General features: G+C 52.9%; 132 protein-coding genes and 2 tRNA genes (2 of these 134 only partly in view). 39 read left to right on the top strand and 95 right to left on the bottom strand.

Annotation, left to right across the window (positions count from 1 at the left end):
* The 30 genes from FMM01_RS13600 to FMM01_RS13465 form a co-directional block, all read right to left on the bottom strand.
* A protein-coding gene (locus FMM01_RS13600; RefSeq protein WP_150392879.1) for a phage major capsid protein crosses the window boundary here: on the bottom strand, window positions 1-537 show its beginning. The gene continues 708 nt to the left of window position 1, outside the view; only the first 537 of its 1,245 coding nucleotides appear in the window; it begins with the start codon at window positions 535-537; its stop codon lies beyond the left edge, outside the window.
* Window positions 537-1,253 carry a head maturation protease, ClpP-related gene (locus FMM01_RS13595; protein ID WP_150392878.1) on the bottom strand — a complete coding sequence of 239 codons (717 nt, stop codon included), beginning with the start codon at window positions 1,251-1,253 and terminating at the stop codon, window positions 537-539. The genes FMM01_RS13600 and FMM01_RS13595 overlap by 1 nt, the downstream gene beginning before the upstream one ends.
* Window positions 1,231-2,418, bottom strand: a complete 1,188-nt coding sequence (locus FMM01_RS13590; protein ID WP_150392877.1) for a phage portal protein — start codon at window positions 2,416-2,418, stop codon at window positions 1,231-1,233. The genes FMM01_RS13595 and FMM01_RS13590 overlap by 23 nt, the downstream gene beginning before the upstream one ends.
* The gene (locus FMM01_RS13585) at window positions 2,418-2,627 is read right to left on the bottom strand and encodes a hypothetical protein (RefSeq protein WP_223850080.1); all 210 of its coding nucleotides are present in this window, start codon (window positions 2,625-2,627) and stop codon (window positions 2,418-2,420) included. The genes FMM01_RS13590 and FMM01_RS13585 overlap by 1 nt, the downstream gene beginning before the upstream one ends.
* Window positions 2,614-4,515 carry a terminase large subunit gene (locus FMM01_RS13580; protein WP_150393307.1) on the bottom strand — a complete coding sequence of 634 codons (1,902 nt, stop codon included), beginning with the start codon at window positions 4,513-4,515 and terminating at the stop codon, window positions 2,614-2,616. The genes FMM01_RS13585 and FMM01_RS13580 overlap by 14 nt, the downstream gene beginning before the upstream one ends.
* A complete protein-coding gene (locus tag FMM01_RS13575) occupies window positions 4,511-4,939 on the bottom strand; it encodes a phage terminase small subunit P27 family (protein ID WP_223849954.1) in 429 nt (142 codons plus the stop codon). The genes FMM01_RS13580 and FMM01_RS13575 overlap by 5 nt, the downstream gene beginning before the upstream one ends.
* A gap of 166 nt (window positions 4,940-5,105) precedes the next feature.
* Window positions 5,106-5,528: an HNH endonuclease gene (locus FMM01_RS13570; protein ID WP_223849953.1), complete on the bottom strand. Its 423-nt coding sequence runs from the start codon at window positions 5,526-5,528 to the stop codon at window positions 5,106-5,108.
* 76 nt (window positions 5,529-5,604) lie between these two features.
* Window positions 5,605-5,847 carry a hypothetical protein gene (locus tag FMM01_RS13565; protein ID WP_150392875.1) on the bottom strand — a complete coding sequence of 81 codons (243 nt, stop codon included), beginning with the start codon at window positions 5,845-5,847 and terminating at the stop codon, window positions 5,605-5,607.
* Window positions 5,840-6,019 (bottom strand): hypothetical protein, encoded by a 180-nt coding sequence (locus FMM01_RS13560; protein ID WP_150392874.1) that lies wholly within the window; start codon window positions 6,017-6,019, stop codon window positions 5,840-5,842. Before FMM01_RS13560 ends, FMM01_RS13565 begins: the two co-directional genes overlap by 8 nt.
* Complete coding sequence (locus FMM01_RS13555) at window positions 6,012-6,512, bottom strand: hypothetical protein (RefSeq protein WP_150392873.1); 501 nt, start codon at window positions 6,510-6,512, stop codon at window positions 6,012-6,014. Before FMM01_RS13555 ends, FMM01_RS13560 begins: the two co-directional genes overlap by 8 nt.
* Window positions 6,505-6,849 carry a thioredoxin domain-containing protein gene (locus FMM01_RS13550; protein WP_150392872.1) on the bottom strand — a complete coding sequence of 115 codons (345 nt, stop codon included), beginning with the start codon at window positions 6,847-6,849 and terminating at the stop codon, window positions 6,505-6,507. Before FMM01_RS13550 ends, FMM01_RS13555 begins: the two co-directional genes overlap by 8 nt.
* Entirely contained in the window at window positions 6,842-7,990 is a 1,149-nt protein-coding gene (locus FMM01_RS13545; RefSeq protein WP_150392871.1) for a GcrA family cell cycle regulator, read from the bottom strand. Before FMM01_RS13545 ends, FMM01_RS13550 begins: the two co-directional genes overlap by 8 nt.
* Window positions 7,991-8,154: 164 nt before the next feature.
* Window positions 8,155-8,236: transfer RNA gene (locus FMM01_RS13540), tRNA-OTHER, on the bottom strand.
* A 108-nt stretch (window positions 8,237-8,344) separates the two neighbouring features.
* Window positions 8,345-8,416 (bottom strand) — tRNA-OTHER (locus FMM01_RS13535).
* Window positions 8,417-8,710: 294 nt separating this feature from the next.
* Window positions 8,711-9,169: an ArpU family phage packaging/lysis transcriptional regulator gene (locus tag FMM01_RS13530; RefSeq protein WP_150392870.1), complete on the bottom strand. Its 459-nt coding sequence runs from the start codon at window positions 9,167-9,169 to the stop codon at window positions 8,711-8,713.
* Between the two features lie 74 nt (window positions 9,170-9,243).
* Window positions 9,244-9,420 carry a hypothetical protein gene (locus tag FMM01_RS16350; RefSeq protein WP_190973380.1) on the bottom strand — a complete coding sequence of 59 codons (177 nt, stop codon included), beginning with the start codon at window positions 9,418-9,420 and terminating at the stop codon, window positions 9,244-9,246.
* Window positions 9,417-9,770 carry a hypothetical protein gene (locus FMM01_RS13525; RefSeq protein WP_150392869.1) on the bottom strand — a complete coding sequence of 118 codons (354 nt, stop codon included), beginning with the start codon at window positions 9,768-9,770 and terminating at the stop codon, window positions 9,417-9,419. The genes FMM01_RS16350 and FMM01_RS13525 overlap by 4 nt, the downstream gene beginning before the upstream one ends.
* A 180-nt stretch (window positions 9,771-9,950) precedes the next feature.
* On the bottom strand, window positions 9,951-10,169 hold the full coding sequence (locus FMM01_RS13520; protein WP_150392868.1) for a hypothetical protein: 219 nt from the start codon (window positions 10,167-10,169) through the stop codon (window positions 9,951-9,953).
* The gene (locus FMM01_RS13515) at window positions 10,153-10,698 is read right to left on the bottom strand and encodes a hypothetical protein (protein WP_150392867.1); all 546 of its coding nucleotides are present in this window, start codon (window positions 10,696-10,698) and stop codon (window positions 10,153-10,155) included. Before FMM01_RS13515 ends, FMM01_RS13520 begins: the two co-directional genes overlap by 17 nt.
* Entirely contained in the window at window positions 10,691-11,140 is a 450-nt protein-coding gene (dut, locus tag FMM01_RS13510; protein ID WP_419555033.1) for a dUTP diphosphatase, read from the bottom strand. The genes FMM01_RS13515 and dut overlap by 8 nt, the downstream gene beginning before the upstream one ends.
* A complete protein-coding gene (locus FMM01_RS13505; RefSeq protein WP_150392866.1) occupies window positions 11,140-11,469 on the bottom strand; it encodes a hypothetical protein in 330 nt (109 codons plus the stop codon). The genes dut and FMM01_RS13505 overlap by 1 nt, the downstream gene beginning before the upstream one ends.
* A 32-nt stretch (window positions 11,470-11,501) precedes the next feature.
* On the bottom strand, window positions 11,502-11,786 hold the full coding sequence (locus tag FMM01_RS13500) for a VRR-NUC domain-containing protein (protein WP_150393303.1): 285 nt from the start codon (window positions 11,784-11,786) through the stop codon (window positions 11,502-11,504).
* A gap of 308 nt (window positions 11,787-12,094) precedes the next feature.
* Window positions 12,095-14,398, bottom strand: a complete 2,304-nt coding sequence (locus FMM01_RS13495; protein ID WP_150392865.1) for a phage/plasmid primase, P4 family — start codon at window positions 14,396-14,398, stop codon at window positions 12,095-12,097.
* 14 nt (window positions 14,399-14,412) lie between these two features.
* Window positions 14,413-14,964 (bottom strand): DUF669 domain-containing protein, encoded by a 552-nt coding sequence (locus FMM01_RS13490; RefSeq protein ID WP_150392864.1) that lies wholly within the window; start codon window positions 14,962-14,964, stop codon window positions 14,413-14,415.
* Window positions 14,965-14,977: 13 nt separating this feature from the next.
* Complete coding sequence (locus FMM01_RS13485; protein WP_150392863.1) at window positions 14,978-16,351, bottom strand: DEAD/DEAH box helicase; 1,374 nt, start codon at window positions 16,349-16,351, stop codon at window positions 14,978-14,980.
* Window positions 16,260-17,039: an AAA family ATPase gene (locus tag FMM01_RS13480; protein WP_190973379.1), complete on the bottom strand. Its 780-nt coding sequence runs from the start codon at window positions 17,037-17,039 to the stop codon at window positions 16,260-16,262. The genes FMM01_RS13485 and FMM01_RS13480 overlap by 92 nt, the downstream gene beginning before the upstream one ends.
* 11 nt (window positions 17,040-17,050) lie before the next feature.
* On the bottom strand, window positions 17,051-17,542 hold the full coding sequence (locus FMM01_RS13475) for a siphovirus Gp157 family protein (RefSeq protein ID WP_150392862.1): 492 nt from the start codon (window positions 17,540-17,542) through the stop codon (window positions 17,051-17,053).
* Between the two features lie 3 nt (window positions 17,543-17,545).
* The gene (locus FMM01_RS13470; RefSeq protein ID WP_150392861.1) at window positions 17,546-17,782 is read right to left on the bottom strand and encodes a hypothetical protein; all 237 of its coding nucleotides are present in this window, start codon (window positions 17,780-17,782) and stop codon (window positions 17,546-17,548) included.
* Window positions 17,782-17,925, bottom strand: coding sequence for a hypothetical protein (locus FMM01_RS16345; protein WP_190973378.1), 144 nt, complete (start codon window positions 17,923-17,925; stop codon window positions 17,782-17,784). The genes FMM01_RS13470 and FMM01_RS16345 overlap by 1 nt, the downstream gene beginning before the upstream one ends.
* Window positions 17,925-18,290, bottom strand: coding sequence for a DUF771 domain-containing protein (locus FMM01_RS13465; RefSeq protein WP_051225125.1), 366 nt, complete (start codon window positions 18,288-18,290; stop codon window positions 17,925-17,927). The genes FMM01_RS16345 and FMM01_RS13465 overlap by 1 nt, the downstream gene beginning before the upstream one ends.
* A gap of 224 nt (window positions 18,291-18,514) precedes the next feature.
* Here FMM01_RS13465 and FMM01_RS13460 point away from each other — a divergent pair, with 224 nt between their 5' ends.
* The gene (locus FMM01_RS13460; protein WP_150392860.1) at window positions 18,515-19,000 is read left to right on the top strand and encodes a DUF2321 domain-containing protein; all 486 of its coding nucleotides are present in this window, start codon (window positions 18,515-18,517) and stop codon (window positions 18,998-19,000) included.
* On the opposite strand, the gene FMM01_RS13455 is transcribed toward FMM01_RS13460, so the two are convergent.
* Genes FMM01_RS13455 through FMM01_RS13445 form a run of 3 tightly spaced genes read right to left on the bottom strand, consistent with a single transcriptional unit; the run spans window position 18,997 to window position 20,345 of the window.
* Window positions 18,997-19,293 carry a hypothetical protein gene (locus FMM01_RS13455; protein WP_150392859.1) on the bottom strand — a complete coding sequence of 99 codons (297 nt, stop codon included), beginning with the start codon at window positions 19,291-19,293 and terminating at the stop codon, window positions 18,997-18,999. The two genes, FMM01_RS13460 and FMM01_RS13455, sit on opposite strands and share 4 nt — an antisense overlap.
* Window positions 19,290-20,084, bottom strand: a complete 795-nt coding sequence (locus tag FMM01_RS13450; protein WP_150392858.1) for a phage antirepressor KilAC domain-containing protein — start codon at window positions 20,082-20,084, stop codon at window positions 19,290-19,292. The genes FMM01_RS13455 and FMM01_RS13450 overlap by 4 nt, the downstream gene beginning before the upstream one ends.
* A gap of 12 nt (window positions 20,085-20,096) precedes the next feature.
* A complete protein-coding gene (locus tag FMM01_RS13445) occupies window positions 20,097-20,345 on the bottom strand; it encodes a DUF739 family protein (protein WP_150393301.1) in 249 nt (82 codons plus the stop codon).
* Between the two features lie 178 nt (window positions 20,346-20,523).
* Between FMM01_RS13445 and FMM01_RS13440 the strand changes: the two genes are divergently transcribed.
* The 3 genes from FMM01_RS13440 to FMM01_RS13430 all read left to right on the top strand — a co-directional run bounded on the left by FMM01_RS13440 (window position 20,524) and on the right by FMM01_RS13430 (window position 23,513).
* A complete protein-coding gene (locus FMM01_RS13440; RefSeq protein WP_223849951.1) occupies window positions 20,524-21,297 on the top strand; it encodes a S24 family peptidase in 774 nt (257 codons plus the stop codon).
* 101 nt (window positions 21,298-21,398) lie between these two features.
* The gene (locus FMM01_RS13435; RefSeq protein ID WP_150392857.1) at window positions 21,399-22,139 is read left to right on the top strand and encodes a hypothetical protein; all 741 of its coding nucleotides are present in this window, start codon (window positions 21,399-21,401) and stop codon (window positions 22,137-22,139) included.
* Window positions 22,140-22,313: 174 nt separating this feature from the next.
* Window positions 22,314-23,513 carry a tyrosine-type recombinase/integrase gene (locus tag FMM01_RS13430; RefSeq protein ID WP_190973377.1) on the top strand — a complete coding sequence of 400 codons (1,200 nt, stop codon included), beginning with the start codon at window positions 22,314-22,316 and terminating at the stop codon, window positions 23,511-23,513.
* A 421-nt stretch (window positions 23,514-23,934) separates the two neighbouring features.
* On the opposite strand, the gene FMM01_RS13425 is transcribed toward FMM01_RS13430, so the two are convergent.
* Window positions 23,935-24,786, bottom strand: coding sequence for a MurR/RpiR family transcriptional regulator (locus FMM01_RS13425; protein ID WP_150393299.1), 852 nt, complete (start codon window positions 24,784-24,786; stop codon window positions 23,935-23,937).
* A gap of 143 nt (window positions 24,787-24,929) precedes the next feature.
* Here FMM01_RS13425 and gnd point away from each other — a divergent pair, with 143 nt between their 5' ends.
* The 4 genes from gnd to FMM01_RS13405 all read left to right on the top strand — a co-directional run bounded on the left by gnd (window position 24,930) and on the right by FMM01_RS13405 (window position 29,632).
* Window positions 24,930-25,826 carry a phosphogluconate dehydrogenase (NAD(+)-dependent, decarboxylating) gene (gene gnd / locus FMM01_RS13420; RefSeq protein WP_063516606.1) on the top strand — a complete coding sequence of 299 codons (897 nt, stop codon included), beginning with the start codon at window positions 24,930-24,932 and terminating at the stop codon, window positions 25,824-25,826.
* Window positions 25,827-25,847: 21 nt separating this feature from the next.
* Window positions 25,848-27,413: a gluconokinase gene (gntK, locus tag FMM01_RS13415; protein WP_146993824.1), complete on the top strand. Its 1,566-nt coding sequence runs from the start codon at window positions 25,848-25,850 to the stop codon at window positions 27,411-27,413.
* A 35-nt stretch (window positions 27,414-27,448) separates the two neighbouring features.
* Window positions 27,449-28,801, top strand: coding sequence for a gluconate:H+ symporter (locus tag FMM01_RS13410; protein ID WP_150392855.1), 1,353 nt, complete (start codon window positions 27,449-27,451; stop codon window positions 28,799-28,801).
* A gap of 198 nt (window positions 28,802-28,999) precedes the next feature.
* The gene (locus FMM01_RS13405) at window positions 29,000-29,632 is read left to right on the top strand and encodes a DUF6198 family protein (RefSeq protein ID WP_150393298.1); all 633 of its coding nucleotides are present in this window, start codon (window positions 29,000-29,002) and stop codon (window positions 29,630-29,632) included.
* A gap of 90 nt (window positions 29,633-29,722) precedes the next feature.
* Here the strand turns inward: FMM01_RS13405 and FMM01_RS13400 are convergent, their stop codons facing one another.
* Window positions 29,723-30,313: an SLAP domain-containing protein gene (locus FMM01_RS13400; RefSeq protein WP_150392854.1), complete on the bottom strand. Its 591-nt coding sequence runs from the start codon at window positions 30,311-30,313 to the stop codon at window positions 29,723-29,725.
* A gap of 221 nt (window positions 30,314-30,534) precedes the next feature.
* Here FMM01_RS13400 and FMM01_RS13395 point away from each other — a divergent pair, with 221 nt between their 5' ends.
* Window positions 30,535-31,437 carry an Rgg/GadR/MutR family transcriptional regulator gene (locus FMM01_RS13395; protein WP_150392853.1) on the top strand — a complete coding sequence of 301 codons (903 nt, stop codon included), beginning with the start codon at window positions 30,535-30,537 and terminating at the stop codon, window positions 31,435-31,437.
* A gap of 268 nt (window positions 31,438-31,705) precedes the next feature.
* Here FMM01_RS13395 and FMM01_RS13390 read toward each other — a convergent pair whose 3' ends face one another.
* Complete coding sequence (locus FMM01_RS13390) at window positions 31,706-32,053, bottom strand: hypothetical protein (RefSeq protein WP_056990062.1); 348 nt, start codon at window positions 32,051-32,053, stop codon at window positions 31,706-31,708.
* A gap of 140 nt (window positions 32,054-32,193) precedes the next feature.
* Between FMM01_RS13390 and FMM01_RS13385 the strand changes: the two genes are divergently transcribed.
* From FMM01_RS13385 to FMM01_RS13375, 3 genes are read left to right on the top strand one after another with little or no spacing between them, the layout of a single operon-like run.
* Window positions 32,194-32,673: an FMN-binding protein gene (locus FMM01_RS13385; RefSeq protein WP_150392852.1), complete on the top strand. Its 480-nt coding sequence runs from the start codon at window positions 32,194-32,196 to the stop codon at window positions 32,671-32,673.
* Window positions 32,670-33,455 (top strand): FAD:protein FMN transferase, encoded by a 786-nt coding sequence (locus FMM01_RS13380; RefSeq protein ID WP_150392851.1) that lies wholly within the window; start codon window positions 32,670-32,672, stop codon window positions 33,453-33,455. Before FMM01_RS13385 ends, FMM01_RS13380 begins: the two co-directional genes overlap by 4 nt.
* Window positions 33,439-34,716 carry a ferric reductase-like transmembrane domain-containing protein gene (locus FMM01_RS13375; protein ID WP_150392850.1) on the top strand — a complete coding sequence of 426 codons (1,278 nt, stop codon included), beginning with the start codon at window positions 33,439-33,441 and terminating at the stop codon, window positions 34,714-34,716. The genes FMM01_RS13380 and FMM01_RS13375 overlap by 17 nt, the downstream gene beginning before the upstream one ends.
* 3 nt (window positions 34,717-34,719) lie before the next feature.
* Here FMM01_RS13375 and FMM01_RS13370 read toward each other — a convergent pair whose 3' ends face one another.
* The 3 genes from FMM01_RS13370 to FMM01_RS13360 form a co-directional block, all read right to left on the bottom strand.
* The gene (locus tag FMM01_RS13370) at window positions 34,720-35,826 is read right to left on the bottom strand and encodes an SLC13 family permease (RefSeq protein WP_150392849.1); all 1,107 of its coding nucleotides are present in this window, start codon (window positions 35,824-35,826) and stop codon (window positions 34,720-34,722) included.
* Window positions 35,827-35,924: 98 nt separating this feature from the next.
* Window positions 35,925-38,672 carry a transglycosylase domain-containing protein gene (locus tag FMM01_RS13365; RefSeq protein WP_223849950.1) on the bottom strand — a complete coding sequence of 916 codons (2,748 nt, stop codon included), beginning with the start codon at window positions 38,670-38,672 and terminating at the stop codon, window positions 35,925-35,927.
* A gap of 29 nt (window positions 38,673-38,701) precedes the next feature.
* A complete protein-coding gene (locus tag FMM01_RS13360; protein WP_150392847.1) occupies window positions 38,702-40,003 on the bottom strand; it encodes a hypothetical protein in 1,302 nt (433 codons plus the stop codon).
* A gap of 155 nt (window positions 40,004-40,158) precedes the next feature.
* Between FMM01_RS13360 and FMM01_RS13355 the strand changes: the two genes are divergently transcribed.
* Both FMM01_RS13355 and FMM01_RS13350 read left to right on the top strand, forming a co-directional pair.
* Complete coding sequence (locus FMM01_RS13355) at window positions 40,159-40,485, top strand: hypothetical protein (RefSeq protein WP_150392846.1); 327 nt, start codon at window positions 40,159-40,161, stop codon at window positions 40,483-40,485.
* A complete protein-coding gene (locus FMM01_RS13350) occupies window positions 40,482-41,090 on the top strand; it encodes a hypothetical protein (protein ID WP_150392845.1) in 609 nt (202 codons plus the stop codon). Before FMM01_RS13355 ends, FMM01_RS13350 begins: the two co-directional genes overlap by 4 nt.
* Window positions 41,091-41,137: 47 nt before the next feature.
* Here FMM01_RS13350 and manA read toward each other — a convergent pair whose 3' ends face one another.
* From manA to FMM01_RS13335, 3 genes are all read right to left on the bottom strand, one after another.
* Entirely contained in the window at window positions 41,138-42,112 is a 975-nt protein-coding gene (gene manA, locus FMM01_RS13345; RefSeq protein WP_035440922.1) for a mannose-6-phosphate isomerase, class I, read from the bottom strand.
* Between the two features lie 72 nt (window positions 42,113-42,184).
* The gene (locus FMM01_RS13340) at window positions 42,185-42,736 is read right to left on the bottom strand and encodes a nucleoside/nucleotide kinase family protein (protein WP_150392844.1); all 552 of its coding nucleotides are present in this window, start codon (window positions 42,734-42,736) and stop codon (window positions 42,185-42,187) included.
* Complete coding sequence (locus tag FMM01_RS13335) at window positions 42,733-43,023, bottom strand: hypothetical protein (RefSeq protein ID WP_146993835.1); 291 nt, start codon at window positions 43,021-43,023, stop codon at window positions 42,733-42,735. The genes FMM01_RS13340 and FMM01_RS13335 overlap by 4 nt, the downstream gene beginning before the upstream one ends.
* A gap of 166 nt (window positions 43,024-43,189) precedes the next feature.
* Here FMM01_RS13335 and FMM01_RS13330 point away from each other — a divergent pair, with 166 nt between their 5' ends.
* Complete coding sequence (locus FMM01_RS13330) at window positions 43,190-43,696, top strand: VanZ family protein (RefSeq protein WP_190973376.1); 507 nt, start codon at window positions 43,190-43,192, stop codon at window positions 43,694-43,696.
* A 52-nt stretch (window positions 43,697-43,748) separates the two neighbouring features.
* On the top strand, window positions 43,749-44,321 hold the full coding sequence (locus FMM01_RS13325; RefSeq protein WP_063516310.1) for a TetR/AcrR family transcriptional regulator: 573 nt from the start codon (window positions 43,749-43,751) through the stop codon (window positions 44,319-44,321).
* Here FMM01_RS13325 and FMM01_RS13320 read toward each other — a convergent pair.
* From FMM01_RS13320 to FMM01_RS13310, 3 genes are read right to left on the bottom strand one after another with little or no spacing between them, the layout of a single operon-like run.
* Complete coding sequence (locus tag FMM01_RS13320; RefSeq protein ID WP_150392842.1) at window positions 44,311-45,129, bottom strand: SGNH/GDSL hydrolase family protein; 819 nt, start codon at window positions 45,127-45,129, stop codon at window positions 44,311-44,313. The genes FMM01_RS13325 and FMM01_RS13320 overlap by 11 nt on opposite strands.
* On the bottom strand, window positions 45,126-45,953 hold the full coding sequence (locus tag FMM01_RS13315) for a sugar phosphate isomerase/epimerase family protein (RefSeq protein WP_150392841.1): 828 nt from the start codon (window positions 45,951-45,953) through the stop codon (window positions 45,126-45,128). Before FMM01_RS13315 ends, FMM01_RS13320 begins: the two co-directional genes overlap by 4 nt.
* Window positions 45,954-45,985: 32 nt before the next feature.
* Window positions 45,986-46,543 (bottom strand): restriction endonuclease, encoded by a 558-nt coding sequence (locus tag FMM01_RS13310; RefSeq protein WP_051225410.1) that lies wholly within the window; start codon window positions 46,541-46,543, stop codon window positions 45,986-45,988.
* A 187-nt stretch (window positions 46,544-46,730) separates the two neighbouring features.
* Here FMM01_RS13310 and FMM01_RS13305 point away from each other — a divergent pair, with 187 nt between their 5' ends.
* Entirely contained in the window at window positions 46,731-47,873 is a 1,143-nt protein-coding gene (locus tag FMM01_RS13305) for an MFS transporter (RefSeq protein WP_223850079.1), read from the top strand.
* 30 nt (window positions 47,874-47,903) lie between these two features.
* Here the strand turns inward: FMM01_RS13305 and FMM01_RS13300 are convergent, their stop codons facing one another.
* The 7 genes from FMM01_RS13300 to mutY form a co-directional block, all read right to left on the bottom strand.
* On the bottom strand, window positions 47,904-48,263 hold the full coding sequence (locus FMM01_RS13300) for a DUF956 family protein (protein WP_190973375.1): 360 nt from the start codon (window positions 48,261-48,263) through the stop codon (window positions 47,904-47,906).
* Between the two features lie 179 nt (window positions 48,264-48,442).
* Complete coding sequence (locus FMM01_RS13295; RefSeq protein ID WP_150392838.1) at window positions 48,443-48,826, bottom strand: DUF956 family protein; 384 nt, start codon at window positions 48,824-48,826, stop codon at window positions 48,443-48,445.
* Window positions 48,827-48,938: 112 nt separating this feature from the next.
* Window positions 48,939-49,859, bottom strand: a complete 921-nt coding sequence (locus FMM01_RS13290) for a PTS system mannose/fructose/sorbose family transporter subunit IID (RefSeq protein WP_027829190.1) — start codon at window positions 49,857-49,859, stop codon at window positions 48,939-48,941.
* A 17-nt stretch (window positions 49,860-49,876) separates the two neighbouring features.
* Window positions 49,877-50,692, bottom strand: coding sequence for a PTS mannose/fructose/sorbose transporter subunit IIC (locus tag FMM01_RS13285; protein WP_150392837.1), 816 nt, complete (start codon window positions 50,690-50,692; stop codon window positions 49,877-49,879).
* 37 nt (window positions 50,693-50,729) lie between these two features.
* Window positions 50,730-51,725 carry a mannose/fructose/sorbose PTS transporter subunit IIA gene (locus FMM01_RS13280; protein ID WP_027829192.1) on the bottom strand — a complete coding sequence of 332 codons (996 nt, stop codon included), beginning with the start codon at window positions 51,723-51,725 and terminating at the stop codon, window positions 50,730-50,732.
* Window positions 51,726-52,010: 285 nt separating this feature from the next.
* Window positions 52,011-52,256 carry a hypothetical protein gene (locus FMM01_RS13275; protein WP_150392836.1) on the bottom strand — a complete coding sequence of 82 codons (246 nt, stop codon included), beginning with the start codon at window positions 52,254-52,256 and terminating at the stop codon, window positions 52,011-52,013.
* A 12-nt stretch (window positions 52,257-52,268) separates the two neighbouring features.
* On the bottom strand, window positions 52,269-53,372 hold the full coding sequence (gene mutY, locus FMM01_RS13270) for an A/G-specific adenine glycosylase (protein WP_150392835.1): 1,104 nt from the start codon (window positions 53,370-53,372) through the stop codon (window positions 52,269-52,271).
* Between the two features lie 142 nt (window positions 53,373-53,514).
* On the opposite strand from mutY, the gene FMM01_RS13265 reads away from it, so the two are divergent.
* Window positions 53,515-55,377 carry a heavy metal translocating P-type ATPase gene (locus FMM01_RS13265; protein ID WP_146993845.1) on the top strand — a complete coding sequence of 621 codons (1,863 nt, stop codon included), beginning with the start codon at window positions 53,515-53,517 and terminating at the stop codon, window positions 55,375-55,377.
* Window positions 55,378-55,556: 179 nt separating this feature from the next.
* On the opposite strand, the gene FMM01_RS13260 is transcribed toward FMM01_RS13265, so the two are convergent.
* The 4 genes from FMM01_RS13260 to FMM01_RS13245 form a co-directional block, all read right to left on the bottom strand.
* Window positions 55,557-55,829: a hypothetical protein gene (locus FMM01_RS13260; protein WP_150392834.1), complete on the bottom strand. Its 273-nt coding sequence runs from the start codon at window positions 55,827-55,829 to the stop codon at window positions 55,557-55,559.
* Between the two features lie 27 nt (window positions 55,830-55,856).
* Window positions 55,857-56,198: a DsrE family protein gene (locus FMM01_RS13255; protein ID WP_150392833.1), complete on the bottom strand. Its 342-nt coding sequence runs from the start codon at window positions 56,196-56,198 to the stop codon at window positions 55,857-55,859.
* Window positions 56,188-57,642: a DUF2252 domain-containing protein gene (locus tag FMM01_RS13250; RefSeq protein WP_150392832.1), complete on the bottom strand. Its 1,455-nt coding sequence runs from the start codon at window positions 57,640-57,642 to the stop codon at window positions 56,188-56,190. Before FMM01_RS13250 ends, FMM01_RS13255 begins: the two co-directional genes overlap by 11 nt.
* Window positions 57,643-57,992: 350 nt before the next feature.
* Window positions 57,993-59,438 carry a DDE-type integrase/transposase/recombinase gene (locus FMM01_RS13245; protein WP_150392454.1) on the bottom strand — a complete coding sequence of 482 codons (1,446 nt, stop codon included), beginning with the start codon at window positions 59,436-59,438 and terminating at the stop codon, window positions 57,993-57,995.
* 199 nt (window positions 59,439-59,637) lie between these two features.
* Between FMM01_RS13245 and FMM01_RS16835 the strand changes: the two genes are divergently transcribed.
* The gene (locus FMM01_RS16835; protein ID WP_223850078.1) at window positions 59,638-59,721 is read left to right on the top strand and encodes a putative holin-like toxin; all 84 of its coding nucleotides are present in this window, start codon (window positions 59,638-59,640) and stop codon (window positions 59,719-59,721) included.
* Window positions 59,722-59,911: 190 nt separating this feature from the next.
* Here FMM01_RS16835 and FMM01_RS13240 read toward each other — a convergent pair whose 3' ends face one another.
* Complete coding sequence (locus FMM01_RS13240) at window positions 59,912-60,583, bottom strand: DNA-3-methyladenine glycosylase (protein WP_150392831.1); 672 nt, start codon at window positions 60,581-60,583, stop codon at window positions 59,912-59,914.
* Between the two features lie 54 nt (window positions 60,584-60,637).
* Here FMM01_RS13240 and FMM01_RS13235 point away from each other — a divergent pair, with 54 nt between their 5' ends.
* Window positions 60,638-61,009 (top strand): DUF488 domain-containing protein, encoded by a 372-nt coding sequence (locus FMM01_RS13235; protein WP_027829415.1) that lies wholly within the window; start codon window positions 60,638-60,640, stop codon window positions 61,007-61,009.
* A 64-nt stretch (window positions 61,010-61,073) separates the two neighbouring features.
* On the opposite strand, the gene FMM01_RS13230 is transcribed toward FMM01_RS13235, so the two are convergent.
* On the bottom strand, window positions 61,074-61,457 hold the full coding sequence (locus tag FMM01_RS13230; RefSeq protein WP_150392830.1) for a hypothetical protein: 384 nt from the start codon (window positions 61,455-61,457) through the stop codon (window positions 61,074-61,076).
* 93 nt (window positions 61,458-61,550) lie between these two features.
* Window positions 61,551-62,651 (bottom strand): PcsB-like coiled-coil domain-containing protein, encoded by a 1,101-nt coding sequence (locus FMM01_RS16830; protein WP_190973374.1) that lies wholly within the window; start codon window positions 62,649-62,651, stop codon window positions 61,551-61,553.
* A 298-nt stretch (window positions 62,652-62,949) separates the two neighbouring features.
* Here FMM01_RS16830 and FMM01_RS13220 point away from each other — a divergent pair, with 298 nt between their 5' ends.
* Window positions 62,950-63,348, top strand: coding sequence for a GntR family transcriptional regulator (locus tag FMM01_RS13220; protein WP_190973373.1), 399 nt, complete (start codon window positions 62,950-62,952; stop codon window positions 63,346-63,348).
* Between the two features lie 122 nt (window positions 63,349-63,470).
* Here FMM01_RS13220 and FMM01_RS13215 read toward each other — a convergent pair whose 3' ends face one another.
* Together FMM01_RS13215 and FMM01_RS13210 are read right to left on the bottom strand one after the other, a co-directional pair.
* On the bottom strand, window positions 63,471-64,580 hold the full coding sequence (locus FMM01_RS13215; RefSeq protein ID WP_150392828.1) for a lactate oxidase: 1,110 nt from the start codon (window positions 64,578-64,580) through the stop codon (window positions 63,471-63,473).
* A gap of 204 nt (window positions 64,581-64,784) precedes the next feature.
* The gene (locus FMM01_RS13210) at window positions 64,785-65,888 is read right to left on the bottom strand and encodes a phosphomevalonate kinase (RefSeq protein ID WP_146993852.1); all 1,104 of its coding nucleotides are present in this window, start codon (window positions 65,886-65,888) and stop codon (window positions 64,785-64,787) included.
* A gap of 241 nt (window positions 65,889-66,129) precedes the next feature.
* On the opposite strand from FMM01_RS13210, the gene FMM01_RS13205 reads away from it, so the two are divergent.
* A complete protein-coding gene (locus FMM01_RS13205; RefSeq protein WP_150392827.1) occupies window positions 66,130-67,164 on the top strand; it encodes a branched-chain amino acid aminotransferase in 1,035 nt (344 codons plus the stop codon).
* A gap of 66 nt (window positions 67,165-67,230) precedes the next feature.
* Entirely contained in the window at window positions 67,231-67,449 is a 219-nt protein-coding gene (locus FMM01_RS13200; RefSeq protein WP_146993854.1) for a hypothetical protein, read from the top strand.
* A 68-nt stretch (window positions 67,450-67,517) separates the two neighbouring features.
* On the opposite strand, the gene FMM01_RS13195 is transcribed toward FMM01_RS13200, so the two are convergent.
* A complete protein-coding gene (locus tag FMM01_RS13195; RefSeq protein WP_150392826.1) occupies window positions 67,518-68,108 on the bottom strand; it encodes a hypothetical protein in 591 nt (196 codons plus the stop codon).
* Between the two features lie 262 nt (window positions 68,109-68,370).
* Between FMM01_RS13195 and FMM01_RS13190 the strand changes: the two genes are divergently transcribed.
* Entirely contained in the window at window positions 68,371-69,531 is a 1,161-nt protein-coding gene (locus FMM01_RS13190; RefSeq protein WP_146993856.1) for a cation:proton antiporter, read from the top strand.
* On the opposite strand, the gene FMM01_RS13185 is transcribed toward FMM01_RS13190, so the two are convergent.
* Both FMM01_RS13185 and thiD read right to left on the bottom strand, forming a co-directional pair.
* A complete protein-coding gene (locus FMM01_RS13185; RefSeq protein WP_190973372.1) occupies window positions 69,485-70,252 on the bottom strand; it encodes a glycosyltransferase family 2 protein in 768 nt (255 codons plus the stop codon). The two genes, FMM01_RS13190 and FMM01_RS13185, sit on opposite strands and share 47 nt — an antisense overlap.
* 131 nt (window positions 70,253-70,383) lie before the next feature.
* A complete protein-coding gene (gene thiD, locus FMM01_RS13180; RefSeq protein WP_027829424.1) occupies window positions 70,384-71,196 on the bottom strand; it encodes a bifunctional hydroxymethylpyrimidine kinase/phosphomethylpyrimidine kinase in 813 nt (270 codons plus the stop codon).
* Between the two features lie 151 nt (window positions 71,197-71,347).
* Between thiD and FMM01_RS13175 the strand changes: the two genes are divergently transcribed.
* Window positions 71,348-71,521 (top strand): AbrB/MazE/SpoVT family DNA-binding domain-containing protein, encoded by a 174-nt coding sequence (locus FMM01_RS13175; protein ID WP_082231185.1) that lies wholly within the window; start codon window positions 71,348-71,350, stop codon window positions 71,519-71,521.
* Window positions 71,522-71,555: 34 nt separating this feature from the next.
* Window positions 71,556-71,786, top strand: a complete 231-nt coding sequence (locus FMM01_RS13170; RefSeq protein ID WP_063516456.1) for a CsbD family protein — start codon at window positions 71,556-71,558, stop codon at window positions 71,784-71,786.
* A 72-nt stretch (window positions 71,787-71,858) separates the two neighbouring features.
* Here FMM01_RS13170 and FMM01_RS13165 read toward each other — a convergent pair whose 3' ends face one another.
* From FMM01_RS13165 to FMM01_RS13145, 5 genes are all read right to left on the bottom strand, one after another.
* Window positions 71,859-72,548, bottom strand: coding sequence for a CPBP family intramembrane glutamic endopeptidase (locus FMM01_RS13165; protein WP_150392824.1), 690 nt, complete (start codon window positions 72,546-72,548; stop codon window positions 71,859-71,861).
* A 22-nt stretch (window positions 72,549-72,570) separates the two neighbouring features.
* Window positions 72,571-73,332 (bottom strand): CPBP family intramembrane glutamic endopeptidase, encoded by a 762-nt coding sequence (locus tag FMM01_RS13160; protein WP_051225331.1) that lies wholly within the window; start codon window positions 73,330-73,332, stop codon window positions 72,571-72,573.
* Window positions 73,333-73,485: 153 nt separating this feature from the next.
* A complete protein-coding gene (locus FMM01_RS13155; RefSeq protein ID WP_150392823.1) occupies window positions 73,486-73,992 on the bottom strand; it encodes a hypothetical protein in 507 nt (168 codons plus the stop codon).
* A complete protein-coding gene (locus tag FMM01_RS13150) occupies window positions 73,989-74,201 on the bottom strand; it encodes a helix-turn-helix transcriptional regulator (RefSeq protein WP_150392822.1) in 213 nt (70 codons plus the stop codon). The genes FMM01_RS13155 and FMM01_RS13150 overlap by 4 nt, the downstream gene beginning before the upstream one ends.
* Before the next feature lie 330 nt (window positions 74,202-74,531).
* Window positions 74,532-75,797, bottom strand: coding sequence for an RNA-guided endonuclease TnpB family protein (locus FMM01_RS13145; RefSeq protein WP_150392821.1), 1,266 nt, complete (start codon window positions 75,795-75,797; stop codon window positions 74,532-74,534).
* A 180-nt stretch (window positions 75,798-75,977) separates the two neighbouring features.
* Between FMM01_RS13145 and FMM01_RS13140 the strand changes: the two genes are divergently transcribed.
* The 4 genes from FMM01_RS13140 to FMM01_RS13125 all read left to right on the top strand — a co-directional run bounded on the left by FMM01_RS13140 (window position 75,978) and on the right by FMM01_RS13125 (window position 78,194).
* Window positions 75,978-76,439 (top strand): helix-turn-helix domain-containing protein, encoded by a 462-nt coding sequence (locus FMM01_RS13140; protein WP_150392820.1) that lies wholly within the window; start codon window positions 75,978-75,980, stop codon window positions 76,437-76,439.
* On the top strand, window positions 76,429-77,169 hold the full coding sequence (locus tag FMM01_RS13135; protein ID WP_150392819.1) for an ABC transporter ATP-binding protein: 741 nt from the start codon (window positions 76,429-76,431) through the stop codon (window positions 77,167-77,169). Before FMM01_RS13140 ends, FMM01_RS13135 begins: the two co-directional genes overlap by 11 nt.
* Window positions 77,147-77,788, top strand: coding sequence for an ABC-2 transporter permease (locus tag FMM01_RS13130; RefSeq protein ID WP_150392818.1), 642 nt, complete (start codon window positions 77,147-77,149; stop codon window positions 77,786-77,788). Before FMM01_RS13135 ends, FMM01_RS13130 begins: the two co-directional genes overlap by 23 nt.
* Before the next feature lie 76 nt (window positions 77,789-77,864).
* On the top strand, window positions 77,865-78,194 hold the full coding sequence (locus tag FMM01_RS13125; RefSeq protein WP_150392817.1) for a MazG nucleotide pyrophosphohydrolase domain-containing protein: 330 nt from the start codon (window positions 77,865-77,867) through the stop codon (window positions 78,192-78,194).
* On the opposite strand, the gene FMM01_RS13120 is transcribed toward FMM01_RS13125, so the two are convergent.
* From FMM01_RS13120 to FMM01_RS13100, 5 genes are all read right to left on the bottom strand, one after another.
* Complete coding sequence (locus FMM01_RS13120; RefSeq protein WP_150392816.1) at window positions 78,191-78,814, bottom strand: SAP domain-containing protein; 624 nt, start codon at window positions 78,812-78,814, stop codon at window positions 78,191-78,193. The genes FMM01_RS13125 and FMM01_RS13120 overlap by 4 nt on opposite strands.
* 50 nt (window positions 78,815-78,864) lie before the next feature.
* The gene (locus FMM01_RS13115) at window positions 78,865-79,656 is read right to left on the bottom strand and encodes a CPBP family intramembrane glutamic endopeptidase (protein ID WP_150392815.1); all 792 of its coding nucleotides are present in this window, start codon (window positions 79,654-79,656) and stop codon (window positions 78,865-78,867) included.
* 134 nt (window positions 79,657-79,790) lie between these two features.
* Window positions 79,791-80,474: an ABC transporter ATP-binding protein gene (locus FMM01_RS13110; protein WP_027828787.1), complete on the bottom strand. Its 684-nt coding sequence runs from the start codon at window positions 80,472-80,474 to the stop codon at window positions 79,791-79,793.
* A 14-nt stretch (window positions 80,475-80,488) separates the two neighbouring features.
* On the bottom strand, window positions 80,489-81,547 hold the full coding sequence (locus FMM01_RS13105; RefSeq protein WP_150392814.1) for an ABC transporter permease: 1,059 nt from the start codon (window positions 81,545-81,547) through the stop codon (window positions 80,489-80,491).
* The gene (locus tag FMM01_RS13100) at window positions 81,547-82,083 is read right to left on the bottom strand and encodes a TetR/AcrR family transcriptional regulator (protein ID WP_063516101.1); all 537 of its coding nucleotides are present in this window, start codon (window positions 82,081-82,083) and stop codon (window positions 81,547-81,549) included. The genes FMM01_RS13105 and FMM01_RS13100 overlap by 1 nt, the downstream gene beginning before the upstream one ends.
* Window positions 82,084-82,303: 220 nt before the next feature.
* On the opposite strand from FMM01_RS13100, the gene FMM01_RS13095 reads away from it, so the two are divergent.
* A complete protein-coding gene (locus FMM01_RS13095) occupies window positions 82,304-85,702 on the top strand; it encodes a lectin-like domain-containing protein (protein WP_150392813.1) in 3,399 nt (1,132 codons plus the stop codon).
* A 96-nt stretch (window positions 85,703-85,798) separates the two neighbouring features.
* A complete protein-coding gene (locus FMM01_RS13090; protein ID WP_150392812.1) occupies window positions 85,799-86,218 on the top strand; it encodes a hypothetical protein in 420 nt (139 codons plus the stop codon).
* Here FMM01_RS13090 and FMM01_RS13085 read toward each other — a convergent pair.
* The 12 genes from FMM01_RS13085 to sdaAB form a co-directional block, all read right to left on the bottom strand.
* The gene (locus tag FMM01_RS13085; RefSeq protein ID WP_150392811.1) at window positions 86,215-87,036 is read right to left on the bottom strand and encodes a DUF1129 domain-containing protein; all 822 of its coding nucleotides are present in this window, start codon (window positions 87,034-87,036) and stop codon (window positions 86,215-86,217) included. The two genes, FMM01_RS13090 and FMM01_RS13085, sit on opposite strands and share 4 nt — an antisense overlap.
* A 15-nt stretch (window positions 87,037-87,051) precedes the next feature.
* The gene (locus tag FMM01_RS13080) at window positions 87,052-87,885 is read right to left on the bottom strand and encodes a DUF1129 domain-containing protein (protein ID WP_146993871.1); all 834 of its coding nucleotides are present in this window, start codon (window positions 87,883-87,885) and stop codon (window positions 87,052-87,054) included.
* Complete coding sequence (locus FMM01_RS13075; protein ID WP_027828792.1) at window positions 87,857-88,225, bottom strand: PadR family transcriptional regulator; 369 nt, start codon at window positions 88,223-88,225, stop codon at window positions 87,857-87,859. The genes FMM01_RS13080 and FMM01_RS13075 overlap by 29 nt, the downstream gene beginning before the upstream one ends.
* A gap of 138 nt (window positions 88,226-88,363) precedes the next feature.
* Window positions 88,364-89,116 carry an ABC transporter permease gene (locus FMM01_RS13070; RefSeq protein ID WP_150392810.1) on the bottom strand — a complete coding sequence of 251 codons (753 nt, stop codon included), beginning with the start codon at window positions 89,114-89,116 and terminating at the stop codon, window positions 88,364-88,366.
* Window positions 89,113-90,042 (bottom strand): ABC transporter ATP-binding protein, encoded by a 930-nt coding sequence (locus FMM01_RS13065; protein WP_190973371.1) that lies wholly within the window; start codon window positions 90,040-90,042, stop codon window positions 89,113-89,115. The genes FMM01_RS13070 and FMM01_RS13065 overlap by 4 nt, the downstream gene beginning before the upstream one ends.
* Before the next feature lie 131 nt (window positions 90,043-90,173).
* Window positions 90,174-91,478: an adenylosuccinate synthase gene (locus tag FMM01_RS13060; RefSeq protein WP_027828794.1), complete on the bottom strand. Its 1,305-nt coding sequence runs from the start codon at window positions 91,476-91,478 to the stop codon at window positions 90,174-90,176.
* Between the two features lie 175 nt (window positions 91,479-91,653).
* Complete coding sequence (gene dnaB / locus FMM01_RS13055) at window positions 91,654-93,063, bottom strand: replicative DNA helicase (protein WP_027828795.1); 1,410 nt, start codon at window positions 93,061-93,063, stop codon at window positions 91,654-91,656.
* Window positions 93,064-93,104: 41 nt separating this feature from the next.
* Window positions 93,105-93,560, bottom strand: a complete 456-nt coding sequence (gene rplI, locus FMM01_RS13050) for a 50S ribosomal protein L9 (protein WP_027828796.1) — start codon at window positions 93,558-93,560, stop codon at window positions 93,105-93,107.
* Window positions 93,561-93,587: 27 nt separating this feature from the next.
* Complete coding sequence (locus FMM01_RS13045) at window positions 93,588-95,600, bottom strand: DHH family phosphoesterase (RefSeq protein ID WP_146995182.1); 2,013 nt, start codon at window positions 95,598-95,600, stop codon at window positions 93,588-93,590.
* Between the two features lie 159 nt (window positions 95,601-95,759).
* Entirely contained in the window at window positions 95,760-96,242 is a 483-nt protein-coding gene (locus FMM01_RS13040; RefSeq protein ID WP_150392808.1) for a kinase, read from the bottom strand.
* Window positions 96,239-97,108 (bottom strand): L-serine ammonia-lyase, iron-sulfur-dependent, subunit alpha, encoded by an 870-nt coding sequence (gene sdaAA / locus FMM01_RS13035; protein ID WP_150392807.1) that lies wholly within the window; start codon window positions 97,106-97,108, stop codon window positions 96,239-96,241. The genes FMM01_RS13040 and sdaAA overlap by 4 nt, the downstream gene beginning before the upstream one ends.
* A gap of 14 nt (window positions 97,109-97,122) precedes the next feature.
* Window positions 97,123-97,788, bottom strand: coding sequence for an L-serine ammonia-lyase, iron-sulfur-dependent subunit beta (gene sdaAB, locus FMM01_RS13030; RefSeq protein WP_150392806.1), 666 nt, complete (start codon window positions 97,786-97,788; stop codon window positions 97,123-97,125).
* 205 nt (window positions 97,789-97,993) lie between these two features.
* Here sdaAB and FMM01_RS13025 point away from each other — a divergent pair, with 205 nt between their 5' ends.
* The 7 genes from FMM01_RS13025 (at window position 97,994) to FMM01_RS13000 (ending at window position 102,649) form a co-directional block, all read left to right on the top strand.
* Window positions 97,994-98,377 carry a hypothetical protein gene (locus tag FMM01_RS13025; RefSeq protein ID WP_150392805.1) on the top strand — a complete coding sequence of 128 codons (384 nt, stop codon included), beginning with the start codon at window positions 97,994-97,996 and terminating at the stop codon, window positions 98,375-98,377.
* Window positions 98,378-98,450: 73 nt separating this feature from the next.
* Window positions 98,451-98,933 carry an NUDIX hydrolase gene (locus tag FMM01_RS13020; protein ID WP_063516113.1) on the top strand — a complete coding sequence of 161 codons (483 nt, stop codon included), beginning with the start codon at window positions 98,451-98,453 and terminating at the stop codon, window positions 98,931-98,933.
* Between the two features lies 1 nt (window position 98,934).
* Window positions 98,935-99,102 (top strand): hypothetical protein, encoded by a 168-nt coding sequence (locus tag FMM01_RS16335; RefSeq protein WP_186810245.1) that lies wholly within the window; start codon window positions 98,935-98,937, stop codon window positions 99,100-99,102.
* A 140-nt stretch (window positions 99,103-99,242) separates the two neighbouring features.
* A complete protein-coding gene (locus tag FMM01_RS13015; protein ID WP_223849949.1) occupies window positions 99,243-100,250 on the top strand; it encodes an agmatine deiminase family protein in 1,008 nt (335 codons plus the stop codon).
* 98 nt (window positions 100,251-100,348) lie between these two features.
* Window positions 100,349-101,026 carry a response regulator transcription factor gene (locus FMM01_RS13010; protein WP_150392804.1) on the top strand — a complete coding sequence of 226 codons (678 nt, stop codon included), beginning with the start codon at window positions 100,349-100,351 and terminating at the stop codon, window positions 101,024-101,026.
* A 2-nt stretch (window positions 101,027-101,028) separates the two neighbouring features.
* The gene (locus FMM01_RS13005) at window positions 101,029-101,955 is read left to right on the top strand and encodes a sensor histidine kinase (RefSeq protein ID WP_150392803.1); all 927 of its coding nucleotides are present in this window, start codon (window positions 101,029-101,031) and stop codon (window positions 101,953-101,955) included.
* Between the two features lie 40 nt (window positions 101,956-101,995).
* Window positions 101,996-102,649: a hypothetical protein gene (locus FMM01_RS13000; RefSeq protein WP_150392802.1), complete on the top strand. Its 654-nt coding sequence runs from the start codon at window positions 101,996-101,998 to the stop codon at window positions 102,647-102,649.
* Window positions 102,650-102,760: 111 nt separating this feature from the next.
* Here FMM01_RS13000 and FMM01_RS12995 read toward each other — a convergent pair whose 3' ends face one another.
* From FMM01_RS12995 to FMM01_RS12955, 9 genes are all read right to left on the bottom strand, one after another.
* Window positions 102,761-103,339, bottom strand: a complete 579-nt coding sequence (locus FMM01_RS12995) for a DJ-1/PfpI family protein (protein ID WP_263405112.1) — start codon at window positions 103,337-103,339, stop codon at window positions 102,761-102,763.
* Window positions 103,340-103,526: 187 nt separating this feature from the next.
* A complete protein-coding gene (locus tag FMM01_RS12990; RefSeq protein WP_150392801.1) occupies window positions 103,527-103,772 on the bottom strand; it encodes a DUF3781 domain-containing protein in 246 nt (81 codons plus the stop codon).
* Between the two features lie 206 nt (window positions 103,773-103,978).
* Window positions 103,979-105,037, bottom strand: coding sequence for an IS30 family transposase (locus FMM01_RS12985; protein WP_150391459.1), 1,059 nt, complete (start codon window positions 105,035-105,037; stop codon window positions 103,979-103,981).
* 299 nt (window positions 105,038-105,336) lie between these two features.
* A complete protein-coding gene (locus FMM01_RS16670; protein WP_419555031.1) occupies window positions 105,337-105,561 on the bottom strand; it encodes a TMEM175 family protein in 225 nt (74 codons plus the stop codon).
* A gap of 114 nt (window positions 105,562-105,675) precedes the next feature.
* The gene (locus tag FMM01_RS12975; RefSeq protein WP_150392800.1) at window positions 105,676-106,176 is read right to left on the bottom strand and encodes an EXLDI protein; all 501 of its coding nucleotides are present in this window, start codon (window positions 106,174-106,176) and stop codon (window positions 105,676-105,678) included.
* A gap of 143 nt (window positions 106,177-106,319) precedes the next feature.
* Window positions 106,320-107,033 carry an ABC transporter permease gene (locus FMM01_RS12970; protein ID WP_150392799.1) on the bottom strand — a complete coding sequence of 238 codons (714 nt, stop codon included), beginning with the start codon at window positions 107,031-107,033 and terminating at the stop codon, window positions 106,320-106,322.
* Window positions 107,034-107,055: 22 nt separating this feature from the next.
* Window positions 107,056-107,769: an ABC transporter permease gene (locus FMM01_RS12965; protein ID WP_150392798.1), complete on the bottom strand. Its 714-nt coding sequence runs from the start codon at window positions 107,767-107,769 to the stop codon at window positions 107,056-107,058.
* Complete coding sequence (locus FMM01_RS12960) at window positions 107,762-108,694, bottom strand: ATP-binding cassette domain-containing protein (RefSeq protein WP_150392797.1); 933 nt, start codon at window positions 108,692-108,694, stop codon at window positions 107,762-107,764. Before FMM01_RS12960 ends, FMM01_RS12965 begins: the two co-directional genes overlap by 8 nt.
* Before the next feature lie 71 nt (window positions 108,695-108,765).
* Window positions 108,766-108,881, bottom strand: partial view of a MerR family transcriptional regulator gene (locus FMM01_RS12955; protein WP_146995170.1) — the 3' portion only. The gene runs 340 nt beyond the window's last position; only the last 116 of its 456 coding nucleotides appear in the window; its start codon lies beyond the right edge, outside the window — the gene reads right to left on this strand; it ends in the stop codon at window positions 108,766-108,768.

Below are 108,881 nucleotides of genomic sequence, written 5' to 3'. Positions count from 1 at the left end.
AAGATTTGCCAGTGGTGTGATTGTTTCAAAAGGCTCGTACACGCGTGAACCAGTAGGGGTAGAAACATTCTCAACCTGCACATATTGTTCAAGAGACGCATATTGCCGTTTGAGTTGGTTGATGTTGGTCTGAATATCAGGCGGAATTGTCAAGCCAGCATTAGACGTATCACCGTCAGTGTTGCCTGAAGTTACCAAATCCGTAATCCGTTTCTTGCCCGTAGCCAAATCCACAAAATTGTGAACAAAGTCTTGGGCAGCGGTTGCTGGCTTAGTAACAGTCACCTGCTTATTGGCGATGGGCTCCGGCTTGGACGCTGCCGCTTCAGCTTTAGCGTCATCCAGTGCTGACTTTGCGAAGTCTCGAGCGTTCTTAGCAGCCTTCAAATCATCCGTTACTTTCTTAACGTCATCTTCCGTATAATAAGACGGATCAGCCGCCAGTGCTACCGCCATTTTTTGTGACTCGTCTTGTAAATCCGTTACCTTTTGCCCCGCTGAAATCCACGCGGTGTTTAAATCGTTTAAACTAGCCATTATTTGGCCTCCTTGTTTTTAATGCCCAACAGTAAAGCCAGCTTCGGGTCAATGGTTTTCTTCCCATCATCCGTAGGCTGGCTCTCAGCTGGCTTGTTCTGTTGACTGTTTGCTTTGATCATTAATGCTTTCACTCGGTGAATCATGTCAGTTGTTAATGGCAAAACACTGTTTGTAACTGCCGGCGCTGTATCAAACATAATGTCATCGGCGAATCCTTTTTCAACAGCCTCTTTGGCATTGATCCATGTCTCGTTAACCATCATGTTGTACACATCACTAGGACTCATACCGGTTTTTGCTACATACACATCAACCAATGATTGGTCAATACTGTCTAACGATTGGCCTGCTGAATTTAATGCATCAACATTGCCATTGGCTGACGTTGACGCCCTGTGAATCATCAGCTGAGCTGTTGGCGCCATCTCGACTTTGTCTCCTGCCAAAGCAACTACCGATGCTGCAGAAGCGGCAAGTCCAACGATGTTAGTAATGATGCTGCCTGAATAATTCTTGATGGCTGTTGCTATCTCACTGCCAGCAAACACATCACCGCCTGGGCTATTAATCTCCAAAACAACGTCCTGACCGTTTGCCTTTGACAATACATCAGACAAATCAGATGGGGTAACTGTCTGGTAACCAAAGAATTGATAAATGTCAGCATCATCCTCGCTTGAGATAACGCCCTTAATTGGTACCGTTACTGCCATTCGTATCACCTCCTTTGAGGTCTGACTCAGCCGGATTGAACTGGGGCGTGCCGCCAGGCAATATACCACGACGCCGAAATAGGTAGTCAGATTGGTTACCACTTATCGCACCGTTTTTTACTGCACCACCAATGGCAGCCAAATATCTGCTTCCGTCTTGGTCAATAGCTGGTTGAATATCAACATCAATGTTTGCAGAAAACTTTTCGTTAATCTCACTAACAATGGCTTGTGCATATCGGTTTAGGCTATTCGCATACATGCCCTCAATCATCAATAAGGATGACTGCTGGTCGCCTTGTCCATTAAGATAGCTGTCAGGAATGTTGTAGACTTTCGCGATCTGTTTGCTTGTCCAGTCCGTAGATGAAAGCAGCTTAGAAACGTCCGAGTTTAGTTCCAGCGGAGCATATGTTGTCAGCTCATCAAGCACGACTGGGCCTTTATTTGAGGTTGCTTGAGTCATGAACCCTGCCGACAATGCCTGCTTTTCTTTGAGGCTTAACGCCGACCCATTCTTTGCGGTCAACGTTCCGTTAGAAGTAATAGCCTTTGACAGTGCCGATATTGTCAACCCATTGGCGCTGGTTTTAATGTTCAGTTCGTTTTGCAGAGCCAATAGCGGTGACCGGCCAACTTCTCCACCATTCCCAATGCCGAGCAGTCGAAGATGAATCATGTCTGACTGTGGCACATTGTTCATAACAGAAATACTTGGCTCGTCAAAAGAAACGTTGTAAGTTAGCCCAGTGCCATCGCTTAAAAGAAATACAGATACCTGAGACGGACGCAAATATTCAAGACGAATGGGCTGACCGGTAAGCTGGTTGCGCCAAATATAGGCATAGGCATTCCCATCAAGCAGCAGCTGTGCCGCCATTGACTGCCAAAACGCTTGCCGGTTAGTGGTTGCTGATGGGTGATCAAGAACCGTCTGAGTTCTCGGTTGGCTAGCTTCAATACGACAAGTTGCCAGATCAGCAGACAATTGATAGATTGTTGCATAAAGGTCTGAGTTAAGTAGAGCTTTCTGCGCGGATACATAAGCGGCCGGATCAACCATTAAGCCAGTCATCATGTCGCCATCGGCTGATTCAAGCACGCTCTCGTATTGGGGAGCAGCACGATTAGTTGCTTTGTTATTTAGAAATCCAAAAAGCACCATCAGTCATCTCCTTTCTTGGCCTTGCTGATCACGAGTGCTGTTGCTACCAGCAATATTCCCAGAATGACTTGCCCAACCAATAGACTGACTGAAAATGCGGCATACACTAGAATGCCAAATCCACATAAAAAAAGAACCGTCTCAATATTTGCAAATAGGAACAGTCCTACCACTTTCAAAGCTTTACTAAATTGTTCAACCAACGGCATCGCCTCCAAACCCGAACTGGCCATTTTCGATCATCTTTTTGAACTTCTCGGGCGTCATGAGCTCAACTTCTTTGGTGCGGTCATTGGCAATCCCGAAATCTTCAAAGTGATACATGCCTTGATAAAGAGCGTCAATTAAAGCATCAACCACATCGATTTTCAACGTTGCTTTGGCCTTATCGACTTGAATTCCGACCTTATCTTCATAAATTTGGGCATTAAGCAATGCTTTCTCCATGATTTTGTCGTCCGGTCTCTTGATTGATCCTTCGATAAAACCCGTTTGTAAAAACTTAGTGGGGTCTTTAAGCTCGCCAGTTCTCTGCCTGATGGGCATAATGTTCCAGCCACTATTAAGCCCCAACTGCTTTACAAAGCGTGTAGCGCCCATGTAGTCGTAGCCAAAGCAAATCACATGCAAATGGTGGTCGCTTACATAATTCCTCAGCCACGAATATACTTGATCATCGTTGATGATGCCTTCCGGGTGACTAGTGATCGTGCAATAATCCTTCTTCGCCAGCTCTCGGTAGCCGATGCCGTCCTGCTTTTCTTTGGCCTCGATGCTGCCAGCCTTTTGCCACGGGATGAAACTATGCTGGGCAATGTACCAATACTTATGTCCGTTGGCCTCGTATGGAAATACGAAACCAATAGCTGTATTGTCTGAAAACATCGAGTAGTCAAATCCGATATAAATATCTCGACCAGTCACATCAAAGTGCGAAACGACGGCCCGTTCAACATCAGCCAACTTGAGGAAACTGTTTTGAGATTCTTGCAGCCACATGTTGAGATTCTTGTTCTGAAAGTCGTCAACAGTTCCTGCCAACATGTCTGAATCCCGTTGGCCTTTCAGACCCGCCATCAAATCATCATGTTTGGCTGGCAAGTCCAGCAGTGGATTGCTGTAAACCCACGTGTCAGGCTTGTATGTTTCGTCCAAATTGTCCTGCGCCCAGACCAAGCACAGCTGCGTATCAGCTTCTCGCTTGTAATCCTGCTCCATAGCTTGTTGTAACGCCTTTTCGTCATCGTGAAATGGGACAGTGGGGTTAGGATAAGCCGTGGAAATTTCCACGAACTGTTTGTTGGGGATTTGCACTTGGCCGGATACGATCTTGTTGATTTTCGTGCGGCTCTGCAATTCTCCAATTTCGTCAAAGATGGCGGTCGTAAAGTGAAATGAGTCATACTGCCCGGACTCATGACTGATTGCCCGCAGCACATTGTTCTGTTTCTTCTGGACAATCTGATCGGATTGGCTAGATAGCCCGTCAGGATTGAGGCCGACCTCTTCGGCCAATGACTTGAACGGTTCAATATCCAGAACCTTACGCAGCATTGTCTTAATGTAGCCAAGGATTTTGCTGGTCTGTTTGAAATTGATAGACGCCACCAGGTAGTCCTGACTAGATAAGCCCAGGGATTCCACTAAAAACGAATAGCAGGCGATGATCGCCATCAAATAGGTCTTGCCGTTTGTCCGGCCAACACTTACGATGGCTCGGCTGAACCGTTTGCCACCATCAATGCCGCGCCATCCAATCAATTGAGCCAAAATAAAAGCCTGCCAAGGCATTAGCTCGGTAGGTTCATCGGTGTGATCCACGTTCGGGCAAATTGCCGCGAACTTGAGGATGTTTGTGACTTTATTCAGGTCGTAGTGGTACGGGAAGTCTGATTCTTTTTCGAGCACCCGCTGTAAGTCTCGGATGTGGCGGAACGTAGCCAACTGGATCATGTAGCCGGCTTGCTGCTTGCCATCTAGAACGTCAAAGGCGTATTGCGTGCCGACGTCTGGATAGGCGTTGCGCACATCATCGTAGTTGCCAAGATGGTAGGCGGCCAGCACATCATGCGATTGGGTCAAATCAATTGGCTTAATGACTATCACCTCCCAAGAACTTCTTCATCTGCTCGGCGATGTCTGTCTTGCCATCATCAGGCAACTTGATTTTGGCCATCTCTGCACGTCCTTTAGGTGACAATCCCAATTGCTCTCCAACGGCATTAAGTTGCTTAACGGCGTCGTTATAGATCTGTGTAGCAGGATTGCGTTTGTAGCCAACGAAGTCTTTGCCAATGACAGTGCCGGTATTGTCCTGCAGTGAGCGAAATATCTTGGTTTGAATGCCATCATCAATGACTGACTGATAGGATTTCCGGTAAATTTCATATTGTGTACAGTACAATTCCACTAGACCGGCATCAACTCGGGTGACTGGTGCCTTGGCTTCTAAAAAGGGGACAACTTTACGCCACATGGCACTCGCAATTTTGCCCAAATGCTCCGGTGGACGTTCCGGCAAATGCCCGTTGTTCTGCTGATAAAATGGTTTTTGATTAGCGATGGTCGTTGCCTCCTTTCTTGGCTTAGCCCCCCCGCATTAAAAATTTTGAAAGCATGCTTTGGTGCAAGACAACAGCTGTGTGTGGCTCCCCGTTTTAGAAAAATAGGGGGCGGGGGGCAAATTTTCAGCCGCGTCGTTGCGCCATTTTCGATTGTTGCATGAGTTCAGCTACCCGTTTTACGTCATGTATCTCTGGCAATCCCGTGCGGCTGTTGGTTTGACCGGTGCCATAGTAGGATTGCTCCCACGCTGTTTTTTGCCGGTGGCAATCCGTACAGATGGTCGCTAGGTTCCCAGCGATGGTGGCCAGTCCCTGGTCTATTTCGATTGGCACAACGTGGTCGACTGTGTTTGCCAGCGTTATCTTGCCGTTTTCCTTGCAGTATTGGCAAAGTCCGTAGTCCCGATCAAGCACCAGTTGGCGAAGATGCTTCCACTGTGGTGTTTTGTAAAACTTGTACTGCTCACGTTTGCTTGACGAACGATTGCGTGTGATGTGGTTGTACTTCCAATAGTCACGTTTCTTTTCGTCTGCTGTAACTTCCAATGACTTGTGCTGTGTGCAGTAGTGTGCCGGCCACTCCACCATATTGTGGCAGCCGTTGGCATGGCAGCGGTGTACTCTAGGCATCAGCACCACCGAGATTGCTCTCGCCGATGTGCTTAACCTTCTGTGTTGCGCCATCGTACCACGTCACGCTGATGTGATTGTATGGCACGGAAACAGTAGTCGTGCACCAATGTACTTCCATATCAGTCAATCCATGTTTCGGAAAGTCATCAACTTGCTCGCCATCAATCCAGACGTGTGGCACATCGTTAATGTTGTCCATCTCAATTCGTAAGTGTGGTGCGTGTTTAGTCATTGGCATGGCCTCCTCGTTTGCCCAGCTTGCGCTGTTTGACAAGTTCAATACGTGTTGGCTTGTCACTGTCATAGACAATCAACATGTACCAGCCCAGTGCTTTGGTCACTTGCTGCATCAGTTGGATAGCATCATCATTGCCAGTCAGTAGCCCTTTGATGTATTCAATCAAGCTTGACACGTCTCTCCTGATTGAGCGCAGTTGCCAAATCTTTCAGGACACGATCCAACTCACTCATATTCACGGTGCCATCGCCTGTATCGGTGATGGCTAAGCCATCTGGTCCAATGGTTGCATAAGTGTGTTCACTCAACTGAAAACGGAATTCACTGTCAATCTTGCCGCCCTTGATAACCGCATCATCAATAGATACAACGTCTGGTTTTTCCTCGAACACTTTGGTGTATTCGTCCTGATCCATCACATGGACGGCCTCGCGATCAAGTGCAGTCGGGTCAATAACAATGACGCTCCCACCCAAGATAGTGTGACCATCAATAGTGGTGGTGCTGGCAGTGTCGCTGACTGGGCTATAGTTGGTCTTTATTTCCAAAAACTTTTCAACATGCTTCGTGGCTTTGGCAAGGTATTCACCAATATGCTTGCAGTCAGTTGGCACCTTGATTACCGTGTATTCCTTTGGTCGCATAATTGCTTTAGTCATTTTGATTGTCCTCCATATATTGCCGTATTTTTTCTGGCCGCAAGTCTGACCAGTAGTCAATTGGCTTGCTGCCCTCAAATATGTATACTGCTGGCATGGATTGGACGCCGCCAGCTTTGAGTGCCTTAATATCGTCCGCGGTTGCCGTCACGGCCTTGGTGTGCATTGCTTTGGATAATTGCCGCACCGTCTGCCGGCACTTCATACAACCGGGTTTCGTGTACACAATTGCTTGCATCTGCTTCCGCCCTTTCAGCCACGCGTCCAAATCACGGTCAATCTGATACTCTTGTGGACTGACGTAGCCGTATTCGGTGCGCTTCATTACATTAGACATAGTAGATCGCCATCGTATCATGATCGCTGTATTCGACCAGCTCGAACGTTTTGTGAGCAACCACGCCAATATCATCAGTCCATTTGTCGGTTGGCTTGCGTGTCGATACTTGACGCTGAACGAATCCGCCTAGGTCTTTGCTCATCTCGGAATGCAGATGACCCGTGAACAGCTCGCGGTTCTGCGCTGTGCCTAACATGGAGCCGAACTCATCAAGATACTTCGCAAGGTAGTTGTTCTTGCCCTTATCTCCGTGAGTGGCACCGATGAAGTTATGGCCGAGCATTGCACCTTTGTAATGCTTCAGCGATATATCCCAAGTGATGTTCGGCTGGTTGCTGTAGGCACGTTTCAATAATCGGGCAAACATATATCCAACTGATGGATCATGATTTCCGGCACAATACATGACTTCACACTCATTGGCGTTCTTAATGATTGCTTCAATCAGTGTCTCGAAGTATTGCTCCATTTCATTAACGGTCTCGCCTAGGTCAGTTGTTTCGAGCTGTGTTCCTTTTGCTGTGGTCGAGTTGATATTGTCGACGTGAGCTAGATCACCGCCCAGAATGAGCAATATTTTGGCGTAGTGGCCGCGTTTGATGATCTCTAGCTGCCGTTTCAATGATTCAGCATAGATATTAAACGTGTGACCGTTGAAATGCGTGTCAAATGCCGGAATGACCAGATAGCGATCTGATTCCACAAATATATGAGCCTCGGCTTGATACGGCTCCTTATGTGTGATGATGTCATTCATCAATGATTCATATTGTTCTGCTTCAACTAACGGCCTGATTTGTATCTTGCTTTGGTACAATGTCGCTTCAGGTGTTTGCTTCCAGAAGTTGCTTGTGGCATGTACAAGCTCCCACTTGGTGTAATCATACCCGTGAGCTTCCAGAACCTCTCTAGGCGTCATTTTGTGGCCCCTGACGACTTTCATAATGGTTTCACTGGACTGTGTGCCGTCTGAATCGTATTCATTCTTTAGTGGCTTTTGGAATTCGATGCCAAGCCGTCTCGCTTTTCCCTGCAACGCATCATAGCTAATCCCGAGTTTGTCGGCCGTTTCTCGTCTGGTAAAGCCTTCGGAGGCGAGCTTCCTAATGCCGCTGATTTGTTCATCTGTCCATTGCATTTACTCGCCTCTGAAATCAGTATTTTTAATATTATCTCCGTATTAAAATAGGCGCCCATGGCAGCGCCTATATTGTTACAATTCCTCGTAACCTAGTAATTTATTTTTTTGCCCACAACCGAGTTCAGGCGGTCTTCGCTTCCTTCCGAAAGTTTGGTGGGCTATGCAACCGGCGGGAATCGAACCCGCTAAACTTGCCCGTGCACTTGGGTAGTTGTCCTATGGAGCCGTTAGGCCTACGGTTGCTCCTTTTCAGTGATGAGCGAGCCACGAAGTCTCATCACGTGCCGTGCGCATCAGCACTTTATAGACAATTCAATGTCTACCTTCAGGGATTTTTACCCCAGCTGGCTATGCAACCGGCAGGAATCGAACCCGCAAAATCTAGTTTATTCGCCAGATGCGTTACCATTACGCTACGATTGCACTGTCACGCTCGCCTTGTGGGTCATCGCATGACTTTTTTGCCCCCGGTATAGCTTGTCGATTGAAAGAAGGAGTGAGCCATACCACATCCTTTTTTATAGAATTTGAGGGCAATGCGGCGGCCGGGAGTCGGACCCGGCTTTCCACCATTCGCCGCGCCAATCAATGAAAGGAGGTTGCATAGAAGAAAGCTTTCGCAGGCTGTCCTTCAAATTGGCACAATACAATAATAAGCCCAAGTCACTCCGGTTTGTGTCCGGTCTTTGTCCGGTGTTTGTCCGGTAAATGTCCGGTCTAGAATTTGCTGACGACGAGGCTTCCTGGATAATTCGGCCACCATTCAGCAAACGCACATAGAGCGTCTTTGACTGCTTCGTAATACTGGCTGGACTGATAGCCCACGCGTTCCATTATCACGTCGTCAGGCAACGGTTTAAGCACCACGTAGCGCATCTTAAGAATGATCGGCCATTTGTCATTGACTGCTGTTTGGGGCAAAAGCGTATTGATGATCTTTTCGCACCTATCGCAGAATTGCTTGTCGTCATTTTCCAAATATCCAATGATCTTATCGTCCGCATGGTTTTCAACCGATGGGCTTCGCGGCATACCGTCCATAGCTGGTGATGCTAGCGTGTTCCCACGGCTCATAGCCATTACCTTACGATTCGGGTACTGGATCAAGATACGTTCTGCATTGGCCGCCGTCTTATCTCTGTCTACTCTTGAAAATCGTTGTGTTACCCGCATCATGGCCACGCTCCTGTGCTATAATTTATTTGCATGAGTTAAGCACACACGGTCGCGGAAGCGGCCTTTTTTGTTTCTTACATTTCAAGATGATCGTCAATGTCAGCCAGCATAAGGTAAAATGCACACACCCAAACCAAGCAAGCAGTGCCATCAATATTGCCGTTATTGGCCCACACACGCAATGTTCCCAGAAAAAACAGGACTACTGACCATATACGTTCGTCAAGAAGCACTCTCCAAAGCATTTTCATTTCTCCGCCTCCAATTTCACGATTTCGCCGGTTTCCTCAACGCGCCAGACACCTAGCAACCAAGCGCGGGCGAAAGTATCGTAATGATCAATTATCCACCGATGATCCTTTCCATAGTCGCGATACTGTGAGGCCAAAATTGAATTACAGATTGGCTTCATTTTAGTAATCATGCATCCCACCGCTTCCGGAATCACCGGCATATCGTCTGGCAAGGCGGCGGCGTAACGCGCAGATAAGCAGCTACGTAGGTCGCCAGCCTCATCGTCGTTCACCGGGTCATATTCCCTGCCAACTGGCGCATATGCCAACGCATCATTGAACACGTCCCGCTTCGTCTCATTGCTCATCGGTAAATCATCCCTTTGCTTGGCACTCTAATCGTCTCTTCTGGGTTGAATACACTCATCATTCCGAAGGAAATGTCTGAGATAAACTGTGCTGACAACTCATCGGGCATCTGATTGGCTCGGTTTAGGAAATAGTCCATCAGGTCGCCGACCTTAATCAGCGCGTATGCTTGCTTCGTCTCATTGCTCATCGTCAGTCACCTCAAATGGATTCATCTCTTCCTCGTCATAATAAACATTTCTGGCAACCATTTCGGCCTCCTGCTCGCTTTTAAAATGATAGAGTGGGTCATCAAACATTGCTGCAAATTCGCCAATGACGACCTTGTGACGGCCAGATAACTTATCAAAGTAATAGTCGGTGACGCCCGCCTCCTCGCCTTTAACAACCCATGTCATTGCCAATCACCTCTTCCCGTTCACAGTTTTCCAGATGCCGATGCTTGATTTCGCCCATCGTAAATTCCGTTTCTGGCAGGCCAGCACCGCCTTGCACAAATGTTAGGGTGCCGTCGTCACGTTTCCGGTAGAATAGTCCCGGCAGGTCAATACCGTAAACCTTAACACGATAACGTTTGTCTGGCTTATCCACCCAGCCATATTTGGAAGCATTGATTAGCACCGAATAAGACCCGGGCGTATTTCTCCACCAATTAAATAATAATTGTGTATCTAAGATGTGGGCATTATGGCTCAGATGGTACAGAGCATTGTCGACTTTTGTTGCTTTGCCGCTGTCTTCTTCACCACAAACCAGCTTGTCCCACTGATCGCCAACTGATTTAGGCAGAACAACTTTCTTGTGCTCCGGTTCGATCGCATCCACGGTCGTGTCAATCATGTGAGTCATTTCTACAAAGTCATCCGCTGGCATATCCATCTCGCTCAGCTTATTAAAAATCTTCATCTTAGCTTCGTGCTTATTCATGGTCTTGTTCCTCCTTGCCCAATACATCATCTGTTGATCCGAATCCGCCAGTACGGTATCCTTGCGCATCATCATTGTCGGCAACCATGTAGGCACGAAATATTCCTTGCATAATGCGGTCCCCAGCGTTAATTACGACAGGCTGATCACCAATGTTCCAGAATTGGCCCATGATTTCGTTTGGGTAGTAGTCACTGTCGATGATTCCAATACTGTTCGGCATTACCAAGTGCCGCTTGCGTGGCAATGATGACCGGGAAACCAGCTCCAAATACTCATAGCGACCAAGTTTCACCTTGATACCAGTCGGAATCAGCGCAATCTTGCCGGGCTCAATGACCACCGTTTTTGCTGCTGCAATGTCGTATCCTGCAGAATACGCAGTTGCCCGTTTGGGCATCGGGCCGGTATATCCGGCGATTGGTTCAAAATGTCGTTTAATCAATGTTCTTTTCGCCCCCATAAAGAGTATGCAAGGTTGGACGGTTTCTCCCGATTTCTTGGAAAGCACCAATGCCCGCTCTGCTTGGCTGTGCGCTTGCTAACTGCAATATTGCGCCCAAGCTCTGGTGCAATTGGTGTATTAAGCCGCACGACAATTGTGTTTGTATGATCCCAAAGTGGTTCGCAAACACGGTGGTACATTTTTCCCCGATACACATAGTCAACCTCTACCGATTGTTCCGGATCAAATGTCTTTGTCTTTTTCAACGGTACGTGTACTCCAGCCATCACTGACCGTTGAAATTGATGAAATATTTTTTCGCCCATGCTAGTCCTCCTACGGTTAATAGATTAATAAGTCAATTTCCTTCAATAATTTTCAGTGCGTCTTCCACAGAGCGGGCGACACCGTACAGTACCGGCTTGCTCTCGATAAACGCCTTAAATCGTTCTTGGTCAGGCCGCATCCTGCCATTCTTCGTTTTCACTTCAATCAGAATCATTTTGCCGTCGGAATGGCGAAAACCGCTGAGATCGGGCCACCCTTTCGGCGGTCCGGCAGAAAACGTTCTGCCATCTGCTGTTCTGACGTTGCCCACATTGGTTCGGATGATCGTACATTGGTGTTTGCTGACCGCGATCATAATGTCGGTCTGAATTTCGTGTTCCGGTTGTGTCGTTGGTTTCACCTCCACAGTGCTACGGGCGGATGCTACGGGAGTACTCTTGTGCTCTATTTCCTTACTCCAACAAGGCTTTAGCTCGTTTTTGGGAGCAACGGGAGGATTTTCTCGACAAGCTTTTTTTATATATTCTTTTACCCTATATCTTATTTATTCTTTCTTCTTTTATCCTCCCATAAAAGAAAAAGAAGGTAAAAAGCATACAGCCGTAATGGTTTGACCGATTTTCAGTCCTCCCGTAAGTCCTCCCGCAAGTCCTCCCGCAATTGTCAGTTTCGCATCCAATTGAACCTCTCGTCGAGCTTCAACCGAATTCCCAGGTAGAAAACGTTACTGCTTTTCTTGCTCCGAAACTTCTGCTTCATCTGGGCACCGAACTTTTGCTTTGCCATCTTGTACTCGCCGGTTTCTTCTGCCCAAGCCTGATACCGTTTGAACAATTCACCGGCTGGTGCCTGATAATCAGGTCCCTTGTCGCAGCAGTCGCTGACGAACAATTCCAGTACATCCATTTCGTCCCGGTATTCCTTGCTCGCCCGCTTAACGCTCTCAGGCGGCTCCAGTCCCTCTCGCTGCCATTTCAGAGCGCCATCCACAGCCCAGTTCAGGATACCGACCGACTCGCGCTCCAGTTTGTACTGGAGTCGCTTGTCAACTTTCTCTTTCGGCACCTGGACAGTGAATGGGATCAGCATCAGCCTCCGCCAGATACCGTCATCGGTTCCTCGGATGATCGGTTTGTGGTTGGTCGCCAACCAAAGTTTGAATTCCGGGTGAAACTCGAACTCTGTGCCGTATAGGAACCGGGCCGTGACTGTATCGCCACCGGTTAATTCCTTGACCAGCCCTTCGTCCAATCGAACGCCTTCATTTGGTTCACTAGCTGTTACCAGTCTAGCGCCCTTCAATCGGGCGATGTCTGAGTTGGCGGCGCTGCTGGTCTGCTGAACCATGATTGACTTAGCCTGCATGGATCGGGCATAGGAACCCGCCACATGTTTCAGCACATCCATAAACACTGACTTCCCGTTCCGACCCGAGCCGTAGAGGATGAACATAACTTGTTCCTCCGTGGACCCGGTGAGCGAGTATCCGATGGCCTTCTGCAAGTAATCAATCAGCCCTTGGTCACCTGCGAATGTCTGGTCCAGAAACGTCAACCATTCGGGACAATCCATCGTGTCGGAATACTCCACATCGCCTTGTTTGGAAAACATCTTCTTAATGTCGTGATCGTGGAGGCTTCCATCAGTTAAATCAATGTAGCCGTTGGCTGTGTTGAAAAGTGTCTTGTCTCGGTCGAACTCTTCCGGTAGCACCGGTAATCGGTGTTGAATTTCGTTCATCATGGCCTTCTTCGACGCATTCATTCGTGATTTCTTCGTAAATGCTGCCCACTTCTGCTGAATTTCTTCCGGTTTAATGTCGGGCGGCGGCGTGATTTTTTCGTTCTTCAGGTCTGCCACCACCGCATCCACCATCGATGGCAACAGTCCACGCTGGTCCATCTCCCAGAACGAGCCGTTGTAAATGTACCAAGCCTTGTCGATATAGCTATACCGTGCCAAACTCCCGAACCGGTCGTTGAACCGATCAGCGTTCCCGGTATCATCCCAGGTGTGTGGAGGAAAAGTCTTTGGCTTATTGGTGCTGCTGCCATGCATGAAACCAAAGTTGTATTTCGGTCGTTCATTTGCTGGATTGTATACACTCTGGACGTCATTAATTGCTTTGTTTAGCGTTGATACGCCATAGGTGGTCTTGCCGTGTTTCTCATCCCACTTATCGCGCATCAGCGAAGACTGCCGGAAAACGGCATCCATCTTTTTGAAGTCTCGTCCTGTCCAAAACGCCAGGTCGTTGGCAAATGCCAAGTCTGCTTCTGAGTGCGATGTGTAGAATTGCTCCCATCCGCCTTCAAGCAACAGCTTCAATCTTGGTCCAGTCTTGCTTGCTAACATTTTAGCAACAATTTCATCCTGGCTTAGATCATTTGATGACTGTTTTCTCTGTGGATGTAACTGGATTACCTGCTTCGGCTCCAGATATTTCCGATAGAGTTTCGTCAGACCTTCTTCAGCATTGTGGTTGATGTTATCGAATATCCCAATCCGGTTGCCCGTCATGGCGAAAAACCGGCCTGACTGGTACATTTCGATGTTTCCCTTACGCCGTCGTGAGCCAGGCAGACTACCCTTAATCAGGATGTGGATGCCTTCACCGGAAACAGACTTCTCCGTATATGACTGTAAGTTTGAGACAAACTCATATGCCAAGTTGTCGTCTGTGTTTCCTGCCTCCCAACGGTCTAAGTCGGCGCCGATGTGATCCACATCAACACCAACGTATCCATTGGCAAAGAAGAAACCGAGACCGTCTAGAGAATACCGTTCCAACCCTTCTAATGCTTTGTCGAACGTTGTCCAGTCCTCTGGTGCCGTAGAGCTGGCCTTAGAGCCAGTTAATGCTGAATATGGTATCTTTGTATACTTGTTCTTTTCTGGCTTCCAGATCAGCTTGTATAGCCCCCATTGGGCTAGGGGCTTAAGCTCCTCGGGAATTTTTTCATACATATTCATACCTCCGTCTAAAACGGCAGATCGTCGTCATTAATGTTTGTTGGGCCGGGATTGACAGCAGGCACACTCTGCTTGGTGGCCGGTTTGTCCTTAGCTTCTTTGAATGTGTGTGCCAGTTTCGGATAGTCCGTCGGCTTCACGCCCCACGGTGCAGCAGTGTTCTTATCTGTATTGTCGTATTCGTCATGCTGAACCTTGACGTAGACTTTGACCGGCTTGTGGTACAGCACATTGCAGAAGTCCTGAATCGTATCGATGGGTGTGCCTTCTGGTACACCGACTGCTTCCAGAATATATTGCAGTTGGCTCATGTCATACAGGCCAGTAGCCTTCCGCTTCCAGTTCGGCATCCACACGTGCCGATTGTGGTATTTTCCATTGGTTTCCGGCAATGCTGCATCTAGGTCATTGCGAACCGTGAATTGAATATCCAGGTATTCTGACCCGTTCTTAGTCGCGTCTTCGTGAGCAGCTGCGATCACCATTTCGTATTCGCCTTGCGGAATCGGACCATAGTCACCGCTTGTGTTGTTCGAGTAGTCTGTTGTTAAAAATGCCATTAGTTTGTTCCTCCTATTTCGTTTTCAGTAGACCTAAACTCTTTGCTTGGAAGTATGCCCACCCGGATTTGTACCCCCGGGCATTGGCAATTTTCCGCAATTCGGTGTAGTTTTTTGCTTCTTTTGGTTCCTTTTGAGCCCAGTGCGTTTTCTGATAATCGGCTACCATGAAGCGGCGCTCATCAAACTTACCTAGCTTGGCAGCTTCATCAACTTCCAAATCGTCTGCTTCTGCCGTTTCCCAGACATAGCCACACAGTTTGCAGACCGTGGTAGCGGCTGGCACGATTGCAAAACACTTCGGGCAAGTCTTGATCGCTGGCCCTGGCGTACCGCTGTGCTTTTTCTTATTTCGGTCATCAAGTGTCCACTGGTCCGCACGAGGCATTCTCGGTGGTCCAAATCGCATTACGTTGCCCACATGGTCAATGATGATTGCGTGTTTTCCCGGTTCGTATCTCATACCGCGCATAGCCTGCTGGATATAAAGCACCAGCGAAGCCGTCGGTCGCAGCATGATAATTACACCAACATCTGGGACGTTGAATCCTTCTGAAATCAGATCAACGTTGCAGAGAATCCGTATTTTGCCAGCCTTGAAGTCCCGCGTGATGCTGTCTCGCTCTCTCTGGGGCGTTTTAGCATCGGCGTGAGCCGCTGAGATACCTGCGGCTTTGAACATCTCTGCCACCTGCATACTAGCTTCCACAGAGTGAGCGTAGACAATGGCTTGCCGTCCTTCCGCGAGGCGCTTGTAATGTGCTAACACGTCTCCGAATATTTTGGGTTCCTTGATGGCGTCACTCATTGATACCTGTGTGAAATCACCCGTGGAAGAACGTTTCAATTTGTCGGTCTCAATCAGCGTCGGCGCATAGTACGTGTAGTCGGCCAGATAATGGTTATCAATCAGCCACTGAACTTCTGGGCCGACAATCATGTCATCGTAAACACTGCTGAATCCCTTGCCTGACATCCGCCAGGGCGTGGCCGTAAATCCGACTCGGGCAACGTCTGGATAGTGCTCATAGATTTTCTGATATGTCTTTGCCAGGGCATGATGCGTCTCGTCAGTTATAATCAGCGTCGGTTTTGGCAGTCGATCCATACGATGGACAATCTTTCCCACCGTCATGATCGTGCAATGCTGTAGGTTAATGTCATCTGCGATGAACGTCTGCATGATTTGCTCCGCTAACTCCCGCCGGTGAACCATAAACATCACGTGTCCGCCCTTCTCAGTCGCCATGCGAGCAATTTCAGCGATGACCACTGACTTACCAGAACCAGCTGGGCTAACTATTAGTACCGCTTTGTGCCCCGTCGCCAGGCTTTTCCGGGCCTTGTTCACCAGGTCCGTCTGGTACGGGTGGAGTTGGTACGTCATGCTTCTCACTTCCAAACTTGAACAAATCTTCCACCGGCACGACTGTGCGGCTATCCAAGCGGTTTTTGGCGTAAATGCCGTCCGATGGTTGGAGAATTACCCCACGTCCGTTTGTCTTGGGATTGACTACCACCCGGCCGACTAAATCGGCCAAGCCCAACAAGCCGTTTCGTACTGAATCCCGGACTGCTGGCGCGTATTGATTGAACGTCTGGCCTTCGTCGGTCGTAATTTCCTGTTGCGTTTCCCAGGCAGTTACGAGAATATTGACGTTTTGCAGCGCGTAAACGCTGGTCATAATCCGTGGAAAATAATTCGTCCACTGTGAATAGTCTTGAATTTCGTTGCTGATACCGTTCTTCGACTTGCGTCCTTTTTCAACGAACCAATCGCGTTCAAAACTGGTCACGTTATCCACCACCAGATTGTCGTAAGGTTCCGTGATCTGTTTGGCTTGTTTGAGAAATTCCAGCCAGAACTCTTCTGGATGAATGCGATCAAACTTAACAACATCAATATTTGGCTGGCCGGCCAGGACTCGGCTGGAATCGTCAAGGTCCAGCACCAATGTCCGGCCGCGCATGAACTTCACCGATGAAGTCTTGCCAACTCCTGGCTTGCTGTACAGAATCACTCGCCAATCCTTGGCTCGCTTCAAATCAGCAGCCTTTACAATGTCAATTGGCATGTTTACACCTCCTATCTAATCCGTGGTGACCAATTTGTGTGCAGTTCAGCCCCAACAACAGTCGTGCCAGCTTCCAGGGCCGCTTTGATTGACCGTTTGTCCACAACGTGTGTGACTTTCTTCGTCACAAATTGTGGTGGCAACAACCGGTAGTCATCCGGTACCTGCACCGATGTTGATGCCTGAATCCAAACCGTGAGCGTCGGCGTTTTCACTTTATCAATCCCGGCGACCTTAAAAGCGTCAGTCAATGCTTGTTTCAAGCGATCACGATTACTTGTCAGCCCTCGCCGACGATCATTTAGTCGCTTGATTTCAGCGTCAACTTCGGCAATATCGTTATCTACCGACTTAATGACGTAAGCGTATCCGACTGCTTTCTCTTCAATTCCATCCTTGATGGATGCTAATGTATCCTTGATTGCTTCCGGGTCGCTCTCTGGGTCAGCCGCGAGTGCAGCTACCCTAGCGTAAGCACCTTGCAAATCGTATAATGTAGCCATAAGTTAATTTCCTTTCAGGCCGTCTGACGTTCCAGCGTCTGCGGCTTTTTCATTGGCTTCAATTTCGTCGATGTACTCGGTGAGCAGTTTGATCCGCACTGAATACATCAGAGCCTCATCATCATTGAAGTGTTCGCCCTCGATAATCATTTTGGTCAGTGCTTCTACGTTGTCTTGCCGCTCGCCGACTAATTCCTGGTACAAGTGAGTGACTGATGTTTCATAAATACTAGTAAGCATTACCGTTCCTCCATTTCTTTCTTGCGGCAGCTGATCAACAGCCGCATATAAATGCTGTCTGCTAACTGTTGCTGCCAATTGCTTGACGCTTGTGCTCGGTATGCTTCGACTGTCTCTAACCGATACTGATCAATTGGTTCCATTAAGATTTGCCGCCTTTGATTGCATTCTGGGCGATTTCCGGAAACCACTTTTTCATGAACTCTCCAAATGCTTCCGGCTCACATGTATAGCCCTTGACGCCTTCACGCGGGTACATTACACATTGCCCTCGCAGAACTTTCATGAACCGCGGAACTTGAAACACGTTGTCTGCAAACCAAGTTGGATTCTGGTGATATCGTTTTACCAATTCCGGCATTGTCCACCAGCCAGCCATGTCTGCTCTTGCGAGAGCAGTATCATGTTCAGCCACATATTCGTCGTCAACGACGTGAAGCCCAGTTGGCAGTTGGATCATCAGAGCCATTCCGTTGACGTTGGCTTCTATTTTTGTCCCCAGAAGCATGATGCTCGCCTCCTTTCCAATTGCTCCGGAGCAACTCGACAACTTCGTGCCGGTTGGCCCAAACTGCTTTAACTTCTGACCAACAGGCACTGATAATGATGCCGCCAATGATGGCGGACGGGATGTCAATGACTAGCATGTGAATCAGTCCTTTCATAAATTTTCACGGTTCACCGGCTTCCATAAGTGGGATAATTGTGGTGTCATAGGAAGGAGGTAATATTATGGACACAGTCCATAAAATGGTGATTTGCCTAAATGGCCATATGATCACGGACAATGAGGATATTGACGCAATTACCACTGGGTTTTGCCCCAAATGTGGTGAAAAGCTCATCAGCAAATGCCCAATTTGTAAAAACTACATTCCTGGTGAGACAACTTCTGACGATTTTGTTTTCGTGGGTTTCCCGTCTGAGCCAGTCCCGAATTATTGTGCTCACTGTGGCAACGCATATCCTTGGACAAAGAGAGCTATTGACTCGGCAAAAGAGTTAATTAATTTTTCCAAAAAGCTTAACGATAAGGAAAAACAACAACTCGCTGAATCAATACCGGATCTGATTAGTGATACGCCACGTACGAAGATAGCAATTGTTAAGTTCAAACTGTTGTCTAAAAAGGCTGGATCTACAATCGCATCTGGGCTTCATGACATCCTTGTTGATGTTGTATCAGAAACTGTCAAAAAGACCTTATTTGGGTATTAAAGCTTTGCCCCACATTGCTCACAGAAGCTTTCTCCGTGCACAAGATGCCAACACTTGGCACAACGTACGAAACCAAACTTTGACCACCATTTGAGCTGAGCATCTGTTAGATTAGTTTCCGTCCCGTCAATAAATGTGGGATGGGTATGCCCGTTGCGGCCTACATCCGCACTGGGCACTTTTTTACTGTTCATTTTGCTTCCTCCATTCCTTGCTTTGAGATTGACGACTTGATTGCCTGGACGCCGCGTTCCGAGTAAACCCATTGCGGTACCTCCAACTGTTAATTTCATTTTGCTTCCTCCGTTTCTCGCTCGATTACCGGTAAGATTCCACGTGCTTTCAGAAACTCGTAAATGAATTTGTGCCCCTTTTGCGTCCACTTGGTGCTGGGCTGAATGTCTACTTGGCCATCACTGTGTACGTATGGGACTGGTACTGTGTGTGTGTAACCATGACCTTGGTATTTGCTGTACAGATACCAGCTGCCTGATTGCTTATACTGAACGCCCCAGCTGTGCAAGATGGCATTGAACCTTTTGGCTGACACGCCATAGTTCTTTGCGATAGACGTGGTGGTCACAAGGCCTTTGCTCGCCAGAATCATATCGTAGTAGTCCGCCTTAGGCTTCAACTCTTGGACCTGCTGTTCAGCAATCAGACGACCAGAGTGTTCCTGATCTTTTTGTTCGGCCAAGTCCGCCGCCAGCCGCAATGCTTCTGGCAACGACTGTGGCACCAGCATCTTCGGCTGTTGATTGAAGTAATTCTCTTCGAGGCTGTCGAACACATCCCAGGCTTGATCGGTGCCAAGCATTTTCGAATGACGTGCGGCTCCACGTTTGGTGTAAAGAATAAGGCTCTTGGCGTTCTTCCCGACAAGGGGTGAATTTAACCCTTTGTCCTTGAAATCCTTTAGAGCCGGGCCCTCTAGCTTGAAGAAGTGGCTGCCCTCGATAAACTTGTCACGGTTCTTCTTGAAGTTGTCCGCAATCCGATCTGGCGTTGTTCCGTAGAGCTCTGCAAGCTGTTCCGTGGTCAGCACCCGCTGGCCTTGATTCTCGATTGGCGTTAAATCGTTCATCATGAAACCTCCTTATGCTGTTTTTACTCTTTTTGGTTCAGATACTTGAACTTTTTGCTTAAAAAAATATTTTTCGACCTCTTCGCTCGGAATATTCAAAACATTCATCGCTAAGATTATTTCGGTGTTTTTCCAAGGGATGTGGTTGTTTAACTTGAGAGATATTGTTCGCTCAGAAAGCCCCATAGATCGTGCAAAATTGTATTGTGTTCCAAAAACTTCAACGATTTTGCCAAGCAGCGCAGAATAATCAATGTCCATCTTCACTAGTACGTCCTCCTTTCGAAGTTCAATCATTTGAACTTTATGAACCCATTCTATCCTGTATTTTGACCCTTGTAAACCCCCAAAGTTAAATTTGTTGAACTTTTCTATTGAACTTTAGTTCAATATGGAAGATAATACGGATAGCAGATAGAGGACGAAAGGACGTGCGAACGTGAATTCAACAACGGAGGCTCGCTTAAAGCAAATCATGAGCGAACGCAATCTTAGACAGGTAGATATTCTGAGGCTATCTGAGCCATGGCAAAAAAAGTTTGGCATATCCATGTCAAAAAGTCACTTATCTCAATATGTCAATGGAAAGTCGCAGCCTGACCAGAACAAGCTTTTACTGCTAGCTAACACTCTAAATGTTAGCGAAGGATGGTTAATGGGCTTTGATGTTCCCCAAGAGCGTCGCACAGGTATCCCGAACCATGAACCATCTTCTGATATTGTACCTATATACAACCAGCTTCACCCCGCTCGCCAGGAAAAGGTGTACAACTACGCTGATGATCAATTGAAGCAACAGCAAAAAGAAAACGTGATCTCACTCGACGACGAGCGCCAGAAACGCCAGCCAATACTTCTCCATATTGCCGGAACTGTATCGGCTGGGACAGGCGAGTATCTTCCCGATGATGACACAGGCGATGACGTCTCATTTAGTGGTCCCGTGCCTAATTATGACTATGCTGTGCGTGTCAATGGCGACTCTATGGAGCCAATGTTTGAAGACGGTCAAATAATTTTCGTCAAAAGATGCGATGATTGCGACATCCACAGTGGTCAGGTTGTCATCGCAGATTTGAACGGTGATGCATACGTCAAGAAGATCGACATTCAACCAGACGGCGTGCGTTTGATTTCGTTGAACCCAAAGTACAAGCCAATCCTAGTTGAAAGTTTTGACGACTTTGCGATTCAGGGAATCGTAATGCTATAAAGATAGCCCATCCAAACCAAGGATGGGCATTATTTTCTTCGCCGCCCCATTCTCAGAGGGGTAAAATATGGGGGTACCAAATATTTGTAAGGAGGAAAATCATGAAGCAAAAGAAGAAGTTTTACAAGCGTTGGTGGTTCTGGGTTTTAGTGGTGATATTGATTGGCGCAATTGGATCTGGAATTGGCAACCAGGGAACTGATGATTCAAGCACGTCAAAAGTACAGAAAAGCTCCTCATCAAAGGTTGAAAAAACCTCGTCAGCCAAATCCTCGTCAGCCAAATCCTCGTCGTCTAAGCAAAGCACGTCTGCTAGCTCAAAATATTCTGCACCAGCAAACACTGCAAAAGAAGTGACGCTAAATACTGGGGAATGGACCGTTGGCACTGATATTCAGCCTGGAAGATACACAATCACCCCTGTATCCGGATCTGGTAACCTAACTAGCACGGGGAGTGGTCAGGGTATGGATATAAATGAAATACTGGGACAAGATGATGGCATGGGAGTTGCTTCAGTCACCACAGACTTGGTTAGAGGAGAAAAAGTGGAACTGGATGGTATTCCTCAAGCTAAGTTTTCTCCTGTTGTTTCCCGGAACAGTGCTAACACATCCGCGCTCTCTACTGGTACTTGGATTGTTGGTAAGGATCTCAAGGCTGGGCGATACAATGTTTCCCCAGATAGTGGTCAAAGCGGTAACTTCACTGTTGATGGGTCGACTTCTGTTAATGAAATATTAGGGGACGGCGGCACAAACAAGGTTACAATGACTGTTAAAAACGGAGACGTGATCAATGTTTCTGGCATGACCGGAGTGCAGCTTTCACCATATAATTGATCTTTCCACGGGCCTCACGGCCCGTACATAGCACGAGGTTTCGACATTCAAAATGTCGAAAATAATACTCGGATTTTAAATCCGAATATTAAAAAAGCCCACCCGCATCTCTTGGCCGAGACGGGTGAGCAAGGGTGAAAAATTGAAGGAATAATGGAATGGGAGAGCGATGCCATGAAAGCCATTCGTAAGGCAACGCTCTTTGCATACCCTATTTTACCAGATTGGGAGGTAAACACAATGGCGTCAATCACAAAACGCAGTGGATCGTGGCAGTACCGGGTCAGCTATAAAGATCATGACGGCAACCGACGCTATGTGAATAAGTCCGGCTTCCAGACCAAGAAAGCCGCGGCTCTCGCCGCAGCAGACGTCGAACAGCAATATAACCGGGGCGACGACTTGTCGCTACGGGATGTCAATTTTCTAGAATATTACGATAGTTGGATGCAGACATATAAAGTGGGACATGTAGCGCTGGGAACCCTGGCCAATTATGAGGTTACACAACACCATTTGCACAGTTATTTCCCTCATGATCAGTTGCTTCGAACAATGAGCGCGCAAAAATGGCAAGACTTTCTGAATTGGCTTGGTCAAGGGCGGGCTAAAAGTACCGTTCGCAAAATTCAAACCTGTGTTCGCGGTATGATTAAATCCGCCATTGACGATGGCGTCATCACCCGCGACTTCACCTGCCGTACAGAAATATCTGGTGGGGACAGTAAGCCTTCTAGCTTAAAGTATCTGGAAGCCTCCGACTTTAAAAAGCTGCTTGAGTTCTGCTCTGCACACGCATCCATGAGTAAAATGTATAATTACATCATTCTCACTGGTGCCCTAACGGGAGCCAGGTTCAGCGAAGTTGTGGCATTGACCTGGGATGATGTTGATTTCAGGCAGCAGACAATTTACATTCACCACGGCTGGGACTACCGGAATCATACGGGGCTTACTAGAACCAAGAATAGTGCTTCAGTGCGGACAATATCGATCCCGCCGAGCCTGGTGTCAGCCCTTAAAAATTTACACGCTGATCAGCAGGCATACTATATGAAAACGGGTTACCGTGATTCTTTAAATATGGTATTCAGAAATGCAAAACACCAAGTTGCTGGAAACAGATCTATAAACGACGATTTAAAGAACGTTCTGAAAGCTTCCCATATTAACAAAGCCATCACTTTTCACGCACTCCGGCACACCCATGTGAGTTACCTTCTAGCACAGGGCGTGGCTCTAGAATACATCAGTAAACGGCTTGGCCACAGCAGTCTCGCCATAACAATGCAAGTGTACACGCACTTACTGCACACCGCAGAAAAGAAACAAGAAGGACTTGCTAACACTGCTTTGGAAAGGTTGCAGAGATGATGTGCACAAAATGTGCACAAAGCACTCACAAACGCCCCATTGACGCGGTCCTATGTAGTAGCCCCACTACTGCGAGGCCCTTTTTTCAAAAAATGTCTCGCGGCCGCCGTAGAAACCACACACACTCTCCACAAAGCAGCGGCGGCCGCCCTACCTAGCGCTGCGCCGGCCCAGTCCGGGCCAATCTGGAATCAACAAAAGAAGCACTGCCTCCCCCATGGAAGCAGTGCTTCTTTGCGTGTCGAAAGGTGCGGCACCGCGATCAAGCCCCCAGCCTGGACGTGGGCCAAATCCTTGTGATTATCTTCCCACTGCCAAGCATAACACCCTGTTCTTGAATTTCACAAGAGCCAAAGCCCTTCATTTTCACGTTTCCATCACAAGGGTTATTGAAATTGACATCGGGTGAGCAAAGGCGTATTTAGGGCGTCGGCTGCCGGGTGGCATCAATAACGCCGCGCACTTCTTGGAATAAGGGGGCGGTCTGACTACCGGTGCGGATAGCACTGATCATAAACAGTGTATCCATCAGGGTCATTTCTGCAATCAGAGCATGCAGCGCCTCGGGCCGGTACTTGGATTCTTCCGCCACTGCCACCAGCACCACCTGGGCCATCTTGGCCAGCTGACTGTGGGGCGCGCCGGTGATCACGATCAAGGGTACCTGATGATCCTGGGCAATTTGGGCCAGCGCAATGGCGTCCCGGTCTTCCCCGGAATGGGAGATCACCACCGCGGCATCCGTTGGCTGCAAGTGGGTCATGCTCATCAGCTGCATATGATAATCCGTGGCGTAAAACACCGCCATCGCCGTGCGCAGAAACTTATGGTAGCCGTCCAAGGCGACGATATTGCTGGCCCCCAAACCGTACAAGCCGATGTGCGCGGCGTGAATCAGCAGATCGACCGCCGCCGTCAGCGCCCCCGCATCCAGATTGGCACTGGTCGCTTGCAGGGCATCTACGTTAGCCGCAAAAATCTTGCGGGCCATGGCCGGCACATCGTCCGTCGGCGCGAATTCCTGGAACAGCGGCTGTTCCGCGCCCGCCGGCGCTTGGGCTAAAGCTAAACGCAGGGCTTGAAAGTTATCGTAACCCAGCGCCTTGGCAAACCGGGAAATCGTCGCCGTGGACACGCCGGTTTGCGCCGCCAATTGCGAGATCGATAGCTGGCTGGCCGCGCTCTGATGGGCCAGCAAATAATCCGCCAGCCGTTTCTCTTGACCGCTCAACCGCGGCTTATAGGTCTTCAACTGCAAGGCAAAATGCTGCATCATCGCTCCCACCTCTCAGCGCGATTATAGCATAACGAGACGTCTTTTAAAATAATTTACAAGCCTGGCACTTGATTTATGGAAATATTTTGCATATACTAGCCCCAGCAGTTAAGAAAACGCTTCGAGGAGGAATTTTAATCATGGATATTGGCATGATCGGCTTAGGAAAAATGGGAATGAATCTGGTCCAGAATATGCGGGATCACGACATTGACGTCGTCGCCTACGATTTGAACGCAGCGGCCCGCACCACCGTCACGGAATACGGCGCCAGAGCGGCAGCTTCACTGAAAGACTTAGTGGCTGCTCTGGCCCCGCCGCGCACGATCTGGGTCATGGTCCCCGCCGGTACCCCCACGGAACAAACGATCAGCACTCTGGCGGAATTGCTCAACCCGGACGACATCGTCATTGATGGGGGCAATTCGTACTATCAAGATTCCCGGCGCCGGGCGGCGGCATTGACCGCCCAGGGCATTCATTTCTTCGATGCCGGCACCTCCGGCGGCATGGCCGGTGCCCGGCAAAACGGCAACTTCATGATCGGCGGCGAAGCGGACGTCTTCCCCCGCATCGCGCCGCTGTTTCAAGCCATTGCGGAAACCGACGGCTACCTCTACACCGGCCCGGCCGGCAGCGGCCATTTTCTCAAAATGGTCCACAACGGTATTGAATACGGCATGATGCAAGCCATCGGCGAAGGCTTCGAGGTCCTGGCGAAGAGCGGCTACGATTATGACAACGCCGCTGTCGCCAAGATGTGGAACCATGGCTCCGTGATCCGCAGCTGGCTGATGGAATTAGCGCAAAACGCCTTCAGCACCGATCCGGAACTCAGCGCCATCAAGGGTGTGATGCATTCTTCCGGCGAAGGGGCCTGGACGGTGGAAGAAGCCATCCGCCTGCACGTCCCGACCCCCGCGATCAGCGCCGCCCTCATGGCCCGCTACCGCTCGGAAGAACCCGACGCCATGACCGGCAAAGTCGTCGCCGCACTGCGCAACCAATTTGGTGGCCACGCGGTGGACCCGCAGTAGGATAGGAAGGAGCCTTCATTTATGGCAACATATCTCATCGGTGTCGATCTCGGCACCACCAGCACCAAAGTCGTTCTTTTCAATACCCAAGGCCAGGTCGTGACCAGCGTCAATAATCCCTATCCGCTGTATCAGGACACCCCGGACATGGCCGAGGAAGACCCGGAAGAAATCTTCGACGCCACGATCGCCGGCCTCACCGCCGTCATCCGCCGCGGCCACGTGCAGCCCGGAGAACTGGCCGGCGTGTCTTTCTCCGCCGCCATGCACAGTTTGATCTTGATGGACGCCAACGACAAACCGCTGACCCGGGTGATCACCTGGGCCGATAATCGGGCCGCCAAGTACGCGACGGAATTGAAAGAAAACGGGCTGGGCATGCAGCTGTTCAAAAATACCGGTGTGCCCACCCACCCCATGTCCCCAATGGTGAAATTGCTGTGGCTGAATGCTGAACACCCGGATCTGATCCAGCAGACGACCCATTTCATCGGTATCAAGGACTATATCCTGCACCGCTTATATGGCCGCTATGTCCAAGATTACTCCCTGGCTAACGCCACTGGCCTGTTCAATATCCACACGATGGATTGGGACGACCAGGCCCTGGCCGTGACCCATGTATCCCGGGACCAATTGCCGGAACTGGTGGATACCACTTATCAGCTCACCGGCATGAAGGCCGCCTATGCCGATGTCATCGGCATCGACCCGGCTACCCCATTCATTCTGGGCGCCAGCGACGGGACACTGAGCAACCTGGGGGTCAACGCGATTGATCCCGGGGTCTTAGCCGTTACTATCGGCACCTCCGGCGCAGTCCGGGTCGTCACCGACAAGCCTGTGGTTGATCCCCAGGGCCGGCTGTTCACTTATTACCTCGCCCCCGGCCGCTGGGTCGTTGGCGGGCCGGTGAACAACGGCGGGATCGTCTTCCGCTGGGTGCGGGATCAGCTTTTTGCCCCGGAAAAACTCACTGCCGAACAGATGGATATTGATTCCTATGAACTGCTGACGACCATTGCGTCGAAGATCCCTGCCGGCGCCGACGGGCTGCTGTTCCACCCTTACTTGGGCGGCGAACGGGCACCGATCTGGGATGCCAACGCCCGCGGCAGCTTCTTTGGCCTCACCCGCCAGCACACCCGCGCCCATATGGTCCGCGCCGCGCTGGAAGGGATCGTCTATAACCTGTACATGGTGATGCTGATGATCGAGGGGATCACCGGCAAGCCCAAGGCCATCCAAGCCACCGGCGGCTTCGCCCGCAGTGCATTGTGGCGGCAAATGCTGGCCGACATCTTTGAACAAGACGTCAATATTCCAGAAAGTTTCGAAAGCTCCGCCCTGGGCGCGGCGGTCATCGCCATGAAGAGTCTGGGGATGATCGATGACCTCAGTGCCGTGAAGGACATGGTGGGCGTGACCCATACCCACCAGCCCAATCCGGCTGTCTTCCCGGTCTACCGGCAGCTGCTGCCGATCTGGATCCGGCTGACCCGGGAATTGAGCACAGAATACGCGGCTATTGCCGACTTCCAACGGGCCCATCCCGACCCGAATGCCCACATCGCGGCAGAGGATTAACACCTTTCTAATATCACCATAAGGAGTGAAGCCACATGGAATTATTGGTCTTAGTATTGGGTATTGCCTTACTGCTCCTATTAATTATCAAGTTTAAAATGAACACCTACGTGGCCCTGATCATCACCGCCGTGGCCGTCGCCCTGGGGTTGGGCATGCCGCCGGCGAAGATCGCCACCAGTATCCAAAACGGGATCGGCGGTCAACTGGGGGAGTTGGCCCTGGTCTTCGGCTTCGGCGCGATGCTCGGCCGACTGGTCGCCGATGCGGGCGGGGCGTACCGGATCGCCCATACGCTGATCAACGCCTTCGGTAAGAAGCGGATCCAAATCGCCGTTGTGCTGGCTTCCTTCATCATCGGCATTGCTCTCTTCTTCGAAGTCGGTATCGTCCTCTTGATCCCGATCATCTTCGCCATCGCGGCCGAAGCTGGCGTGCCGATTCTCGCGTTGGGGATCCCCATGGCCGCGGCCCTGTCCGTGACCCACGGCTTCCTGCCGCCCCACCCAGCCCCGACTGCCATTGCCACGGCGTTGAACGCCCCGGCCGGGATGGTCCTGGCCTACGGCATTATCGTGGCGATCCCCGCCGTTTATATTGCCGGGCCGCTGTTCTCCCGCTTTGCGAAGAAAATCGTCCCGGACGCCTTCGAACGCCGGGGCAACCTGTCTGCCCTGGGACCGCAGAAAGAATTTAACTTGGCGGACACACCGAGTTTCGGCCTATCCACGCTGACTTCCCTCTTCCCCGTCATTTTGATGGCCGTGGCGACGATCTATCAAATGGTCGTCCACGGCGGGGTGGCCCCGAAGAACCCGGGGACGCTGGATAATATCATCGCCTTCATCGGGTCGCCGAGTATCGCCATGCTGATTTCTCTGCTCTTTGCAATGTGGGCCATGGGCTGGCACCGCAAGATCGCCTCCAAACAGATCATGAGCACCCTGGAAGAAGCCGTTAAATCCATCGCTATGCTGCTGCTGGTCATCGGCGGCGGCGGGGCCTTCAAACAAGTCCTGATCGACGGCGGCGTCGGCGATTCCGTGAAGAACCTCTTCATGGGAACCAATATCTCGCCCCTGATCCTCGGCTGGCTGATTGCCGTCGTCCTGCGGATCGCCCTGGGTTCCGCGACCGTCGCGGCTATGACCGCTTTGGGCCTGGTCCTGCCCTTGATGCAAAGTGCCGGCGTGAACCCAGCCTTGATGGTCCTAGCCATCGGCGCCGGTTCCCTGGCTGCCAGCCACGTCAACGATGCCGGGTTCTGGATGTTCCGGGAATACTTTGATTTGACCATTAAACAGACCTTGCTGACGTGGACGTTGTTGGAAACGATTATTTCGGTGGTTGGCTTGGGCGGTGTGCTGCTGCTTAATTTAGTAGTTTAGTTCTGCTAAAACAGATTAAAGCCCAAATTCACTGAATGTGTGGATTTGGGCTTTTTCTATCCTGGAGCATGTTGCTCATTAGGACTTAGTTGGTGAGAAAGGCTTGTATTCTCCCGATGCACCCGAGATAATGGTAACCGGTCGCGAAAGGAGGCGGAAGTTATCAAAAATACATTACCAGAACGCTGGACCGGCTTGATCACGGGGCTATTACTGAATGCCATGGGCCAGGGATTGTGTATTGTCGGCGCTATGGGCAGCGGGATTTGGACCGCCGCGGCGGTCAACCTGAGTGCCTGGCAGGGCTGGAACATCGGTATCGTGCTTTTTGTCAGCGGCGTGTTCAGTGCCGCCACGAATCAGGTCCTGATTCGGCGTATTGATGTCCCGCGCTTCGTTGCTGAAGTCATCTATGCCATGTTCTACGGCTATTTCGTCAACATTTTCACCTGGCTGTTCACCGTTCTGGGGATAGGCAGTTGGCCGATGCTCGCCCGGACACTTGTCTCCTGTTTTGGTGTCGCGATCTTTTGCATTGCCATTTCGTTGTATCAGCGGGCCAACATCATCATGCACCCCAATGATGACACCAGCAACATTCTCCGTTTCCGCTACTTGCACGGCAACGCCACTGCGTCACAGTTAGTAGATTTCATCCCGCCCATTATCGTCACAGCCATCGCTTGGGCGTTCTCCGGCAAGCTGCTGGGAATTAATGTGGCAACTGCCGTTTCGATGATCTTTAACGGCGTGATCATTGCTTGGTCAGACGAGCATGTTTGGCCGCATTTGCGGCATAATTTTAAAATGACGCCGCAAAAGGATAGATAATAGAAGGTAAAAAAATAGACCGCCACCAGTGTTTTCCACACACCAGCGGCGGTCTTGGTTTCTATTCGGTCGGTACTGTACTCAGTCTCGTTATTTAGTGTAACGGGCTTGGATCCACTGATGGCCGCCTAAGTCGTACCACAGTTCACCGTTATTCAAGGTGCCCACGACTCGCCAAGCAGTGCCGTGTTTAAGCATCTTGCCCGGCACGCGGGTGCCGTTGTTCGGCGATGTCCAAACCGCAATGCTGTAGCCAGGCACATAGTTGATCGTCGCTACCTTGCTGGTCGCAACTTCCGTGGTGCTGTTTGGTGCACCGTACACATGAGCATACGGCGCGACAATCCATTGGTTGCCGCCCAAGTCATACCAATCAGTCCCGTTGACCTTGGTCGTCCGTACGGTCTTCCACTTCGTACCGGTCATCAGCAACTTGCCGGGAATCGTATGACCCCCAACCGGTGCCGTCCAGACAGCCACGCCATAGCCTGGCACATAATTGATGTCAATGGTGGCACTTAATGGTGTCGCTTGGTATTGTTGGTACCAGGGCTGTTCCTTAGTCGGATTCACCACGTCCGTGCTGGTACTGCTGGCCGCTAATGCCGGCGCAGCTGGCGCGACAAGGGCTAAGCCCAGAACCGCTCCTGCGATAGTCAGTGTTCTTGCAATTTTTCCCATAATTGACCTCCTAATTCTTCACGCGGTTATCCAGTTAAACTGGCTTACCCGCTTCATGCCGCTCCAACGATCCGCATCATTGAATTTGCCGGCACTGTAACGGGTCCGCGCCATAGAAGCCCATTACACTACTGGCAACTGTCTTGCCGAACGGTTCTGCTTTGCGGTAAACTGGTTGCTAATTGTCGTCTCACGCCCGCGCATCCCCATTGGAGGTTTTCATGTCATCCATTCCCGCTCCCGCATCCGCATCACTCGGCAGTACCTTTCGCACGCTGCGTCAATCGCGCGGCCTGTCCATGAACCAAGTCGCCCGCGATATCATTTCTACGTCAGGTTTAGGTAAATTCGAACGGGGCGAGGGGTCCATTGGCCTTGAAAAGTTTTTACCGATGCTGGATAGAATGAATATCACCATGGCTGAATTTATGTATCACGTCTATCACTATCAATGGACGCCTTTCATTCATTTTTTCGATCAATTGACCCAAGGTGTCCGTCAATCTGACGTCACCGAACTTCAGCGCCTGCAAAAAACGGAACGTGACGCAATTACCGAGCCGAACAGTCCGTTGGACCAGCATTGGCTAAATAGTATTGCGGCAGAGTGTGCTGTCGGCTTAGTTGACGATGACCAGCCGCCACTGGCCGCAAACGTCACAGCAGTCATGGACTATTTACTGGGCATCACTAACTGGATGCAATATGATTTGTACCTGGCTGGCTTTGTTGCCTATTTTGCCGGCCCCGATGTGTTGGGATATGTAGCAGACACCATCTTCGCTAAAGTGATGAAATACAAAGACGTTATGGCCAATGATGAAAAGACCACCGAAATTGTGTTGAACGTTTTGGCCATCTTTCTCAGCATCAATCGCCTAGATGAAGCCAGTGATTTGATTCAGCGTATCGAACACACGCCGGGTACCCGTCACCTTACAGATCATACATTTCACTTTGAAAACTTGAAGGCCGTTTACCAATATTTGCTCGGCAACGTTGATGAGGCTAACGACTCCTTCCGGTGGATCATTGCGAGTATGCAGCGGCTGCATCTCACACCTGAGATCAGATTTATCGAACAGCAGCGCGAAAGACTTGTTGGGAAGCTGTCACTCTCTTGATGGCTGGCAGCCCTCTTCCTGTTATCTGCTGACAGGGATAAATTTTACCAGCTGCGGCCGGTCATACACCATCTGACAACTATAATTCACCCCTGTACATCCCAAACTCGACCTTATTGTTAGAGATTCGCTGTACTTACAATGATTAACCAAGCCACAGATTGACAACTATAGTTCAAAATAAAAGCAGAGAAAAACACACCACGAGCTTTCAGGGTCATCATCCCGAAAAACTCATGGTGTGCTTTTTCTTCATCCTGTTTTTGTCCTAACTCTCGGCTTCCGCCGCCGGCTCGGCCACCGTCAACGGCACCTGGATCGTTTCGGTCCCCGGTCCGGCCACATCCGGGAAGACCACGGTGAGCGTCAAGGTCACGGTCTTCGTCGCCGATACCTGGGTAGCGGTCAGCTGTGTTTCCGTGGCTTCGGGATAGTAGCCGATGATCTCGGCTAATTCGTCCTGGACGCCGGTCGTGTCTAGGATTTCGGTAACCCCTTCGTAACGGTCAGTGACCCGGGCGAAGCGTTGGTCGGTGAAGTTAAGGCGCAGATATTCCCCCAGGGCATCCGTCATTTTGTCTTTATCGGTACTAATTACAGTGGTTTTAATCGGCATGGTCCAGCATCCTTTCTGAGCAAGTCATGTTCTTAGCGTAATCGTTTGGCCCGGCCGGTGCAATCGTTTAGGCAAGCAAAAAGAACAATTTCTTCGCAATTATCCGGTATAATCTGGGCACTTGAATGGAGGTATTCGCTATGTACCGTAAAACGATCGGTTTTCTCCTTGCCCTCGCCGTGGCGTTGGCCATGGTGATTGATACGTATATTCTCTTCTTTAAGAAACCAGCGGCTGTAGAATCCGCCGCGGCCAGCAGTAACCAGCGCAGTGCGGCGTCATCGTCATCGTCATCATCAACGACCGCCACGGCCAAACAAGCCTTGAAAGACGGCACGTACACCGGCAAATCAGTTGATACCCCGCATGGTGCCGTGCAGTTGCAGATCGTCGTGCGCGCCGGCCGCATCAGTCAGGTCACCACCCTCGCTTATCCCAACGAAGAGCGGCGGTCCGAGCAGATCAATGCCCAGGCCTTGCCGATCCTGAAAGAAGAAGTCTTGAAGAGCCAAAGTGCCAGCGTCCAACTGGTCTCCGGGGCTACGGAAACCAGTACCGGCTTCAAAGATTCCCTGCAAAACGCCATCAACCAAGCCAAAGAAAGTCAGGCGAGCGCATGAGTATTCCATTTATTATTCACCGCACACTGCAAGAAATGACGATTCCCTTCACCATCAGTCTGGCCGTCACTGACCGGGCCGCCGGGGCGCCTTTGCTGACTCAAGCGGCTGAGCAAGTGAGTACGGCACTGGCCCGAATCAATCGGTTATATTCGCCGTTCCGAGAAACCTCTCTGGTGCGCCGCTTTCAGGCCGGAGACCAGGAGCTGCTGCTCACCGAGCCAGAATTTCAAGAAATTTATGCGGCCACTTTAGCCGCGGCCCATTATACCCAAGGGGATTTCGATCCCTTCTTTAACGGTGCCTTTGACCCCACCGGCTACGTGAAGGGCTGGGCGGTGGAACAAATCACCACCACGTTTCTGACCCCGCTGCTGGCCAATCCCCGGGTGATCGCCGTGAGCCTCAATGGCGGCGGCGACCTGCAGGCGGCCACCCGGCCGGACAGTGCCTTCACGTGGCACATCGGCATCGAAGACCCGGCCAATCCGCAACGGATCATTGCCGCTTATGAGCTGGCCAATGGGGCGGTGGCCACATCGGCGGAAAATAAACGGGGCCATCATATTCGCCATACCGGCCCCGGGGATCTGGCCCAGGTCACCGTCTTAGCAGACCACTTAGCTGATGCGGATGTCTGGGCGACGGCCGGAATGGCTGGGGGTGAAGCCCGCTGGCAGACCCACCTCGCGGCCAATCAGCTTACCGGTCTTTACATCACCGCCGACCGTGTCTTGCATCCCTTTACGAAAGGGGCGATCCGTGATGTTCAAACGGCATAATTATGCTTTAGGGCTGGCCTGGTTAGGCATCCTCTTTCTGGTGCCGCTGCCGTTTGTGCAAACTGTGGACGCTGGCCTGCCCGCCATCTACAATGATGAACGCCAGGCCGTGCTGTTCGGCGTCATCGCCTATGTCTGGATGCTCACGGCGATTTATCTCAGCACCCGGCCCCGCTGGCTGGACCGCCTGATTGGCCTGCCGGAGATGTACCTGATCCATGGTCTATTAAGCATCGCCGCCCTTGGTCTGGCCTATCTGCACAAAACCAGCACGCAATCCCAGGGCTGGATCGAACGTACCGGGGACTGGGCCTTCAACCTTTTTCTGGCCGTCATGCTCTATTCTTTGATTTTCCTCGCCGGCTGGCTCACCAGCCGCGTCCCGCCCTTGGCCCAGCTCAAGACGTGGTTAGAAAAAATCTTCAAACACGAATTCAATGTCTGGGTCCACCGGTTGAATCTGGTCGCGACACTCTTGATTTTTATCCACGTCTTGCTGATTTCGTATATCCGGGCGATCACGCCCTTCTTGGTACTCTTCCTGGCGGCATCCCTCGGGGTGGCTGCCAGTTATGCCTGGGCGAAGCTCGGGCCCCGCGCCGCCGGCCGGTTGCTGGCCAATCGGCCGCTGACCCCCGGTGTGCAGGAACTGACCATCCGGCTGCCCCGAATCCAACAACCGGCGCTGCACGCCGGGGATTTTATCTTTCTCAGTTTTCCTACCCTCCCTGGTTTGCGGGAACCCCACCCGTTTTCCATCGTCAATGATCCAGCCAATGACCGGACCGTGATCCGCCTGGCAATTCGCGGGGACGGCGACTTCACCCGCCAATTAGCCTCAGTCGCGCCGCCCCAGCCAGTCGTCCTGCAAGGGGGCTACGGCCGGTACCAGGCCTTTCTCCGCGAACAGCAGCCGGCCCACGTGGTCATGATTGCTGGCGGGACCGGGGTCGTGCCGCTGCTGTCGGTCACGGCCGCGCAGCCGCAGCAGCCGACGACTTTCTTCTATTCGGCCCGAACGGCAGCGGGACTGCTCTACCCGGAGTTATTCCAGGCCTGGCAAAAACGACCGGCATTCACCGTGTTCCGGCAAGTCGGTCGTTTCTCTGATGATCTGGTTGTGCAGCAGCTGCCAGCGAATACCGCGCAGACAGCGGTGCTGATCGGCGGGCCGGCAGCGCTGGCCCGGCACTGGATCAAAGTCTTGACCCAGCACGGTATTCCCCGGGGCCAAATCTATTACGAAGCCTTCACCTGGTGACGGTCAGGCCATGATGCTGAGCAGCACCCAGCCGATGGCCCCCATCACCACCAGCCCCAAGCCGTTCAGGGCAGCGAAGCCGGCGAAGAAGGTGCGGGTATTGCCGCTGCCCTCGGCGCAATACTGTTTGAATGTTAGCAAATTGGCCATGGACGCCACCAAACTCCCCAAGCCGCCAAGATTAGCCCCGTAAATCAAGGCCTGGGCGTGTCCCGTGAAGGGCGCCAATAATATCGTGGCCGGGACATTGCTGATGAACTGGCTGATGCCCAAGGCACTCAAATACACGGACAGGTGGTCGCCCTCTAAGGCACTCAAAGTGTGGGAGATCGCCCCGACTTGGGAGATGTCGCTCACCACGACAAAGAACAGCACAAAAGTCAGGACCAGCGCGTAGTCCACATTACCCATAATTCTCGGGGCCACGCCCAGGGCAACCACGATTGCCGCGATCGTCCCGACCCAGGGCGGGATCAATTTAAAGACGCCGAGAAAAATCAGCGCGGCCACCCCCAAGGCCACCAGAAACGGCCGGGGCGCAATCTGGACGTTGGCAATGCTAATGGGCGGTATCGGTCGCGGTTTCACGAAGAAACTTAAGGCAAACAAAAAAAGAACACTGCACACCGCCAACGGCAGCGACCAGCTGAAGAAGGTGGCTGGCGAAACGACAAAGTGGGAGACTAGGAAAATATTGTGGGGATTGCCAAAGGGCGTCGCGGCACTGCCCAGATTAGCGGTCATGCCAACCAGGGTGACCGGCAGAATTTGCGGTAAGGCATGTTTGCGGGCGATGCGCAGATACAGGGGGACCAGCGTTAAGACCGTGATATCGTTGGTCAAGAACATGCCGCTGCCAAACGCCAGCAGCATGAACTGCCAAGTTAACCAGCGGGCATTGGGCGCGTGACTCGTCAGATGATGCGCGGCCACGTCCAGCACATGCAGGTACTCAAAGATCTGGATCAGCGTGAGCATCCCCAATACCGACCACAACGTCGCAAAGTGGATATCCGCTAACCGCGGGCGCGCCAAAAACAGACTCAGGCAGGCAATCACGGTGGTGATCTGCAATACCCGGTCGCTGGCAATTCTCTTTAATACAGCCATCAGTAACCTCTTTCAAGTTAGTGAAAAAAAACGAACGTTTCTATTTTGCACTATTTCTGGCTGCTTAACAAGACACAACAAGCGCTTTCCGCCGCGAGTTAGCGGGCACTGCCGCTGCTGCTGGCCGCTGCCGGCACATTCAAGTTCAGGTCCGGCGCACTGCCGCCATAAGAACGGATTTCATTCATGATGGCAATGAGTTTCTGCCGCTGGGTCTCTTTATCGCTGGCGTTGTTGGCGTAGGCCTGACGAGTCGCCGCCAGCTGACTCTCGTACTGGGGCTGCAGTGCCGCCAGCTTAGCCTGGCGCTCCTGCTCCCGCTGACTCTCGATGGCTGCGCGCTGCTGGTTATACTTCGCCAATTTCGCGTTGCTCTCCTCTTCTTGCAGCAGGGCCTGCTGGAAATTCAGATCCTGGACCAGATGGTTCAGCTGATCGTCGAAGCTGCGCTTGGCCGATTGACGCCGAACCTTTTGATTCTTATACCGCATATCCTGGATCTGCTTCAGCCGAGTGTCGTATTTCTTCAATTCCGTTAGATCGCCCTGACTGTTGAACTGCGCGATCGCTTCACTGACCGCCTTCTCCCGCCGGTCTTCTTCCTTCTTCGACAAGTGATAAATGAGCCGGTAATCCAGATTGGCCAACCGCTTGGCATTGGCCTGCTTGCGGCTGCTGGCCAGGCTGGTCAACTCGCTGGTGATTCGGTCGCTGACCGTTTGGGTCTGTTTCTCCGGTAAGGCCGCCAGGTTGTTATTACCCACTTTCTTGATCGTGCTGGGCATCGGAAAGTCTGTCTTGGCTTCCTTTAACGTGGTCACCAAATACTGGCCCTCCGCTTTGAACAGCGCCATCGGCAGCATCTGCATCGCATCGGTCAGCTGGCCGTTGTTGCCGCTGTTGTTGGAATCGTAGCCGGTCCAGTTGGCGATCGTGAAGCGCGGGGTCATCCCGACGAAGCTGATATCCCGATAATTATCGGTCGTCCCGGTTTTCCCGGCGGTATAGGGATAATTATTCAGCGCCGCCGCCTTGCCCAGACCATTCTTCAAGACACCCTGCATCGTGTTCAGCATCATGTAACTGGCATTGGCGGAGAAGACATTTTTCTTTTCGTGACCATTTTGAAAGACTGTCCGCCGATTGTAGCTGTCATACAGCGTCGTCAGGTTGCTGGGCGCAATGAACTGGCCGCTGCGGGCGAAGCTGCTGTAAGCCCCCGCCATTTCGGTGGTATTGGTGCGAAAACTGCCCAAGGCCATCGCCGCGCCGTTGGCCAAGTCCGCCGGCGTAATCGCAGAAAACTGCATTTGGCCCAATTTCTCGTAATAGGATTTCTGCGTGTCCTGGGCCGCCAGCTGGAAAGCCACGGTATTGACGGAATCTTCCAGGGCGTGGCGGATGGTCATGCTGCCATGGTAACCGGCGTAATAGTTCTGCAACGGCTGGCCGTTGACGTTGGTCACCGGCCGGTCGACCACGGTGCTCATCGGCGTGTAGCCCCGGCTGAACGCCTCCGCATAGGCGACGATCGGCTTGGCAGTGGATCCGAACGGCCGGGCACTGAGCGCCCGGTTCACTTGATCATTCTGGGTGGAGCGGCCGCCGATGATTGCCAGCACATCGCCGGTTTGATTGTCCACCACCGTGCTGGCCACTTGCGGCTGCAGGCGGCCTTGGCCGTCCTTCGCCGTATAGGGGGCATAGGTCGCGTTTGTGATTTTCTCAATCTGCTGCTGAATGCCCATGTCAATGGACGTGTTGATCACATAGCCGCCGTTCAGTAATTGGGCGTAGTCCTGCTGATAGAGCTGATTATATTGGGCGTTATAGTTCTGCTGGGTCTTCGTATCCTTGAACGCATATTGGAACGTGAAGCCGTTGGCTGACATCAGGGCTTCTGTCGCATTGGTCAAGGCGTAGGACACCGCGTAGTTGTCGGTGATGTTGGTGTTCTGATTGGCGTTGGTCACGTTCAGCCCCAGCGGCTTGGCGGATTCCCGATCGAAGACCTGGCTGTCGATCAGGCCCTGCTGCTCCCAGACATAGAGCACGGTGTTGCGCCGGTTGCGGGCGCCAGTGGGGTTATTCAATGGGTCGTAGAGGGTCGGATTATTGGGAATACCCACCAGCAGAGCAATCTGACTGGCCGTCAGTTTGTTTTGATCCGTGTTGAAATAGAATTTTGCCGCACTGCCGATCCCGTACTGGCCATGGCCAAAGTAGGTATCGTTCAAATAGAACTCAAGAATATCGTGTTTACTGAACTTTTGCTCCAGCTCCTGGGCAATCACCATTTCCCGAATCTTACGCATCGGTGTTTGACTCTGGTCTTTCAAGATATCATTCTTCACCAGCTGCTGGGTCAGGGTCGACCCCCCCTGGACCTGGCGCCGGCGGAGCATGCTGAACGTCGAACGGATCACCGCGTAGGGATCGACCCCGTGGTGTTCGAAAAAGCGGCGGTCCTCCACGGCGACTAATCCCTTGACGATGCCGGGATTGATTTGGTTGTAGCGCAAATAAAGCGGCTGGTTCGGTGATAGTGTCCGAATCACTTGACCATTGCGGTCTTTGACCACGGTGGGCTGTTTCGGGGCAAAATCCGCCCGCTTCACCGTCGCCGCAATGGTGTAGCCGTCGGTAATCGCTTGTTTGGCCTGGCCGCCGTACTTGGCCCAGGCAACCCCCACCGCTGTGACCAGGATCACGACTAAGGTGAGGAGGACCCCGAAGAAAATCTTCCAGCCGCGGTGCTTCTTGGGCGGCCGGGGGTGGCGCGCGGCCTTTTCGGCGTTGCGCCGGGCCGTGCGGGATAATACGGGTGGTTCTTGGTCAGCTGCCACGCGCGGGGTGCCTCCTTTCTTTTTCTTCATTAATAAACGTACACCACGGTACTGTCGGTGATCTGATTGGCAATGGTCGTGTAGCCGCTGCTGGTACTGATCATATTACCCAGGGTACTGGCTCCGGCGGCGATAAAACCAATGGTGGTCTGGCCCTTGAGCAGAATACTGTTTTGCAAGTCGGTATTGTTGCGCAGCCAGAAGACGGTACTCGCGTCATTGAAGTCGCTGGTGTCGTTGCTGTTGGCACTATCGGCCACCGGACTGGTACTGGGCGCTGCACTGGCCTGAGCGTAATACTGGCCGAAGTCGCTGGCACTGGGGGCCGTCACCACGGCGCCCTGAGCCCCGCCGCTGATCATGGCGCTCACACTGTACTGACCGCCGCTCAGACTCAGATTGTCCAGAGTGATCGCGTCGCCGGTAGTGCTGTAATGGCCGCTGCTGCGGTGCAGGAACTGGGCCGTCTTCGCGGACTGATCCACCAGCAGCACACTGGTCGCGGTGATATCGGCATTGCTCAGAATCGAATCGTAATTCGTGCCGCTGTTGCCGGCCAGGGTCTCACCGCCCTGACTGATTGTCACCTGGGCCGGCGTATAGCCCTGGGTCAGCGGGGCATTTTTCAACTCGTCCAGCGCCTTTTGCTCCGCCGCACTTTGCGCCGCGTTGGTCGCCGACGTGTTCTTATCAAAGGCCGCCGCCAGGTTCTGCACCGGCTGGCGCCAGCGGTCGGCAATCGTCCGATTGCGGATCAGGCTGTAGTAGGCCTTGGTCTGGGCCACCTGCTGCAGCGTCGGAACGACCTTGGTGGCAGTGTAGTCGCTGTAGATTTTTTGAATAAACGCATTAGCATCCGTGGTTTGCTGGAACCAGACCTGGACTGTGTCCAGCCGGTTCTTCTGGTCCTGATACACCGTACTGTTTTTCTCCTGGAGCAGGGTCTGGTCGATCGTATTCAACCGGGCACTGGTCACGCCGTCCTGATAATGGTCTTTGTCCGCGTACAAATCCGTGACCAGCTTGGCCCGCTCCTGGCGCTTGGCCCAGTCCGTGGTGAAGTGCTGCCACACCTGCCGACTGTGATCGGTGAAGGCCCACTGCCAGCGATCGTGGCTGGTCTGCAAGTCCTGCCGCGCCGCCGGGGGTACCGTCGTCTTCAGCGCCCGCTGGGCCACGTTCGTGTATTGCGCTTCGACCTGGCCGTTGAAGTGGTGATTCAGGAACCACCAGCTGAACAGGAGCACCAGAAACAAAGCCATCACAATATTCGCAATGACCAAAATGACCCGTTTCGCATGCTGATACTGCGGTGAACGCCGCGTCCCCAAAGCCGCCCCATCGTCCTTTCTGATTGATGTCTTTCTCCATTGTACCCAATTGACGCGGGGAAGAAAAATCAACGTGGGCAATCATTCTTCTGCTTTTGCGCTCCCTCCCCCAATCGGGTATGCTGGAGAAAGATTATTGCGGGAAGGATCGAACGATGACAAAGGCAAAGAAATGGCGGCTATGGCGTTGGGGCATCGCCTTAGCCATTATCCTGATTTTAGGCACAGTGGGCTTTGTACGCCGCACGCAGATTGCGGCCGGCCTGTCTAACTGGCTGACCCAGCAGACCATCCCTTTCAATTGGGTCGTCAGCCCAGACGCCGCCGCGGCCCAGGAAACGGTCAAGGGCGTCTCGCTGGACGGCAATGACGCCAAACAGCGGGCCAGTGCCCTGGCTGCTTTTTCCGAAGCCCAGCAGCGCTTTATCGTTGCCGATCAGAATTACACGACTTTCCTGGCGCCGCAGAGGCTAAGCGATTGAAGAAATGGGTAACGGATAAGCCTTATCAATACATCAGCGACTTGACCCTGCTGGGTTATGGCCGCGATACCCAGGGCGATTTTCTTTATCTCAGCGCCAATCGGTACCAGGACACACCGACGATTTGGTCCTACCGCTACCGGATCTACTACCAGGGCGACCGCCTGCTGTCCTCCTATTATGCCGGCCGCTTCGAAGATACGGTGCAGCCGCAGTTCATCGCCCCAAAAGTCGGACTGGGCACCCCAGGCAACGCCACGGCGGTCAACTTTTTGACCCAGATCAAAAACGGTCTGAGCCGGGCAGATCTGTATGAAAAAATCAATGACCGTTCCCTCTTCGTCGGCATCGCCCGCCAGTTAGGCCTGGACGACGCCAGTGCCGCCGGGTTGCAGGAATACCTGCGCCGCAGCAACGGCAAGTTCAACAACTCCGCGATTACAGGCTACACAATTACTGATGCCCCGCGGGTCACTCGCTTTTCGCTGGTGGTCAAAAAAGCCGGGACACGGTACCCGCTGACGCTGTCGTTTGATCGGAATAAGAGTAAATTCACCCAGCTGCGCATGGGTAACGTGAATCCAGGAAATCAGAAAAATGGGTAAATGAAAACGGGACTGCTGGTGGGCAATCCCGTTTTCGTTTGTAAAAATTATTCTTCGTTCCCTGGTTCAGACGCAATAATCTGCATATCGCCCTCAACAGTCCAGTCCTTGATCTGAGCCGGAATGATGAAGTGCATCCCCTTATGCAGTTCGTATGGGTCGCCGTCAACAGTGATCGTCCCGTCACCAGCCAGCACGGACACCAGGGTGTATGGCGCTTGGACGTGATGCAGCTGCTGCTTATCCTTGATCCGCCATTGCCAGACACTAAAGAACGGTGAAATCGGCGGCTTGACGTAGGTCGTGAACGTAGACGCACCGCGCTGCTCAGTTTGGATATCCAGCTGCGGGTCATGGTGGGGCACCGTGGTCACATCAATGGACTGCTTAAGGTGCAGGTCCCGCTTCTTCCCCGTCTTTTCATCCACCCGATCGTAGTCGTACAACCGGTAAGTCGTGTCGCTGGACTGCTGCGTCTCCAGCACCATGATGCCCTTGTTCAGGGCGTGGATCGTACCGCTGGGTACAAAGATGAAATCGCCGGTTTTCACCGGTACTTTGCGCAGCAGCTTGTCCCATTCCCCGGCGTGGATCATGTCCGCCAATTGCTGGCGGGTTTGAGCGTGGTGGCCATAAATCAAGTAAGAGCCGGGATCGGCCTGGATGACATACCAGCACTCCGTTTTGCCCAACTCGTGTTCATGTTCCTCGGCATACGCATCATCCGGGTGGACCTGTACCGACAAACTGGCTTCGGCGTCCAGAATCTTGGTCAGTAACGGGAAGACTTTCTCGCTGGGATTGCCGAAATATTCTGGATGCACTTGATACGCATCGTCCAAGGACAGCCCGGCCAGCGGGCCGTTGATCACCCGGCTGGGACCGTGGGGATGGGCCGAGATGGCCCAGCATTCCCCAATTTTACCCTTAGGGAGTTTGTAGCCGAACTCACTGGCCAGCTTGCGCCCGCCCCAGATCTTCGGTTGGAAATACGGATGGAGAAATAACGGTTCAATTGCCATTTTTGCGGCCTCCAAATAGTAGATTCACATTCATTATACCAAGGACCGGGCGATAGAAATCGGGGTCATCTGTTATATCAGTTGTTGGGCACGCAATGTGTCAACTATCGTTTTTACCTTCTCCGCCAGCGGCCGCATACCGTCAATTACTTGGTCGACATGCTGACTGACGACGGTGTCGTGAACGACGAAAAGCGGCCGCGCCTGTGTCAAATAAGCCTTAGCCCAAGCGAGGATATCGGCTTTCGTCGTGTCGGCTGCCGCGTAGTCCCGCCGCAAGGCCCGGGCAAACGCCACATCCAGCGGCGTCTGAACGTAAAAAGCCAGATCAATCAGCGGTGCGATCTGCCGATTGACCCGGCCGAAGGGATAATCCACGATGACGATCGCGTGGTTCTGCTGGGCAGCCTGAATGGCGGCCGCTAAATCCGTCAAGTCGTACTGGTTGAAAGCCCGGATCGGATCCACCACCGTGACGGCCGCCGCGGGCGCTTCCGGCCGCTGGTCAAAGCTGAAGTCGTCAAAACGAACCACGCCGGCGCCAGGCAGATGATCCCGGACCGCCTGCACGAGGGTGGATTTGCCGCCGCCGCTGATCCCGCTGATCGATAAGACCGGCGTCACTTCGGTTGCGCCCAGGTGTCGTATTTCTCTACTTTGGCATCCGGGAAGCGCTGTTCAATGGCCTCAATATAAGGCACAACGTTGCGCGACGCGATGATCAAATCGGGCTGGTCTTTGAAATCCAGCGTTTCGCTAAGTTTGAGCTCATGCCAGGTATAGTCCGGCAGCGCCTCTTGGATTGCGGCATACGCCTTCTTGTAATAGTGGCTGTTCAACGCGGCGTTGACGATGGCCCCGCCTTGATAATCCAATCGATCCATTTCGGTCACAAAAATACCAATTGCCATGCAAATCGTCTCCTTTTGCGGTCTTGTTAACTACTGAGCTGGTTTCAGTATACCAGAACCGGCCATTAATCCGGTCAGTCCTGCTTAAAAAAACATCAATATGATTCCATACTCATCTGTCAAAACGCCAACTGCGGTATACTATTGAGAAAAGGAGGCAATGACGATGATCAAATGGATGCCTGCGGGGATCATGGGCTTGCTCTGGCTGGGCGGACTGCTCACGGTCCGGCCTTGGCGCACGGTCCACAGCCGGGGCCAAGCGCTGGCGGTGCTCGCCCTGTGGGGTTATCTCGCCGTCCTGATTCCGCTGTGTTTTACGCCCTTCCCCGCCCATCGCGGGGTCTGGGGCGGCATGGCGCCAATCATGGTCGGGACAGCACCGACCAACCCCATTCCCTTCCGCGGCGGGCTGACGCCGGATTTCTGGCTGAATATTTTGATGACCGTTCCCTTCGGCTTCCTGCTCCAGACCATTTACCACTGGCGCTGGCCGCGCATTCTGCTGGCGGGCTTGGCGCTGACCTGTTTGATCGAAGGCGGGCAGTTCATCGCCGGCCTGACGGTCCAGCTTAATCGCTGGAGCGATGTAAACGATATCATCACCAATGTGACCGGCACGGTACTGGGAAGTCTCATTCGTGGACTATGGGTACGTTTTCGGTTACAATGATGACATACCGAGGTATGTATTTTATCACAAAAATCAGAGGAGGTTCCTCATCATGAAAGTCACCCGGGCAGAACTGGCCGGCCGGGCCTTGGACATGTTCCGCAAACACGGCTTCGATGCCGTTTCGGTCAACGATATTGCCGGTTCATTCAACGTCACCAAGGGATCGTTCTATCACTATTTCAAGAGCAAGGATGATATCCTGCTGGATTACTACAACAACCTGCTGCTCAATTCGAATGTCTTGCTTGACCAGATCCTGGCCGGGCCGGCAACGATCACCAACAAGGTCAAGACCTTGACGGATATTGCCGTGAATGCCACGATCACCCTCGGGCCGGATCTGCTCAAGCGCCTGCTGGTGCTGTACCTGACCCAAGAGAGCGACTTAACGATCCTGCAAGAAGGCGGCTATCTGGTCAACTATCTGGCCGCCCTGCGCACGCTCTTTGTTCAGGGCAAAGAACAGGGCCAGTGGGCCGGTGAGTTGTCCGGCGAAGACTTGTATTGGAACTACATCCACGATTTGCTGGGATTGCTCAGCGAATGGAGTGCCAAAAACGGCAGCTTCGATTTGAAGTCCGCCGCGAGCAAGATGATCGCGTTGTTGCCGGCTAAGGCGTGAACAGCGGTTTGACCTGCTGATAGACGGTCTTAGCGATCAGCGCATGGCCGGCATCGCTGGGATGAAAGCCGTCGCCATAACCTAAGAATGATGCGGCGCCCTTGGTTGAGAGGGCGCCGTTTTGTTGTGCATCCGCCCAGATCGGCTCCAGATTAGCGACCCGCAATCCATAGTGCTTGGCCACCGTCTGCACCCGGGCATCATAAGTCGCCGAACGCGGCTGATTCCACGTCGTCAGCAGCACGATCTGCGCATCCGTATGGACCTGCAAGTCCTTGATCAGCCGGGTCAAATTCTTCTGAAAACGGGCCGGCGTGGCTGAATGGGGCGGATCGTCATAGACCGACTCGTTGGTGCCGAACTCAATGGTCACCAAATCGGGCTTCGTCGCGTAGATGGCGGCCAGTTGGGGAAAGGCCACCGTGTTGATGCTGCCGCCATTTTCACTGAAATTATGGACTTTGACGGGCACTTGCTGCTGGGCGGTGATCGTCCGCGCCAGTTCAGGCACGTACCCTTTATCCTTTGCCGTCGCAAAATAGCCCACGGCCAGACTGTCGCCCAAGGCTGTGTACACCAAGGGGCGGCGGGTCGAAAAGTCGGTCCAGGCCAGTGCTGGTTTATCAGTTGTGGCCGCCGGGGCGGCTTTTTTTGATGCCGACGCAGAAGCGGCCGAGGGGGCGGTCAGGCCCCACTCGTCCGCATGGGTGCGGACAGCAGAACACACTGCAATCACCCCAGCGAGGACAAAAAGGACCGCCGCAACGCCTACGAACCAATGAGTATGGTGATGTTCCGGTCGTTTCATTGCTTTGCCGCCGCCTTAATTTGTTCTAAGTAAGCATGACTCGCTCGCTGGGCGGTACTGTCCAGCTGATCTTTCAGCGTGATCTCGTAGATATCTGTGGCCCGCGGATTCAATACCGGCCAGACCCGCGTCCAGTCGATCTTTCCCTGACCCAACGGTAAACTGTCATGCCGCTGACCCATGGAATCCACCAGATGGTAATGAACGATCGCTGGGGCCAACTGACGCAGCGACGCGACCAGCCCATCATTATCGCCCTGGGCGGCAATGAACGTATGGCTGGTGTCGTACGCCAGGCGATAATGATGGGCCAGAATCTCGGCATTATAGGCTGGATCGCTATAGGTATAGGTGGGCGAAATGGAATTTTCAAACATAATATGATTGCCCCCCAGATCCCGCCAATGATCCAGCTGGGCCAGCACCGCCGCCCGGCCGGCCGCGATCGAGCCGAATTCAGCAATTATTTCCGCTGGCGGTTCGCTGTAAGACCCATGGACCAGCAGCTGCACGTCCATTTCTTGCGCGACTTGCAGCAAGGCGGTGGTACTTTGGGTCACAAAAGCGCGCAAGCCGGTATCAGGGCTGGCAATCTCCACGTGGGTCCCGTGCCAGCTCATCGGATGGTGAATCACAATACGCCGCGTATCGTGCTGGACCCATTCGATCATGGTCCGCAAATGGGCCAATCCCGCCGGGGTCACGTCCGCGGGCGTCGTGAAGAACTCAAAAACCGCCGGACGGTAACGCAGCCGCTCAGCGATTTGGGCCGGATCAGTACTGGCTTTCAAGCCTAAATAGGGAAATTCTGTCTGTGTGTTCATACCCTTGATTGTAGCGATTTTTACCGGTCTTGTCAGCGGCCTTTACGGGCATCGCTGATCATTTCCGCCAATTCATCCCGATCGATCAGCCGGACGCCCACACCGGCCGCCAGCTCCTTGGCACTGTTGGTATAGTACGCGTTAGAAATGACCACCGGGTGCGTCAGGTGATAAAACGCGCAGCCGGTGAAAACTTGCTGCACCGCGCTGTTGTCCACGGAATGGTTATACCGTTTGCACTGAATGCCGAAGCTCTCGCCATCGGCCTCGGCGATGATGTCCACCCCCTGATCCCGGCTGGCCGGGGTCACTTTGACTTTTGTGAAACCCAGATGCACCAGCAGCTGGGCCGTGTATTCCTCGAAAGCAATGCCGTCCATCCGGTCGATCCGGGCCATACCGGTCCGTAAATGAAGCAGGAAGCGAATGAGGACAATGAGCCACCCAACGACCAGCACGGCCACCCCAGTCCAGAAATACGGGGCATACTGCTGGGCGGTAAAAAGCGGCAGCGTGGGCTGAATCAGAAAGCGATACCCGGCTAGCCCGGCCGCCAGAATAATACTGAGAATGATGCCAAGACGCCGCATGGCGTTTCTCCTCCTTTGTGTCTTACGCTCCATTGTACGGGGCGTTCGCATCCCGACGCAATCGGCCGCGGGGCCGAACTTGCCCTTGTCAGGCTGGAAGAGAATGGGCACAATAATCAATGTAGAGAAAGGATGGAGAAATTTGGTACAGAAACGACCAGTATTGACCCGGGGCTTGATCTTCGTAATGGCTCTGACCTGCGGCGTTGTCGTCGCCAATAATTATTACTTGCAGCCGATTGAAACGGCCATTGCCCAAAGCTTCCGCGTCAGCAACGGCGCGGTCGGCGTAGCCGCGATGCTGACCCAATTCGGCTACGCTGTGGGCCTGCTGCTTTTGGTGCCCTTGGGGGATATCGTCAATCGGCGCAAGCTGATCATCCGCATGTGTCTCTTGTCCGGGATCACCTTGCTGGGCGCTTATTTTGCCCCGACTTTGGCGCTATTCTCATTGGCGTCCTTTTTGATTGGGCTGGTCTCCATCGTGCCCCAGATCATCATCCCCTACGGTGCCGTGCTAGCCGGTCCGGCCAAGCGCGGTCGGGTGATGGGCACATTACTGGGCGGTTTACTGGTCGGGATTCTGCTCTCCCGGACGATTTCCGGAATCGTGGCCAGCATTTGGCCGTGGCGGACAATTTATCTGATTGCCGTCGTGGTCATCTTGGCCTTAGCCGGCGTGTTGGCCCTGACCCTGCCAGATCCCGGCCGACCGCCCCATCATGCACTGAACTACTGGCAAACTCTGGCCACGATCCCCGGGTTGATCCGACAGCACCGGGTCTTGCAAGAGGCAGCCGTGAACGGCTTCTTCATGTTTGGCACATTTTCTATTTTCTGGTCCACTCTGATCTTTTATATTGCCAGCCCAGTCTATCGCTGGGGCACCCGGGAAGCGGGTTTACTGGCTATCTTTGGCCTCTTTGGCGCCCTGGCCGCGCCGCTCATCGGTCGGCTGGCGGACCGCTTTTCTGACCGGCACCTGGTCCTGATCGGTTTGCTGCTGGAAACCCTGGCCTTTCTGCTGCTGATGGCCGGCGGTCAATTCGTCGTCCTGCTGGTCTTGAGTATTATCCTGCTGGATGTCGGCAATCAGTTCGGTCAAGTCTCGAACCAGACCCGGGTGCAGAATCTCGGCGAACACATCAGCAACCGCACCAACACAGTCTTCATGTTTAGTTACTTTTTGGGCGGCTCCTTGGGCAGTCTGCTGGGCACTACCATGTGGCAGCAGGCCGGTTGGCTGGGCGTCACCGCGGCCGGACTGGTCTTTCAGCTGCTGGCCTACATTGCCCATTTACTGATTTTTCGGCCGAAAAAAGCGCTGTGACCGAAGTCCCAGCGCTGGTGTATTACAATTTTATTCTGCCGTCTTGGTGGGCCGCCAAGTCCGGCCATCTTGCAAAATTTGCCGAGATGATAAATGCCGGGCCATGTAAGCCAATACTGTCTGGACGTGGGCAACATTGAACTCCCACTGGTCACCATCCACCGTGGTTACTTGGAACCCACGGGTCAAGCGGCCGCCGAAGAAGGTCTCGATCCAGACGTATTGGATCTGGGCCCAGGGCAGCCAGGTGAAGTTCTTGGCCTGGACTGCCCGGGTGATAAACTCAAGCCCGGCATTGCCCAACGCCAACATACCAGCGCGATAAGTGCCGGTCATATTCGTCCGGGCCCGGGTCGTCAGTTCGATTTCTTGATTTAGCGGTTGATCCATAGGGACCGCTCCTTTCCCACCGAAGGTTTTGTTTGGCCCCCGGGTGTCGCAACAGTGTGCGCTCTTACTTAATGCCCTATTGTACTCAGTATCGTGCATTAATGCACTGCAGACGCTCGCACTATTGTCCTTATCTATTCGACCATACCACAGTGCCGTTAAGACGCCAAATAATATGACTAGTTCTTAGGGGATTGTTTCTTTTTACGCCGGAAGGCCCGGGTGATTACTTGCCAGAAGCTCAGGGACTTCACGATATGGTCGGGATTGACGTGTTCGCGAATCGCCCGCAAGACCCGTTTGGGGTCCTTCGAAGCAAAGGAATAGGTGCCGGCCTTTTTGGTTTCTACGGCATAACGGGGAATCCATTTGCCGCCGAAGACCACGGAGACGATTACGAAGTTCACTTCGTCCCAGGGAATTTGGATGTAGTGCTTGAGGTTCTTTTCGTTATAGAACTCAAACCCCTTGTCCCCGATCATAATCTTGCCATATTCGGGCAGACCGAGATAAGACGTGGCATCCGTCACCAGCTCGACTTTCGTGTTTAATGATTCGACCATATCTGTGCCCACTTTCTCCATTCACTGCTTACATTATTAATTGTATCACGTCTGGAAATACAAAAGGCCCGGGCCGAAAGCACCCGAGCCAATGAATATTAACCTGAAATAATTACATCCAACCAATTACGTGCATGACAACACCAACGACGAAGAGGCCGAGGATGATGACGATGGGTGACACTTTCTTCTTCAGCAACCACATGCAGAGGAAGGTCAGACCCAATGCGGCCAAGCCAGGAATCAGCATGTCCAAGTTGTCTTGCAACGTGGTGACCTTAGTCGCTGTCAACGCACGGCCTTCGCCTTGCAGCTGCAGGGCTTTTTGAATCCCCTTAGCGCCAGCCGGTAATGTGTTCCAGTCAATGTAGGCACCCTTCTGTTGCGGGACAGAGGAAACAACCGGGGTGAACTTAACAGCTACCCACCGGTTGACCAGCGATCCCAGGATAAACATCCCGAGGATAGTGGCCCCCTTTGTAACTTCTTGCAGTAAACCGCCGGATAAGTCATCAGTAATCTTGGACCCGACTTTATAGCCGAATTCTTGGGTGTACCAAGTGAAGGCCATCCGGATAATGTTCCAAGCAAAGAAGTAGATCAACGGGCCCATAATATTCCCGCTCATCGCCAAAGATGCGGCTAAGGCCCCAATGATTGGCTTAATAGTGAACCAGAATACCGGATCCCCGATACCAGCCAACGGGCCCATCATCCCGACTTTTACACCTTGAATGGCAACATCGTCAACCGGTGCCCCATTGGCCCGGTCTTCTTCCAGCGCCAAAGTCACCCCAATGATCGGGGAGGCCAGATACGGGTGAGTGTTGAAGAATTCCAAGTGCCGCTTCAACGCAGCGGCCCGGTCTTCCTTGGTCTTGTACAGCTTCTTCAAGGCCGGAATCATCGAATAAGCAAAACCGCCGTTCTGCATCCGTTCGTAGTTCCATGACCCTTGAATGAACGTGGACCGCCACCAAACATGGAGCCGATCGCCTTTAGTTAATGTAATACGCTGCTTATCATCTGCCATTGTTTAGCCCCCCTTTCTCAATAATCGTCTATGATCTTGCCGACTGGATCACCTGTATTATTATTGCTGGAGCCGCTGCCATTAGAGCTGCCGCCCATCTTGGACAACGCCAGGTAGATCAGCGCCAGGGAAATGCCGATGGCGCCCAAGCCGATCAAGGTAATTTCCTTCACTGTGGCTAAAACAAAGCCGATGGCGAAGAACGGCCAAACTTCTCGGGTCGCCATCATGTTGATGATCATGGCATACCCAACGGCCACGACCATGCCGCCGCCGATGCCTAAACCATCAGTCAGCCATTGCGGCATCAAGGCCAGCAAGTCCCGCACCCGGGTAGTACCAACAGCCAGAATCAACCCGGCTGGAATCGCGATCCGCAGCCCTTGCATGATGATCGCGACGACTTGCCAAATATCGATCATCCGGAAATTACCATCGTCAGCTGCCCGGTCCATCAAGTGGACAATACCAGTTGCCAAGGTCCGTACAACAGTTGTCAGCAGCAAGCCGGCAACTGCCAGAGGAATCGCAATGGCAATGGCGGACTTAACGCCTGCTTGTCCTTGGCCACCAAGAACCAGAATAATGGCGGATGCAACAGAAGCCAAGGCGGCATCAGGCGCCACAGCGGCGCCAATGTTTGCCCAACCCAACGCGATCATTTCCAATTGACCGCCTAACATCACACACGGGATCAAGTTCCCCGTGACTAAGCCGATCAGCGTGCAGGCAATAATGGGCTGATGAAAGTGGAATTCATCCAAGATACCTTCCATCCCCGCTAGGAATGACACACCGATGACTAATATGATTTGAATAATGTTTAAATTCATCAGTATTAGCCTCTCTTTCTCTACAACGTAAAATGAATTATTTCTGCTGGTCCAGCATGGATTGGGCTTTCTTCAGAATGTTATCCATATTGTCTGCACCATCTGAAGGTACCTTCCGGACGTCGAACTTGACGCCCAACTGCTTCAGCTTGCCGAACGTATCAATATCTTCTTGATTGAAGGCCAACACCTTGTTGGGTTGTACCTTGCCGACGGAGTGAGCCATGGAACCGATATTCAGTTCCGTTAAAGGCACGCCGCCTTCAATGGCCTTCAATGCGTCCTCTGGATTTTCGAACAGCAGCAAGGCTTTTTGCCCGCCAAAGTGCTGATCATCTTTGGCCAGCTTGATCATTTGGGCAATCGGGACAACGTGGGCATGCACGCCGACCGGTGCGGCTTCCATGATCAATTTCTTCCGTAACTCATCGTGCGCAACAGCATCGGAAACAACGATGATGCGGTTTGCACCCGACGTCTTGGTCCAAGTCGTGGCGACCTGGCCGTGCAGCAGCCGGGAATCGATCCGGGCCAAAACATACTGCATACTGCCCGGGGCCCCAACTTTACCGTTGGTACTGGTCGGTGCTGCATCAGCGGCTGCCGGTGCGGCCGCCCCGGTACTCTTGGGTTCCAAATCTTCCGGTTTGATCTTCACGCCATCACGGCCCGCTTCAACAATGTGGGCTGCAATTTCGTGCGCTGAATTCATTGTCAGGCGGGAACCGTATGCTTCAATCAGCATCGGCAGATTCAACCCGGTGACAATTGCCCACTTATCCTTGTGGGCCTCATACAAGCCGTTGGACTGATTAAACGGAGAGCCGCCCCACAAGTCAATCAGGAAGAGCACATCATCATCCGGATCGAACTTGCTAATGGCTGCTTCCAAGTGGGCCTTCAAATCTTCAGGCCCTTCGTCGGGCATAAAAGTCACTGCTTCGACTTTCTCCTGCTCACCGAAAATCATTTGCCCGGATTGTTTGATACCCGCGGCAAATTGACCGTGACTTGCAAGAATGATGCCAACCATGTACTTCGCCTCCTACTAAACTCCTGTGTGGTACTGTTTCTAGAACCAGTACCAAAGTGGCATAACAGAATGGGGAATGATGGCGGAAAAAGCACTCATGACGTGCCTTGACCGTTCTTCAATCCCATCTGTTAATATCATAGCATCTTGCCTCGGCTACCTGTTAGCAAAAGCACTTGCAAAATAATAGCGGTACCGCAAGCACTCTCAAACTGGTCTAGACAAGTACACCGTTTTCTATTCTACCGGCTTCCACGGCACTTGTAAAGGCTTTTTTCACGAATTTTAACGATTACTGAAGTGTAAAATCACGATAAGGACGCTGACACACGCTAGAGCGCCCAGCGTCGCCAGCATTGCCTGCCAGGAGGTCCCCAGCAGCAAAAAGACGACGCCCAAGCCGGCACACCACCACAGCAGCCGGTAGCCGGCCGGTTTGACCCGATGAATCACGCCAACTTCGCGGCCTAAGATAATGACCACCACCAAGCCGAGCAAAAAAATTCCAATAATCGCTGCTGCCGTGCGCACGACCGCACCCCCTTATTCTGCTTTATTCCTATTATAGTACGCCGACACTTTCCTTTGCATCGTCGGCAGGGCCAACTCTTGCTGGGTCAGCGGCAGCCAGCGGGCATTGGCCGGGAGCGGCGGGACGTCTGCTAGAGTCAGTTGTACCACGGTGATCGTCCACCGTTGATGCGTGAATACGTGCACAACCCCGTTTTCGCCAACTGGTTGGACCCGCAGGACCAGTGCTGGATCCAGGATAATCCCATGCTCGTCGGCGAGTTGTTGGATCAATGCCGGAGCCGAGGCGCCCTGTTGATCCCCAGTCAGCAACGGCCAGGTCCAAAGATCAGCGAGCAAGCCCCGCGGCGGCCGCTGCTGCCACACGATTTGGCCGTCCGGCGCCAACAGTGCCAGCGCAGTGTAGGCTTTGGCCACCGGCTTTTTCTTCGGTGCTTTGACCGGATACTGATCGGTCACACCCTGCTGGTAAGCCGCGTCGAAGGCGGCCACTGGCGAGTGCGCACTGTCCGGATCCTTAGCCCGCATATAACTGGAACCCAGGTCCATCACCGCTTGATTGAAATCCCCTGGCCGATCCGCTGGAATCAGGGGGGTAATGGCGTCGTTGAACACTTTTTTAGCCGCACTGCTGCGGATATCCGTGTCGATCAGCAGCAGCCGTGAAAAGACCCGGTAGGCATTACCATCGATTGCCGGCACCGGCTGGCTAAAGGCAATGGATGCCACGGCCCCAGCCACATAGTCGCCGATCCCGGGTAGTTGCTTGAGCCCCGCTGCATCTTGGGGCCATTGTCCCCCGCGTTCGTTGGTAATCACGCGGGCGGTTTTCAACAAATTCCGAGCCCGGGAATAATATCCCAGCCCGGCCCACTCCTTGAGCACGGCATCCTCATCGGCCGCTGCCAGCTCAGCAATAGTCGGCCAGTGCGCCAGCCATTTTTCATAATAGGGAATGACCGTGCTCACCCCAGTCTGCTGCAGCATCACTTCCGAGAGCCAGACATGATACGGGTCGTGGTCCCGCCGCCAAGGCAAATCCCGCCCGTGAGCGTCGTACCATGTTAATAATGCCCTTTGAAACCGATCAATCGTAGCGTCATCCCAATGAATCATTCCGAGTTGCCCCTTTCGCTTTCTCTGCCTAACCATGTTACCATGAGAATAGAAAATACCCCGGTATTTTAATCTTCGCAGGTTGCATTCCCTGTTTAGAATGATTATAATCTAGGAGTAGTTACAGAAAGGGGAGTTTCTGATGTCACATAAGACGAAATTGTTTACCACCATTGCCATTGGTGTCCTCGCCCTCGTTCTTCAATTTGTCTTCCACTTAAACATTGCCGCGCAAGTCATCGTGACCCTGATGGGTTCCGTGATCTCGCTGACCATGCTGATTGAAATGATTAAAACCCTGCGCGCCGGTAAATACGGTGTCGATATTCTAGCCATCACGGCGATCGTCGCCACCCTGGCCATCAGCGAGTATTGGGCCAGCTTGATGATCTTGGTCATGCTCACCGGCGGCGACGCGCTGGAGGATTATGCCCAGCACAAGGCCGGTTCCGAATTAAAGAGCCTGCTGGATAATACCCCGTCCACCGCGCACCGCTTCGACGGCGACAAGCTGACTGATATCACCATTGAAGACGTCCACATTGATGACCACCTGCTGGTCAAGCCTGGTGAAGTGGTCCCGGTTGATGGGATCATCTTGAACGGCGAATCCACTTTGGATGAGTCTTCCTTGACCGGTGAATCCCGGCCGATCGACCGGCGCGCCGGTGACGACGTGATGTCCGGGGCCGTCAACGGCGACTCTGCGCTGACTATCCAGGCCACCAAGGCTGCCGCCGATAGTCAGTATCAGAAGATCGTTGCCCTGGTTAAGGAATCCGAAGCCCGGCCCGCCCACTTTGTCCGGTTGGCTGATCGCTACGCCGTTCCCTTTACCTTAGTCGCTTACTTAATTGCCGGGCTGGCTTGGGCCATCAGCGGTGATCCCCACCGCTTCGCTGAAGTGCTGGTCGTTGCCTCGCCTTGTCCACTGATCTTGGCCGCCCCCGTAGCCCTGGTTTCCGGCATGAGCCGGGCCAGCCGGAACGGGATCATCGTGAAGACTGGGACCGTGATTGAGAAATTGGCCAATGCCAAGACGGTCGCCTTTGATAAAACCGGGACGATTACCCGGGGTGTCTTAGCCGTTGACCAAGTCACACCGGCAGCGGACATTTCCGCCGCGCACCTGCTGCGGGCCGCCGCCAGTGCTGAACAGCAATCCAACCACATTCTGGCCCGTTCCCTTGTGAAGAGTGCCCGGCGGGATAAGCTCCTGCCTACGGATCACATCGTAGAAACCACCGGCGCCGGCGTTACCGCCCAAGTCGGCGGCGAAACGATCCGTGTCGGCAAAGCCGACTTCGCCGAGGCACCAGCCAGTGCCCAAGTGGACGGCACCGCGGTTTATATCAGTATCAACGGCACTTATGCCGGGATGATCACCTTCAACGACCAGCTGCGGCCGGAAGCGGCGGCGACCATCGCTGACCTGCACACCCTGGGGGTCAATCACGTGATGATGCTGACTGGGGATAAGAAAGAAACCGCCCAGGCCATCGCCGATGAAGTCGGCATTGATGACCTGCAAGCGGAATGCCTGCCCCAGGATAAGATCGATATGCTGAATGGTTTGCCGGACGATCAACGGCCCAGCGTCATGGTCGGCGACGGTGTTAACGACGCCCCGTCTCTGGCGGTGGCTGATGTCGGTATCGCCATGGGCGCCCACGGCTCCACAGCGGCCAGTGAATCAGCCGACATGGTCATTTTGAAAGACGACCTCGGCCGAGTTACCCGCGCTGTCCGGATCTCCCGGGACACGATGAAGGTCGCTAAACAATCTGTTTTGTTAGGAATCTTCATTTGTACTGCGTTGATGCTGGTTGCCAGTGTCGGCGTGATCCCCGCCCTCTTCGGTGCGATGCTGCAAGAAGTGATCGATACAGTGTCCATTCTCTGGGCACTGCGGGCACGTCACGGCAAGTCTCTGGCACCAAGCGATGCCAACCATCAGTCGCATCACCGGGCGTTGAGTAAAGCTGGTAATGCGCTGGGCGAATAGTTTTAACTAGACACGTCATCCTTGTCTAACACTCACGGGAGCGAGACAAAAGCCTAACCCCTTTCATCAATAAAGAAAATCCAGAACACATGCTGAATACAGCAAATGTTCTGGATTTTTTCATGAAGAATAGCAATGATGTCTCCGTCTCTATTACCATGACTTGATTAAGTGACACTCTATTTTGGAAACCACGACAGCGTGGAAAGACCAAAAGCCTCACTACGAGTAGGCTGATTAGCTTTAATCAACCGCATGTATAGTTTAAGACCTTTCGGCGATATTTTTCGTGATACAGCGAGTTTATTCAATTGTAAGCCTAAATTCATCAGCACTTGGTGCACATTATTACCAGCAGTCAGTGCCGCAATACTTTCATCAATCATGCTTTTCTCGTTAGGTTGGTTGAATTGCATCTGTTTGAGTAGGTCAATTAATTCTTTACGCTCCATACGCAACACCCTCCATTCAAACAATCGTCAAGGCTTAATATACCGATATCCAGCATCCTGCAAAGCAATCAGATCAGCCACGCCGGCCGGTACTGCTACAACGCCCGCTGGCAACTGCTCGGCTTTGACGCCATGACTATTCATCGCGTTATTGCATGCATGGAAACTGACACCCTGCGGTTGCAGTTGGGTAATAGTATCCCGCAAGCGGGTAACGAGATATCCCATGATCGCGTTGCCATTGACCAGCACAACAATATCGTAGGCGGTTTGCTGGGATTGACCATACGTAATTAAATTCTGAATGTTGCCCAACGTATGATCCCACTTTTCTAATTCATCAATATGGAAAACGACCTTATTCGTCATCGTCGTCGTCCTCCTTCGTCGGGACAGCCAGCGTCTGATCCTTCACTGCCGCCGTGAAGGCATCATAGTCGGCATGGACTTGCTTGGCGTATGCCGTAGACCAGTCGATCAACGCATTGACCAATTTCTTCTTCTGGCCGCCATAACCGCGCACGATGGCCCCGGTAGGACTCTGAGCGTGGCCGCGGGCCAGCAGCAGGGCACAGATCCGGGCATAGGTATCGAAGTCATCCTTATCCATCTTGCTGACGTCCAGGGATTCCTTCATGTCCCGGAACTGGCGGACGTAGAAGCTGCGGCCGGTGTCGTCATTGTGGTAGAAGCCGAGAAAAGGATCAGACGCCCGTTGCAGAATCTGCTGGCAGGTGACGATCCGTTCGCCGTTATCCGGGCCATCCTGGCTGAACCGGGTGGTCACGTCGAATCCTTGAAAGCGCCGGGTGGGCAAGGCTTCTTTGATTTGCAGCACCAAATGGCTGCCATCGATCGCCGTGAGCAGAACCAAATAGCAGCGGGTACCGAAACTGCCGACGCCCACACTGTGGCGGACAATATCGCTGACGTGGAATTGGGACAGCAGCACGGCCACATCCGGTTTGATCGTCTGCATGTAGGTCCGCAGATGCGCATCGATTTCTTTGAAGCGTTTATCAGAAACATGCACAGTCCGGGGCGCGTTTTCCTTGAAGACCAGGCGGCCGCGGTCGTCCATCGTCGTGAACTTGCGGACGACCTGCTCAGAATCCCGCTGCGGCGCATTATCCTTGATCTTGCGCCACAATTTAGGCAGCGAGGCCCCTTCCGCTTGGGCGGTCAAGAAGCTTTCGACTTCAGTGGAAAAATAATATCGCTCCAGCGCACTGTGATCGTCGAAACATTCAATGATAATTTGTTGGTAGGTTTGCACGGCGTGGCGCATAATATCAGCCAAATCATCATCATCCAGACTGATCTGTTCACCGGCTAGAATAATACTGACGAGTAGCCGCCGCACATCCCAATCCCAACTGCCGATCGTGGATTCATCGAAGTCGTTGACATCGAACAACAGCTTGCGCTCAGGTGACGCGTAAAAGCCGAAGTTGCCAATATGTGCATCCCCAGCAATCACGACTGGGATATTCGTTGACGTCTGCTGAGCCAGATCATAGGCCATCAGTTCATCGGTGCCGCGGAAGAACGCAAAGGGCGACGCCGCCATGCGGGCGTGCCGCAAGGGTAAAAGCTCCTTGATCAAAGCGCGCTCCACATGCTGAATCCCCTGAACCACGTCGCGGTGGACGGGCTTGAACTCAGCCAGATCACTGAACGGGACCTTATCCCGGACGTTCTTCCCCATATCAGCCAATTCACTGATCGTATTCTTGATGCGAATCTGACTCAGGTCATAACGCAGGCGGGACGCCTTTTTCGGCGCCGCCAAAGGCTTTGGTACTGTTGCCATTCCTGAATCCCCCTTTGTGGACATGTTTACCCTCCATTGTGGCGATCGAGAAACGGCAAGTCAACCGTGGGGCATTACAGCCCTGAATTAGCACTAGTGTACAGGCAATGCATATGATATTATCATTCGAGTAGAACCGCACGGTTGGCTAGCCCCTGCACGGTAACGTCAAAACCGCCATGGAAAAGTGAAGTTCAAAGTCAAAACCGTGGTTCAGGAGGTGGGCGGCAGAGATCAGTTTAATCAAAGAATGATTTTCCTTATTCAAACGATATTGATGCACTGATATCGGCGCTAGAATGTTTCTAACGCACACAAATAGAGCGCCTGAGATTTTCTTCGTCAGGTGATCAAGCAGCGACAGGCAGCTGTTCCTGAGCGAGTGCGATTAGTGCAAGCCACTTATCAAACATCCGCTCGTGGGCCAGCACTGCATCGATTGGCACAGGGACGTGATAGTTCAGCGCCTCGTGCGGCCGCAAGAAGTTGTAACACGCTGAGAACAGTGTTGTGTAGCTGGCTGAGCCTTTGGCTGAGCCGAAGCCGGTCGTTGAGCGGTAGTGGCCCTTATATTCGCGATTCAGACGTTCAATGATCTGTTTCAAGTAGCGAAACTCGGTAGAGACTTCGTCTTTGTTCTTCAGACCGATGACTTGTTTGATGTCGAAGTTGATGCCATGTTTGGCAAAGTAAATTCGGGCTACCTGATAGATGGGGTTCGCATCGACGATGAAGCGCAGCTTCTCGGGGATCACATCAAACTTCTGCAGTACCTGGTTGATCGCGATGGCCGCTGATTCGCTAGTGCGATGCGGTGTGACGTAATCGGCCAGAATCAGCTTGTTCAGGGCATCGTAGAAGTAAAAGATGTAGTTCCACTTGCCCTTCACGCGGATGTAGGTTTCGTCGCCAACCAGTTCCTCAGACAGCTTGTACGGATAGTTCGCCCAGAAAGGACGAACGACGGCGGCCACCGCTTCTTCATAGTTATGAATCGTCTGGTGCGAGATCTTGATACCGTGCACGTCGTACATCAGGGCCGCGGTCTTCCTGGCCGACATGCCGTAATTGATGTGGTAGGTCAAGACCAGACCCAATACTTGCGGTGTGGCGCGGATCCGGCCCAGGTCAACAGTTGTTTGAATTGGCGAGTCGGCGTCGACACTCTTCAGCTCAAAACGAAAATCCCGGTACGTATAGCGGACTTTAAACCGGGTTGGTTCGGCACTGAACGCGGCCAGTTGTTTGGGTGATAACTGAGCTACCTTGCCTTGGCGATACGAGCAATTGTCGTTTGGGCAGACCCAAACATCGAAGTTCACGCGCTTGTTATGCAGGTACAGTGCGTGTGTGCAATACGGACAGCGCAGTGATACGTCCTTCTTGTAGTCGCCGTCGCGTCGTTGAAACTTGAAGTGACAGACCTTGCACTCTAACTGACCGCCTTTGCCGTTGTTGGCGTAAAGGTAGTCGCTCGGTGCGTCGCACCGCGCACACCGAAGTGCTTGAAAATCAATCGGTTTGCGTCGACGCACAGCCTTGATGGGTTTGCCGGTATCCGTCAGGTGTTGGGCTAAAAGCTCTTGATAGTCCAGTTTCTCGGGCTGAATGTCTGCGGCCAGCAGGGGCACTGCTTCGTCTACTTCAAACTGGTTGAACCGTTTGTAGATTGGCTTGTCTGGCTGGGGCATGCGCGAGTTACTGATGAACTGGAACAGCCATAACGCCAACAAAATAATTAAACGGCGTTGGTACTTGATTATCTCAATTAAATACTGTATCAATAGTGTATGCACTCGGATTCCTCTTTTCGGAATTTCTTAGTTGTAGTTGTGTACACCTAGGATACCAGAACAAGAGAAAAATCCGGGTGTTTTTCTTTTGCCTGAAGGCAAGAAAAGCACCCGGAAAGCAGAAAGAAAGGTACGTCTTTTGACAGTACCCCCTGCACCCCGGAGGTGATGCCTATGGAAAAATCTGACTGCGGAGAAGCACATGAGCACGTACGAAGTGTTGTCGCTGTTAATTGCCTTTAGCATGTTAATTGTGGCGATCACGGCCTTCAAGTCAAAAAAATAACCGTCGGTCGACCCCCAACGGTTTGAAGTAACTCTTTGCTTTGAACTCGCGGCTGGCCGCCGATAAGACGGTTCCGCTCGGGGACGCCATCTCACTGGCGTCCTTTTCTGTCTTTAAAGTAACATTTCTGGCCATTTTGGTCAATCAATTGCCATGGTGAAAATCCACTCCACTATAGTATGTTCATCACTTATTTCCCGGGTAATATTTCCGCCGGCAGGACTCTACCGGCTTCTTTCAACCACCCCTGATCCTTCGTCCACGACCGCTTCGGTGTCTTCGACACCCACTGGTTGCCAGCGACAAAGAATCGATACGGCCGGTCATGCCAGCCGCCGCTGCGCACGCCAACCCGGGCGCTGCTGCCGATCTGGCGAGGCTGGCTCTGCCACTCGTCCCCCAGCAGGATCGTCAGCGGTGCATCGACCAGATTATGTAAATTCAACGCCTTATCCCGCACGCCAAACGCCCGAAACAGCTTGCCGGGCCCGTTGGTCAGCTCGCCCACGGGCCGGCCCTCCCGGTTCTTGGTCATCACGTCCAGGCCCCACACCGGTTGAATCCCCCGCAGCAAGACCCCTTGGGGCACCTCAGCGTCCTGCACGGCGATGTCGCACATGAACAAGCCGCGGCGTTCATAGATGTAGATGGTGCCCGGCGGGCCGTAGAGGGCTTCGTTTGCCGCAGAGCGGTGCCCTTGGTACGCATGGGCGGCATTGTCCGCCTGGCCCAAGTAGGCTTCCGTTTCCACGATCCAGCCGCCCACCAGTCCCGCCGGCGACCGATACAGCAGCGGCCGCCCCAGCAGGTCCTGGGCAATCTCTTGGGTCGGTCGGCCCGTGAAGAAATCTTGATACGCCAATTGTCTCTCTCCCTTTTTCCCGTAGATGATACACTTATCTTAGAGGTGACCTAGATGAGTGTCAAAATCAAACGTATTTATGGCGATCTGCTGCCGGATCCCAAGGACGGCTATCGGGTCCTGGTGGATCGGCTTTGGCCCCGCGGTGTTTCGAAAGTGAAGGCCGAACTGGACGAATGGGATAAACAAATTGGGCCTAGTAATGACCTGCGCAAATGGTTCGGCCACGACCCAGAGAAGTACCCAGAATTTAAGCAGCGTTACATCGCTGAGCTCGATGCCAACCCGGCCACGCCGGACTTTCTGCAGCTGATCAAAGAAAAAACGGCGGCGGGACCCGTCGTCCTGCTCTTCGGCGCCAAGGACGAGACCCACAACCAAGCCGTGGTGCTGCAAGACTACTTAGCCCAGCATGGTATTCAATAGACAAATGCAGGCTTCCCGTTCATGCGCGGAAAGCCTGCATTTTAATTATGCGAATCGTAATCGATTAAACATTGCCGATTGCGTTGATCTCTTCCTCGGCTTGTTTGGTGATCTTGATTTCTTTCAGTCCCAGTTCCGCACTCAATGTATCCATCGCGGCGTCCCGGTTCTTGATGATATCCATATTGAAGATAATGTTCTTAATAACCCCATTTTGGTAATCGAAGCTCTCGAACTGAATGAAGGGGTCTTCTTCTTCGCTCCGTACTTCTTTATCAATGGCCTTGGCCAGCGCTTTCGCGTAAACGGCATCTTTCATGTTGGCGGTGTCCTTCTCGGTAATATACCCGCGGGACATCAGGATCTTGCCCAACGCTTTAACGTCGTCTTTGATCTCAATTTTTGGAGCTTGTTCTTTTGCAGTGTCTTTTTTGTCGCTATCTGCCATAATTAATCGCCTCATGGTTTATTATAGCGCGTTTGCCACCCAATGATGAAAGAAAAACCCTCAGCGGACGGCTGAGGGTTGAAAATTTCATACTTATTCGACGGTCACGACGGCGGTAGTGACGCCGTATGAGGGAACGGAAGCGTTGGGCCAAGCCACATCCAGTTGGTTCGGATTGCTATAGGCGAACGTCCCGGTATCGTTGACCACCCGGTGGATCGTCGTGCCATCGGCGAAGACGATCTTCAAGCGGGTGCCCTTCGGATAGATGGAGAGGGCGGCGGCGACGCCGCCATAACCCATGCTGGAACCCAGTACAGCCGGGTCATAGAAGGAAATCTTCATAACCCGCATACCGGCACTGCTGCTGGCGCTATTACTGCTGGTATTGGTATTCGCGGTGCTCGTATTGACCGTGGCGGCACTGCTGTTGGCGCTGGCAGTTTGCTGCTGTTGTTTGGCGGCCAACGCTTCTTGCTGCGCTTTTTGAGCAGCCAAGGCTTGCGTTAATTGGGATTGCAACCCAGCCAAAGCTGATTTATTGTCGTTGAGTTCTTGTTGTAATTTGTTTTGCTGATCCTGAGCGGCCTTTTGTGCCGCCTTCAAATCATTTTGATCCTGAACGATCTGCTGTTTCTGCGATTGGAGCTGGTTTTCTTTCTGCTCCTGTTCGCTCTTCAGATCGGCCAGCTGCTTCTGGGCATCTTGGACAGCCGTTAAGGCATCTTTAGTGGCCCCAGAAATCTTGTTGACGGTGAAGGAGCGGCTGATCAGATCAGACAGGTTGTCGCTCTTCAGAATGAAATCAATGTAAATATTACCAGTAACGGTATCGGAATTCTGCTTCTGCAAAGCAACGAGCTGCTTCTTCAAGTTATCTTTGCGCTGCGTGATTTGGACCTGTGTGTCGGCAATCTTCCCGGACAATTCATTGATCCGCTGTTGAGCGGTATCAATGGCCTCCTCGGTACTATCCAGCTGGGACTGCTTGGCAACGACTTGCTTATTCAATTCGTTCAACTTGTTGGTTTGGTCATTGATCTGGTTGACCAACTGACTCGAAATATCTTTCTTGCTGCTGATCGCGGACTTCGCATCGGAGACCGAATCAGCGTGTACATTCACGGGATTGATGAGACCGGCGAACATGGTTATGACGGCGATCCCGGTTAATACGCGTGAGATTTTCTTCATGGTTGATGACCTCCTGAACTCTGTGATACACGATAACACGCTGATTGTTACAGTTTCGTAACGAGCTGTTTACAACTTGCAACGTGAAACATGTAAGGTCACAAAATTCGTAATAAAGGTGGCCCTATAACAATATTACCAAGGTCTGAAAACCATGAAACCGGCTAGATACAGGTATCAACCAAGGGTCAGCAAATAATGCAAACGGTCTATGAATGTCATAAATCGTGTTCTATAATATACTTAACTTGCCATTATTGAATTAATGCAAGCAATACAAACCAAGGCGGTGATTTTCGTGCAGTTTCACATCACGGAAGACAGTGCCCAGCCGATTTACATTCAACTGGCCCAACAGATCATCATTGGGGTGGCCATGGGCGACCTGCTCCCCGGCGCGCAGCTGCCGGCCACCCGGGTGCTGGGACTCAGCCTGAACATTGACCCGATGACCGTGTCGAAATGTTACCAGCTGTTAAAGCAGGATGGTTACGTGGAAGGCGACCGTCACCGGGGCACCCGGGTCAGTACCCAGCTCCCCATTACCACCGACGCCACGATCACGCCGGAGCTGACGGTGGCCTTAGCCAAGGGATTACTACAAGGCTTGACCATTCGGCAGTTGCAAGACCTGTGCCAAGAGATCATTTCTCGTTTCCACGCCTTACCTCAGGCATCATCAAAAATTACACAGTAGTTGCTATTATTCCCGTATTCGGATCTCCCATCCCCTTCCTTACCAGCATACGCGAAAAGCGCCTGATCGGACTATTCAGTCTGGTCAGGCGCTTTTCTTCTACTAATATTACTAATACCTAATTACGCTGGGAAATGCGTCAGCTTGGCGTGCTTCACGTCCGCAATGGTCTTGGTCCCGGCCAATTGCATGTCGATCTTCAGCTCATCGTTTAAATGTTCAAAGACGCTTTGTACCCCTTGGGCGCCACCCAAAGCCAGGCCATAAATAGCCGGCCGGCCAAAGGCAACCAGATCTGCCCCAGCGGCCAACGCCTTGAAGACGTGGGACCCGCGGCGGACACCGGAATCAAAGATGATCGGCACTTGATGGTTCACTGCCGCCGCAATGCTGGGCAGTACGTCGAAGGAAGCCGGACCACCGTTCAATTGCCGGCCGCCATGGTTCGATACGTATACCCCAGCGGCGCCGGCGCCAATGGCTTTCAAGGCGTCCTCAGGGGACATGATACCCTTGGCGATCACCGGCAAATCGGTGTAAGCAGCGATGCGTTCAATATCCTTCGGGCCAATCTTTTGCGCCGCCGCGGCATAAATTTCCGCGATGCCCTTGCCGGAGCCGTCGCCTTCGGAGTATTCCGTCAAGTTCGCCATTGGGATCGGGAACTGGAAGTGATTGCGCAGATCGTCCTCCCGGTATCCATCGACAGGCGCATCCAAAGTCAGAATAATACCTTTAATGCCGGCCTTCTTTGCTTCGTCCAGCAGATGGTGGTTGAAGTCCCAGTCCTTGCTCATGTACAACTGGAAGAATTGGGGCGCGCCGTTGCCAGCCGCCGCCGTATCTGCGATGGACGTGGAAGAATACGTACTTTGGGCCATCAGCGCACCAGCCGCCGCGACCCCGCGAGCGGTATCTTTTTCACCCTGGGAATGGGCTAATCCTTGGGCCGCTGTGGGGGCCATCATCAGGGGTGTCTTGAAATGCAATCCAAAGGCATCAGTTTCTGTGGCAGGATTCTCCATATCAGTCAGCGCACGGGGCACGATCTGGGCATGATTGAAGGCGGTGGTGTTCTCCCGTAAGGTCCACTCATCCTCGGACCCGCCGCGGATGTAACCAAAACCGCCCTTGGGAATAATTGCCTCGGCCTCTTTTTCCAGATCATTCAAGTTGATAAAATCCAGCTTCTGTTCGCGATCGCTTTGTTCGTAACCATTTGTGACTGTCATAAAGAAATCTACCTCCATTTTTCAGAGCGCGGCGGTTGGAACCAGTGACGGTTATCCCGCCGACTATCGCCAGACGCTTATGTAAGCTCCTTGCTCGTTTGCTACAAGGTCTATTATATCCACTTACAAAAAGTAAGCAAGGGCTCTGCCGTATTTTTCTGAAAAAAAACAGGGGAAGCGGTTGGGCTTCTCCTGTTGGCAAAATTATCGTGCTTCCCGCAAGCGCGGCACCACGGGCGGTTGAATCAAATGCACATTGAGCGGCAAGTGCTGCACACCGATCTTGTGCCACTGGGCAATTAACGCATCGGCGTCCACGGTCCGGTCCAGAATGACGATGCCGCAATCGCCGCCGCCAGCGCCTGACGTCTTCGCAGCGCCGCCGGCTTGAATTGCCAAATCACACAGACTGGACAGTTTCATCGTCTCAATGTGCACGTGGCTGAATTGACTGAGCTGTTGCAGCAGGAACCGGTTGCGGCTGATCTGCTGTTTGATGACAGCGAGATTGCCATCGCGGAAACCTTGGACCAGTTTCTCCACGACTGCGCGGCTGCGCCGCAGGAATTGTTTGTACTGCGCCTGAGACCGGGACGTGGCCGCCTTGATCTGGTCCACCAGATGGGACGTGGAGGCCGGCGAGCCGGTCCAGCCGATGAGCAGCCGCAGACTCTGGGGCGGGGTGAGCAGTTCGATGTCCAACCCCGGCCAGGGCATCGTCAGCAATTCGCTGAGCGAAACCAGATTCCGCTGGGCCCGCAACCATTCCCGGTCAAAGGAGCGGTAGGCGATCCAGCCGCCAAAGACACTGGCGGCGATATCCCCCAGCGAACCGTTGCCTTGAATATCCAGATGGGCAATGGCCGACAGCTTGTAGATCTGCTCCTGACTCAACGCCAAGTCATAAAATTGGAGCAGCGCTTTAACGGTCCCCACCGTGACAGCGGCTGAACTGCCCAGACCGAACTTGCGGCCATCGGCGGAGTCCAAGTCAGAATCCACGTAGAGGTTGAATAACCGCAGTGGTTTGCCCTGTTCGCTGGCGTACGCTTCGGTGAGATGAATGGCGGACAAAATATAGTGGAAGGGATTGTCCCGATTGTCGAAGACCATCTCGTCCCCCTGGCGCCGCCAAATGAGGGAATTTTCTTGATATTGTTTCGATTGAATCCGGCCCATGCCATGGGCGGGTTCCACCCGCACCGTCACGAATTGATTCAAGGCGACGATCACGGCCGGCTGCCCGGTTTCGACCACGGCGTATTCACCGGCAATATATAATTTTCCTGGTGCTTTGACTGTAATCACTGAAATAAGCTCCTGTATATGTGACATTCTTGTAAGTCCACGGAAAATATTACCAGTGATGGGCTATCCGGCGCAACTTATCCGAGGTATCTTTCCGAAATCATCAACATTATTGTCAAATCGCAAACCGGGTGTTCCCCCGTCCCGTCAAGAAAGTTACCAAAAATGTTGAGAAAGGGGTGGACAACTCAGAACATGAGAGTAAGATGTGTACATAATTACTAAAAAAGAGGGGATATCAATGATTACTGATCCCAAGACTATTAATTGGTCAGATCTGGGTTTTGAATACATCCAAACACCATACCGCTTCGAGGCACGTTACAAAGACGGGGCCTGGGAACCCGGCACACTCACCGAAGACCCTAATATTTCGATGAATGAGGGCTCACCAATCTTGCATTATGGCCAAGGCGCCTTCGAAGGGCTCAAAGCTTACCGCACTAAAGACGGCCGCATCCAGTTGTTCCGGCCGGATCAAAACGCTAAGCGGCTGCAACACTCTTCTGACCGCCTGCTCATGCCGGAGTATCCGGTGGATGATTTCGTCAACGCAGTGAAACAGGTCGTTGCCGCCAACGCGGACTATGTGCCGCCCTATGGGACTGGTGCCACCTTGTATATCCGACCGATGCTGATTGGGGTGGGTGAAAATATTGGCGTCCATCCCGCGCCGGAATATATCCTGCGCATCTTTGTCACGCCGGTCGGTCCCTACTTCAAAGGCGGCTTGACCCCCACAAGCTTCTTAGTGGTCAACTATGACCGGGCCGCCCATAACGGGACTGGCCAAAGCAAGGTCGGCGGGAACTACGCCGCCAGTCTGCTGGCCGGCCAAGAGGCCCATGAACACCACTACAGCGATGCTATTTACTTAGACCCCGTCCATCATCGCTATATTGAAGAAGTCGGTTCTGCCAATTTCCTGGCCTTCACCAAAGACGGCAAGACGTTGAAAACACCGAAGTCGCCCTCCATTCTGCCCAGTATCACCAAGTACTCCAGCCTGTATCTGGCCGAACACGTCCTGGGCATGCAGACCGAGGAAACCAAGATCAGTATTGATGAATTGGACGAATTCGGCGAAGCTGCTGCCTGCGGCACCGCCGCCGTCATTTCCCCCATCGCCGGCATTAAGTACGGCGACCACTATCATGTCTTTTATGATGAAAAGAAAGTCGGTCCGATCACCCATAAGCTGTATGATCTGCTCACTGGGATCCAGTTTGGCGATGTTGAGGCGCCTAAGGGCTGGATCCAGCAGGTTGAGGTATAATCTTTGACCAAGATCTGACCTTCCGTTAGAATGCAATTGCATTCTAACGGAAGGAGCTGGTGGCGAATGAAACACTGGCAGAAACTGCTGGTTTGGTTGGCAATTGTTGCCGCAGTCTTGGTATTTCGCGCGCTTATCCCCTCACCGCCCGGTATCTTGCCGATCACACTGCCATTATTTCTTTACCGACTGGTCGATCTCGTCGGCAGTATCGCCCTGATTGCTGTCGTATTCACGATTGCCGCCATGATTCGCGATAGGCGGCAAAAGAGCAAGACACATTAAATTTGCAACCAAATAACCGGTGCTTGGCCTGGAAAGTTTCCTTTCTGGTCAAGCACCGGTTATTTATTCTAGAAAAGATAATCGCGATCAATAAACACGTCAGTAACAAAATCCGTTGCCCGTTTCGCCTTGATCTGCACCCGGCCAGCCTGGCCCGGGCCCACCGGCTTCGGCTGCGTGGCCTTTGTCGTTGTGCGTGCAGCCGCATTTCCGTTGATCGTCATATGCACTGGCCCGTCCGGCAGCAGCATATAATCAATCACCCCAATAAACGTATCGGTCCCTGACTGATACGTCACATACAGAATCTCCTTCAATCCATGGAACAGCTCGCCCTCACTTGTCCGACAGTATAAATAGAAGCTGCCGGCATCCTGATTCCCCGGCTGCAACTCGCCTTGGATCACGGCAAACGTTGCCTTGTCCACCGGCGAGTATTTCCCAGGGAATAAGCGGCGCCTGGCTGTCTTTCTGCTGATTTTCTCCTGCTTGGCCAGAACAGCAACGAGTTCTTCCTGGGTCAAGGTGGGATACGCCGTCAGTGAGATCTGTTCCGGATTGCTGGGTGCACTCACCGTCGCGGCCGTGACCGACCCAGCTGACAAGAAAACAAACAAACCCGCAACGATCACGAGCAAACCAGTCTTGATTTTACCCATCAGGACCACGCCTTCCCGTCATTCATCCATTGCAACCAATTCTCAGAGCATCTCAAGCTATCACCAATATAGCACGTTAAGCAAACGCTTACAATTATTTAGACCAAAAAATATTGCGCCAGTTTCAAAATCCTGGTATCCTAGTCGTAGGTGCCAAACCTATTGGGACGCAGAGCTGCTGGCGGCGTAAGCCGTTTCGAAAACAGTTTCTGCGCCCCTTCTTTATTTTTCTGTCGGTAATTATTATAGAAAGGATCTACCCATGGCCATTCTCTTCCCCATCGTGCTTGTCCTGGCAGTGACGACGCTGCTGGCCCACTTTTCCCGCCGCTTGAATATGCCCGCAGTGGTCGGCCAGTTGTTGGCCGGCATCCTGCTTGGTCCGGCGGTGCTTGGCTGGCTGCACCCCACGGAAGTGATGCATATCTTTTCTGAACTCGGGGTCATCGTTTTGATGTTCCTCGCCGGGCTGGAAAGCGACCTGCACTTATTGCGCCGATTCCTCAAGCCCTCCCTGTACGTGGCCTGTATCGGCGTCGCGGCGCCGGTTCTCTTGATGGGCATCGCCAGCAAATTATTGGGGATGTCCGTGATTGAAAGCATCTTGGTCGGCATCGTCTTCTCCGCCACCTCCGTCAGTATTTCTGTGGACGTCTTGAAGGAAGAAAACGCCCTGAACCGGCCGGAAGGCGCAACGATCCTGGGCGCTGCCGTCGCCGACGATATCCTGGGCGTGCTGCTGCTGAGCTTCTTCATCAGCTTCGGCGGCGCCCACGCGGCTGGCGAACAGCCGAATATGTTCCTGACCATCGGTGAGCAGCTGCTCTTCTTCGGAGGCGTTGTCGTTCTGATCCGCTGGCTGGCGCCGCTGCTCATGCATCTCAGTGAAAAATTACTGGTCATTGCCGGCCCTACTTTAATGGCGATGATTATCTGTCTCGGGACCGCCGCCCTCGCTGATTTCGTCGGTCTATCCGACGTCGTGGGGGCGTTCTTCGCCGGCGTCGCGGTGGCCCAAACACCGACAAAAAAAGAAGTGGACGCCAGCATCGAGCCCATGGGCTATGCTTTCTTCGTCCCCTTCTTCTTTGTGGGTATCGGCTTGCAGATGAAACTCGCCCTCAGTTGGGCAGACGTGCTCTTGATCATCGTCTTCACTTTGCTGGCCGTTGTGACTAAGCTGTATGGCGGCATGGCCGGTGCGATGCTGGGCGGTTTTACCCAGCATCAAGGACTGACGATCGGCGCTGGGATGGTTTCCCGGGGCGAAATGGCCCTGATCACTGCCCAAATCGGCAACGATGCCGGGCTTTTCCCGGCCGAGCAATATCCGGCCATCGTCATCGTTATTTTATTAACGACGCTGTTGTCGCCGTTTATCTTGAAGCACTATTTGCATCAGACGCCAGTGCCCGCTGCTTGATCGCCGCCATTTCAGCAAACACTTCATCCTCTTGCCGGCTCATTTCCCACGTCCGGGAATGAATCGTCGAGCCCGGCCGATTGATCTTGGTATACAGCACAACGGGGTTGTACCAGAAATTCTCCCCCGCCGCGGCGGCTTCAGTGGCGTACAGGTAATCTTCGGCAATTGTCAACCGGGTATCGTAAGTCACGTGATGGGCCTGCAGCATTGCCCGGGAGAAGCCCTTGTTCCAAATGTACCCGCCAACTTCTGTGCCGTGCCGGGTCACCTGATCCAGCATGTCCGGTTTCGCAATCTGCTGCCACCGATCCCGCCCGCTGCGTTCGCCGCCGCGGCGGAACCAGCCGCCGCCCCAAGTATAACCAACGGCGACAATGTCGGCCTGGTGCTCTTGAAAGCCGGCAATCAGGGTGGCCGCAAAGCGGGGATCCACTTGATCATCCGCATCGACAAACGTCACGAGCGGTGCTGTCCCGGCATCCACACCGGCATTGCGGGCCGCCGACGTCCCTTCATGCCGGGGCAGTGTCAGCACATGGAACCGGTCATCCGCAGCGGCCGCTTGCTTAGCCAGCGCCAGCGACTCATCGGTACTGCCGTCATCCACCAGCCACACGGCGAAGTCTGTACTGGTTTGTTGGCGTAAACTGGTTAACGAATTCTTGAAGTACCCGCCTAAGTTATAGAACGGGACGACGATATCTAATGTATGGGCCATCATGTCTGCCTCCTCTTTGAGTTGAGGGTCATCTTAGCCGCTGGCAGTAAGAAAGGCAAATGATATGCTTGGTACAAAATAACACCGGCTTCAGGGATGCACGCCCTAAGTCGGTGTTTTATGTCAACAACTTATTTCTGAACCTTCGGCGCCCAATGATTGATTGGGCCGAACTTATGCCCCACCGCGATTGGCTGGGCAATGGCCTCATACGTATATTGCTTGGCGATGCGGAACGCATCGGCGATGCTCGTCCCCTTGGCGATTTCCGCCGTGATGGCCGCCGACAGCGTGTCGCCGGTGCCGTTGATCCGGTCAGTCGCCACATACGGCGCGCTGAGCCAGAAGCCGGTACCGTCCTCTAGCAAGGCATAATCCCGCACTTCCTCTTGGTCGCCCGCATGGTGCGCGCCCTTGACCAGGACGTTTTTCGCGCCCAGATCCTGTAACTTTTGCGCCGCGGTAATCATATCCTCATCCGTCTTAATATCCATTTCAGCCAATTTCTGGGCTTCAAAGAAATTCGGGGTAATGACCGTCGCCAGAGGAATCAGTTCCTGGCGCAGCGTTTCGTAAGCACTCTCCTCCAGCAGCATGGCCCCGTGTTTGGTAATGATCACCGGGTCCAAGACCAGCGGCCCCACCGCACCATCCTGGACGTGGGCAGCCACCGTATGAATCAGCTCGGAGTCAGACAGCATGCCGGTCTTGGCGGCGCGAATATGGAAGTCGGCTGCCAGCGTCTTGAACTGCTGAGCGATGAACGCGGTGGGCATGTTGTGGGCCGCGTCGATCCCATAGGAGTTGCCGGCGACCGCCGCCGTCAGGACGCACATGCCGTGCACGCCTAAAGTGAAGAACGTCGTCAGATCGGCTTCCATGCCGGCGGAACCGTCGGAATCCGCGCCAGCAATCGTTAGCGCTTGGGGAAATTCATTTGCCATGTCAAAACCCTCATTTCCTGATATTTTTCTTGCTTGGAGCCCATTATACATTGGCTTGCGCTTGCAAGACAGTTGTAAGCATAAAAGTAGGAATTTTGCTCCCACCTTGTTACCATAATAACCGTGGGGAGTGCATGAAGGAGGAGCGCATATGGCAAACCGTAAACACAATCGGGTCGATGGCAAGGGCCGCATTGTTATCCCGGTGAAGATCCGGGAAGCAATGGGGATCGAAACCGGTACCGTAATCGAGTTCGATTACATGGCCCGGCGCCATCAGCTTGTGATCCGGTCGGTCGCCGAGCCTGAATCACATGCACAGTAACGGCAGCCAGGAACACCTTTAAGGAGGTCACCTAATGTCCAAAACAGACGACGAACTGAAGAACACGAAGGACCACCTGGTCGGCAAGACCAAAGAAGCATATGGCAAAGTCACCGGCGACAAGCAGGCTGAGACCGAGGGCAAAGCCCAAGATCTCAAGGCCGACGTCGGCGATAAGGTATCGGAGATCAAAGAAGCGGTCTCCGAGAAAGTTGGCGATCTCATCGACGCGGTTAAGGACAAAACCGAAAAGAAAGAAGATTAGCCGGCACCATCTCGCTAATCCCAAAATACCGTCGTGCTAAGTTTGCTATTAGCCGACGGTATTTTTATGCGCTCACAGCAGCAACCACACCACCCAGAAATTAATGGCGATGTGTACAACCCAAGCATAGCGCAGATCCCGGGTATATTCGTAAATACCAGCTTGAATGAAGCCCACTTCGCACCAGAACAGCAGGGCCAGGGACCAGGAGAACTCATGGAGCAGGCCAAAGATCACCGCACTGGAAAGTATCGTCAAGACGCGAAACGCCGGGTTATCCCGATTCCAGAAATAGTTCATGAAAATCCCGCGGTAGAGCAATTCCTCAATCAAGGGTGCCGCCACGAGCTGACCCACCCAGGTCGTAATGGGAATGTTGTGTACCTGCCCCCGAATAACCGCAGCGTATCCATTCAACGGCGGCCGCGTCGCCAAATAGACTAATCCGGCCAACGCCAAAAAGCCCCCGCCAGCGACCGCCAACCGCCGCCAGCTAAGCGGCTGGCGGCCAAAACCCTTGGGATTCCACTGCCGCAGCTGACTGACATACCGGTTCAAGAAGTAGGTGACGATGACCGCGGTGATAGCCAGTTCGGCCAAGGCCAGCCCCAAATCATGATCCCGCATCCAGGGGTTGGTAATACCCAGCTCCGGCAGCTGCGCCGGCGCCTGGTACCAGCCCATGATGAGGAAAAAGACGGAGAAGAAGAAAATTCGCTTCACCGACTCGCCAAACCGATAAATCAAACTATCCTCAGTCACCGCCCGTCACCTGCTTCCATTTCTACTTAATAAATTGCAGCGCCATAAAGATCATCGGGGCGTTGTTCAAAAAATGCAGCCCGATGTTGACGGTGATATTCCCGGTGCGGCGATAGACATAGGCCAAAATAGCGCCAAGTGCGACATAGATCAGCGTGCCCGCAATGTTGTTATTCTGATGGACCAGACCAAACAGCACGCCGGAAATTAAAATCGGCCAGATTGGATTCCGCGTATAAAAAGCCGTCATGACATACCCGCGAAAGACCATTTCTTCCAAAATCGGCGCGGCGATGACCGTCATGAAGACGATCATGAAAATGATCTGGTTGCCGTCTTTCAGCATTCCCCGAATCACCGCGTCATTCTTCGTCAGCTGTTCGCCGGAAATACTGGTGTAAAACGGCAGCAGGATCAGTTTCGCCCCGAACATCGCCAAATAGCCGAGCACCACATACAAGGCGTCCCGTTTTTCCCACCGGCGGACCAGCGGCTGGTCGGTGTAGCGGTGAATGAGGAAGCGCATCAGCCAGACCGCCCCAATATACAAGGCAATCATCAGCGCAAACATCGCGATGTACAAGGGCATACTCGCTGGGGTGCCCCGCTTTTTCAGGACCAATACCACCGACATCGGCACCTGCGGGACGTAGATCAAGACGATAGCAATGACCAGGAAAAGGAGTCGTTCGGCAATATCCTTCGGTGATTTGATCCGCTTGCGCGGCGGTTCTTGATGGGGCATGGGCAGCTTATTTTCAATAGGGACTTGATATGAGGCCATGATGCAGCAGCTCCTCTCCGTATGGTGTTTATTATACCGTACCCGGCGCAGACACCGGGCCGTCTTACTGAATCGTTAGTTGTACCTTAACGCAATCAGTAGCGGGGGACAAATTGAAAAGCTCACCGGCAGTGGTCGATGAGCTGAAAAAGGTTAGTTGTCCTCCCCGGCTTTGATGACTTGTTGCCGTTTATACAGCCAATTACCGATGGCCCCACCCACTGTGACGCCGCTCATGTTAACAATTGTCTCGTGAAGTGTTGGGAAGCCGTTACCTTCTAATGTATAAATAATTAACGCCCACGCAATATAGACAACGGGCACAATGAAGAGCATGTTGCGCAGCACTTGAAAGTTGATTTGCCGATAAATCCGTTTCAGATCCGCTTCATTCTTTGCCTCAACCTGCATCAGCCCATGCTTTCTCAAACGAACGTTAATCACTGCATTCCACCCGAAACTAATGATGACCAGTACCACTGTCCCCGCCGTAATGTGCCGTACCCAGAACGCATCTGCTGCTAGGCTGACCAGCATGCCCAAATTCAACAACCAGTATACCAAGACAGTACTTTGGCTGAGAATCTTGTCCCGTTCAGCCCGCTGGTATTCATCATGGCTGTTCACCCCGAATGACCATCGAATCAATTGCTCCATCATGGTTCCTCGCCCTCCAATCCTTCTGGAAACCAAAACAAGGTATTCAGATCCGTCCCCAGCGCCTGGGCTAAGCGAATGCAGAGATCCAAGCTGGGATTATAGTTGTTGTTCTCAATCATATTCACGGTTTGCCGGGTCACGCCGACCCGCTGCGCCAGGGCCAGTTGGGACCAGCCTTGGGCCTGCCGGAATTGTCGAATGCGGTTCATCGCCGGCCTCCTAATGTCACATATATTTGACACCTTGAGTATAGCAAGACTCCGTGCAAGTGTCAAATATATACGACACTTTACTAACGCGGGCAACCAATGTTAACAAATTTTGCTGTCCTCGCTTGGTTGTGCCACCTTTGCAACTTGGTATGATTAAGGTGTCAATTACCCCCACTTACGACCGAAGCCGTTGAAGTGGGAGCTTGCAACTCACGCCCAGTGGATCGGTGCTCCTCTTGGTACCGTTGAGAAACTGTAGTCCAAACGTCTCTCGACTCCTACGCCATGGTTACATCCGAGGGCGGCTGACAACGCCCTGACGACAAGTCAGGCCATGCCCGACCGTTTTGCTTTCTTTTGCTTCTTTGAATCAAACGACGGCTCTTTGTCGCCGGCCAAATAACGCCGGCCAAGTTCTGCCAGGTTCATCGCAGCGATGCGATCATCATTGGTGCGGAAGCCGCACTGCTTGCAATGGTACTCGTGGAGCTGTTGATTTCGAGCACTCTTGTCGATGGTGCCGCACTTGGGACAGCGCTGGCTGGTGTAGTGCGCATCTACTTTGATCACGATACAACCATACTGCTGGGCTTTGTACATCAAAAACTGTTCCAGCTGGTAAAAGGGCCAGCTGACCCGTTCGTACTTCTTATCTTTTGGTGATTTTTCCAGGGTTTCGCGGATGTCATTCAGCTTTTCGATGGGAAACAGTGTCCCAGGCCCATAGAAGTCAAGGAGTGCCTTAACAAGCTGGTGATTCATGTTCGTCACCCAACCGTTTTCTCGATGACCAATTTTCTTGAGCCGCTGCCGAGCAGCCGTAGTTTTCTTCTGTTGCAGGTGCTTGCGCTGCTGCTTTCCGCGACCGCGTCTGTTGAGCAGCTTCTTACCGCTGATAAACTCAGTTTCACCGGTTTCATCATTATAGGCCGTGAGGATATTGATCAAACCGCGATCCATTCCGACTATCCGCTGGATACTTTCCAATGGAACATCCGGGACTTCCTGAGTCACACCGATGTGGACAAACCATTTTTGGCCTGATTTGATGACTTTTGCCGTGCCAAATTTCCATGCGCCGGTGAGATACTTCTCCCAATGGGTGGTAATGGGCGTGACAATCACTCGACCGCGAATGGTGTTCAGGGACAACTTCGCCCAGTTATCCAACACCGACCAATCCCGATTGAACACCAAATCGACCTGCGGCCGTTTGAAATGGATCGGATACCACAAGTCCGTCAGGTCTTTAGCCCGTTCTTTGACCCATTTGCCAGTGTTGGGATTCTTCCAACCCCAGTTTTTCTGGTGTTGAACTGTGTCAAGAGCCTTGTAGCGCGCCGCTACAGTGCGTGTGGTGGATTGAGCCATTTGGGCTTTTAGATACATCTTGGACGTCTTATCCGTGAGCTTCTTGTAGAAGACTGCGTGGAGATAGAAGGCGCTGAACTTAAAATCCCGGTCGAAGACGTGCTGGCTGATCAGGTCGCAGGCATCGCGATAGTGGTTCATGGTTTCCTGCATGGCCGCTGGTCCAACAGTATCGTCTGGAGCAAACTTGATCTGCATTTTGAGTACTTGCGCGTTTTTCATACTGGCCTCCTTCAGTGGGAAAGTACGTTCTCATTCCTTAAAAACAGCATACCAGGTTGCCATAGCGAACAGTCAAGTCAAAAGCTCGACGATTCCTCCCCCACTTACGGCAAAACCGTTGAAGTGGGGTTATCCTCGCTGTTTTTGGATGAAAAGTCAGAAGAAACGGAGGAAACAAACATGTCAGACAATTCCCCCCTCGCCGGCAACTTGCAGAATCTGCGCGCCCATTTCGGCTACACGCTGGAACAAACGGCCGAAGGAGCCGGCGTCACTCGCCAGGCCATTGCTAAATGGGAAAGTGGGCAATCAGTCCCGGATATCGCCCACGCCGATGCGCTGGCCCAGTTTTACAACATTTCGTTGGACGATCTCATCCATCACGATACCGAAAAAAGCGGGCTCGGCATCCCACCGAAGGGAAAACACCTCTTCGGCACCGTCCAAGTCGGCGAACGGGGGCAAATCGTGATCCCCAAAAGCGCCCGGGACCTTTTTCAGTTGACCAAAGGGACCAACCTCGTCGTATTAGGCGACGAAGAAGGCCCGCTGCCGGGGTTGGCCCTGGTCAAAAATGACGTTTTTCTCAATCAAGCGACGGCCTACGCCCATATGGGCAAGGGGGTGCCCCATGACCAATGATTCTTTGCTCACGGTCAGTCATCTGACCAAACGCTACCCGCAATTCACACTGCAAAACGTCTCTTTCACCATCGCCCCAGGCACGATCATGGGCATGATCGGCGTCAACGGGGCCGGAAAGTCCACCACATTAAAGAGCATCGCCGGGTTAGTGCAGCCCGACGCGGGCACGATGCAAATCGCTGCCCCGGCCAACCCGGCCGTGATGCTGGGCGAAACGGTTTACTACCCCGAGAAAAAGCTGGCAACGATCACCAGGACGACCCGCCAGTTCTATTCCCAATGGGACGAGGAACAGTACCGCTATTACCTGCATTTCTTCGCTCTGGATGACCAAAAAAAGGTCAAGGAACTCTCCACCGGTATGCTGATCAAATACCAGCTGGCCGTGACCATGAGTCACCACGCGCCGCTGCTCATTCTCGACGAACCCACCAGCGGCATTGATCCCGTCTCCCGGGACGCGATTCGCCAGGTCTTTCGCCACTACGTCGCCGACGGCCAGCACAGCATTCTCTTTTCCACCCACATCACCACCGACCTGGAAGCCATCGCGGATTCGATCACTTACATCCATGCGGGCGCCGTGCTCTACTCTGCCGCCAAACCCGACTTCATCGACCATTTCCGCCGCCAATTCGGCCTGAGCGCTAACGCCCCGCTGACCTTTGATGACATTATGCTCACGATAGAAAGGAAGACCATTGATGACTCGGCAATTCCTGCGTAAAGAATATCTGCTGGCGGCCCATCCCACCACTTGGTTCTTCGTCTGGTTGGGCGCTTTGGTGCTGGCTCCCGCGTATCCGTACAGCGTGGTCTTCTTCTTTGCCATGCTGGCCCCCAGTTTGGACTTGGTCTACGCCAAGCAGACCAATGACATTCTGTATACGGCCCTGCTACCAACCGGCAAGGCCGGCGTAGTGCGGGGCAAAGTGCTTTACACATTTACTTTTCAAACGGTCATGCTGCTGTTGACGATTCCTTGGGCGCTGTTGCGGACGCTCTACATCCAAACCAATCCCGCGGGCATCAACGCCAATGTCGCCTATTTTGGCTTTGGCTTGTTGGCCCTCGCCGTTTTCGACTACCTGTTTCTCACGGGTTTCTTTAAAACCGGGATAAGAATCGGCTGGCCTTACTTCTGGGGTACGCTGGCTGCCTTGATCCTGCTGGGCGTGATGGAAACACTGCCGCATCTGCCGGGGCTGCGCTGGGTGGATTCGGTTCAACCCACGGCGCTGCTGTTGCAATCACCCTTCCTGGTGGCGGGGATCATGGCCTTTATCACCAGTTTCTTCGTGACCATGCGCGTCAGTATGCAGAATTTTCAACGGGTGGATTTATAGCCAGAGTTTGCTATGCTGGACTAAACAAAACCGGCCCGACCCGTTCAGGTCAGGCCGGCGAATGGAGGCCGTCATATTGAATTTAGCAAACCACCAAGCTTGGCTCATCGATTTCTACAAACGCCACGATTGGTATCACTTTTCACCCTTTGTCTACTTGAATTTTCTAACTGAAGAAACCGGCGAAGTCGCCCGTGCGATCCGCGCCTTGGAAATTGGCCGCCATCATCCGGGAGAAAAGCCGCAGACACCGGCCGAAAAGACAGCCAACCTGAAAGAGGAACTGGCTGATGTGTTAGACCAAGTCTTGGTCATTGGTACCAAGTTTGGCATTGACCCGGAGGCATTACTGGCCCAAAGCGAAAGCAAACTCAGCCGCCGGTTTAATGAGGAACAGCCCCATTAAGGACGGCGATACTGGGCAATCAATGGCCCGTATTGCGTCACCAGCTGAGGGCGATACACCTTGGCGTCGGTTGATCGTTTCACTTGCTGCCAAAGAATGGCGGCGACTTTCAGCTGGTCATGAAACACCGCCGTCTGCGGATCGGCGAAGAAATCGCGGACAAAGTTGTTCCACTGATAGGTCTGCTCTTCGGGGTTATTCGCCAAAAACGCCCGTTGTGCTGCCGGTTTGTCCTTAGTTTCTTGATAGACCCGGATCAGATCGCCGATCGTTGCGGTCTGATCTTTTTTTGCGTCAACTTGCCGTTTATACACGGCCATGGACTTGGTAAGGCGAAAGTGTTTCACGTGAAAATAGGCGGCAAAAAACTCACGGGCAGCTGCGTTGAACGCAAAACCTGACCCAATAATTGGTGTTTCCAGAGTCAACTGGGCTGCAGTCAATTTTTGACCACGGTTTGCCGACTCAGCCCGTTGACGCACCGGTCGGCCAGAAAAGAAAGCGTCCAGGCGCTGATTCAAGTCCGCCTTGGTGCCGCTGGTTGGCAATTGATACTGGCGGCATAACGCGATCAGATCCGTTTTGTAGTAATAGTGTGTTTTGAACGCTGCGAGATCCATTTCTCCACCCCCAGGATTCTATTCTACGCCACCGCTAGGGATACTTTGCACTACACATCTCGCCCAGCTACGGCCACGACCTGCCCCCGCAACTGGCTGTCACTGTCCGGTTTGCAGATCAAAACGGCCAAGCCAATGTACAACACCATGTGGAATACCGCCGCCAATAACGTCCCAGCGGGGTTCCCAGCACTGGTGATCACTGTCGCGTACCCTTGGGTGACTGTAATTGTGTAGTCGATAAAACCGTGGAGAACCATTGGGAACAGCAGACTGCCCTTACGTACATAAAGTGCACTCAGCAGGCAGCCCATGCCGAACGCTTCAATCATCTGCATCAGGGTAAAGTACAGCCCTTGATCAACGATATTGCCGAAGTGGTACAAACTGAACATGGCGCTGGACAAGAGAATGGCGGCCCAGACGCGGTGCGGCAGTGCCTGTATTTTTAAATTAGCCAATAGACTGGCGAAAATCACCCCGCGGAATAGGAACTCTTCCGGCCCCGCGGCAATCACTGCCACGATCGTCGCGTCAGCTAAATTGTTCAGCTTGCTCACCGTTGCCCCGACCATGATGGCGGCCATGATGGCCAGCATGATGATGCTGTTTTTACCAATGGCCGCCCGCCAATGGATGGGCTGCCGGGTAAGCCACTGATTGAATAGAATTCCGGCCGTCAATTCCAGCGTTTTGAAAATGACGTCCAAGACAATATCCGGCGCCTTGATCAGACCGATGAGCGGACTCGAGATGAACTCGTCAAAGACAAACATCAGCAACCAAAAAGTGATGATACTGGCGATACTATGCTGTTTAATTTTGCTAACGAGTAGCCGCATTGAAATAATTTCCCCCTTCTTGAATATATTTTTAAGCTGCGCTTAACTTTTCTGAAAATCAAGGATTGGCACGTGATTTTTTCACAAAAAAAGACAGCCGTCGTTAAGACAGACTGTCCACTCGAAAAATTCACTTAACTGGCTTGCCGCATACTGCCATCCAAAATCTCATAAATATGGTCTGCATATTGCTTCAACCGCATATCATGGGTGACCACAATGATCGACTTATTGTGCTTCTTGGCCAAATCATGAAGCAATTGACCGACCACCGTTACCCGTTCACTATCCAGCGCGGCCGTCGGTTCATCGGCCAGTACGATCTCGGGATTCGGATACAGCGCCCGGGCAATCGCCACCCGCTGGGTCTGGCCGCCGGAGAGTTCGTTGGGATACTTGGTGATCAAATCTTGAATGCCCAGATCGGCCAGCAGCGTCATCAATTCGTCTTCCGTCATGTGCGTGGCGCCCTTGATCCGGTCGACGAAGCGGAACTGTTCCCGCACGGTGAGGAAGGGCACCAGATTATATGCCTGCAGGATGAAGCCGATCTTGTTCAATCGCAGCGCATCCCGCTGCTTCACCGGGATCGCCGTGAGCGGTGTATCCTCCACCCGCACGTCCCCGGCCGTCGGCGTCTGCAAGCCGCCGGCAATAGTGAGAAAGGTACTTTTACCGGAACCGGATGGCCCGATCACGAGGCTCATTTCTCCCCGTTGGGCGGTGAACTCAATATCCTTCAGGACCTGGATCTTGCTGGTATCATGGCCAAAGGTCTTGTCGATATGGTGCATTTCAATCGTATTTTTATTTTCCATTGTTTCAGCCTCCATTAGGCAATCACGCTGACGGGATCAACTTTGAGAATCAACTTCACGGGGATCAGCGCGCCAATCACGCCGGTCAACAGAATCCCGATGGTCACCCCGCCTAGGATCGGCCAGTTGAAGGCGATCGGTACGCCCGCCGGGAGCGCGGCCGCGGTCAACGCCGTCAAGCCGACGCCCAAGGCTAAGCCGCCAAAGACCAGCAGCAGCGCTTGGTTGATGGTATTGCTGACGAGCACTTTGGCGGGGACGCCCTGAGCCCGCAAGACCGCGTAATTGGGAATCTTTTGAATCGTCAGGATGTACAGGAACACGGCGATGACGACCAGGGAAATAATCATCAAAAAGGCGATCATGAACGTGAAGGTCATGTTCTGGGCACTGTAGCCGGGCAGTTTGTTAATGAACGCCGCCACCGAATAATTCTTCAGCTGGTCAACACCGGGCTGGTACTTGGCGTTTTGCGAAATGATCCCACTAGCCACAAAGGTATCCGGCAGTTTCTTCAATGTCCGCCACGTGCTCAAGTCGCCATAAACCACCGGGGCGATGTCAATCTTGGCATTGTGGGTGAAGCCCACGATGGTATAGGTTTCCGTATTTGAGTTGAACTGGATCTTGTCACCGAGCTGGTAGTTGCTGGTCTTGAACCCATCATCCACGACGATTTGGTTGGCCTGAGTTGGTTTATGACCGCTGGTCAATACCAGCTTCTGACCAATGAACTGATTCCAGTCCAACCCGATGAATTGGGCGGATACTTTGGCATGCTTGGCTTCTTTGGCAACGATGGCACTTTGGCCGACATAGCTTTCTTTCTTCGTCAGCGTCATTTTATCCGTTTGGCTCTTCGTCAGCATGGACTGCTGCAGACTGGTGTTGGCGTCTTTATCCAGGATCACACTCTGCGCACCCCAGGAATCAATGGCCTCGGTGTTTTGCTGAGCCAGCCCAAAGGCCAGCCCGCTGAGAATATAAACTAAGTAGCTGATCAGCAGGATCATCCCGATAATCAGACCGTAGCGGAGCTTTTCGTGCTTGATTTCTTTCCAGGCTAAGTACATTAACGATGACTTCCTTCCAATTGATGGAGCGTATGCGTGAATTTAGTGAGTAATTTGGTTTTTAATTCCGGATACAGCATGATCTGGCGAATCACCTCGTGGCTGAGGATCGTGGCCGCCCATTCATCAGCGGGCAGGGCCGCTAATTTCTCCGGCGTGTTCAGCGTCGTCGGGATCGGCAGCGCGCCTTCGTTTTCAGTAAAGTGCCGGCGAATCAAATCGCGATACGGGTTATCGGCCAGTGAAGCGAGGAACTGCTCCGTGTAGGCCAGATACCCGGCCGCAGTGTAACCCGAGGCTTGCTGAAAATCGATATGCTGGTGAATGTCCCGCATTGCCACCCCGTAAAGGTAGACGTACGCGTCGGCCAGGTCCGCAAAGTATTTGTAAAAAGCGCCTCGGGCAATCCCAGCATCCTTGACGATCCGTGCTACCTGGGCGTCGGCAAAGGGATGTGCCGAGAATTCCCGCAGCAGCGCTTGGGTAACGAGCTGCTTTTTTTCCGGTTTCAAGTTGTTAAACGTGGCCGTGGGCATGCGCATTCTCCTCTCAAAAAGTGACGCCATGTCACTTAATGGAAACTAGAATACAGCAAAAGTGACACGGTGTCAACTAGCGCCCGCAATATTTTATGTTGTTATTTTGGCCTTTTTTTCATTTCTATGCTATCGTTTTCTTAAAGGGGTTCCATTGCCTTCAGAACGGTTTGGGCAGACAATATTCGTGTTTTTTATCAATCTTCACGGGGGGATTTTCATGCGCACGCGCTATCGTTTTCAGATACTGAGTTTATTAGTGCTGGCTTGGCTGCTGCTCTTGGGGACTAGCGGATCGGTTATTGCCGACACCACCCAGCCGGTCACGGTGACACCGAGCAATACTCAGACATTTTTCTCCACCAGAGGAACGGCCCACATTGATCTCAGCGCAGATGGCACGTGGGGTGATGTCACGCTGACCAACACAGACAGTCAATCCCAGGCGGGGGCCGCAACGCTGAACACCCGGCTGGATTTTTCGAAGAACTTTTGGATGCGGTATGACGTGAACTTCGGGGACTGGAACAGCAACGATAAAAAATCGGACGGGATGAGTTTTGTGCTGTATCCCGGCCAGCCGGGAGCGGTCGGACTGTTTGGCGGTAATGTGGGAATTTCCGGCCTGCCCTATGCGGAAGGCATTAAATTTGATGCGTATACCAACCGAAATCCCGGTACTGGTCATGCTGATATTTGGGATATGACCACGGATCGATGGGCTGGTTTGACTCAACCGGCTTATTTGCCGGGAGCAGACCCGTTGAATAAGACCCAGGCCTATGTCCAACGCAATCCGACCACAACGTATCCGACCTATCCGCAAGATACCGGGAATGGTCCGCTCATTCAATCGATTTACAACTATTTGGGTAAGAACTACAACGACTGGATTGGTGGTTTCAATAGCTGGGCACTGAAAAACGCTAAATTGGCCGGTTTCGTGTTTTCTGATCCCGATGCCGATCCAGGTACGGTAGCCGGGGCCACCCCGCCTTATGGCGCTTTTATCGAAACCAATTTGTCTGGCTTTACCCATATATACAGCACGTACAGTAACTCTCACTCGCTGCCGACCCTTGGCAGCGGCCGGATCGACGGGGCCCGCGCATTGAGTGCCGCACAATTCTATGATAACCAGTGGCATGCTATCCAAGTTCATTACTACGTTAATGCCAGCGGCGTGGGTACCCTGATCGTGGCGCTGCTGCCGAAATCCTGGTCGCAGTATACTTACGCCACCGACGCGGCTGGCCTGGCCGCCGCCGAAGCCGCCTCAGGGACCAATCAATGGACTCAGCAATTCACGATCAAGAACCTTCCCGCCGGCAAGTACTATTCGTTGAACATTTCTGCCTCCACGGGAGCCGCGCCCTGGAACCAGAAGGTCCGCAACTTCAACGGTTCATATACGCCCCAGCCGAACACAGCAACGGTGCGCTACGTGGACGAAAACGGGACTGACCTCCAGGATCCTGATACATCCTATACCGATCCCAACCTGGTCAATCCGGCGCTCACCAAACCAAACTTGCCCAAACAGCTCACCAAGGCCGGCCAGACCTACAGCTTCGACTACGGCAGTTATTTGGCATACGACGGCACGGAAAGCAAAGGGGCGACGCTGCTCACCCCGAATGTCAGCGGCGGAGCGGCGGGGACGCTCACTGATACCGGCGGTACGACGATGACGTATACCGGGCAGTATGGCCAATCCTATAAAGTCATTACCCTCTATTACAAAATGACCAACCCGCTGCCGTCACTGACCGGCCGGTACACATTGAACGGTACCGCTATTCCGGCCGGCCAGGCGGTGCATTTTGGCGATCTTTTGAATTATCAGGTCACCCTGACCAATCCGGCCGGCGGTGCCTCCCGGTGGGTCGGTACGAACCTGGCGGTGACGCTGCCGGATGGGCTGACCTTGGCCGGCAATGCCCCCACCGCGCAGGTCACTTTCAACACACAGCTGTCCACTGTGCCGTCGCCCCTCACCGTGACCACTGACACAACGGTGAGCGGATCAACAGCGACCGTCACGATTCCCAGCAAGACGGCCGCCAGTAACGATATCGTGCGCAACAACGGCATCGACCTCTTGACCGACGCCGCCAACAGCAGCGCCATCACGATCACCCTGCCAGTCCTGGTCACCAAACAGACCGCCGGTACGCTGACCGCCGCCGTGCAGGCGACCGACCGATACGTCCATCAGACCAACGAGACTCCGGCTGTACCCACGAGCTACTACAGCAGTATTCAGAAATCGCTGGACACCCTGACCGTAGCCGCTGCGGTGATTCCGGCGCGCAGTGCCATGATCCCGATTCCGGTACGCACGAACGAAAGCTTCACCCCCGTGCCCAGCGCGGCTTATACCCAGCGGGCCGTGTACGGAGCAGGCGCGGCCACTTGGCTCGGCACCGGCGATGTGAGCTTGCCGGCATCAGGCAATCAAATCAATCTGACCGCCGCCGGTATTCAGAAATTACGGGCCGCGGATTATATTCCAGTCATCACCGTGTATACCAACACCACAGGTCAGCAGTGGACCGAAGTCTACTATGTTTATGAGCCGCTATCGACCTGGATGCCGGATGCCGGCTTGCGCCAAACTGTGGCCAGCGCTTTCAACAAGGGTTCTGTAACGATCAATACGCATTTCTTCGATACGCCGCAGACTTATCTGAACACCGCCGGGGTCACTGGGGTCATCACCACCGATGATGCCACCACCCAATTAACAAAATCGCTGATGCCGAAGCTGACTGGGCTGACAAACCAGCTCAATACTGCCGGTACAGGGGTATTGGGTGCTGGGGCATGGAATATGACTAACGGCGTTATCGGGCTGGAATATGCCAGTAACCTGCAAGGGCTGGCCATCTATGGGCCAAGCCTGTTGCAAAATACAGGGACCCACACCACCACCGGACAGACCTTCCGCACGCTGCTCAACCAGCTGCAAACGCCTGTCCTGGGCCAATCAGCCCCGATCCAAAGCTTGCAGACAGTGGATCTGTCCGGCTATACCGCGACCGCGTTCACCGGCTCAGGTACGGCCGCCATGCCCAGCCTGCCCAAATTGCAAACTCTGAATCTGGTGGCCAACGGCTTGGCGGACGCGGATGTGACCACGGCGATCACGGGCACCACAGCCCATGACCTGGTGCCTTTCTTCCAGCAAAATAAGGCCGCGCTGCGTCAATTGACTCTGGCGTCTTACGCGGCCCCGACCAAGCCCAAGATGGACCAAGCGACTTTGCAAAATAACATCCAGGCGGTGACCACGGCGGGCACGGCCATCAACCAGCATGATATGGTCATGCCGGGGACCACGACCTGGTCATTAGCCAGGGCGGACACCCCCGACCAGATTCAAGTTAACGTCCCGGACGTGCGGCGCACGCTGACCACCGTACCGCTGGGGACCGCCACTGCCAGTGCGGTGAGTGATTATCAAAACGTCGCGGTCGCGGTGTACGACCGCGACCCGACCAATACTACCGATACCAGTACCCCACTGACTAACGTACTCACGCTGAAGGCCGACCAAAGCGGCTACGTGCTGAATTATACCAACTATCTGAAGGCCAGCCAGTTGCGTAACAACTAGCTGTACCTGAAGCGCACGTATACGACTGGCGGGACCCAATATTCACTCTGGACGAAAATCGGCCTGAGTGGAATTGATTATTTGCAGGTCGATACCTTGAATTTCGGCAAGCGTCAATTACGGGCCGGCCAGTACCCCAATAACGGGCACGACGACAACACCGGTCCAGATCCCGGCACTTATACGCCGTTCACCATCACCGTGGGCCGGACCAGCGCCAGCACGCAATCAACAGTGGGAATTTCTGCCAGTCCCTTCACCGGAACGGCGGGCACGCTCCCCGTCAGTTCACTGGCGCTGCATTATGTCAGCCAAAACAGCGCGGCGCCCAATACCTGGACGATTCCGGCGGATGGTTCGGCTGGTCAAAGCGCGGTGTGGACGTTCGTCAACACGGCCGCGCTGCTCGATACCAAAACCTTTAATGTCGACCTGAACGTGCCTGCTGTCAGCGGAATTTCTGCTCAAAAGTACACCGCCACGATCACCTACACGCTGAGCAACGTCCTGCGCTAACGGGAGCGGTGCCGGCGGGAAAACCACCAGACCAGGATGTAATACACAATAAACAGCACGCCAAAGACCGCTAGGATCACATAGCGGCCATTTGGTGTGTGGTTAAAGAACTGGTTACCGGCCGGAATCCGTTGAATGAGCCCAATAATGACGTTCATCGGGACCAAAAAGATTAACGGATCTTTCCAGTTCTTCTTTTCTTTGCGCCAAAAAACAAAACCGATAATCAGCAGGAATGCGAGAATCAATATGATCCCGCCGACGCCCGGAAAATAGAAGCGCCACGCGGTTTTCATCAAGAGGCCGAAAAAGATCCCAGGCAGCAAGAAACCGAGGAGCAGCCAGTTGGCCGTTCGATCACTGAGCGGGCGACCGTATCTGCTTTGCCCAAACAGGCGGCTGAGCAGCACAATGATAATCAGGCAGTAGGCCGCAATAAACAATGCCGCCCCCACATCCAACGGCCTCGCCGGATCGATCAACATTGGATAGGCCATCAGCAAAATACAGGCGCCGCCGGCATAGAGTACCAGATTCAGCAAGTCGCGCCACTTATTGGGTAGGGCCGCCAAAATGTCATCGGCTGTCTCTTGGGGATTCTTACCGAAATACGCTTCAGCGGTGCGGCCGTCCTGCTGGGCCGCCAGGATATCCGTCAGAATTGCCAGCAGTTCTTGTTCCACTGCCAGCTCATCTTTTCCCACCGCCTGGGCGCGAATGTATACCATCAGTGACTCGTAATAGGTCTTGTTAGCAGGTGTTAATTGCGCCCGCAGCGCCGTGTTTTCTTGCGCGAGTTGGGCCGCTGTTTTGGCCATCGTGGCCGCCTCCCTTTAGTCTTTTGCCCGCCGCAGCATCCGCCAAATCAATCCGTAGAAAAGCAGCAGCGCGACGACCAGCCCCCCGGCTAACCCGATCCGACCCGGCGTCGTCTTCAACAAAAAGGTTTGCCAGGCTTGTACCCGCGTCACGATGCCAATCAACGCCATCATCACGACGATGGGGACAAAGGGCGCCCACATCATTTTATCGTCCTGCCGCCAGAAAACGACGGCCAGCGCAATCAGCAGAATACTGATCAGTGCAATGCCGATGAGTCCAGGCAGATAAATGCGCCAGGGTGTTTTCAAAAAGAACGTCAGCAGGAAACCGGGAGCAATCAGTACACAGGCGGCTAACCAGCGCACGACCCAACCCCACCGACCCCATTGGTGCTGCTTTTGGTAGGTGGTCCGGCCAACATACGTCACGATGCCTAAAGCAGCAAGAGTGAAATACACGCCCGTGAGCAGCAGGGTGCCGATATCCACCGGCGTACTGGGCAGGGTCAGGGACGGGATTGCCGTAATCAAAAAGTAGCCGGCCAAAACGGCGCCCACCATTTTCACCATATTGACCCAGTGATTGGGGATTTCCGCTAAAATATCATCCGCCGTTTCCTGGGGCTGTTTGCCGAAATAATCAACCGCGGCAACGCCATCCTGCTGGGCGGCGATAATATCCGTCAAAATAGTCAGTAATTCCTGCTCAATAACTGCGCTGTCTTTCAATACCGCGCGGGTGCGCATATAGAGCAGCAGATCTTCGTAATACTTTTTGTTATCCGGGGTTAATTGTTCCCGGAGAGTGTTGTTTTCATCAGCGAGTCGACTCGTCTTCGTGGTCATGGTCGGTTCCCTCCTCTGCGGTCAATAACTGGGTCACATGGTCGGTCAATTGGTGCCATTGCTGAACAAAATCAGTTTGGGCGGTTGTCCCCGCGGCGGTCACTTGATAATATTTCCGGTCCGGGCCGTCGGGCGAGGGGCGCATTTGACTGGTGATCAGGCCCTTTTTCTCCAGCGCCATCAGCAGCGGATAGATCGTCCCCTTGGGAATCTCAGCGAACCCGTAATTCTCCAGCTCCTGGCTCAGCGTGTAGCCGTAGTATTCGCCGCGGCTGAGAATAATTAGGACACACCCTTGCAGCACGCCTTTCAGCATCTGGCTGTGCAAATCCTGGGCCATTTTGCCCCTCCTTTCGGCTATTAGGTATTGCCAACTAGTTGGTATCCATAATATACTCCCTGGCAGGCTAGTATGCAATACATAATACTCAAAAAAATAAAATCCCGGTTGCTCGCCGGGATGATGTTCTACTTGCGCTTAGTAGGCATTATCGATACCAGACCGTTTACTGGCATGATAAATGTAGCGATACATCAAATGCCCAATCAGGACATAAACCGCCGACTGGACCACCAGCCAGAACAATTGGCTGATATCCAGTGTGCCGCGGTCGATTAGTTGGCGAGAAATGTTGATACCCAAGGTAATTGGCAAAAAGTCGGCGACTCCTTGCAGCCACGCCGGAAAGGCTGTTAATGGCACAATTGACCCAGTGAGGAAAAGCAATAAATACGAGATAATCGACTCGAATGATGCCGTTTTGGTGTATTTCAGCGTCAACCCCGCTAAAAATAGCGAAAATCCGAATATACCAATGCAGGTAAGCACGAAGATCGGCAGAATCAGCGGATGGAAGCCGATATCAAAGCGCAGGATGACAAATAGCAGCCCAATGACCACGACCACTTTCACCAAATTAATCACCAGCCAAACAATGGTCTTCACCACCAAGATGGCTTCCAGCCCCGCCGGCCTGAGCAGCAGCTGATCCAGCGTGCCCAATTGTTTCTCCATGGAAATCGATTCCGAAGCTTCCCCGATGAGGGAGCTGATCAGAAACCAGTAGGCGAAACCGATGTAGAAAGCCGGGTCTTGATGATTGTTGTTCAACAAAATAAACACCATAAAAATAATACCGGTGATCACCGCGCTGGTGATTTGATCGGGGTAATACGTCTTCAACTCCGCCCAATACCGGCGAAACTCGGCCCGAAAAAGATGGACGATCATGATTTCCCCTCGCTTTCCGTAAAAATCGACTGGAGAATATCATCCAGTGATGTTTCCGTCTGTCCCACCTGGGTAATTTGCGCATCTGCCTGGATCAGCAGCTTCAAGTAAGCAATCTGACTCGCCGAATCGGTGAACTCAGCCCGCCAGCTTGCCGGATCGGCCGCCGCCACCCGCCCGTTCGCCGGCGGCGTAGGCGGTGCAGTCAGAGCAAACTCAATATAAAAGGGAAACGCCACATACCCCTGGCGAAAATCGGCATAAGTGCCCAAATAACGGATTTGATGCTGATCAATGAGCAGAATCCGGTCCACCAATTGGGCCAGCACATCCGCCTGGTGGGAGGTCAGGACGATTGTTTTTCCCAATTCTTGATTGATTGCTTTGATCTGGGTAATCAGCGTATGGCTGGCCATGAAGTCCAGCCCAAGGGTCGGTTCATCCAGGAAAATCAGTTCCGTATCAGCCAGCAAACAACACACGATCGCCAACTTCTGCTTCATTCCCCGGGAATAATGGCCGACCCGTTTGTTGGCGTCTGCCAGCAGATCGAACCGCGTCAGCAGGTTGGTTGCCGTTGGGGCAACGGCTTTAAAATTTTGCCCATTCAGCTCCGTGAAATACTGAATATTCTGCCAGCCAGTCAAATAGTCGTATAGATTGTCTACCGACTCCAAGACCGCTGAGGCATGACGGTAAAGTGCCCGACTGCCGTAAGGTACATCGCCGTTGGCAAAATGATAAACCACCGTTCCGCTGCTTTTATCGATCAAGTTGAGCAGGATTTTGATCAACGTGGTTTTCCCGGCACCATTTTTTCCTAATACACCCAGTATTTCTCCCTGGTGAATGGCGAAGTTCAGATGATCCAGCACGGTGGTCGCACCATACTGCTTGGTAACGTCCGTTGCTGTTAAAATATCCACGACTATCCCCTCCCTGTCTTACTTACTTTAGCCAATCCGCCTGCAGAATGCACGACTTTTTAATACCGCGGTATTTTATGCAAAAAATAAAGCGCCCCAGCCAACGGCCAAGGCGCCCAATCACCATGAAATTACCGCGCAAATTGCGGTTCTTGTTCCCAAACATCTGCCAGCACGCGAGTCTGTTCCCGATCCGGCCCTACGGAGAAAGTCACCAGCGGCACACCGACTAATTCCTGAATCCGCAAAACATAGTTCCGCGCATTTTCCGGCAGTTCTGCCAAGGTCGTGCAATGGGAAATGTCTTCATCCCAACCCGGCAGTTCTTCGTAAACCGGCTCGCAGGCTGCCAGTTCTTTTAAGCTCGCCGGATAGTGCTGAATTACTTCACCGTGCAGCTTGTAACCGACGCCGATCTTAACAGTCTTCAATCCCGTCAGGACATCGACGGAGTTCAGGGCCAGATCAGTCAGCCCAGCGACCCGCTTGGCATGTTTCAGAACCACCGCATCGAACCAGCCGATCCGGCGGGGGCGGTGAGTCACGACGCCGTACTCATGGCCGGCATCCCGAATCGTATCGCCAATTTCATCCAGCAATTCCGTCGGGAACGGGCCATCACCAACCCGGGACGTGTAAGACTTGGCCACCCCAACGACGCGGTTGATATGGGTCACGCCAACACCGGAACCAGAGCCTACGCCAGCAGCGGGGTTGGAAGAAGTCACGTACGGATAGGTCCCCTGGTCGATGTCCAGCATCGTGCCCTGGGCGCCTTCAAACAGCACATTGTGGCCGCTGTCCAGGATGTCGTTCAGGACCACGCTGGTATCCGTTACGAACGGAGCCAGTTCCTTGCCGAATTCAACAAATTTATCATAAATATCCGCAAACTTCAGAGGCGTACCATTGTAGATCTTGGTGATCAGCTCATTTTTGGCAGCCAGATTTTCGGTCAGTTTCTCCTTGAAGGTGTCCGGTTCCAGCAGGTCGGCCATACGAATCCCGACCCGAGCGGCCTTGTCCATATAAGCCGGCCCGATCCCGCGGTGGGTCGTACCGATCTTGTCAGCGCCCTTGGCGGTTTCCTGCAGCTTATCCAATTCAATATGGTAAGGCAGAATCACGTGGGCCCGGTTAGAAATCTTCAGGTGATCGGTGGTCACGCCGGCATCGTGCAGCCGGTGCAGCTCTTCGACCAAACTCTCAGGGTTCACCACAACGCCGTTCCCAATCACGGCCGTCTTATCCGGGTACAGGATACCCGATGGAATCTGCCGCAGCGCGTACGTGTGGCCGTCCGTCTTAATGGTATGTCCCGCGTTGTCGCCGCCTTGGTACCGCGCGATGGCCTGCGCCCCTTGACTGAGAAAATCCGTAATCTTACCTTTACCTTCGTCGCCCCATTGGGTCCCGACCACGACCGTTGCTGTCATGAATGTCCACCTCATATTTTATTTTGATCATTCTGCTTCAAAACTCACACCGGACCATAATATCAGTTTTAAATGTGTTTGGCAACGCAAACCCGAATCTCCGGTCCCAAGCATTCGCTAATCATTCGTAAAGAAAAGCCGCGAGGTAATTTCTGCCCGCGGCCTTTCTGCATTATCACGCCGGTTGCGCGTACGAAATCGACGAGAACTTGTTATACGACTTAATAAACAGCAACTTCACCGTTCCCCGGGCACCGGACCGGTTCTTTTCGATGATCACTTCCACGACCCCGGCATCGGAGTCTTCGTCCTCACTGCTGCTGGGGGCGTTACCGCCACCGCCGCCGCCGTAATTATCATCATCATCGCCGTCCTCATCCCGGTAATAATCGTCCCGGTACAGGAAAGCGACGATATCGGCATCCTGTTCAATGGAGCCGGATTCCCGAATATCAGACAGCACCGGCCGTTTATCCTGCCGTTGTTCCACGCCCCGAGATAGCTGGGACAGGGCAATGACCGGCACGTGCAATTCCTTGGCCAGCATCTTCAGCTGCCGGGAAATTGCCGATACTTCCTGTTGGCGATTCTCTTGACCGCTGCCTTCGATTAGCTGCAGGTAATCGACGACGATCAAGCCGAGATTGCCCTGCTCCTTAGCCAGCCGCCGCGCCTTGGCCCGGATGTTGGCCATCTTGATCCCCGGCGTGTCATCAATAAAGATCTGGGCTTTGGACAAGCTGCCCATGGCGACAATCAGGCTTTCCCACTCGTTATCGGTCAGTTGGCCGGTCCGCAAGTGGTTGGCCTCGATACTGCCTTCCGCACAGAGCATCCGGTTGACCAGCTGTTCTGCCCCCATTTCCAGACTGAAAATAGCGACGGAGGTGTCCGACTTGGTGGCCACGTTTTGGGCGACATTCAAGGCAAACGCGGTCTTCCCGACCCCGGGCCGAGCAGCGAGGATAATCAATTCATCCTCGTGCAGGCCCGCTGTGATCAGGTCCAGATCCCGGTAACCGGTGGACAAGCCGGTAATCTCATCGTTGTTCTTCGACAGTTCAGTCACTTTGGTCAGTGCATCGTTTAAGACATCGCTGATCGGCTTGAAGCCATTTTGCTGGGTCGTGTCCGAGACCGCCATGATCTCTTTTTCGGCATTATCCAGCACATCCTCCACATCGCTGTCGGGGTTGTACCCGGTCTGAACGATATGGGTCGCCGTGTCGATTAGTTTGCGCAGGGTCGCTTTCTGCTTGACGATCTTCGCGTAGTACACCACGTTAGCCGCGGTGGGTACGATGTTAGCCAGGTCGACCAGATAAGTGATTCCGCCCACGTCCGCCAATTGCTGGCGGGTGGCGAGCTCGTTTTTCAGCGTCACGATATCGATAGCTTCATCGCGATCCGTGAGGGCCACCATCGCCGCGAAGATATATTGGTGGGCTTTTTTGTAAAAATCGTCCGCCGTCACATAGGCCATGGCCTCTACCAAGGCATCACGGGATAGAAAAACGGAGCCGAGAACGGATTGCTCGGCATCGTTATCCTGTGGTGGCGTCCGATCGATCAACTCGTTATTCACTCCGTATGATTCCTCGATTCAATTGATTATTTCCCAGGTAATTAATTCTGCTGAGTGACATGGACCCGGATCACCGCATCCACACCAGGAGCCAGTTTAACCGGGACATTCGTGTACCCTAAAGACCGAATCGGTTCGCGCAGATCGATCTTGCGCTTGTCGACCTTCAGCCCAAATTGCTTATCCAGGGCTTGGGCAATCTGCTTGCTGGGAATGGAGCCGAACAGTTTGGCGTCTTCACCGGCTTTGGATTGAATTTGGACGATCGTCTTATCGTCTTCGATCTTCGCCTTGAATTCCTTGGCTTCAGCCAATTCCGCCGCCCGCTGCTGTGCTTCCCGGCGCTGCTTGCCTTTCAATTCGCTCATGGCTTGGGGGGTTGCTTCCTTGGCCTTGCCTTGCCGCAGTAAGAAATTTTGGGCGTATCCGTCCGGAACGTCCTTAATATCGCCGCGCTTGCCTTTACCGCGTACGTCTTCTAAGAAAATGACTTTCATTGGTTTTCTTCCCTTCTCGTTGTTGTCTTACTCTTCGTCAGCCGCGACCAGCTGGGTCAAGATATCCTTCAACTGCTGGCGGGCTTGGGCGATGGTTGAATCCTTAATTTGCGTGGCCGCGTTGGATAAGTGACCGCCGCCGCCCATCTTTTCCATGATCACCTGGACATTGACCTTGCCCAGGGAACGGGCAGAAATGCCGATCACGCCGTCAATGCGCTTGACGATGACGAAGGAGGCCTCGATCCCGGCCAGCGACAGCAGCGTGTCCGCCGCCTGGGCCGCCACGACCGGATCATAGACTTCATCTTCCTCACCCGTACAGAGTGCCATATTCGGTTCCACCATTTCAATGGTCTCGATCAGGTGATTCTTCTGGATAAAGTTATTGACGTCTTCTTTGAGCAGTTCCTGTACTAGTGTACTATCTGCACCAACCGACCGTAAATAGGAAGCGGCATCGAATGTCCGCGTCCCGGTCCGCAGGGAGAAGCTGTGGGTATCGACGGTGATCCCGGCCAGCATGGCGGTTGCTTCCAGCTTGCTCAAGCCTGGCACGTTTTTCGGCTGGTACTCAAACATTTCGGTGATCAATTCACAGGTCGAACTGGCGTAAGGTTCAATATACACCAGCATCGGATTCTCTGGGAACTCCTCGCCCCGCCGGTGATGATCGATGACGATCAGCCGCTGGGACAGGCGCTGACACAGTTCCGGCGAGATTGAAATCGACGGTTTGGAATGATCCACCAGAATCAGCAGCGTCTTGTCCGTTACCTGATTCAGCGCCTCCGTCGGGGTCAAAATATGCTTGGCCACCTCGGGCTGTTCTTCCACCCGGTGCAGCAGGCGCTGCACATCGGAGTGGACGTCGTTGGCGTTGACGATCACGTCGCATTCCTTGCCATTCATTTCGGCGATTCGGCGAATCCCCAGAGAGGCGCCAATGGCGTCCATATCCGGCCGGGCATGGCCCATGACGTAGATTTTATCCACTTGCTTGAAGATTTCCTGCAACGCCTGGGAAATCATCCGGGCCCGCACCCGCGTCCGTTTCTCCATCGGGTTGGTCCGGCCGCCAAAGAAGCGGGCCGGTGAATCCGGAGCCTTGACGACGACCTGATCGCCGCCCCGGCCCAAGGCCAGGTCCAGGTTGGATTGGGCATCGTTGGCTAAGGTGGCCAGGTTCGGGTTGCCATAGGCAAAGCCGATAGACAGGGTCAATGGATAGTTCTGCTTCGATGTATCCTGACGAATAACGTCCAGAATCTTGAACTTATCGTGCTCAGCCTCTTGCAACCGGGCCATATAAGCCATCACGAAGAAGTGATCATCGTCCACCCGCTTCAGGAACATGTGGTAGTGATTCGCCCAGTCCGTCAGCTTGTTGGTCACGTAGTTGTTCATATTCGAAATGGCCTGATCATCCATCGATTGGGTGATCTCGTCATAGTTATCCAAGAACACCTGCCCAATGGCCACCTGCTGAGCGGCCAACTGGTCTTCGATCTTGGCGTACTTGGTGATGTCGAGTAAGTAAATAACCCCCAGGTCATCCTGGACGGTCATATCAAATTGGTTGTCCCCCCATTTGATCTGGTGGGGACTGTCGTCGCCGCTGTACTTGGCGACAAACTGACCTAAGTCCGGCAGTGCATTATCCAGCGTCTTGCCCAGAATGTCTTTCTTCCCAATATATTGCTGGAAGAAAGGGTTCGTCCACTGAATCTCCTTGTGGTCGTTATACAACAGAATGCCAATAGGCATCTGAATCAGCGCTTCCTGCTCCCCTCGCTTGATGCGGTAGGTCAGGTCGGAGACGTACTTCTGGGTGTCCTGGGTGATGACCTCGGCGGCGTAGTAGATACTGACGACCATGGCCAGAAAGAGAATGGTCAACGCCAGGCCGATCCAGAATGAGTTGAAGAAGCTCAAAATAATCGTCGCCAGCGCTAGGCCCACAATGATCGCAAAAATCGTGATCACTCGGGCATTCCGCATGAAAGCCGGAAGCTTGATGCGTTGGAACACGTTCTTCATTGATATTTTCCCTCTTTTTGAATCGCGTTAGGCGCCTGGAAACAGCGCGCACAAGTAAACGATCGCGTCATAGTTAAGACTATTTTAACACATGTAAGGGAAAGCCAAGTTTTCATCAAAAAAGCAGTCAATGTTTCACGTGAAACATTGACTGCCGCTTTATTTTTGTCCGCTCATCTCGGCCACTGCCTCGGCAATCGACCAACTCGCCGGAATCAGCACTTCTTCCGGCCAGCCCAGCACATCATGGGGCAGAAACCATTTAGCCAGCGCATCTGGGCCAAACGACCCGGCTTGGGATCGCGTTTGGTGGCGCTCAATGGTTTCGGCCAAGGTTAAATCGTAATAGTAGGCTTGAGCTCGGTCAAAATCCTGAGCCAGGCTGGTGAGCATGTCGCCGTACACCGCTTTGCTCAAAATGCCTTCCAGAATCACGATCTGGTCATGGGCCAGGCCAAAGCGGGCGATGGTTTCCATTAAATCAATACTCAGGTTGCCTGGGTGGTCGTGGGTCTGCAGCATATCCCGCCGGACCACATCCTGATCAATCAGTAAAGAACCCGGCAGCCGGTCGTGCAGCGCCCGGGCCACCGTCGTTTTACCGGAACCGGAATTGCCGCGGATAATAATCAGATCGCTCATCGGTCACCAAAAATCTGCTGCTTCAATTTCAAGGCCGTCGGCGTCGTGGCCAGTCCGCCCTCCGCAGTTTCCTTGAAGGCACTGGGCATTTGCATACCGACCCGGCGCATCGCTTCGATCGTTTCATCCACCGGGATCACACTCTTCAACCCGGCCAGCGCCATGTCGGCGGAAATCATTGCCTGACTGGCCCCCAGCGCGTTGCGTTTCACACAGGGTACCTCCACCAGACCAGCGACCGGGTCGCAGATCAGCCCCAGCATGTTCTGCAGCGTCATCGCCACCGCGTTGGCCGCTTGCACCACGGTGCCGCCCTTGGCACAGACCAGCGCGGCGGCGGCCATGGCACTGGCGGAACCGACCTCTTCCTGACAGCCGCCCTCGGCCCCAGCGATCCCCGCATTATTGGCGATCACCAGCCCGAAGGCCCCGGCCGTGAAGAGAAAATCGATCTGCTGGTCCCGGGTCATGGCCAGCCGCTCCCGGACGGCCAGCAAAACCCCGGCTAAGACGCCGGCACTGCCCGCGGTGGGCGTGGCACAGATCAGACCCATTTTGGCATTCACCTCATTGACCGCGATGGCATTGCGCACCGCCTCCAGAATGGGCTGGCCGCTTAGGAAATCGCCGGCGGTCAGGTACTGATCCATCTTTTTAGCTTCCATACCAGTCAACCCGGTCACCGATTTCACCCCGGCGATGCCCTCTTTGACCGAACGCACCATGACGTCCAGATTTTTACCCATCAAATGACGAATCTGGTCCGCGCTCCGCGTCGTATTTTCAACCTCCATGTGCACCATCATCGCGGCCACTGACGGATAATCAGCACTCTGTTCAACAAGCTCTTTAATCGTATAAAACATTTTTGGCGGACTCCTTATTCGAAATAGGTGGCATTGATCATGTGCGGCAGCTGCTTCAACTGGTCGAGAATCCCTGGCTGGTAGTCATCGACTTCCAGCACCATGATGGCTTTCTCCCCCTTGGCCGAACGGGTCACAGTCATGGTGCCGATGTTGATGTTGTTTTCAGAAAAAATGTGGGTCACGCGGGCGACCATCCCCGGGACATCCTCATGGATCGTGATGTACGTCGGGGTACCCATACTCAAGGTGATCTTGAAGCCGTTGATTTCCGTGATCTGAATATTGCCGCCGCCAATGGATACGCCGGTGACCTCCAGTTTGCGGTCGCCTTTCTTCAGCACAATGCGGGCAGTGTTGGGGTGGTCCACCTTGTCGCTCTTCGGGACAAAGCCCACCGTGATGCCGCGGTCGTAGGCGATTTTTAAAGAATCCGGCAGGTGCGGATCATCCGGGGCCATGCCCAACAAACCACCGATGATCGCCACATCGGTGCCGTGACCACGGTATGTTTTGGCAAACGATTCATACAGATAAACGGTGATTTTTTCCGGCGTATCGCCGAAAATATCGTGGACCACTTTCCCGATTCGGGCCGCGCCGGCGGTGTGGGAACTGCTGGGACCGACCATCACGGGGCCGATAATATCAAAGACACTGTGGAACCTGACGTCTGGCATTTTGCTCTCCGTTCTTGGCACAAGATATACGCTGATTTTAGCACCATTTTCAGAATAAAAATAACAAGAATCAGACTTTAATGCCAGCCCTTGTGCCAGCCTCATCTTTGGTCGCAAGATAAACCTCAGAAAAATTGGTCTTTCGGTGGCCACGTGACTATAATGCCTTCTTGTATTGAAATCACTCACCCGAGGAGGCAGCCTGATGGACTGGGGACCAATCTCTGAATGGGCGGCGGCAGTGGCCGAACTGCTGGCCGTCAGCGTCGCATTATTTCTACCGTATTATACAGAGCATCGGAAAGAAAAAAGAAAGATCCGCAATCTGCGGGTGGCCATTAACCATCTCAGTCAGCAGGCGCTGGCTGGCGAAAAAGACGCCGTCGTCACTTTGGAAATATTTCTCAATGTGTCTTTTCTGACCACTAGCAGTGCCGAAGCGGAGCGGTTGATCGTTGCTGGCCGCTTGATTCTGGATTCAATCAAGGCGTTGCCGGATAAACAGGCAGAAAATTATTCGGCGGCGGTCCAGCAAATCAACAAGTTAGTCGCGGCTATCAATACCCCAAAACACCGGTCAAAGGCGTGACTCACTGGGATGGTTTGCACGCCCCGATTAATCGGGTAAACTGGTGACAATTACTCAGAAAGCAGGTTGACTTATGGCAGATTACATCAAAGAAATCCGCGCCTTAGTGGGACACAAACCGATTCTGCTCAACGCCGCCGGGGGAGCGGTTTTTAACGACCAGGGGCAAATCCTGATTCAACAGCGTACCGATAACCGCACTTGGAGTCTGCCCGGCGGCTTCATGGAATACGGTGAAACCTTCCGGGAAACTGTGCTGCGGGAATATAAGGAAGACAGCGGTCTGGAAGTTAAAATCGACCATTTGATCGGTGTTTTCGACCAAGGCTTCACCGTTTATCCCAACGGCGACGAGTGCCAGGTCATTTCTGCCCTCTTCGCGGTCACCCCCATCGGCGGCAAACGAATTACTGAGGAGCAGTTCGAAACCGTCGGGACGGATTACTTCGATGAAGACAATCTGCCCCCGCTGCTCAATCAGCAAACCGCCGACATGATCCACGCCGCCTTCGCGGATTGGCGCAAGCACCACAAACAAGAGAAAGCTAGCGATTAATTTGGCCCAAAAGAAATTTTTCAACCACGAACCGCTTTTCACTCCGCGCAGCTTCGGCCTGGGCTGGAACATCAATATCCATAATCCCATTGGCTTGCTGATTTGCGTTGCTTTGGCGGCGGTGATCATCGGGATGGTGATTTTCAGCATTCTGCATAATGGGTTATAAACAGTTATTTAAATAAAAATATTAACGCAGACGTGTCAATAGCGAATTTTCTCCGGCACCCCGCGAATAATATTTTTATTAATTAATATACGAAAATGGCGTGCTATGGTGAGTCCAGCAAATATTCCGAGGAGGATACAATGGAAAAACGAACTGGACTTGTCTATGCCGCCATTTTTGTACTGGCAATTGTTATCGGTGGTGCCCTGCTGCTTGGCCGCCACCGGTCCGAGGCGGGGAGAGAACAGATGGGCACACCAACGATTTACACCGCTCTGCCGAGTCAAACAAATGGCTACTACCGACCCTTTGCTGGGGCGTTGAAAAGTTTCAGTGCCCAGCTGAACGCTTCGGCTGCACCGGTGGTCACCATCACCAAACAACACTTAAACCAGCCCACCAGCCGCTTCACCTACGACGACATTTGGCTCCGGGACGTGGCGCCAGTGATCACCACCCGTATGGTGAAATTCCGCTACGCGCCCAGCTACCTGGCCAAGGCCGACCGCACCTATTTGGACACCCGCTTTCGCGCTTGGTTAAAGCAGATGCATTTTCAATACCGCACCAGCGACCTGGTACTGGATGGCGGAAATTTGGTCTGGAATGGGCACGATACCGTTATTTTGACCGAACACGTCTTCAAGGATAATCCCGAGTGGTCCCGGCAGGAAATCGTCAGTGAGTTGAAATACCAGTTGAACGTCAGCCACGTGATCATTATTCCCGCTGAACCGGGCGATGTGCTCGGTCACGCCGACGGGATGGTCAAATTTATCAATGCCCGGACGCTGTACGTCAGCGACTTCTCCGGCGATGACGTCCTGGTACACACCGTTGAACGCCGCATCAAGGCCGAGCTGCCCGCCGCCAAATTCGTCATCCTGCCTTCGGCTTACACCGCCAAGGGTCAATATGATCGTAAAATTGCCTCCGCCAAGGGGTTGTATATCAATATGCTGGAAACACCGGACACGATTTACGTACCGCATTACGATCTGCCGGCTGATCAGCAGGTACTCAAAATTATACGCGCCCATACAGCGAAGAAGGTCGTGCCCATTGACGTGGCCAAAATTTCCACCACCGGCGGTTCCGTGCACTGCCTAACATGGGACGTACCGGCGCGGCTGATGCCGGCCCATTAATCAGGTCCAGGCCCTTTCTTTCTGACCGCCACCGGGCAGCCAAAACTGGTACACTATCATTAACGATACCCCGCAACGCGAGAAAGAAAGACGTGACCATGGAACGAATTCTCTTAATTGACGACAATTTCGACATCGGCGCGATGCTGGACACTGTCCTGGGCGACACGTACACCATCACCAAAGCCTATTCGGGTACCGAGGGCCTGCTCCAAACTCAGCAGCAGGCGTTCGATTTGATCCTGCTGGACCGCATGCTGCCGGGGAAAAATGGCGAGGCAGTGCTGCACGATCTGCGGCAGACTTTGACGACCCCAATCATTATGCTGACGGCGTTGAGTGATAAAGACGACATCGCGCGGCTATTAATGGCTGGCGCAACGGATTATGTCACCAAACCGTTCAACATCAAGGAGTTGAAGGCCCGGATCGTCGTCGCGCTGCGGCAAAACGCGGCGTCCGCAACGAGCGCCGCTCCGGCGGCGGTTTCGTTTGGCCCGTTCACCTTGGCTGAGAAGGACTATACCCTCCATTGGCAGGACCAATCAGTCGACCTTAAAAAGAAGGAATTCGACATTTTGAAACTCCTTTTCCAGCATCCCGGCCAGGTTTTCAGCAAGGAAGCCCTGTACACCCAAGTGTGGCACGAACCTTATTATGGGGATGAAAATACCGTCAACGTCCATCTCACTAACCTGCGCAAAAAACTACGCCAACTCGACCCAGACCAGGAGCACATCGCCACGGTCTGGGGTATTGGCGTAAAGCTGGTCTAGCGATGACGACAATCGGCTGGATCCTCCTCATCGCCATGGCTGGCGCGTGCCTCGCTTATTTAGTATACATTTTGCTGGCAATCCGCGATTTGCGGCACCAGGTCAACAGTATCGCGGCCAGCCGCACCAACAACGACGTCCGTACGGCCAGCCGCAATCCGTTCATCGTCAACCTCGCCAACGCCATCAACACGCTGTTGACTGATCAGCGCCAGGAGCGGGCCGACAACGCCGCTGTGGCGAAACAAATCGATCAGGCGATCAATAATATTTCCCACGATTTACGGACCCCATTGACCGTTGCCAGCGGCTACGTGCAGTACCTCAGCGAAGAAAAGCTGCCGCCCGCTAAAGCTCAGCAGGTCCTCACCCAGGCCGAACAAAATCTGGAGACCGTCAATACCCACTTGGAATCTCTGTTGGAATACAACCGGATCACAGAACACCGCTTGACCGTGCAGGCCGAGGATTTTGACCTGTCGGCCCTGGTCCAAAACGCGCTGCTCACGCTCTATGACGCCTTGCAAACAGCCGGTTTCACTGTCACCCCGCAAATCACCAGCGGCGTCCTGGTCCATCTGGATCAAGAAAAGACCCGGCGCATTATCCAGAATCTGCTGGGCAATGCGCTGACCCATGGGATTAAAACTTTGCACGTCACCTTATCCCAACACCCCGCGGCACCCGCCATCACGCTCACTGTGACCAATGGCATCGCCCACCCCATTACGCACTTGGAGCGGCTGACTGACCGCTTCTATACCGAGGACCTGGCGGGGCAAACGGGCAACTCCGGCTTAGGGTTATATATTACCCAACACTTAGCGGAATTGATGCAGGGACAACTAGCATTAACCACTACAGCCACCGCCTTCACCGCCACAGTGACCCTGCCGCAGCGGATTGCTTCAACGCCGAAAGCACCCTGAACCGGCAGCAGCCCAAAACTTGTATCGGAGGCCATGCCCAATGAAAGTAATTAACGTATACCCACTGCCAGATAAGCACTTGATTGGTATACCAGTTAGTGAGCGGACCCTTCTGCCCAAACAGTATCAGGCCGCAAATCCGGTCACTATGAGCACAGAACAAGTATTTCTCTTGCCCGAATCTGAGTACAACCTCTTTACTCATCATATGGAACGCCGGTACACGGAAGGCTTCCAGATCAACACAATACTGCTTCAGAACCTAATACATTGGCCCAGTGATTGGCATTACGGTGATGCCGTGGTGTTTCTCACTGATCCGAGTGAGGAAATGACGGGGATGCTGAATAAGTTATCCATTTCGTTTAAACAAACCGTGGGCGAATCCGATACCTGGACGATCGCAGCCGACCAGTATCCCAAGTTATTTGATATTTATGCGACGATGCACGAATTTGATAAGCGAAAAGTCAAAATGGTGGCGATTCCGGGTATGCCTCACACAACCAGTCCAACCCCGATCAGCTTCCCGAAACTCATTGAACTCGCAACCCAATACGATGGGCTGCCTAGATTAACTCTACTAATGGCCACGATTCTTCAAAACACAAACGGCACACCGTTTTCTGTCTCTCTTCCAGGGCTCACGATTAACGGCGACAAAGATACCCTGGACGTCGTTTTTTTCCTGTAGTGGCGCTTTGAATTGAGTATCCCGAAGAGGCTCCCACCAATCCCGTAATCAGGATTGGTGGGAGCCTCGAATTCTGTACATTCTAGCTCTCATTCGCGATAGCTTGTCTTGTTATACAAAAGGATTCCCATATTTCTGACAATACTCGTAGAAGCCCAGCCGATAAAGATCGACATCCTGATGCACCTGTTCAGCTGACTTAAACCGAATCATTTTGAGCGTTGCTTCAGTAAAGTCCAGCACCGCCGTCCCATTTGCCGTAACGAGGTTGCGATCCCATACGGCCTGTTGTGCCAGAAAGCCATTCTGGTTTTGGTACGCGCGATAGTCCCGCCAGAGATATTTGGCGTTGCCTGTGTGCTGATACTGATTCAAAAGCCCATTTCGTGCTAAGTAATCCACGGCACCGCAAATTGCTGCCACCGGTTGGTCAGTATGTAGCCGACTGATAATCAATTGTTTCAACGGCTCATTATTGACAGCCCAGGAGTTACCGCCAATCAGCACGAGTAATGCACACTCGCTGGGAATCTGATCGATTTGATAATCCATCTGGGTCGTAAAACCACCGATAGAATGGATCACCTTTTGTGCTGAGGCAGTTTTGACTGTCCAGTCAGGTGCAGTATTCAGCATCCGGGCCAAATAGGCACCTTCCCAATCGGCATAATCATCCATCATCACAAAAATTGCTTTCTTCGTTAGTGGGACCTTCTTTCTGAGTTCACTGTACGATTAAATCCTGACCATACGTTCCCACTATAACACGATACTTAGCGATTGTTATTCAATCCTGACGATTTTCTGCCAACTAGAACAGCAGCGCCGCCCCGCCAGCAAGGACAGGTTGAGATTGCCAGCAACCAACCCCCAATAATCATTTCCTGTGCGCTGTAATAATAGTAAAACTGTGGGCGTTCACCACAATTACGGCACCGTCTACGCTAACGTACCAATTCTTACCAGTTCTCTCAATCACTGCCTGAGAGGAACTGATTTTGGCCGCACAGAGGCTCACAACATCATCCGTATCGACGGCTAAATTTCTCTTGATGCGCACAACGCCCAATTCAGTCGTATGCAGTCTGTCTAAATTTTTCAGCAGTTCATTATCTACAGTCATTTGTCGTCGCTCCTCAGTTGCGGCTTTCTTCAAGATTCAGACCCCTCGTCCCTATTATTAGGCAGCCGCACCCAAAGCACAGTCACTAAAAGCCGACCGATCAATCCTAGAATCGGGAAAAAGAAGACACCAATAAAACCCCGAATTGTCAAATTAAGTGCAACAGTGAAGACTCATCCATGTGAATTGGTTTAGTGTGAATTGGTTTAGGTAGTGGGCAGGGATTCCTCCAGGCCCAGGGGGGAGGCCTGGAGCGCCGCGATTGCGCTGCGGTATCCAAGGCACTTCCTTAACCGGTGGTTTAAGACATCTTGGCTCTTACGAATCTTCTCCTTAGAGACTTCCCATAGTGATTGACCCTTTGGAATGAATTCTCGAATCAAGCCGTTGGCATTCTCGTTACTGCCACGTTCACTGGGTGTATAGGGATGGCAGTAGTAGATCTTTGTTCCTCTGAGTTGGTCCAAGAGGGCGAACTCAGAACCGTTGTCGAAGGTGATGGAGTGGAATAGATAAGGATCATGTGTGTTCAGAACGTATTGCATGGCCTCTAAGCAAGTCCGGGCGTGATAGTTTGGGATCTTGTAGATCAGCTCATAACGTGTGACACGTTCTGTCAGGGTGAGTAATGCTGGTTGGTCGGCAGAACGCTTCCCCTTCACCAGGTCGCCTTCCCAGTCACCAACAAACCAGCGGTTATTGATTTGTTTGGGCCGCTTGTCGATGGACGTTCCAGCGATGCGTTTATTCTTACGCGCATGACTACGGCCTGGCCTTTTCTCGCGACGCCGCAACTTCTCAGGCAGATCCATGTTGGTCACTGACAACAGTCCGGCATCAATGTAGCGATACACGGTCGGCGTTGAGGGGCACGAACGATTAGGCCAGAGTTGCTGGAACTGATGCACGTACCCATCAATACTTTGTTCACGATACGCATGCTTCTTGATCTGAGCGGTCAGCCAGTTAAAGAAGTAGGTACACTTCTCCAACATGCTCTTGGCGTGGGAATGGGTCTGTCGTTCTTCGTGTTGTCGTTGGGCAGCATCAAAGAAGTAATCCTTGTAGTAATGATAATTCGAATCCCGTTGCTGGACTCGGCCGCGCTTAAGCTCACGGCTTACCGTACTAGGGGAATGATGGATGATGTGTGCAATATCGCGAATGGAATATTCATGGGAGTGCCAAAGCGCATCAATTATTCCGCGCTCGCCCTCTGTGAGTTGAGTGTACGAGCCGAGACTGTTAGACTGATTGTGGGTCATGAAGGTCACCTTTCTTGGTAGTTTAGTCGCTTCAAGGATAGGTCTTCATGGCCTATTTTGTTAAATCAACCCGGTCGATTGGTCTAACTCAATCGGTGTTGCACTTCAATTTTAAATCCGGCACACCAATAAAACTAGCGACATTAATAATCATTGAAATCTCTGTCCGTTTATCGTGACCAAGAGTCTGCACCAACCGCGAATTAGGGCCATGAATTTTCAGCAATTCGTGATTCAAAAGGCCGAATGAAATGCTCCACATCATAAAGACAAACGCATAAGCCAGCTCCGGCACTCGATCAAAGGGATGGTCGCCAGTCCAAATCGTGACCGCTGGGGCCAATGTTAACCAAAAGAGCCAGAAAACGTCGGCCCAAACGACGCGGGTATTCCACCTGGTCAGCCAGCTGAAAAATATGATGATGATTCACCCAAATGACGGCCACGAAAGCAAATGACAGGACATAGGCTAAAAAATCGAGTCTGATCGCCCATAAGGACTGCCAGGTAGGCGGATCAGGTATTTACTAACAGCGTCAGTACGATGGCAATAACCCCATCGGTAAAGGCTTCAAGGCGGGACTTGGACATTACAAAATCTCCTTTAAAAGCTCTGCTGAACTCATGCCAATAATCACTCAGATATCGAGATATTCAATTGGCTGAGTCTGGCTGGCTTTGATTTGGTTGATGACATCAGTCCCCAACGCCGCTTGCAAGTCGTCCAAGCGGTCAACGATCTGGAATTTCTTCGCACTCTTGGTGGTGTCGGGAACAATCCCCGACGCCGCACTTTGCGGCGTATTCCAATAATTCAAATTCGGATCCAAGCGGGTATAATACACAAACTTGCCGCCCTTTGTCTGATAGACCCGCTTACTCTCGATCATCGTCTGGTCCGTGCTCGGCACTTGCACCGTATAGAGCTTCCGACCCCAGAAAACTTTATGCTGCTGAATCCCAAATTGGCCCACACTGAGCTTGATCTCGCTGAAATTCTGTTGGTAGGCCTGATGTTTTTTAACCAATAGCTGAAATCCTTGGAACAGGGCCTGCGATAGGCTCATGCCCAAGTGCGGCAGCGCGTCATCAATGAACTTGGTGTCATCCGTGGAGAAGTACACAGTTTTGTTTGCCATGGGAAATCACTCCGTTCCATTTTTAACGTGTAAGTATACATATATGTTCTGAAAAAACAATCCTTTAAGTAAATTTTTCAGGTCGCAAAAAAATCCTTCTGACAGGAATGCGCTTCAGAAGGATTTTGCTTACCTGATCATAGCTACAAACTCATTTTCTCAAACCGCAGCCCATTCACGATGCCGCCGCCAATCACCAGCGCGGCCGCGCCAATGACCGGCTTCGTCATGGCGCCCAGCGTGTTGCTGTGCACCGTCGTCAGCCGGTTAATCGCCAGCATCCAATCGGTGTAAGCAAACAGGCTGATATGGCCGAACTGCACATGCAGAATGGCAATGGCCAGCAGCGCCAGAAATCCCACCGCCAGCGCCGCGGTCGTACTGCCGCTCCAATACAGGACCAGCGTGATCGTGGTCACTTCCGTGAATGCAATGACCACGTAGACCAGCAGCTGGGCCAGCCAATCGGCCCACTGCACCGGCCCCGCGCCGCCGAATATGACGCCCCCCAAGAAAGCGATGAGTTGGGCCATGAGCAGTTGCAGCAGTGTGATCAGCCCCATGGTCGCCATTTTACTGAGAAAGTAGCGACGGCGGGAAATACCAATGGTCAAGGTGTCTTTCAACAGTCCTTGGGAGAAATCATGGCCGACTACCATCATCACCAGCGGCAGGAGCCAGATAAACAGGCTGGCGCTGTTATTGACCAACCGCACGGCCAACCAGCCGGTGAGGTTGCGCTTCAGGCCCCAATCAATTGTCTTGACCGCCGTCACCCCGCCAATCAAAATTTCCCAGATCAGCAAGGCGCGGGAATGGCGCAAGCGGTAAAAATCAGCACGCATCAGATTAATCACTGTGACAGCCCCCTAAGCGGCGTTAAAGACTCATTTTCTCAAAGCGCCAAGCATTCAAGATGCCGCCGCCGATCACCAACACTGCCGCGCCAATCACCGGTTTCGCGATGGTGCCCAAGCTATTGATGTGCACTGTCCTAAGCTGGCTGATGGACACGATCCAATCGACGTAATGCAGAATCTCCAGATTGACAAACTGGATATGGAGAATGGCAATCACCAAAAGCGCCAAGAAGCCCACAGAGATAGCGGCCGTGGTGCTATTGCTCCAATACAGAATCATCGTGATCACCGTGATTTCAGTGGTGACCAGCAGGACATACACCAGGAACTGCGCCAGCCAGTCGCCCCACTGCACCGGGCCTAAGCCGCCAGCGATAACGCCGCCAGTGAACGCAATGAGCTGCAAGGCCAATAATTGCAGCGCAATCACAATCACCGTGGTCACCATTTTACTCAAGAAATACTGGCGGCGAGAAATACCCATGGTCAGCGTATCTTTCAATAACTGTTGGGAGAAATCATGCCCGACCGTCATCATGATCAACGGCAGCAGCCAGAGAAACAAACCGCCGCTGTTGTTAATCAGCTGGACTCCCAACCAGCCGGTGAGGTGCTTTTCTCGGCTCCAATTCACTGTGGTGAAGATTGTAAAGCCTAAAATCAGCACTTCCCAAATCAGCAAACTGCGGGAATGCCGCAGACGGTAAAAATCGGCCCGCATCAAGTTAAGCATCCTGACGCACCTCCTGGTGGGTGTCGCTGAGCAGCATTTTGAAGTAATCCTCCAAGTTTTGGCCTTCCTGGCTGATCCCCGTGACCGGGACGCCCGCACTGACCAGCGCCTGGTTCAGCGCGCTGATCGATCGCTTCTCGTCAAACACATGCAGCTCTTTGGGGGCGACCACTTTGAAGTGGGTCACTTGGGCATTGGTCAGCGCCCGGGTCAAGGCCGGCATATCACTGGTCTCGATGCGAATATACTGGGCGGTTTCCGCCACGAACTCATCCTTCGTCAGCTCCCGCACCATCCGGCCCTGGTCGATGAAGCCAAACCGAGTGGCGAGATGGAATAGTTCGTCCAGAATATGACTGGAAATCAGGATCGTCGTATTTTGTTCTCGATTCAGCTTCAGTAATAATTGGCGAAAATCTGCGATCGCAATGGGGTCCAAGCCGTTGATCGGTTCGTCCAATAACAGCAGATCCGGTTTCTTCAGAATCGCCAAGGCCAAGCCCAGTTTTTGTTTCATCCCTAAGGAGAAATTCTTTACTTTCTTCTTGCCGGTACCAGTGAGGCCGACAAACTGAAGACTGTCTTCCGCGGCATGGGGTGTGACGATGCCCTGGGCTAAGCAGAAATAGCGCATGTTTTCTAATGCCGTCAATTCGCCAAAGGCCGACGGAGTTTCAATGATCGATCCCACTCGCCGCAACATTGCAATATGCGCTTGATCCACCGGTTCCCCGAAAAGAGTCACGGTACCAGCGGTCGGGGCGATCAATTGCAGTAAAGTCTTCAACAGGGTGGTCTTGCCGGCCCCATTGCGCCCGACCAGACCGTAAATATCCCCCTGGTGCACCGTTAAGTTCAGATTATCCAAGGCTAATTGTTGCGGGTACTGCTTGGTGACGTTTCTTGCTTCTAATACAACATCCATGTGGTTGCCTCCGTGATGACTTGATGGTTCTACTATATCGGCCAAGGATAAAGCGACTCTTAATTCGAGTATTAACTATCTCTTAATTCGGCTGCGGCATAAGGATCCGGTAATCCAGCCGCCGCTTTTTCTGCCTGCACGTATTGGCGCTCCTGGGTAATGATTGCCACTGCATCTGGGGCCTGAT

The sequence above is a fragment of the Schleiferilactobacillus harbinensis genome (assembly GCF_008694105.1).
Lineage (GTDB): Bacteria > Bacillota > Bacilli > Lactobacillales > Lactobacillaceae > Schleiferilactobacillus > Schleiferilactobacillus harbinensis.
The sequence above is the reverse complement of the archived record's forward strand: the minus strand, read 5'-3'. Positions and strand labels throughout refer to the sequence as shown.

What these genes read in the sequence shown, in the direction of transcription:
- FMM01_RS13595 (WP_150392878.1), bottom strand. Translation starts at nt 1,253, where the DNA reads ATGGCAGTAACGGTACCAATTAAGGGCGTTATCTCAAGCGAGGATGAT.
- FMM01_RS13590 (WP_150392877.1), bottom strand. Translation starts at nt 2,418, where the DNA reads ATGGTGCTTTTTGGATTTCTAAATAACAAAGCAACTAATCGTGCTGCT.
- FMM01_RS13585 (WP_223850080.1), bottom strand. Translation starts at nt 2,627, where the DNA reads ATGCCGTTGGTTGAACAATTTAGTAAAGCTTTGAAAGTGGTAGGACTG.
- FMM01_RS13565 (WP_150392875.1), bottom strand. Translation starts at nt 5,847, where the DNA reads ATGACTAAACACGCACCACACTTACGAATTGAGATGGACAACATTAAC.
- FMM01_RS13555 (WP_150392873.1), bottom strand. Translation starts at nt 6,512, where the DNA reads ATGACTAAAGCAATTATGCGACCAAAGGAATACACGGTAATCAAGGTG.
- FMM01_RS13550 (WP_150392872.1), bottom strand. Translation starts at nt 6,849, where the DNA reads ATGTCTAATGTAATGAAGCGCACCGAATACGGCTACGTCAGTCCACAA.
- FMM01_RS13545 (WP_150392871.1), bottom strand. Translation starts at nt 7,990, where the DNA reads ATGCAATGGACAGATGAACAAATCAGCGGCATTAGGAAGCTCGCCTCC.
- FMM01_RS13530 (WP_150392870.1), bottom strand. Translation starts at nt 9,169, where the DNA reads ATGATGCGGGTAACACAACGATTTTCAAGAGTAGACAGAGATAAGACG.
- FMM01_RS16350 (WP_190973380.1), bottom strand. Translation starts at nt 9,420, where the DNA reads ATGAAAATGCTTTGGAGAGTGCTTCTTGACGAACGTATATGGTCAGTA.
- FMM01_RS13525 (WP_150392869.1), bottom strand. Translation starts at nt 9,770, where the DNA reads ATGAGCAATGAGACGAAGCGGGACGTGTTCAATGATGCGTTGGCATAT.
- FMM01_RS13520 (WP_150392868.1), bottom strand. Translation starts at nt 10,169, where the DNA reads ATGACATGGGTTGTTAAAGGCGAGGAGGCGGGCGTCACCGACTATTAC.
- FMM01_RS13515 (WP_150392867.1), bottom strand. Translation starts at nt 10,698, where the DNA reads ATGAATAAGCACGAAGCTAAGATGAAGATTTTTAATAAGCTGAGCGAG.
- FMM01_RS13505 (WP_150392866.1), bottom strand. Translation starts at nt 11,469, where the DNA reads ATGGGCGAAAAAATATTTCATCAATTTCAACGGTCAGTGATGGCTGGA.
- FMM01_RS13500 (WP_150393303.1), bottom strand. Translation starts at nt 11,786, where the DNA reads ATGATCGCGGTCAGCAAACACCAATGTACGATCATCCGAACCAATGTG.
- FMM01_RS13495 (WP_150392865.1), bottom strand. Translation starts at nt 14,398, where the DNA reads ATGTATGAAAAAATTCCCGAGGAGCTTAAGCCCCTAGCCCAATGGGGG.
- FMM01_RS13490 (WP_150392864.1), bottom strand. Translation starts at nt 14,964, where the DNA reads ATGGCATTTTTAACAACAGACTACTCGAACAACACAAGCGGTGACTAT.
- FMM01_RS13485 (WP_150392863.1), bottom strand. Translation starts at nt 16,351, where the DNA reads ATGACGTACCAACTCCACCCGTACCAGACGGACCTGGTGAACAAGGCC.
- FMM01_RS13480 (WP_190973379.1), bottom strand. Translation starts at nt 17,039, where the DNA reads ATGCCAATTGACATTGTAAAGGCTGCTGATTTGAAGCGAGCCAAGGAT.
- FMM01_RS13475 (WP_150392862.1), bottom strand. Translation starts at nt 17,542, where the DNA reads ATGGCTACATTATACGATTTGCAAGGTGCTTACGCTAGGGTAGCTGCA.
- FMM01_RS13470 (WP_150392861.1), bottom strand. Translation starts at nt 17,782, where the DNA reads ATGCTTACTAGTATTTATGAAACATCAGTCACTCACTTGTACCAGGAA.
- FMM01_RS16345 (WP_190973378.1), bottom strand. Translation starts at nt 17,925, where the DNA reads ATGGAACCAATTGATCAGTATCGGTTAGAGACAGTCGAAGCATACCGA.
- FMM01_RS13465 (WP_051225125.1), bottom strand. Translation starts at nt 18,290, where the DNA reads ATGCTTCTGGGGACAAAAATAGAAGCCAACGTCAACGGAATGGCTCTG.
- FMM01_RS13460 (WP_150392860.1), top strand. Translation starts at nt 18,515, where the DNA reads ATGGACACAGTCCATAAAATGGTGATTTGCCTAAATGGCCATATGATC.
- FMM01_RS13455 (WP_150392859.1), bottom strand. Translation starts at nt 19,293, where the DNA reads ATGAAATTAACAGTTGGAGGTACCGCAATGGGTTTACTCGGAACGCGG.
- FMM01_RS13450 (WP_150392858.1), bottom strand. Translation starts at nt 20,084, where the DNA reads ATGAACGATTTAACGCCAATCGAGAATCAAGGCCAGCGGGTGCTGACC.
- FMM01_RS13445 (WP_150393301.1), bottom strand. Translation starts at nt 20,345, where the DNA reads ATGGACATTGATTATTCTGCGCTGCTTGGCAAAATCGTTGAAGTTTTT.
- FMM01_RS13435 (WP_150392857.1), top strand. Translation starts at nt 21,399, where the DNA reads ATGAAGCAAAAGAAGAAGTTTTACAAGCGTTGGTGGTTCTGGGTTTTA.
- FMM01_RS13430 (WP_190973377.1), top strand. Translation starts at nt 22,314, where the DNA reads ATGAAAGCCATTCGTAAGGCAACGCTCTTTGCATACCCTATTTTACCA.
- FMM01_RS13425 (WP_150393299.1), bottom strand. Translation starts at nt 24,786, where the DNA reads ATGCAGCATTTTGCCTTGCAGTTGAAGACCTATAAGCCGCGGTTGAGC.
- gnd (WP_063516606.1), top strand. Translation starts at nt 24,930, where the DNA reads ATGGATATTGGCATGATCGGCTTAGGAAAAATGGGAATGAATCTGGTC.
- gntK (WP_146993824.1), top strand. Translation starts at nt 25,848, where the DNA reads ATGGCAACATATCTCATCGGTGTCGATCTCGGCACCACCAGCACCAAA.
- FMM01_RS13410 (WP_150392855.1), top strand. Translation starts at nt 27,449, where the DNA reads ATGGAATTATTGGTCTTAGTATTGGGTATTGCCTTACTGCTCCTATTA.
- FMM01_RS13400 (WP_150392854.1), bottom strand. Translation starts at nt 30,313, where the DNA reads ATGGGAAAAATTGCAAGAACACTGACTATCGCAGGAGCGGTTCTGGGC.
- FMM01_RS13395 (WP_150392853.1), top strand. Translation starts at nt 30,535, where the DNA reads ATGTCATCCATTCCCGCTCCCGCATCCGCATCACTCGGCAGTACCTTT.
- FMM01_RS13390 (WP_056990062.1), bottom strand. Translation starts at nt 32,053, where the DNA reads ATGCCGATTAAAACCACTGTAATTAGTACCGATAAAGACAAAATGACG.
- FMM01_RS13385 (WP_150392852.1), top strand. Translation starts at nt 32,194, where the DNA reads ATGTACCGTAAAACGATCGGTTTTCTCCTTGCCCTCGCCGTGGCGTTG.
- FMM01_RS13380 (WP_150392851.1), top strand. Translation starts at nt 32,670, where the DNA reads ATGAGTATTCCATTTATTATTCACCGCACACTGCAAGAAATGACGATT.
- FMM01_RS13375 (WP_150392850.1), top strand. Translation starts at nt 33,439, where the DNA reads ATGTTCAAACGGCATAATTATGCTTTAGGGCTGGCCTGGTTAGGCATC.
- FMM01_RS13370 (WP_150392849.1), bottom strand. Translation starts at nt 35,826, where the DNA reads ATGGCTGTATTAAAGAGAATTGCCAGCGACCGGGTATTGCAGATCACC.
- FMM01_RS13355 (WP_150392846.1), top strand. Translation starts at nt 40,159, where the DNA reads ATGACAAAGGCAAAGAAATGGCGGCTATGGCGTTGGGGCATCGCCTTA.
- manA (WP_035440922.1), bottom strand. Translation starts at nt 42,112, where the DNA reads ATGGCAATTGAACCGTTATTTCTCCATCCGTATTTCCAACCGAAGATC.
- FMM01_RS13335 (WP_146993835.1), bottom strand. Translation starts at nt 43,023, where the DNA reads ATGGCAATTGGTATTTTTGTGACCGAAATGGATCGATTGGATTATCAA.
- FMM01_RS13330 (WP_190973376.1), top strand. Translation starts at nt 43,190, where the DNA reads ATGATCAAATGGATGCCTGCGGGGATCATGGGCTTGCTCTGGCTGGGC.
- FMM01_RS13325 (WP_063516310.1), top strand. Translation starts at nt 43,749, where the DNA reads ATGAAAGTCACCCGGGCAGAACTGGCCGGCCGGGCCTTGGACATGTTC.
- FMM01_RS13320 (WP_150392842.1), bottom strand. Translation starts at nt 45,129, where the DNA reads ATGAAACGACCGGAACATCACCATACTCATTGGTTCGTAGGCGTTGCG.
- FMM01_RS13315 (WP_150392841.1), bottom strand. Translation starts at nt 45,953, where the DNA reads ATGAACACACAGACAGAATTTCCCTATTTAGGCTTGAAAGCCAGTACT.
- FMM01_RS13310 (WP_051225410.1), bottom strand. Translation starts at nt 46,543, where the DNA reads ATGCGGCGTCTTGGCATCATTCTCAGTATTATTCTGGCGGCCGGGCTA.
- FMM01_RS13305 (WP_223850079.1), top strand. Translation starts at nt 46,731, where the DNA reads ATGGCTCTGACCTGCGGCGTTGTCGTCGCCAATAATTATTACTTGCAG.
- FMM01_RS13300 (WP_190973375.1), bottom strand. Translation starts at nt 48,263, where the DNA reads ATGGATCAACCGCTAAATCAAGAAATCGAACTGACGACCCGGGCCCGG.
- FMM01_RS13295 (WP_150392838.1), bottom strand. Translation starts at nt 48,826, where the DNA reads ATGGTCGAATCATTAAACACGAAAGTCGAGCTGGTGACGGATGCCACG.
- FMM01_RS13290 (WP_027829190.1), bottom strand. Translation starts at nt 49,859, where the DNA reads ATGGCAGATGATAAGCAGCGTATTACATTAACTAAAGGCGATCGGCTC.
- FMM01_RS13285 (WP_150392837.1), bottom strand. Translation starts at nt 50,692, where the DNA reads ATGAATTTAAACATTATTCAAATCATATTAGTCATCGGTGTGTCATTC.
- FMM01_RS13280 (WP_027829192.1), bottom strand. Translation starts at nt 51,725, where the DNA reads ATGGTTGGCATCATTCTTGCAAGTCACGGTCAATTTGCCGCGGGTATC.
- mutY (WP_150392835.1), bottom strand. Translation starts at nt 53,372, where the DNA reads ATGATTCATTGGGATGACGCTACGATTGATCGGTTTCAAAGGGCATTA.
- FMM01_RS13265 (WP_146993845.1), top strand. Translation starts at nt 53,515, where the DNA reads ATGTCACATAAGACGAAATTGTTTACCACCATTGCCATTGGTGTCCTC.
- FMM01_RS13260 (WP_150392834.1), bottom strand. Translation starts at nt 55,829, where the DNA reads ATGGAGCGTAAAGAATTAATTGACCTACTCAAACAGATGCAATTCAAC.
- FMM01_RS13255 (WP_150392833.1), bottom strand. Translation starts at nt 56,198, where the DNA reads ATGACGAATAAGGTCGTTTTCCATATTGATGAATTAGAAAAGTGGGAT.
- FMM01_RS13250 (WP_150392832.1), bottom strand. Translation starts at nt 57,642, where the DNA reads ATGGCAACAGTACCAAAGCCTTTGGCGGCGCCGAAAAAGGCGTCCCGC.
- FMM01_RS16835 (WP_223850078.1), top strand. Translation starts at nt 59,638, where the DNA reads ATGAGCACGTACGAAGTGTTGTCGCTGTTAATTGCCTTTAGCATGTTA.
- FMM01_RS13235 (WP_027829415.1), top strand. Translation starts at nt 60,638, where the DNA reads ATGAGTGTCAAAATCAAACGTATTTATGGCGATCTGCTGCCGGATCCC.
- FMM01_RS13230 (WP_150392830.1), bottom strand. Translation starts at nt 61,457, where the DNA reads ATGGCAGATAGCGACAAAAAAGACACTGCAAAAGAACAAGCTCCAAAA.
- FMM01_RS16830 (WP_190973374.1), bottom strand. Translation starts at nt 62,651, where the DNA reads ATGAAGAAAATCTCACGCGTATTAACCGGGATCGCCGTCATAACCATG.
- FMM01_RS13215 (WP_150392828.1), bottom strand. Translation starts at nt 64,580, where the DNA reads ATGACAGTCACAAATGGTTACGAACAAAGCGATCGCGAACAGAAGCTG.
- FMM01_RS13205 (WP_150392827.1), top strand. Translation starts at nt 66,130, where the DNA reads ATGATTACTGATCCCAAGACTATTAATTGGTCAGATCTGGGTTTTGAA.
- FMM01_RS13200 (WP_146993854.1), top strand. Translation starts at nt 67,231, where the DNA reads ATGAAACACTGGCAGAAACTGCTGGTTTGGTTGGCAATTGTTGCCGCA.
- FMM01_RS13195 (WP_150392826.1), bottom strand. Translation starts at nt 68,108, where the DNA reads ATGGGTAAAATCAAGACTGGTTTGCTCGTGATCGTTGCGGGTTTGTTT.
- FMM01_RS13190 (WP_146993856.1), top strand. Translation starts at nt 68,371, where the DNA reads ATGGCCATTCTCTTCCCCATCGTGCTTGTCCTGGCAGTGACGACGCTG.
- FMM01_RS13185 (WP_190973372.1), bottom strand. Translation starts at nt 70,252, where the DNA reads ATGGCCCATACATTAGATATCGTCGTCCCGTTCTATAACTTAGGCGGG.
- thiD (WP_027829424.1), bottom strand. Translation starts at nt 71,196, where the DNA reads ATGGCAAATGAATTTCCCCAAGCGCTAACGATTGCTGGCGCGGATTCC.
- FMM01_RS13175 (WP_082231185.1), top strand. Translation starts at nt 71,348, where the DNA reads ATGGCAAACCGTAAACACAATCGGGTCGATGGCAAGGGCCGCATTGTT.
- FMM01_RS13170 (WP_063516456.1), top strand. Translation starts at nt 71,556, where the DNA reads ATGTCCAAAACAGACGACGAACTGAAGAACACGAAGGACCACCTGGTC.
- FMM01_RS13160 (WP_051225331.1), bottom strand. Translation starts at nt 73,332, where the DNA reads ATGGCCTCATATCAAGTCCCTATTGAAAATAAGCTGCCCATGCCCCAT.
- FMM01_RS13155 (WP_150392823.1), bottom strand. Translation starts at nt 73,992, where the DNA reads ATGATGGAGCAATTGATTCGATGGTCATTCGGGGTGAACAGCCATGAT.
- FMM01_RS13150 (WP_150392822.1), bottom strand. Translation starts at nt 74,201, where the DNA reads ATGAACCGCATTCGACAATTCCGGCAGGCCCAAGGCTGGTCCCAACTG.
- FMM01_RS13145 (WP_150392821.1), bottom strand. Translation starts at nt 75,797, where the DNA reads ATGAAAAACGCGCAAGTACTCAAAATGCAGATCAAGTTTGCTCCAGAC.
- FMM01_RS13140 (WP_150392820.1), top strand. Translation starts at nt 75,978, where the DNA reads ATGTCAGACAATTCCCCCCTCGCCGGCAACTTGCAGAATCTGCGCGCC.
- FMM01_RS13135 (WP_150392819.1), top strand. Translation starts at nt 76,429, where the DNA reads ATGACCAATGATTCTTTGCTCACGGTCAGTCATCTGACCAAACGCTAC.
- FMM01_RS13130 (WP_150392818.1), top strand. Translation starts at nt 77,147, where the DNA reads ATGACTCGGCAATTCCTGCGTAAAGAATATCTGCTGGCGGCCCATCCC.
- FMM01_RS13120 (WP_150392816.1), bottom strand. Translation starts at nt 78,814, where the DNA reads ATGGATCTCGCAGCGTTCAAAACACACTATTACTACAAAACGGATCTG.
- FMM01_RS13115 (WP_150392815.1), bottom strand. Translation starts at nt 79,656, where the DNA reads ATGCGGCTACTCGTTAGCAAAATTAAACAGCATAGTATCGCCAGTATC.
- FMM01_RS13110 (WP_027828787.1), bottom strand. Translation starts at nt 80,474, where the DNA reads ATGGAAAATAAAAATACGATTGAAATGCACCATATCGACAAGACCTTT.
- FMM01_RS13105 (WP_150392814.1), bottom strand. Translation starts at nt 81,547, where the DNA reads ATGTACTTAGCCTGGAAAGAAATCAAGCACGAAAAGCTCCGCTACGGT.
- FMM01_RS13100 (WP_063516101.1), bottom strand. Translation starts at nt 82,083, where the DNA reads ATGCCCACGGCCACGTTTAACAACTTGAAACCGGAAAAAAAGCAGCTC.
- FMM01_RS13095 (WP_150392813.1), top strand. Translation starts at nt 82,304, where the DNA reads ATGCGCACGCGCTATCGTTTTCAGATACTGAGTTTATTAGTGCTGGCT.
- FMM01_RS13085 (WP_150392811.1), bottom strand. Translation starts at nt 87,036, where the DNA reads ATGGCCAAAACAGCGGCCCAACTCGCGCAAGAAAACACGGCGCTGCGG.
- FMM01_RS13080 (WP_146993871.1), bottom strand. Translation starts at nt 87,885, where the DNA reads ATGACCACGAAGACGAGTCGACTCGCTGATGAAAACAACACTCTCCGG.
- FMM01_RS13075 (WP_027828792.1), bottom strand. Translation starts at nt 88,225, where the DNA reads ATGGCCCAGGATTTGCACAGCCAGATGCTGAAAGGCGTGCTGCAAGGG.
- FMM01_RS13070 (WP_150392810.1), bottom strand. Translation starts at nt 89,116, where the DNA reads ATGATCGTCCATCTTTTTCGGGCCGAGTTTCGCCGGTATTGGGCGGAG.
- FMM01_RS13060 (WP_027828794.1), bottom strand. Translation starts at nt 91,478, where the DNA reads ATGACAGCAACGGTCGTGGTCGGGACCCAATGGGGCGACGAAGGTAAA.
- rplI (WP_027828796.1), bottom strand. Translation starts at nt 93,560, where the DNA reads ATGAAAGTCATTTTCTTAGAAGACGTACGCGGTAAAGGCAAGCGCGGC.
- FMM01_RS13045 (WP_146995182.1), bottom strand. Translation starts at nt 95,600, where the DNA reads ATGAAGAACGTGTTCCAACGCATCAAGCTTCCGGCTTTCATGCGGAAT.
- FMM01_RS13040 (WP_150392808.1), bottom strand. Translation starts at nt 96,242, where the DNA reads ATGAGCGATCTGATTATTATCCGCGGCAATTCCGGTTCCGGTAAAACG.
- sdaAA (WP_150392807.1), bottom strand. Translation starts at nt 97,108, where the DNA reads ATGTTTTATACGATTAAAGAGCTTGTTGAACAGAGTGCTGATTATCCG.
- sdaAB (WP_150392806.1), bottom strand. Translation starts at nt 97,788, where the DNA reads ATGCCAGACGTCAGGTTCCACAGTGTCTTTGATATTATCGGCCCCGTG.
- FMM01_RS13025 (WP_150392805.1), top strand. Translation starts at nt 97,994, where the DNA reads ATGGACTGGGGACCAATCTCTGAATGGGCGGCGGCAGTGGCCGAACTG.
- FMM01_RS13020 (WP_063516113.1), top strand. Translation starts at nt 98,451, where the DNA reads ATGGCAGATTACATCAAAGAAATCCGCGCCTTAGTGGGACACAAACCG.
- FMM01_RS13015 (WP_223849949.1), top strand. Translation starts at nt 99,243, where the DNA reads ATGGAAAAACGAACTGGACTTGTCTATGCCGCCATTTTTGTACTGGCA.
- FMM01_RS13010 (WP_150392804.1), top strand. Translation starts at nt 100,349, where the DNA reads ATGGAACGAATTCTCTTAATTGACGACAATTTCGACATCGGCGCGATG.
- FMM01_RS13005 (WP_150392803.1), top strand. Translation starts at nt 101,029, where the DNA reads ATGACGACAATCGGCTGGATCCTCCTCATCGCCATGGCTGGCGCGTGC.
- FMM01_RS13000 (WP_150392802.1), top strand. Translation starts at nt 101,996, where the DNA reads ATGAAAGTAATTAACGTATACCCACTGCCAGATAAGCACTTGATTGGT.
- FMM01_RS12990 (WP_150392801.1), bottom strand. Translation starts at nt 103,772, where the DNA reads ATGACTGTAGATAATGAACTGCTGAAAAATTTAGACAGACTGCATACG.
- FMM01_RS12985 (WP_150391459.1), bottom strand. Translation starts at nt 105,037, where the DNA reads ATGACCCACAATCAGTCTAACAGTCTCGGCTCGTACACTCAACTCACA.
- FMM01_RS12975 (WP_150392800.1), bottom strand. Translation starts at nt 106,176, where the DNA reads ATGGCAAACAAAACTGTGTACTTCTCCACGGATGACACCAAGTTCATT.
- FMM01_RS12965 (WP_150392798.1), bottom strand. Translation starts at nt 107,769, where the DNA reads ATGCTTAACTTGATGCGGGCCGATTTTTACCGTCTGCGGCATTCCCGC.
- FMM01_RS12960 (WP_150392797.1), bottom strand. Translation starts at nt 108,694, where the DNA reads ATGGATGTTGTATTAGAAGCAAGAAACGTCACCAAGCAGTACCCGCAA.